This window comes from Micromonospora sp. CNZ286, from assembly GCF_014207755.1.
Genome location: NZ_JACHIZ010000001.1, coordinates 5423397 through 5538739 on the forward strand (window position 1 = coordinate 5423397; position 115343 = coordinate 5538739).

The 115343-nt window shown below is 72.2% G+C and carries 105 protein-coding genes, 4 tRNA genes and 3 pseudogenes (2 of these 112 cut by a window edge); 56 read left to right on the forward strand and 56 right to left on the reverse strand.

The genetic code is table 11. The features are described 5' to 3' along the window. Positions 1-634: the 3' end of a sigma-70 family RNA polymerase sigma factor gene (locus FHX31_RS23925; RefSeq protein WP_184977211.1), read on the forward strand. 869 nt of this gene lie to the left of the window's left edge; only the last 634 of its 1503 coding nucleotides appear in the window; its start codon lies off the left edge, out of view; the stop codon is at positions 632-634. A 1158-nt stretch (positions 635-1792) separates the two neighbouring features. Here FHX31_RS23925 and FHX31_RS23930 read toward each other — a convergent pair. After that, positions 1793-1868: transfer RNA gene (locus FHX31_RS23930), tRNA-Lys, on the reverse strand. Positions 1869-1931: 63 nt separating this feature from the next. After that, positions 1932-5000 carry a VWD domain-containing protein gene (locus FHX31_RS23935; RefSeq protein WP_184977212.1) on the reverse strand — a complete coding sequence of 1023 codons (3069 nt, stop codon included), beginning with the start codon at positions 4998-5000 and terminating at the stop codon, positions 1932-1934. A 77-nt stretch (positions 5001-5077) separates the two neighbouring features. Here FHX31_RS23935 and FHX31_RS23940 point away from each other — a divergent pair, with 77 nt between their 5' ends. After that, positions 5078-5812, forward strand: coding sequence for a class I SAM-dependent methyltransferase (locus tag FHX31_RS23940; protein WP_184977213.1), 735 nt, complete (start codon positions 5078-5080; stop codon positions 5810-5812). Continuing rightward, positions 5802-6311, forward strand: a complete 510-nt coding sequence (locus FHX31_RS23945; protein WP_184977214.1) for an SRPBCC family protein — start codon at positions 5802-5804, stop codon at positions 6309-6311. The genes FHX31_RS23940 and FHX31_RS23945 overlap by 11 nt, the downstream gene beginning before the upstream one ends. Before the next feature lie 158 nt (positions 6312-6469). Here FHX31_RS23945 and FHX31_RS23950 read toward each other — a convergent pair whose 3' ends face one another. Beyond that, positions 6470-6955 carry a hypothetical protein gene (locus FHX31_RS23950; protein ID WP_184977215.1) on the reverse strand — a complete coding sequence of 162 codons (486 nt, stop codon included), beginning with the start codon at positions 6953-6955 and terminating at the stop codon, positions 6470-6472. A gap of 118 nt (positions 6956-7073) precedes the next feature. Between FHX31_RS23950 and FHX31_RS32820 the strand changes: the two are divergent. Then, positions 7074-7482 (forward strand): annotated as a pseudogene (locus tag FHX31_RS32820) (GntR family transcriptional regulator); the annotation flags it as partial. A gap of 516 nt (positions 7483-7998) precedes the next feature. Here the strand turns inward: FHX31_RS32820 and FHX31_RS23955 are convergent. The 8 genes from FHX31_RS23955 to FHX31_RS23990 all read right to left on the reverse strand — a co-directional run bounded on the left by FHX31_RS23955 (position 7999) and on the right by FHX31_RS23990 (position 25184). Then, positions 7999-8739: a hypothetical protein gene (locus FHX31_RS23955; protein ID WP_184977216.1), complete on the reverse strand. Its 741-nt coding sequence runs from the start codon at positions 8737-8739 to the stop codon at positions 7999-8001. Positions 8740-8789: 50 nt separating this feature from the next. Further along, a complete protein-coding gene (locus tag FHX31_RS23960) occupies positions 8790-15599 on the reverse strand; it encodes a polymorphic toxin-type HINT domain-containing protein (RefSeq protein ID WP_435232771.1) in 6810 nt (2269 codons plus the stop codon). A 90-nt stretch (positions 15600-15689) separates the two neighbouring features. Next, the gene (locus FHX31_RS23965) at positions 15690-19151 is read right to left on the reverse strand and encodes a LamG domain-containing protein (RefSeq protein WP_184977852.1); all 3462 of its coding nucleotides are present in this window, start codon (positions 19149-19151) and stop codon (positions 15690-15692) included. A 116-nt stretch (positions 19152-19267) separates the two neighbouring features. Further along, a complete protein-coding gene (locus FHX31_RS23970; protein ID WP_402881895.1) occupies positions 19268-22462 on the reverse strand; it encodes a DNRLRE domain-containing protein in 3195 nt (1064 codons plus the stop codon). 695 nt (positions 22463-23157) lie between these two features. Then, positions 23158-24015: a MerR family transcriptional regulator gene (locus FHX31_RS23975; protein ID WP_091329808.1), complete on the reverse strand. Its 858-nt coding sequence runs from the start codon at positions 24013-24015 to the stop codon at positions 23158-23160. A gap of 47 nt (positions 24016-24062) precedes the next feature. Continuing rightward, positions 24063-24614, reverse strand: a complete 552-nt coding sequence (locus FHX31_RS23980; protein ID WP_091329810.1) for a kinase — start codon at positions 24612-24614, stop codon at positions 24063-24065. A gap of 41 nt (positions 24615-24655) precedes the next feature. Then, on the reverse strand, positions 24656-24910 hold the full coding sequence (locus FHX31_RS23985; RefSeq protein WP_091329812.1) for a hypothetical protein: 255 nt from the start codon (positions 24908-24910) through the stop codon (positions 24656-24658). Positions 24911-25108: 198 nt separating this feature from the next. Next, positions 25109-25184: transfer RNA gene (locus tag FHX31_RS23990), tRNA-Lys, on the reverse strand. Positions 25185-25371: 187 nt separating this feature from the next. On the opposite strand from FHX31_RS23990, the gene FHX31_RS23995 reads away from it, so the two are divergent. Then, positions 25372-26646 (forward strand): L,D-transpeptidase, encoded by a 1275-nt coding sequence (locus tag FHX31_RS23995; protein WP_091329814.1) that lies wholly within the window; start codon positions 25372-25374, stop codon positions 26644-26646. Between the two features lie 162 nt (positions 26647-26808). After that, positions 26809-28104, forward strand: coding sequence for a L,D-transpeptidase (locus tag FHX31_RS24000; RefSeq protein WP_091329815.1), 1296 nt, complete (start codon positions 26809-26811; stop codon positions 28102-28104). 48 nt (positions 28105-28152) lie between these two features. Here FHX31_RS24000 and FHX31_RS24005 read toward each other — a convergent pair. Together FHX31_RS24005 and orn are read right to left on the reverse strand one after the other, a co-directional pair. Further along, positions 28153-28225, reverse strand: a tRNA-His gene (locus FHX31_RS24005). Between the two features lie 90 nt (positions 28226-28315). Continuing rightward, positions 28316-28906: an oligoribonuclease gene (gene orn, locus FHX31_RS24010; protein ID WP_013474266.1), complete on the reverse strand. Its 591-nt coding sequence runs from the start codon at positions 28904-28906 to the stop codon at positions 28316-28318. 74 nt (positions 28907-28980) lie between these two features. Here orn and FHX31_RS24015 point away from each other — a divergent pair, with 74 nt between their 5' ends. Then, a complete protein-coding gene (locus FHX31_RS24015; RefSeq protein ID WP_071096495.1) occupies positions 28981-30276 on the forward strand; it encodes a glycosyltransferase 87 family protein in 1296 nt (431 codons plus the stop codon). Positions 30277-30378: 102 nt separating this feature from the next. Here the strand turns inward: FHX31_RS24015 and FHX31_RS24020 are convergent, their stop codons facing one another. The 3 genes from FHX31_RS24020 to FHX31_RS24030 form a co-directional block, all read right to left on the reverse strand. Then, the gene (locus FHX31_RS24020; RefSeq protein WP_091329817.1) at positions 30379-31227 is read right to left on the reverse strand and encodes a hypothetical protein; all 849 of its coding nucleotides are present in this window, start codon (positions 31225-31227) and stop codon (positions 30379-30381) included. 140 nt (positions 31228-31367) lie between these two features. Continuing rightward, positions 31368-32099, reverse strand: a complete 732-nt coding sequence (locus FHX31_RS24025; protein WP_184977217.1) for a YcnI family protein — start codon at positions 32097-32099, stop codon at positions 31368-31370. Positions 32100-32115: 16 nt separating this feature from the next. Further along, entirely contained in the window at positions 32116-33783 is a 1668-nt protein-coding gene (locus FHX31_RS24030; RefSeq protein WP_030270218.1) for a copper resistance CopC/CopD family protein, read from the reverse strand. 222 nt (positions 33784-34005) lie between these two features. Between FHX31_RS24030 and FHX31_RS24035 the strand changes: the two genes are divergently transcribed. Genes FHX31_RS24035 through FHX31_RS24050 form a run of 4 tightly spaced genes read left to right on the forward strand, consistent with a single transcriptional unit; the run spans position 34006 to position 36942 of the window. Continuing rightward, positions 34006-34593, forward strand: a complete 588-nt coding sequence (locus FHX31_RS24035; protein ID WP_013284395.1) for a sigma-70 family RNA polymerase sigma factor — start codon at positions 34006-34008, stop codon at positions 34591-34593. 30 nt (positions 34594-34623) lie between these two features. Further along, positions 34624-35148 carry a MauE/DoxX family redox-associated membrane protein gene (locus FHX31_RS24040; RefSeq protein ID WP_013474260.1) on the forward strand — a complete coding sequence of 175 codons (525 nt, stop codon included), beginning with the start codon at positions 34624-34626 and terminating at the stop codon, positions 35146-35148. Continuing rightward, a complete protein-coding gene (locus tag FHX31_RS24045) occupies positions 35141-35857 on the forward strand; it encodes a thioredoxin domain-containing protein (RefSeq protein WP_047892709.1) in 717 nt (238 codons plus the stop codon). The genes FHX31_RS24040 and FHX31_RS24045 overlap by 8 nt, the downstream gene beginning before the upstream one ends. Continuing rightward, on the forward strand, positions 35854-36942 hold the full coding sequence (locus FHX31_RS24050) for a hypothetical protein (RefSeq protein ID WP_184977218.1): 1089 nt from the start codon (positions 35854-35856) through the stop codon (positions 36940-36942). Before FHX31_RS24045 ends, FHX31_RS24050 begins: the two co-directional genes overlap by 4 nt. Positions 36943-37419: 477 nt before the next feature. Here FHX31_RS24050 and FHX31_RS24055 read toward each other — a convergent pair whose 3' ends face one another. Genes FHX31_RS24055 through FHX31_RS24070 form a run of 4 tightly spaced genes read right to left on the reverse strand, consistent with a single transcriptional unit; the run spans position 37420 to position 40104 of the window. After that, complete coding sequence (locus tag FHX31_RS24055) at positions 37420-38181, reverse strand: energy-coupling factor ABC transporter ATP-binding protein (protein WP_184977219.1); 762 nt, start codon at positions 38179-38181, stop codon at positions 37420-37422. Beyond that, entirely contained in the window at positions 38178-38948 is a 771-nt protein-coding gene (gene cbiQ, locus FHX31_RS24060; RefSeq protein WP_071096506.1) for a cobalt ECF transporter T component CbiQ, read from the reverse strand. The genes FHX31_RS24055 and cbiQ overlap by 4 nt, the downstream gene beginning before the upstream one ends. Positions 38949-38950: 2 nt before the next feature. Beyond that, positions 38951-39388 (reverse strand): PDGLE domain-containing protein, encoded by a 438-nt coding sequence (locus tag FHX31_RS24065; RefSeq protein WP_030270227.1) that lies wholly within the window; start codon positions 39386-39388, stop codon positions 38951-38953. Continuing rightward, positions 39385-40104 carry an energy-coupling factor ABC transporter permease gene (locus tag FHX31_RS24070; RefSeq protein ID WP_041798831.1) on the reverse strand — a complete coding sequence of 240 codons (720 nt, stop codon included), beginning with the start codon at positions 40102-40104 and terminating at the stop codon, positions 39385-39387. The genes FHX31_RS24065 and FHX31_RS24070 overlap by 4 nt, the downstream gene beginning before the upstream one ends. Before the next feature lie 123 nt (positions 40105-40227). Between FHX31_RS24070 and bcp the strand changes: the two genes are divergently transcribed. The 3 genes from bcp to FHX31_RS24085 all read left to right on the forward strand — a co-directional run bounded on the left by bcp (position 40228) and on the right by FHX31_RS24085 (position 41453). Beyond that, positions 40228-40698 (forward strand): thioredoxin-dependent thiol peroxidase, encoded by a 471-nt coding sequence (gene bcp, locus FHX31_RS24075; RefSeq protein ID WP_013474255.1) that lies wholly within the window; start codon positions 40228-40230, stop codon positions 40696-40698. 77 nt (positions 40699-40775) lie between these two features. Beyond that, positions 40776-40861 (forward strand) — tRNA-Leu (locus tag FHX31_RS24080). Between the two features lie 64 nt (positions 40862-40925). Next, positions 40926-41453, forward strand: a complete 528-nt coding sequence (locus FHX31_RS24085; protein WP_013284386.1) for a GNAT family N-acetyltransferase — start codon at positions 40926-40928, stop codon at positions 41451-41453. 134 nt (positions 41454-41587) lie between these two features. Here the strand turns inward: FHX31_RS24085 and FHX31_RS24090 are convergent, their stop codons facing one another. Together FHX31_RS24090 and FHX31_RS24095 are read right to left on the reverse strand one after the other, a co-directional pair. Then, a complete protein-coding gene (locus FHX31_RS24090; protein ID WP_184977220.1) occupies positions 41588-42559 on the reverse strand; it encodes an expansin EXLX1 family cellulose-binding protein in 972 nt (323 codons plus the stop codon). Positions 42560-42613: 54 nt separating this feature from the next. Next, a complete protein-coding gene (locus FHX31_RS24095; RefSeq protein WP_013474253.1) occupies positions 42614-42913 on the reverse strand; it encodes a hypothetical protein in 300 nt (99 codons plus the stop codon). A 166-nt stretch (positions 42914-43079) separates the two neighbouring features. On the opposite strand from FHX31_RS24095, the gene FHX31_RS24100 reads away from it, so the two are divergent. Further along, positions 43080-44147, forward strand: coding sequence for an LCP family protein (locus FHX31_RS24100; RefSeq protein WP_013284383.1), 1068 nt, complete (start codon positions 43080-43082; stop codon positions 44145-44147). Between the two features lie 109 nt (positions 44148-44256). Continuing rightward, the gene (locus tag FHX31_RS24105; RefSeq protein WP_036310515.1) at positions 44257-45711 is read left to right on the forward strand and encodes a sugar transferase; all 1455 of its coding nucleotides are present in this window, start codon (positions 44257-44259) and stop codon (positions 45709-45711) included. Here FHX31_RS24105 and rfbD read toward each other — a convergent pair. Beyond that, positions 45708-46574: a dTDP-4-dehydrorhamnose reductase gene (rfbD, locus tag FHX31_RS24110; RefSeq protein ID WP_145755030.1), complete on the reverse strand. Its 867-nt coding sequence runs from the start codon at positions 46572-46574 to the stop codon at positions 45708-45710. The two genes, FHX31_RS24105 and rfbD, sit on opposite strands and share 4 nt — an antisense overlap. Then, the gene (rfbB, locus tag FHX31_RS24115) at positions 46571-47572 is read right to left on the reverse strand and encodes a dTDP-glucose 4,6-dehydratase (protein WP_047892390.1); all 1002 of its coding nucleotides are present in this window, start codon (positions 47570-47572) and stop codon (positions 46571-46573) included. Before rfbB ends, rfbD begins: the two co-directional genes overlap by 4 nt. Positions 47573-47658: 86 nt before the next feature. Here rfbB and rfbA point away from each other — a divergent pair, with 86 nt between their 5' ends. Together rfbA and rfbC are read left to right on the forward strand one after the other, a co-directional pair. Beyond that, entirely contained in the window at positions 47659-48546 is an 888-nt protein-coding gene (rfbA, locus tag FHX31_RS24120; protein ID WP_013284379.1) for a glucose-1-phosphate thymidylyltransferase RfbA, read from the forward strand. Then, positions 48543-49151, forward strand: coding sequence for a dTDP-4-dehydrorhamnose 3,5-epimerase (gene rfbC, locus FHX31_RS24125; protein ID WP_184977221.1), 609 nt, complete (start codon positions 48543-48545; stop codon positions 49149-49151). The genes rfbA and rfbC overlap by 4 nt, the downstream gene beginning before the upstream one ends. Here rfbC and FHX31_RS24130 read toward each other — a convergent pair. Beyond that, positions 49097-49834, reverse strand: coding sequence for a YveK family protein (locus tag FHX31_RS24130; protein ID WP_184977222.1), 738 nt, complete (start codon positions 49832-49834; stop codon positions 49097-49099). The genes rfbC and FHX31_RS24130 overlap by 55 nt on opposite strands. A 134-nt stretch (positions 49835-49968) precedes the next feature. Here FHX31_RS24130 and FHX31_RS24135 point away from each other — a divergent pair, with 134 nt between their 5' ends. From FHX31_RS24135 to FHX31_RS24165, 7 genes are read left to right on the forward strand one after another with little or no spacing between them, the layout of a single operon-like run. Beyond that, positions 49969-51204: a lipopolysaccharide biosynthesis protein gene (locus FHX31_RS24135; RefSeq protein WP_013284376.1), complete on the forward strand. Its 1236-nt coding sequence runs from the start codon at positions 49969-49971 to the stop codon at positions 51202-51204. Between the two features lie 20 nt (positions 51205-51224). Then, complete coding sequence (locus tag FHX31_RS24140) at positions 51225-52058, forward strand: glycosyltransferase (protein WP_486481698.1); 834 nt, start codon at positions 51225-51227, stop codon at positions 52056-52058. Beyond that, positions 52055-53149, forward strand: a complete 1095-nt coding sequence (locus FHX31_RS24145) for a glycosyltransferase family 4 protein (protein ID WP_184977224.1) — start codon at positions 52055-52057, stop codon at positions 53147-53149. Before FHX31_RS24140 ends, FHX31_RS24145 begins: the two co-directional genes overlap by 4 nt. Continuing rightward, positions 53136-54470, forward strand: a complete 1335-nt coding sequence (locus FHX31_RS24150; RefSeq protein WP_184977225.1) for a hypothetical protein — start codon at positions 53136-53138, stop codon at positions 54468-54470. Before FHX31_RS24145 ends, FHX31_RS24150 begins: the two co-directional genes overlap by 14 nt. Further along, positions 54467-55384, forward strand: coding sequence for a glycosyltransferase family 2 protein (locus FHX31_RS24155; RefSeq protein ID WP_184977226.1), 918 nt, complete (start codon positions 54467-54469; stop codon positions 55382-55384). The genes FHX31_RS24150 and FHX31_RS24155 overlap by 4 nt, the downstream gene beginning before the upstream one ends. After that, positions 55384-56223: a glycosyltransferase gene (locus FHX31_RS24160; protein ID WP_151013034.1), complete on the forward strand. Its 840-nt coding sequence runs from the start codon at positions 55384-55386 to the stop codon at positions 56221-56223. The genes FHX31_RS24155 and FHX31_RS24160 overlap by 1 nt, the downstream gene beginning before the upstream one ends. A 54-nt stretch (positions 56224-56277) precedes the next feature. Beyond that, on the forward strand, positions 56278-57963 hold the full coding sequence (locus tag FHX31_RS24165) for a glycosyltransferase family 39 protein (RefSeq protein WP_486481699.1): 1686 nt from the start codon (positions 56278-56280) through the stop codon (positions 57961-57963). Between the two features lie 15 nt (positions 57964-57978). On the opposite strand, the gene FHX31_RS24170 is transcribed toward FHX31_RS24165, so the two are convergent. Continuing rightward, on the reverse strand, positions 57979-59181 hold the full coding sequence (locus FHX31_RS24170; protein ID WP_013284369.1) for a hypothetical protein: 1203 nt from the start codon (positions 59179-59181) through the stop codon (positions 57979-57981). A gap of 114 nt (positions 59182-59295) precedes the next feature. On the opposite strand from FHX31_RS24170, the gene FHX31_RS24175 reads away from it, so the two are divergent. From FHX31_RS24175 to hutH, 6 genes are read left to right on the forward strand one after another with little or no spacing between them, the layout of a single operon-like run. Beyond that, entirely contained in the window at positions 59296-60141 is an 846-nt protein-coding gene (locus FHX31_RS24175; protein ID WP_013474240.1) for a MurR/RpiR family transcriptional regulator, read from the forward strand. Positions 60142-60153: 12 nt separating this feature from the next. Continuing rightward, positions 60154-61800, forward strand: a complete 1647-nt coding sequence (gene hutU, locus FHX31_RS24180) for a urocanate hydratase (protein WP_047892381.1) — start codon at positions 60154-60156, stop codon at positions 61798-61800. 11 nt (positions 61801-61811) lie between these two features. Further along, the gene (locus tag FHX31_RS24185; RefSeq protein WP_184977227.1) at positions 61812-63032 is read left to right on the forward strand and encodes an allantoate amidohydrolase; all 1221 of its coding nucleotides are present in this window, start codon (positions 61812-61814) and stop codon (positions 63030-63032) included. Further along, positions 63029-64393 carry a formimidoylglutamate deiminase gene (locus FHX31_RS24190; protein ID WP_184977855.1) on the forward strand — a complete coding sequence of 455 codons (1365 nt, stop codon included), beginning with the start codon at positions 63029-63031 and terminating at the stop codon, positions 64391-64393. Before FHX31_RS24185 ends, FHX31_RS24190 begins: the two co-directional genes overlap by 4 nt. Continuing rightward, positions 64390-65559 carry an imidazolonepropionase gene (gene hutI / locus FHX31_RS24195; RefSeq protein WP_013474236.1) on the forward strand — a complete coding sequence of 390 codons (1170 nt, stop codon included), beginning with the start codon at positions 64390-64392 and terminating at the stop codon, positions 65557-65559. Before FHX31_RS24190 ends, hutI begins: the two co-directional genes overlap by 4 nt. Then, positions 65556-67094, forward strand: a complete 1539-nt coding sequence (gene hutH / locus FHX31_RS24200; protein WP_013474235.1) for a histidine ammonia-lyase — start codon at positions 65556-65558, stop codon at positions 67092-67094. Before hutI ends, hutH begins: the two co-directional genes overlap by 4 nt. Positions 67095-67160: 66 nt before the next feature. Here the strand turns inward: hutH and rdgB are convergent, their stop codons facing one another. The 9 genes from rdgB to FHX31_RS24245 form a co-directional block, all read right to left on the reverse strand. Continuing rightward, a complete protein-coding gene (gene rdgB, locus FHX31_RS24205; protein WP_013474234.1) occupies positions 67161-67778 on the reverse strand; it encodes an RdgB/HAM1 family non-canonical purine NTP pyrophosphatase in 618 nt (205 codons plus the stop codon). Beyond that, positions 67775-68503 (reverse strand): ribonuclease PH, encoded by a 729-nt coding sequence (gene rph / locus FHX31_RS24210; RefSeq protein ID WP_013284361.1) that lies wholly within the window; start codon positions 68501-68503, stop codon positions 67775-67777. Before rph ends, rdgB begins: the two co-directional genes overlap by 4 nt. Before the next feature lie 72 nt (positions 68504-68575). Continuing rightward, positions 68576-69322: an MBL fold metallo-hydrolase gene (locus FHX31_RS24215; RefSeq protein ID WP_013284360.1), complete on the reverse strand. Its 747-nt coding sequence runs from the start codon at positions 69320-69322 to the stop codon at positions 68576-68578. A 225-nt stretch (positions 69323-69547) separates the two neighbouring features. Next, a complete protein-coding gene (locus tag FHX31_RS24220; protein WP_013284359.1) occupies positions 69548-70513 on the reverse strand; it encodes a PLP-dependent cysteine synthase family protein in 966 nt (321 codons plus the stop codon). A 10-nt stretch (positions 70514-70523) separates the two neighbouring features. Further along, complete coding sequence (locus FHX31_RS24225) at positions 70524-70862, reverse strand: MoaD family protein (protein WP_013284358.1); 339 nt, start codon at positions 70860-70862, stop codon at positions 70524-70526. Positions 70863-70929: 67 nt separating this feature from the next. After that, entirely contained in the window at positions 70930-71418 is a 489-nt protein-coding gene (locus FHX31_RS24230) for a M67 family metallopeptidase (protein ID WP_013284357.1), read from the reverse strand. A gap of 55 nt (positions 71419-71473) precedes the next feature. Further along, positions 71474-71977 carry a DUF2017 domain-containing protein gene (locus tag FHX31_RS24235; protein WP_013284356.1) on the reverse strand — a complete coding sequence of 168 codons (504 nt, stop codon included), beginning with the start codon at positions 71975-71977 and terminating at the stop codon, positions 71474-71476. Further along, a complete protein-coding gene (gene clpS / locus FHX31_RS24240) occupies positions 71974-72264 on the reverse strand; it encodes an ATP-dependent Clp protease adapter ClpS (RefSeq protein ID WP_018786685.1) in 291 nt (96 codons plus the stop codon). The genes FHX31_RS24235 and clpS overlap by 4 nt, the downstream gene beginning before the upstream one ends. A gap of 115 nt (positions 72265-72379) precedes the next feature. Continuing rightward, positions 72380-73921, reverse strand: coding sequence for a P-loop NTPase family protein (locus tag FHX31_RS24245; protein ID WP_091329861.1), 1542 nt, complete (start codon positions 73919-73921; stop codon positions 72380-72382). A gap of 193 nt (positions 73922-74114) precedes the next feature. Between FHX31_RS24245 and FHX31_RS24250 the strand changes: the two genes are divergently transcribed. Genes FHX31_RS24250 through FHX31_RS24265 form a run of 4 tightly spaced genes read left to right on the forward strand, consistent with a single transcriptional unit; the run spans position 74115 to position 79968 of the window. Next, on the forward strand, positions 74115-76787 hold the full coding sequence (locus FHX31_RS24250; protein ID WP_091329863.1) for a LuxR C-terminal-related transcriptional regulator: 2673 nt from the start codon (positions 74115-74117) through the stop codon (positions 76785-76787). Between the two features lie 16 nt (positions 76788-76803). Then, the gene (locus tag FHX31_RS24255; protein ID WP_013284352.1) at positions 76804-78090 is read left to right on the forward strand and encodes a nicotinate phosphoribosyltransferase; all 1287 of its coding nucleotides are present in this window, start codon (positions 76804-76806) and stop codon (positions 78088-78090) included. Positions 78091-78105: 15 nt separating this feature from the next. Beyond that, a complete protein-coding gene (locus FHX31_RS24260) occupies positions 78106-78687 on the forward strand; it encodes an isochorismatase family protein (RefSeq protein ID WP_013474230.1) in 582 nt (193 codons plus the stop codon). A 39-nt stretch (positions 78688-78726) separates the two neighbouring features. Next, entirely contained in the window at positions 78727-79968 is a 1242-nt protein-coding gene (locus FHX31_RS24265; protein ID WP_184977228.1) for an MFS transporter, read from the forward strand. Positions 79969-80213: 245 nt separating this feature from the next. Here the strand turns inward: FHX31_RS24265 and ctaD are convergent, their stop codons facing one another. Both ctaD and FHX31_RS24275 read right to left on the reverse strand, forming a co-directional pair. Continuing rightward, positions 80214-81971, reverse strand: coding sequence for an aa3-type cytochrome oxidase subunit I (gene ctaD / locus FHX31_RS24270; RefSeq protein ID WP_013284349.1), 1758 nt, complete (start codon positions 81969-81971; stop codon positions 80214-80216). Between the two features lie 127 nt (positions 81972-82098). Then, the gene (locus FHX31_RS24275; RefSeq protein ID WP_030272913.1) at positions 82099-83205 is read right to left on the reverse strand and encodes an FAD-dependent monooxygenase; all 1107 of its coding nucleotides are present in this window, start codon (positions 83203-83205) and stop codon (positions 82099-82101) included. A 329-nt stretch (positions 83206-83534) separates the two neighbouring features. Here FHX31_RS24275 and FHX31_RS24280 point away from each other — a divergent pair, with 329 nt between their 5' ends. Next, positions 83535-84683, forward strand: coding sequence for a glycoside hydrolase family 12 protein (locus tag FHX31_RS24280; protein ID WP_013284347.1), 1149 nt, complete (start codon positions 83535-83537; stop codon positions 84681-84683). Positions 84684-84744: 61 nt separating this feature from the next. Here FHX31_RS24280 and FHX31_RS24285 read toward each other — a convergent pair whose 3' ends face one another. After that, positions 84745-85527 carry an aldo/keto reductase gene (locus tag FHX31_RS24285; RefSeq protein ID WP_013474227.1) on the reverse strand — a complete coding sequence of 261 codons (783 nt, stop codon included), beginning with the start codon at positions 85525-85527 and terminating at the stop codon, positions 84745-84747. A gap of 78 nt (positions 85528-85605) precedes the next feature. Between FHX31_RS24285 and FHX31_RS24290 the strand changes: the two are divergent. The 8 genes and pseudogenes from FHX31_RS24290 to FHX31_RS24325 form a co-directional block, all read left to right on the forward strand. After that, a pseudogene (locus tag FHX31_RS24290) lies at positions 85606-85869 on the forward strand (DNA polymerase ligase N-terminal domain-containing protein); the annotation flags it as partial. 16 nt (positions 85870-85885) lie between these two features. Next, positions 85886-87316 (forward strand): recombinase family protein, encoded by a 1431-nt coding sequence (locus tag FHX31_RS24295; protein WP_184977229.1) that lies wholly within the window; start codon positions 85886-85888, stop codon positions 87314-87316. Then, positions 87313-87672 carry a hypothetical protein gene (locus FHX31_RS24300; protein WP_184977230.1) on the forward strand — a complete coding sequence of 120 codons (360 nt, stop codon included), beginning with the start codon at positions 87313-87315 and terminating at the stop codon, positions 87670-87672. The genes FHX31_RS24295 and FHX31_RS24300 overlap by 4 nt, the downstream gene beginning before the upstream one ends. Before the next feature lie 99 nt (positions 87673-87771). Continuing rightward, complete coding sequence (locus tag FHX31_RS24305) at positions 87772-87987, forward strand: hypothetical protein (RefSeq protein ID WP_184977231.1); 216 nt, start codon at positions 87772-87774, stop codon at positions 87985-87987. After that, on the forward strand, positions 87974-88342 hold the full coding sequence (locus tag FHX31_RS24310) for a hypothetical protein (RefSeq protein ID WP_184977232.1): 369 nt from the start codon (positions 87974-87976) through the stop codon (positions 88340-88342). Before FHX31_RS24305 ends, FHX31_RS24310 begins: the two co-directional genes overlap by 14 nt. Beyond that, entirely contained in the window at positions 88339-89436 is a 1098-nt protein-coding gene (locus FHX31_RS24315) for an AAA family ATPase (RefSeq protein ID WP_184977233.1), read from the forward strand. The genes FHX31_RS24310 and FHX31_RS24315 overlap by 4 nt, the downstream gene beginning before the upstream one ends. A 373-nt stretch (positions 89437-89809) precedes the next feature. Then, positions 89810-90007: a hypothetical protein gene (locus tag FHX31_RS24320; RefSeq protein ID WP_184977234.1), complete on the forward strand. Its 198-nt coding sequence runs from the start codon at positions 89810-89812 to the stop codon at positions 90005-90007. After that, positions 90004-90243, forward strand: a complete 240-nt coding sequence (locus FHX31_RS24325; RefSeq protein WP_184977235.1) for a hypothetical protein — start codon at positions 90004-90006, stop codon at positions 90241-90243. The genes FHX31_RS24320 and FHX31_RS24325 overlap by 4 nt, the downstream gene beginning before the upstream one ends. Before the next feature lie 408 nt (positions 90244-90651). Here FHX31_RS24325 and FHX31_RS24330 read toward each other — a convergent pair whose 3' ends face one another. Continuing rightward, positions 90652-91938, reverse strand: a complete 1287-nt coding sequence (locus FHX31_RS24330; RefSeq protein WP_184975718.1) for an IS256 family transposase — start codon at positions 91936-91938, stop codon at positions 90652-90654. Positions 91939-92204: 266 nt separating this feature from the next. Between FHX31_RS24330 and FHX31_RS24335 the strand changes: the two genes are divergently transcribed. Genes FHX31_RS24335 through FHX31_RS24355 form a run of 5 tightly spaced genes read left to right on the forward strand, consistent with a single transcriptional unit; the run spans position 92205 to position 96022 of the window. Then, a complete protein-coding gene (locus FHX31_RS24335) occupies positions 92205-92561 on the forward strand; it encodes a hypothetical protein (RefSeq protein WP_184977236.1) in 357 nt (118 codons plus the stop codon). Next, entirely contained in the window at positions 92548-92778 is a 231-nt protein-coding gene (locus FHX31_RS24340) for a hypothetical protein (RefSeq protein ID WP_184977237.1), read from the forward strand. The genes FHX31_RS24335 and FHX31_RS24340 overlap by 14 nt, the downstream gene beginning before the upstream one ends. Then, positions 92775-93455, forward strand: coding sequence for a hypothetical protein (locus FHX31_RS24345; protein WP_184977238.1), 681 nt, complete (start codon positions 92775-92777; stop codon positions 93453-93455). Before FHX31_RS24340 ends, FHX31_RS24345 begins: the two co-directional genes overlap by 4 nt. 35 nt (positions 93456-93490) lie before the next feature. Continuing rightward, entirely contained in the window at positions 93491-94000 is a 510-nt protein-coding gene (locus FHX31_RS24350) for a hypothetical protein (protein WP_184977239.1), read from the forward strand. Between the two features lie 9 nt (positions 94001-94009). Further along, entirely contained in the window at positions 94010-96022 is a 2013-nt protein-coding gene (locus tag FHX31_RS24355) for a hypothetical protein (protein ID WP_184977240.1), read from the forward strand. Positions 96023-96335: 313 nt separating this feature from the next. On the opposite strand, the gene FHX31_RS24360 is transcribed toward FHX31_RS24355, so the two are convergent. From FHX31_RS24360 to FHX31_RS24370, 3 genes are read right to left on the reverse strand one after another with little or no spacing between them, the layout of a single operon-like run. Continuing rightward, positions 96336-96761, reverse strand: coding sequence for a hypothetical protein (locus FHX31_RS24360; RefSeq protein ID WP_184977241.1), 426 nt, complete (start codon positions 96759-96761; stop codon positions 96336-96338). Next, positions 96758-97105, reverse strand: a complete 348-nt coding sequence (locus FHX31_RS24365; RefSeq protein WP_184977242.1) for a hypothetical protein — start codon at positions 97103-97105, stop codon at positions 96758-96760. Before FHX31_RS24365 ends, FHX31_RS24360 begins: the two co-directional genes overlap by 4 nt. After that, positions 97102-97653 carry a hypothetical protein gene (locus FHX31_RS24370; protein WP_184977243.1) on the reverse strand — a complete coding sequence of 184 codons (552 nt, stop codon included), beginning with the start codon at positions 97651-97653 and terminating at the stop codon, positions 97102-97104. The genes FHX31_RS24365 and FHX31_RS24370 overlap by 4 nt, the downstream gene beginning before the upstream one ends. Positions 97654-97747: 94 nt before the next feature. Between FHX31_RS24370 and FHX31_RS24375 the strand changes: the two are divergent. Next, a pseudogene (locus FHX31_RS24375) lies at positions 97748-98536 on the forward strand (DNA polymerase ligase N-terminal domain-containing protein); the annotation flags it as partial. A gap of 8 nt (positions 98537-98544) precedes the next feature. Continuing rightward, complete coding sequence (locus FHX31_RS24380; RefSeq protein ID WP_030272918.1) at positions 98545-99726, forward strand: threonine synthase; 1182 nt, start codon at positions 98545-98547, stop codon at positions 99724-99726. Between the two features lie 48 nt (positions 99727-99774). On the opposite strand, the gene FHX31_RS24385 is transcribed toward FHX31_RS24380, so the two are convergent. Both FHX31_RS24385 and FHX31_RS24390 read right to left on the reverse strand, forming a co-directional pair. Beyond that, positions 99775-100167, reverse strand: a complete 393-nt coding sequence (locus FHX31_RS24385; RefSeq protein WP_013284343.1) for a cupin domain-containing protein — start codon at positions 100165-100167, stop codon at positions 99775-99777. A 249-nt stretch (positions 100168-100416) separates the two neighbouring features. Then, positions 100417-100821 carry a hypothetical protein gene (locus FHX31_RS24390; RefSeq protein WP_013284342.1) on the reverse strand — a complete coding sequence of 135 codons (405 nt, stop codon included), beginning with the start codon at positions 100819-100821 and terminating at the stop codon, positions 100417-100419. A gap of 279 nt (positions 100822-101100) precedes the next feature. Between FHX31_RS24390 and FHX31_RS24395 the strand changes: the two genes are divergently transcribed. Beyond that, positions 101101-102117, forward strand: a complete 1017-nt coding sequence (locus FHX31_RS24395) for a beta family protein (protein WP_184977244.1) — start codon at positions 101101-101103, stop codon at positions 102115-102117. A gap of 2 nt (positions 102118-102119) precedes the next feature. On the opposite strand, the gene FHX31_RS24400 is transcribed toward FHX31_RS24395, so the two are convergent. Next, on the reverse strand, positions 102120-102401 hold the full coding sequence (locus FHX31_RS24400; RefSeq protein ID WP_013284340.1) for an iron-sulfur cluster biosynthesis family protein: 282 nt from the start codon (positions 102399-102401) through the stop codon (positions 102120-102122). Positions 102402-102717: 316 nt separating this feature from the next. Between FHX31_RS24400 and dacB the strand changes: the two genes are divergently transcribed. Further along, complete coding sequence (gene dacB, locus FHX31_RS24405; protein WP_013474206.1) at positions 102718-104301, forward strand: D-alanyl-D-alanine carboxypeptidase/D-alanyl-D-alanine endopeptidase; 1584 nt, start codon at positions 102718-102720, stop codon at positions 104299-104301. A 22-nt stretch (positions 104302-104323) separates the two neighbouring features. Here the strand turns inward: dacB and FHX31_RS24410 are convergent, their stop codons facing one another. The 5 genes from FHX31_RS24410 to FHX31_RS24430 all read right to left on the reverse strand — a co-directional run bounded on the left by FHX31_RS24410 (position 104324) and on the right by FHX31_RS24430 (position 108782). Continuing rightward, positions 104324-104635, reverse strand: coding sequence for a hypothetical protein (locus FHX31_RS24410; RefSeq protein ID WP_013284338.1), 312 nt, complete (start codon positions 104633-104635; stop codon positions 104324-104326). An 87-nt stretch (positions 104636-104722) separates the two neighbouring features. Then, the gene (locus FHX31_RS24415) at positions 104723-105628 is read right to left on the reverse strand and encodes a hypothetical protein (protein WP_256092823.1); all 906 of its coding nucleotides are present in this window, start codon (positions 105626-105628) and stop codon (positions 104723-104725) included. 125 nt (positions 105629-105753) lie between these two features. Then, positions 105754-106902, reverse strand: coding sequence for a hypothetical protein (locus FHX31_RS24420; protein WP_486481700.1), 1149 nt, complete (start codon positions 106900-106902; stop codon positions 105754-105756). Positions 106903-107681: 779 nt separating this feature from the next. Next, entirely contained in the window at positions 107682-108134 is a 453-nt protein-coding gene (locus FHX31_RS24425; protein WP_091329879.1) for a pyridoxamine 5'-phosphate oxidase family protein, read from the reverse strand. 54 nt (positions 108135-108188) lie between these two features. Then, complete coding sequence (locus FHX31_RS24430) at positions 108189-108782, reverse strand: pentapeptide repeat-containing protein (RefSeq protein ID WP_013284334.1); 594 nt, start codon at positions 108780-108782, stop codon at positions 108189-108191. Positions 108783-108838: 56 nt separating this feature from the next. Here FHX31_RS24430 and FHX31_RS24435 point away from each other — a divergent pair, with 56 nt between their 5' ends. Both FHX31_RS24435 and FHX31_RS24440 read left to right on the forward strand, forming a co-directional pair. Next, positions 108839-110071: a serine hydrolase domain-containing protein gene (locus tag FHX31_RS24435; protein ID WP_184977246.1), complete on the forward strand. Its 1233-nt coding sequence runs from the start codon at positions 108839-108841 to the stop codon at positions 110069-110071. Positions 110072-110125: 54 nt separating this feature from the next. Beyond that, entirely contained in the window at positions 110126-110767 is a 642-nt protein-coding gene (locus FHX31_RS24440) for an NAD(P)-dependent oxidoreductase (protein WP_013284332.1), read from the forward strand. A 61-nt stretch (positions 110768-110828) separates the two neighbouring features. Here the strand turns inward: FHX31_RS24440 and FHX31_RS24445 are convergent, their stop codons facing one another. Both FHX31_RS24445 and FHX31_RS24450 read right to left on the reverse strand, forming a co-directional pair. Next, complete coding sequence (locus tag FHX31_RS24445; RefSeq protein WP_013284331.1) at positions 110829-111293, reverse strand: PPOX class F420-dependent oxidoreductase; 465 nt, start codon at positions 111291-111293, stop codon at positions 110829-110831. A 32-nt stretch (positions 111294-111325) separates the two neighbouring features. After that, on the reverse strand, positions 111326-111967 hold the full coding sequence (locus FHX31_RS24450; protein ID WP_013474202.1) for a DUF6642 family protein: 642 nt from the start codon (positions 111965-111967) through the stop codon (positions 111326-111328). Between the two features lie 257 nt (positions 111968-112224). Here FHX31_RS24450 and FHX31_RS24455 point away from each other — a divergent pair, with 257 nt between their 5' ends. Then, a complete protein-coding gene (locus FHX31_RS24455) occupies positions 112225-113004 on the forward strand; it encodes a D-Ala-D-Ala carboxypeptidase family metallohydrolase (protein ID WP_184977247.1) in 780 nt (259 codons plus the stop codon). Positions 113005-113181: 177 nt separating this feature from the next. Here FHX31_RS24455 and FHX31_RS24460 read toward each other — a convergent pair whose 3' ends face one another. From FHX31_RS24460 to FHX31_RS24470, 4 genes are all read right to left on the reverse strand, one after another. Next, positions 113182-113700, reverse strand: coding sequence for a hypothetical protein (locus FHX31_RS24460; protein WP_013284328.1), 519 nt, complete (start codon positions 113698-113700; stop codon positions 113182-113184). Positions 113701-113787: 87 nt separating this feature from the next. Further along, positions 113788-114267 (reverse strand): DUF234 domain-containing protein, encoded by a 480-nt coding sequence (locus FHX31_RS32825; RefSeq protein WP_402883922.1) that lies wholly within the window; start codon positions 114265-114267, stop codon positions 113788-113790. Further along, positions 114183-115070: an AAA family ATPase gene (locus tag FHX31_RS32830; protein WP_486481701.1), complete on the reverse strand. Its 888-nt coding sequence runs from the start codon at positions 115068-115070 to the stop codon at positions 114183-114185. Before FHX31_RS32830 ends, FHX31_RS32825 begins: the two co-directional genes overlap by 85 nt. A 66-nt stretch (positions 115071-115136) precedes the next feature. Beyond that, a protein-coding gene (locus FHX31_RS24470; RefSeq protein WP_221489317.1) for a response regulator crosses the window boundary here: on the reverse strand, positions 115137-115343 show its end. Its footprint extends 486 nt past the window's final position; the window shows 207 of its 693 coding nt (coding positions 487-693); its start codon lies beyond the right edge, outside the window; the stop codon is at positions 115137-115139.

Here is a 115343-nt window from a genome sequence, read left to right on the forward strand (position 1 = left end):
GACGCTCTCCCTGTCCAAGACCCTGATCGGCATCGTCGCCGCCGTCGCCGTGCTCGGCGGGGGCGGGCTCGTTCTCGCCAACTACCCGGAGGAGCCGGGCCGGCAGCCGGCGAGCGTGGCAGCCGCGCAGCCCTCGGCCGCGACCGCCACACCGGCGCCCACACCCTCCCCGACTGCGGCGAAGCCCTCAGCGACCGCGGTGAAGCCGTCCCCCACCACGGCGCGCCCGAGTCCCGCCAGGTCGGTGAAGCCGTCACCGAAGCCGACTCCGTCGCCGTCCCGGTCGGCCGGCACGTCGACGGGTGTCTCCGCCGCGGAACGGCGGCTGCTGGTGCTGCTCAACGAGCGGCGTCGCGCGCTCGGGCTGACCGAGGTCAAGCTCGGCGCGGCGCAGCACCGCGACGCGGAGGCCTGCGTACGGCAGAACCTGAACGCCGGCAGCGGGCTGAAGCACTGCGGGCACGAGGTGCTGTTCGCGTCGTCCGGCACCGCCACGCCGGAGCAGATGATCGAGGCGTGGTTCAACAGTCCCGGCCACAAGACGGCGCTGACGTACACCGGTTCCCGCTTCGCCGGCCCGGCCATCGTCTCCAACGGCAGCCGCCAGGTCGCCGCCATCAACATCGACTACTGACACCGCGGGGAGAACGACTTGGCGGGCTCACCCGTGTGCCTTGCTAGCACCGCAGACCGAGGATCTACGAGCAACGGCAGGACCCGAGGACCGAAATCCGCACCTCGCACGAAGGGCAGAAGACCGTGAGTTGAGTGGCAGGTTTTAGCGGTTCTTGGCGTGTGGGCGCTTGCGGGGCTGCGACGGGTTTCGCCCGGCCGGAGGCAGCTCTCGACTGCAGGGCTTTACTTGTCTTCGGGCCCGCATGTGGCTTCTTCTTGCCGCGTCTCCGTTTATGAACGGATGGGAACAGAGATTTGCCGGGCGGGGGAAGAATGCTCTTTACCAGGTCGGTCGTTACGTTCGACCATCCCTTGGCACGAAGGTCACGCGAAATCTCCCAGGTCGCCAGCAACGGCCGATGGGCATGAATTTGAATTACCGTTCGACGAATTTCCTCCATAGATGGGAGCACTGGGACGGGCGCCGGGGCCGGGAGCGGGGCAACCGCCGTCACTGCGGACCGCTTCGGAGTTCGCTTGGCCCTGGATTGCACTCGACGCACCGCGACAGCGATTTCCTTGGACGTCAGACGGGCCCAGCCGCCGCCCTTGCGATGAAGGAGCTCCCGCACGGACACCTTGGCCTGCGAGCGCAAGATCGAGGCGATCTCATCGTCGAGTTCCCGATTCGATGGCTTGGGCGCGTGGCGGCCCAGGGTGGGCGTCGGAGTTGACTCAGCATTGGTTCGCCGCAGGGCCGAGCGCTTGGATCTGCCGACAGGAGGTGTACGGGAACTGCCACGGCTGTTCGCCGCCGAGTCAAGCCAGGAATCGGGCCCGCGATCTACGACATCATCATCAGTCTTGTCATCCACGGACGAGGCGCCACGGTTAAGGTACCAGTCGTTGATTGTGCGACCCCTGACCACCGCAGCCCTCCGGTTCCGCCCGGATATAGATGATGCCAGTGTCGCGACGCGATGTCGATGGCTCAAGACGGCGGAGGGTAGCGTATTCGCAAGCAGGAGCGCTCAACCGCAACATCTCTCAGCGAATCCGACCGTCTCAGCGCGCGTGTTCCTCGTGCAATCCTCAGCACCTATCGAAGATCGCCTGCCGCCGACGCGTGCGAAAAGGCCCTGACCGGCGTGGAACGCCTGGTCAGGGCCTTGATCGTTGGTGCGCCGCCAGGGACTCGAACCCCGAACCCGCGGATTAAGAGTCCGCTGCTCTGCCAGTTGAGCTAGCGGCGCTCGCTGACAACGGGACGAGACGTTAGCACGCCCGCACACCACCCCGGAAACGCAGGGTCGGCCTCACCGCAGCGCCAGCGTGACCTGCCCTGTCGCGGCCCCGGACGGGTCCACCACCAGGGTGTACGCCCCGGAGGCCGGCAACACGGTTGGCCCGATTTCACCGGCCCCGTTGATCACGCAGCCGGTGGTGACGGTGCTGCCGTCGGGCGCGCGCAGGGCCAGCACGCCGCACTGGTCCGGCAGGTCGGAGGCGGTCGCGCTCACCGTCACGGACGCGCCGGCCGCGACGGTGAACCGGTAGCCGGCGATCGCGCCGGGCCGGTCCACGACGGCGACAACAGGCGGTCCACCGACGGTAATCTTCGCCTCCCGGTCCCGGCTGGTGACCAGCCGCAGCGTGGTCGTGCCGGTGCCGCGTTCGGTCGGGTCGACCACCACGGTGTACGTCCCGTCGGCGGGCAGCAGCGTGCCGTCGATCTCGCCGGCGCCGTTGATCACGCAACCGCTGCGCAGCAGCCGTCCCTCGGCGTCCCGCAGTTCCAGCGGGGAGCACTGGTCGGTGAGACTGCTCGCGGGCACCTCCACGTAGACGCGCTCCCCCGCGCGGCCGGTGAACCGGTAACGTGCCCGCGCGCCGGGTTGCCCGATGGCGGCGGTGACCGCCGGGCCGTTCGGCTGCACCGTGTCGTCGCTGTCCCGGGCCGCGTACACCCGCACGGCGGCGCGGCCGGTGTCGCCGGGTGCGGCGGTGACCCGCAGCGCGTACGTGCCGGTGGCGGCGAGGTCGACGCGGTCGACGTACCCGGCGCCCTTGATGTTGCATCCGCTGGCGATCTCCCGTCCGCCCGGCTCGGTGAGCACGTACGGCGAGCAGCGGTCGCCGATTCCCGGCGCGGTGGCGTCGACGAAGACGGCGTCCCCGGCGCGGGCGGCGAACGTCAGCGGCGTCCCGCCGGGGGTGAGCGTGGCGGTGGCGACGGGTACGGCGGTGATCGGGGTGGCCGCAGGCGGGGCGACCCGTTCGGTGCTCGCGCCGGCCACGGCGAACTCGGGTCGGCCGCTGACCGCGACGTCGAAGACGCATTCGGCGAGCTGGGCGGGCGCGGTCACGCCGGCCCAGCGGCAGACCTGTTCGGCCGCCGCGCGCCGGGCCGGGTCGAGGTCGCCGACGGTGACCTCCCGTTCCGGGAACGCGCGGTCGGTGAAGGTGCCGGTGTCCTGCCCGTCGTCGTAGTGCAGCAGCGAGCGGTCCGGGGTGATCCGCCAGCTGTCCGCGTACGCGGGATAGAGCTTCGCGAACGGCACCGGCTGGGCCAGCGCCGCCCCGGAGGCGGGCGCGATGTCGTCGGCCGGGTCGCCGTCGAAGTCGCCGAGCAGTCCGCGTACCTTCCCGGCCCTGGTTTCGGCGAGCCGGACCAGCACGCGGTAGCCGTACCGGCCGATCTGGTCCACCGCCGCCGCGGACCCGTCCGGCCACGTCACGTCGTACCCGTCGGTGGGGCCGGTGTCCGACGGGCGGCGGGTGAGAATGCCGCCGCCGGCCAGGTCGGTGCGGTCCGGCAGCGCGGCCGGTGACGCGCCGTCGACGTGCACCCGGGTGCCGCCGTCGGTGAGGGTGAGCGCTACGCGGTGCGCGCCGATCCGGAACGCGACAGCCGAGTTGACCGAGGCGGTACGCGTGCCGGCCATCGGGGCCTGCCGGACCTGCACCTCCAGCGGGTCGCCGCCGGTGGACACGACCAGCGTGAACTCGCCGACGGCCTGGAAGTCGTAGGCGACCCGGTCGAACGTGACCAGGTGCGGGTCCCCGTTGCTGCCGCCGCAGTCAGCGCCGTCCTCGCAGAGCTTCATCGGGCCCTTCGGCGGCGGTGTCTTCTTGGCCGGCTTCTTGCACTCGTCGAGGTTCTTCGGCAGCGGCTTCCCGTCGTACTCGGTGCGCGGCGGCAGCCCCTTCGCCGCCCGGTAGCGATTCTCCGCGAGCGTCGCCTTCACCTCGGCGGTACGGATGCCGGTGCCGCCGCACTCGCCCTGCGGCACCGTGTTCCGGGAGATGTCGTCGGCGTGGTTCAGCTCGTGGTAGAGCGCGGCGCAGGGGTCGCGGGCCACCCCGTCGCCGTACGGGTCGGTGGAGGTCGGGTTCCACGTGACAGTCGAGGAGCCCTTGCCGTCGGCGCTGTCCGGCGTCTCGAACGCGCCCGATCCACCTGTGGTCGGGATGATCCGCACGCGGGGACTCTTCTTGTCGCGCAGCCGGGGCAGCAGGCCGGACGGGTCGCCGCCAGGTAGCGCGAACCCGGCCAGGCAGCCGTCGACAGCAGCCTGGAAGTCGACGCCGCTGACCGGCACCCCGGCGGTCGGGTCGACGCCGTAGTCGGCCCGCGCCGGCCGGGCACCACCGCCGACGTACGCGCCGACGGCCACCAGCAGCACCAGGGCCACGGCGGCGGCTGTCGGCCGGCGTCGTCGGCGTACCAGCAGCAGCACGACCAGCGCGACGACGAGCAGCGCGAGTGCTCCCCCGGCCACCACCCAGAACCAGCGCGGGCCGGTCCCGCCGTCGTCGGACACGGTGAACGTGGCGGTCCGCAGCGCTGTCGCGCCCGCGCACGGGTTCGTCGCGCCTGTGACCGGCAGCGTCACGTAGCCGGCGGTCACCTCGTACCGGCCGGGTGCGCCGACCGGCCAGAGCGTGTCCAGCCCACCGCCGTCCGGGGTGGCGGCCACCGAGCGGAGCACGACGTCGCCGTCGCGCAGCCGTACCCCGGTCAACGCCACGACGGCGGTCGCTCCCGGCTCCACTGTGGTGAGCCCGGTGGTGGCGGCGGCGCCGATCCCGTCCTCGAAGAAGCTGCGGGCCAGCGTCGGCTCGACGTCGCGCCCGTCCCGGCGTACCCCCGTGACCTGCACGGTGCCGACGGGCCCGGTGGCGAGCGCGCACGCCGACCCGGTCGTGTTCGTGACAGTGAGGTCGAGGCGGACCTGGTCCCCGGCCTGGTAGTCGGCCTGGCCGGGCCGCAGGGTCAGGCCGAGGCCGCCGTCGGCGGGCGCCGCGGCGCCGCTCGCCGACCCGGTCGCCAGAGCTGTCGCGAGTACGCCGAGCGCCGCCGCCAGCCGCAGGGTCCACCTCATGGTGCGGAGCGTAGAAGCGGGTGGGCCGGTTTCCGCGCGGTCTGTCGGGGACCGGTCGGAGCCGTATCGTGCTGGTGATGGATGTCTTCGGCACGGTGGCCGACCTGTACGAGCGCGCGCGGCCGGGATATCCGCCGGAGATCGCCGGGTCGATACTCGCCTACCACGGCGGCGCACCGGCGTCGGTGGCCGAGGTCGGCGCGGGCACCGGGAAGGGCACCGAGGTGCTGGCCCGCCTCAGTGCGCCCCTGACCTGCGTGGAGCCCGACGCGCGAATGGCGGCCCGGCTGGCCGAGCGGTTCCCGGAAGCGCGCATCGAGGCAACGACGTTCGAGCGGTGGTCGCCGCCCGCCGGTGGGGTGGACGTGCTCGCCTGCGCGATGGTCTGGCACTGGCTGGACCCGGCCACCCGCAACGCCCTTGCCCGCCGCGCCCTGGCGCCCGGCGGCACCCTCGCCGTCTTCGGGCACCGCTACGACTACGCCGACGCCGACCAGCAGGCCGCCGTCCGGGCCGCACTGCGATCCGTCGACCCCACCGTCCGGGAGCGGCCCGTCGACTGGTTCCACCGGGACGTCCTCGACAGCGGGCAGTTCGACGACGTACGCCGCGAGGTGTTCCGGCGGGAGCTGCCGCTGGACAAGGAGCGGTACCTGGCGCTGATGCGCACGTTCGGGCCGTACCTCTCCCGCACCCCGGAGCAGCAGCGACGCGGGATCGCCGCGCTGGACCGGCTGGTCGACGACTTCGGCGGCACCGTCGTGCTCGACCTGCGGACCACGCTGGTGCTGGGCCGGGCCGATGCTCGGTGACCGGTGGGGTGTCTCCGACGACGAGACACGTCGCCGGTACCCGTGCGACGACTTCGTTCCCGCGCCCAACCTGCGGGCGTGGCGCGGGGTGAGCGTGGACGCGCCACCTTCCGCCGTGTGGCGGTGGGTCGCCCAGATCCGGCTCGCGCCGTACTCGTACGACTGGATCGACAACCTCGGCCGCCGCTCACCGCAACGGCTGGTGGGCCTTCCCGAGCCGGTGTCGGGCGAGGCGTTCACCACTGCCGGCGGGCGGCGGCGGGGCCGGATCCTCGCGGTCGAGCCGGGACACCACCTCACCGGCGAGATCATGGGCGCGGTGCTGTCGTACGTCCTGGTGCCGGACGCCGGGAACACCACCCGCCTGCTGCTCAAGGTGGTGATGCGGACGAACCCGGTGATCGCCCTCGGCGGCTGCCTCGGTGACCTGGTGATGGCCCGCCGGCAGTTGCTGAACCTCAAGCAGCTCGCCGAGTCCGGCGATGGGCCGGCTCGCTGACCGTCGTGGCTAGATCCCCGGATACGTTCACGACCGGCAGAGGTTCTCGACCTACGCTACGCCGATGGCCGGGCTGGTCAGTGGCTCTCCTTACCCTGATGACGGTCATCGGTCCATTGCTGTGGTGGATCGGCGTGGGCACCGCATCTGCACCCTGCTCAGCAGCTGCCAGCAACCGGTGCGCGCAACTCCGCACTTCGTTCTCGCCCGGTTCGCGCTATCGAAACTCCCCCAGCCGGTTCATCAACGTCATCCGGAGAGCTGGTGAAGAGTTCAACTCCGGTTGACGAGATTGCGTACGACGAGTCGCCGTCGAACTCAACCGGGAAACCGCGCTGAGTCAGCTCCTCAAGCACGGCCACGAGAGGCCTTCCCGTTAATTGAGTTCCACCAAGTGACACGGCTGTTTCGCCTCCGATCTCTATGAAGGCGAGGCGGTCCAGCTCGTCGTAGGACAGCATGACCATTCCATCTTCATAGATGTCGGTCACCCCCGCGCCCGGCACTCGCTCGAAAGCCTCGTAGCTTCCGAGCCGCTCGCGGTGACTGGAACGGCTCTCCCCGAACCGGGCACGATCAAGGCCGGACCCCGGAAGGACTTCCAACACGCTTGAATCGTCCGGAATGGTCGAACTCCTCTTCACGCTTCTAGGCTGCGAGCCCTTCATCCTCTCGATTGCCCGGAGGACGCTGAGCGGGGCTAGGAGCAGGTTTCAAACTCGCCCTGAGACAGGATGCGAGGTTTGCGGCCTGCCCGGCCGCCAACGCGCACTACGCGAACTCCAACGCCGGCGCATCACCTACAGCGTCGCCGACAAAGGCACCTTCGTCCACCCCGACGCCTTCGACCTGCTAAGCGGCGGCGTCCTCCGCGAACCCATCGACGACCCCGACCTCCGACGCCGAGTCGCCGCCTACCTCGCCGACCAGCAAGCCACCACCATCCGCTACCACCACCGCCCGCACCGCAGACGACAAGAACGCAGCCCTGCACGACCTGCTGCGCCACGCCGACACCAACAACGCCCTCATCGACGAAGTGATCAAATACCAGGCCGACCGCGGCAATTTTGCCCAGCAGCCCGAACACCTCCGACGTCTAAGCAACGACGACGCGCCACCAAAGGCCAGGCGCTCCCGCAGCAGCCGCAACCGCGCACGCAAGCAGTAAGCCAGCCGGATCAAGGCCCCCGACCAAGATCCGACTGGCTCAAAACTGCTCTACAGGATCAAGACGGCCCAGCTGACGCCGGGCCTCGCGCACGCGCTGCAGCCGTTCCGGCCCCGCGCGCACGCCTAGCGTTACCAAACCGCCGAGCAAGAGCAGTGGCCGACCCACCGGCCCCCAAAGTCCGTGACGATCCCTTCGGCAACCGGCAAGAGCGGGTAGTTGCGGGGATCGACCCCGCACCGCTACGCGGCACGCCACCGGATCCCGCCGGTTTCGCCATCCCGGCCGGGCCCGCAGTCCATCGACACATCGACATTCTATAGACGCGCGTGACGGCAACCGTGACGGCAACCCAGGCAGACCGCTACGGCTAACGACAACGCCTCGTCACCCACAGTGAGATTCAGTTCTCGCCTGCGGCACAAGAGTTCCACCGGAAGGCTCTACGCTGGGACGCAGTACGGCCATTGCCAGGCAACGCTTCACCAGCTTACGAGACAGGCGTTGCCAGCCGACTTATCGGATGAAGACGGTCTTCGCGAGAGCCGTCTTGGCTAAACTAAGCACCTCCTCATCTTGCGCGGGCTCGCGCAGGCTAGCAATTCCACGACGCAAAAAACGCCCAAGCTCCTGGCTGCGACCAACAGATTGCTGAGACGTAAGCCACCTACTCCATTCAACTACCTGATCCATTCGCGAATCTAGAATTGCGGGCCGGGCCGAAGGGGCAGTCAAAATCAGCTTGATAGCAGCGGCTAAACGATTCAACGGCAAGTCATGCCCGGACAGGATCAAATCCAACTCGTCGGCCACTTCCATTTCCGCACCCGAGCCGACCGTCACTGGAAAAAGGGGATAGCCTGCCACACTTGTTAACTCCCGCTCGCCGCCCTCTTCGCCGATCAGGATGTCCACACGAGACGCAAAACCGGGATCATCGACCGAAATCTTGACTGGAATCTCCCCCAATTTTCCCGTGGCGAAGGAGTGTACGCTGATCTTTTCAAGATCGAATACAAACAGATGCTGACTGGAAAGCTCCAGCCTCGCAGCAACAACGCCGTCACCAACTCGAGGGCCAACGCCGCTCCATAGGCGAACTCTCACCAAGCCGGCCTGCCCGCGGGTTGCTAGCAGGACATGGGAGGAGGACACGGCAGCCGCGCCTCGGAGTGGTACATCAGCATCGAGTTCTAGCCGATTTCCGATAACGAGAACACCATGATTAGCGTAGACGTCCACGAGACCGATCTGCACAGTTCCTCCTCCCATGACTCATGGTCTGGTCCTACCGACGAAAGACTCAGTTACATGTGGTCGGGCAGGAGCTCCAATACTCGCTCGTAGGCACCCGGCGCATTGGGATTGTAAACGCCGTGATTTCTGAGCAACCGTTGAGCCTTTTGCACCGCCCCGGCTTGGATTCCTGTGCTGCATCCGTCCTGGCACTGAGGATACAAGCGTTGGCGTCCCCCAGGAACCGAAAGCCCAGTCGGAGGTTGGTGGTCACCTACGTTCCTCACACCTGTTGCTCCGCAGCTGTGGCACGGCAGTCCCTGCATCGCCTCATTCTGCGCCCGAGTGACGGTCGGCCCTGTGGCCTCAATGCTTTCATCGGCAAAAGCACCTGGCTGAAGACTGTCAGCCTCCTCCTTGGTGAAGCGAACCTTGCAGTTGTGAACGAGAACCGGCGTGTTGCCAGCGAGCACATAGTACGTGTGGATGTCGTCGATCGTGAGGTTGTGGACCTGTGCCGGCTCCGTCCACTGCCGGGTCGCGCTGATCTGCACGTGGGTGCCGGCCGAGGTGCGTAGCCACTGACCAGCCCGCAGATCAGCGGCGTCGACCCACTCGTCGAGGCCGGGCACCCAGAACGGGTGGTTGTCGGTGGCGACTACGCGCTCCGTGGCGTCGCCGCTGTCACCGTCGGGATCGATGGTGACTTCAACCAGGTTCTTGCTGCCCTGACCGATGATGGTCGCCACCACCGGCTTGATCGTCGTCTTGCCGGTCACCGGATCGGTCACCAACACCATGTCGCCGGTCTTGACGTCCTCGATCGGCTTGCGCGATCCGTCGGCCATCACCACCAACGTGCCGGGCACGAAGCTGTTCTTGCAGTTGATGAATGCCTTGGCGTTGTCGACCAGGTCGATGAGCAGGCCCTTGACCCGGCTGGTCAGGTTGGCGAGTTTCTTCCACTTCCATGGAGCGCCGTATCTGACGGCCAGCTTGCCCAGCGCACCGCCGATCGCCGCACCCGCGACGTTGACTGCCGTGGCCAGGCAGCCGCCCATGTCGCCCTTGAGGAAGCAGTCCAGGGCATCGGTGATGCCCAACTCGTCCATCAGGATCTTCGCCAGGGCCTTGGCGGCGTTGAGCATCTTCGCCTTGGCCGCGGCAATGCGCCGCTGCCTTTCCTTCTCCGCCGCCGCCCGCGCGGCCGCGGCCCGCTCGTCCGCTGATGCCCGCGGGTTGTTGTGGACGTTGATCGTGGGTTCGTCCGGGTCGTACGCGCCCGAGCAACCACCACAGCCGTCGTTGTGGCCCTTGACCTTGTGGTAGTTGCCGTACATGTCCTCGTAGTCGGCGCCCGGCCCGCAGGCGTCGTCGGAGCAGGCCTTGAGACCGTCCGGGTCGGAGAACGAGATCGGGTTGTTGTTGGCGTACGCGTACCCGTTCATCTGCTGCGGGTCGTTGACGTCGATGATCGGGTCGACCGAGATGAACCGGCCGGTGATCGTGTCGTACTCCCGCGCGCCGATGTTGACCAGGCCTGTCGTGGAATCGATGTTCCCGTTGACGAAGCCCTTCTCTGTCGGCCACTGACCTGGTGACGCTCCCCGGTTCTCGCCGTACGGCGTCATCCGCCGATGCGTGACAGCGCCGCTCTGGTCCACGACTGCCTGGCCGGTGCCGTGGTGGTCGTTCGCGACGTACCGAAGGCCGTCCACCTTGCGGACCAGACTCGCCCCGCCCGGAAGCGCGTAGTACCGGGTGGCGTCGGTGGACCGGGTCTGGTGGTTCAGCCGGATCTCCATGCCCGGCAGGTAGAGCGTGGTCGAGGCCGGCTCCTTGCGGAGCATCCGGGAGCCGTCGACGTCATAGAGGAAGCTGGTCTTCTTGCCGGCTTCGGTGACCGACTCGAGGTTGCCCTCGGCGTCCCAGACCAGGGTCTGGTCCTCGCCGGCCCTCGTCCGCTTCTTCGTGTTGCCGGCCGCGTCGTACTCGTACGAGTACAGCCGGTCGCCCTGCGGAGTCTTCTCCGTCATCTGGCTCAGCGTGTGCGGCTGCGCCTGGCCGGCGGCCGGATAGGTGTAGCTGCGCTCGATGAGCGGAGTGCCGTTGGTCCCGTACTGGACCTCGGTCTTGCGGTTGCCCGTGACGTCGAAGGTGTAGGCGTGGTGGTAAGGGGCCACACCGCCCACCCCGGTGACCGAGGGCCCACCGGCGCACGGGTCGGTCGCGGTGCTCGCCGACGTCCAGGCCCGCTCCATCCGGCGCAGGTAGTCGTACGTGAAGCACTGCGTGTCCTGCGTGCCGGACGGGTTGTTGGCGATCCGCAGGATGTTGCCGGACTGGTCGTACGTGTAGCGGGCGTCGATGTCCACGACCGGGGCCGACTCGCGGTCCAGCCGTTGCCGGGTGAGCCGCTTGGAGCCCTGCTCGTACTCGTAGGTCGACCAGACCTTCCGGGTGCCCACCCGGGCCTCGGTCTGCAGTACCTCGCCGGTGCCGGCGTACTCGACGTCGGTCAGGTAGGGGGCGTCACCGGTCGTCGCGGTCAGGCGCTCAAGATCGTCGTAGGTGTAGGCGATCGTCTCGAACGGCAGCCCACCGCCGTCCGACATGCTCACCGACTGGATGCTGCCGTCCCGGTTGTACTCCGTGCCGAAGGTGTAGAAGCCGGCCAGTTCGGCACCGGCGTGCTCGGGCACGGAGTAGTAGGTGGCGTGCGGCCGGTAGAACTCGTCGTAGATCGAGAAGTACGTGGCGTACTCGTGTCCCTCGATCCAGCGGCTCGTCGAGGAGAGCTCACCGAGCATCTCCAGGTCGTACGTCCAGCTGCTCAGCAGCTCCCCGGTGTCGGCGGCCCCCTTGTAGACGGCGATCTTGCGGCCGATCTCGTCGTACTTCGTGCTGATCGTCTGGTTGAGGGCGTTCGTGGTGCTGGTGAGCCGGTCCAGGTCGTCGTAGCCGGACGTCGACGTGCCGGCGTCCGGGTCAATCGACTTCGTCTTGCGGCCCAACTGGTCGTACTCGTGGGACCAGACGTTGCCGGCCGGGTCCTTGACCGTCTTCAGCTGCCCGGCATGCGTGTAGGTGTACTCGGTCTTGTCGAAGTCGCCCGTAGGACCGCTGCCCTTGTACTGCCGCAGTTCGGTGGTCTTGCCCAGGGCGTTGGTGATCGCGGTCGTCGGGGTGCCGCCGGCCGGTGGGTCGACCGAAACCCGGTCGCCGCCGTAGGTGGTCGTGGTGCGCCACTTCTCGTTGCCCGCGACCGCGAAGATCTCCGCCGTGACCCGGTCCGCGCCGTCGTAGACGTACAGCGTCTGGCCGTTGACGTCACCGTTGACGGCCGGGTAGATCACGTCGGTGGGCGTGCCCGCCACCGTGTACGTCGCGTACGTCTTCGCCAGCTGGCCGGTGCCGGTGTAGAAGGTGTCGGCGACCGTACGGGTGCCGTCCGGGCCCTCCGACTGCACCTGGCGGGGCCGGAGCAGACCGTCGTGCAGCTTGTACTCGACGCTGTAGGAGCCGTCGTTCTGCCGCCGCTCGGTCTTGATGGCGACCGGCTTGTCGGTGCGGACCAGGTAGCTGTAGCGGATGCTCGGCTCCAGCCCGCTGGCGCCCGTCCGGTCCGGCATCCAGACCTTCGCCAGCCGGCCCAGGGCGTCGTACTCCAGGACGCTCTTGAGGCCGTTCTGGTCCACCTGGCCGACCGGCACACCCCACGCCGGGGCGTAGTCGGTGGTGGTGACGAACTGCAGCGGGTTGGTCTCCTTGACCTTGGTGGTCAGGCCGTTGGTGTCCGTGTACACGGTCTTCGTGACCCGGCCCAGCGCGTCGACGGCGGTCAAGGGCCGGCCGTACGCGTCGAACGTGCCCTCCGAGGCGCGGATGTAGGTGGCCGTCGTGCCGTTGTGGCTCTTCAGCCGCTCGGTCCGGGTCGGGTTGCCCAGCGTCGGCGCGACGCCGAACGCCTTGCCGTCGTAGAGCGTCCGGGTGTCGGAGATGACCTGCTTGCTGCGGTCGGGGGTGGCCGAGCACGCCACCGACACCGACTCGACCCGTGACACCAGGCTGTACAGGTGGGCGGTCGCGTTGTCGGCGTACGTGGTCCGGCTGCAGGCCTCGTCGCCGGTGACCGCCACGTCACCCTCGTTCTCGGTCTCGGTCACCCGGCCGAAGCTGGTCTCGAAGGTCGAGGTCTGCTTCGTCTCCCGCCACCCGCCGGCGGCCAGGGCGACCAGGCTCCGGGCGGTGGTGGTGTTGATGAACCAGGCCTTCTTGCTGCCCCAGCTGTGGGTCTCCGTCGCGGTGTTGTGCCGCCACGGGACGGCGATGCTCTTGCTGACCGCGTCGGCGCCGTCGTAGACGATGCTCTCCAACTGGTGGCCGGAGAACTCGTTGTGGTCGGTGTGGCTCCCGCCGGTGGAGTCGGCGACGCTGACGGTACGCGTGCCGCCGTCCGGATCCTTGTCGCCGTGCATGCCGCGCAGGTAGCGGTACTCCGTCTTGGTCGTCTGGACCTGACCGTCGCCGGCCGTGACGATCACGCGGCCGTAACCGCGCCAGTCGCTCCAGGTCAGGTCCTTCGGGTCGGAGATGCCGTCCGGGTCGGCGTGCCGCCAGGCCGCACCGTCCAGGTACTGGTAGCGGGTCACCATGTCCGGCGCCCCGCCGGTGCGGTCGGTCTCGACGACCTGCTCGACCACGTACTTGTGGAACCAGTCGGTGATCGGGTCGCCGCTGCCGAGCGGGTTCCACTTCACCGGATAGCAACGCCTGGTGCTGTTGCCCGGCGTGGGCAGCGTGCTCTTGGTGCAGTCCGGGGTGGCGTAGTTGACGTCGATCTGACCACCGGCGTCGGTCCACACGGTCGCCAGCCGGAAGCGGACCAGCGGGGCGATGTTGTCGCCGTCGCGGTCGATCCGGTTGGGCAGCTGCAGGCCGCCCAGTTCGACCGACGGCATGGCGATGTCGGCGCCCGGCCCGTAGAGACCGGTGTGGGTGATCTTGTGGAGCCAGAGGGTCCGCGAGCCGTCACCGTTGTCGGTGAGCAGGTGGTCGAGCTTCCAGTTGTCCACCGGCGTCCAGCCGGTGCCCTCGCGGATCTCGGTGGTGATGCCGGTCAACCGGGCCCGGGTCCAGAACGTCGGGGTGATCTGGTCGAGCTTGCACTTGGTGTCCTTGGCGCAGTTCCGGTCGAACGGCACGTCCGGCCAGTAGGGCGCGGTGGTGGTGTTCAGATCCTGCGGGTCACAGTCGACGTTGCCGGACGGCAGGCACCGTTCCTTGGTCTCGAAGCGCACCCGGGCGGGGGCGTTGGTCGTGTAGACGGCCTCGTGCCGCTGGCCGTAGTCGACCCGCTTGAGCCAGCCGCCCCGGACGTACGGGACACCGTTGACGTCGGTCTTCTTGCCCCGGGCGTAGTAGTTGGTCTCCTTCTCGTAGAAGTACGAGGTGACGTTGCCGTAGCGGTCCTTGACGTAGTCGAGGCTCCAGCGCCACGCCTGGTCGCAGTAGGCCGACGTGAACGTCGCGTTGTAGCAGGGCTCGCCCGAGTCGTCGCCGTAGATCGGCACGGTCCAGGTCGAGCCGGTCTCCTCCTTGCCGGAGGTCCAGCCGGGGAGCCGGTTGAGGCCGAAGTGGTACTGGGTGCCGTCGGTGGTGGTGACCCGCCAGTACTCGCCGTCGTTGTCACCGTTCACCGCGCCGGTGAGCCGCTCGACCTTCGAGCCGTCGTCGGTCCCGAACCGCCAGGTGTCACCGGTCTTGACCAGTTCCGTCGACTTGCCGTTGAGCAGGATGGTCGCGTTGTCGTACGCCCAGCACTGGTCGGCGTACTGGTCGTGCCCGTCGTCCGAGCAGGGCTTGTACCGGCGCTCGATGTGCCCGGGCTCGTAGTTGAAGCCCTCACCGATCCACGAGCCCTGGTTGTTGGTCGTCGCGGTCCGGCCGTCGACAGACTGCGACGAGTAGGCAAGCGCGATCGGCGGTGCACCGCCGCCCGGCACCGGCGGGCTCCGCAGCGGGTAGCTCCAGGAGAAGCCACCCGTGGAAGGGGCCACCGACCACTTGGACGACGGGGACAGCTTCGTGGCGCCGTAGTCGCCCTGCGAGGAGGAGTCGGTGGCGGTCATGGCGAAGAGCGCACCGGTGCCCGCCTCGGCGGAGAGCGTCTCGGCGGCGCTGTCGTTCGTCGTCGGCAGCGGAACCGGGGCACACTGGGCCTTCTCCGGAGTGGTCAGCGCGCACTCCGGCAGGCGGACCAGCCGCAGCCGGGCGCCGAAGTCGCCACCGAACGCACCGGCGACCCCGCCGTAGCCGAGGTCGAGGCGGACGTTCCCGGCGGCGGCCTGACCGTCGGCCCGGTCGAGCCGGACGATCGGGCCGTCGACCTTGGCCTTCTCCGAGGCCTTCCGGTCGAGCACCTCGATGCGTACCTTGCCGGGAGCGGAGGCCGCCGGACGGGCCGAGTCCGGCGCGGCGGCCGCCGCGGCGGGTGCGGCCGACACCGCGACCGGCAGGCCACCGATCTTGGCGGTGGCCGCCGGGGCCTTCGAAGAGCCGGCGGTGGAGCGGGCCGACGCGGGCGCCGGCACGGTGATGTCCGCGGCGCCGGCGGCGGGCCAGGTGACCTTCGCCGGGGCGGTGGAGGCGGCAGCCACCGCCGGGTTGGCCGCCTTCGGCTTGGCCGGCAGCGGGTCGCGCTTGGGCAGGACCTTGGACGCGTCCGAGGTCGACGGACGGTTCGGCTTCGCCTCGGCCGAGGCGGGTGGGGTCGCGATCTGGATGAAGCCGGCGGCCATGACACCGGCCATCGCCCAGGAAACCGGTCGTACGGTGTGGCGGACGAACCCGCCGGACCGGACCAGGAGTCGGGAGAACATCACCCCTCCAGGGGTTACGGGAGAAGAACGGGAAAGGTCTCGCGTGCCGGTGGGCCCGCCCGGGAGCGGGCGGACCCACCGCCTGTCACGTCAGAGCGAGAGTTGTTCGCGGACCTGGACGTTGAGCTTCTCGATCAGGACCTTGTCGGCGACACCGTCGTAGACCCGGACGTCGTCGACGGCGCCGGACAGGTGCTCCTTGAAGGCGCCGTCGAGCCAGGCGCGCCCCAGTTGCACCCCGCCGGTGGCGACGAACGGCGACACCAGCTGGATCGCCTCGGTGAAGGACCCGTTGACGTACAGGGTCACTTCGCGGGCGTAGCCGTTGTAGACGAGGGTCAGATGGTCACCCTTGCCGACCAGCTTCGGCGCCTCGTCGGTGGCCTTCGTGGTCCACTCCGGTGCCACCGTGTCGGTGCTCGCCATCGCCAGCTCCCACTGCCCGGCGTTGTTGCAGCGCACGACGACCGAGCTGCCGTTGGTGCCCTTCTGCGAGAAGACGGTCATCGGGGTACCGGCACAGTTGCTGGTCAGCTTGACCCGGGCGCTGATCGAGAAACTGCCCGCCATGTCCGCGTTGGTCGATGTGCTGGCATAGCTGTCCGCGTTACCGGTCAGCGCGAGGTGACCACCGCCGAGCAGGGACAGGACCGGGTGCTTGAAGATGGTCGCACCGGTGCCCAGGGTGAGCCCCGCTCCACCGCGCTCCTCGGGGCTGACCTTGCTGGTCTCCGCGTTCAACCGCCAGTACGCCTTACGGCTCGGAGCGGTCTTCTGCAGACCGGTGACCTCGTCGGCGATGATCAGCCGGTCGAAGACCGAGACGTCCGCCATCGCCCCTCCCCAGTTGTCGGCGTAACCGCTCTTGGTGAGCACACGGCCGATCTGGAGCGGACCGCGCGACTTGGTCAGCGACCTGCGCTGGGCGACGCGCGGGGCGTTGTTCCCGACCTGGAGCGACATCTCCTTCTTCGCACCGTCGAAGATGGCGGACACGTACGTCCAACCCGTGGTGGCCGCCGCACCGTCCACCTGCCAGCGGCCCAGTGAGTTGACGTCGTTGACCGGCATCCGGAAGAACCAGGTTCCTCCCTCGACCCCCAGCGCGAACCCGGGCTCACCGGTGCCGTCCTGGCTGACCGCCACCTGCCGGCGGCCGGCATCGTCGATCTTGAACCAGCCGGTCACGGCGAAGCTCGCCGACGTGTCGGTCAGGACCGGCTTGCTGGTCGTGAGGTGGGCGTCGGCCGTCCCGTCGAACCGGGCGGCCGTGTCGGACGTCCCACCCGGACCCTCGACCCCGAACGTGACGCCGCTTCCGGCCGTCGCGTCGTTGTCACCGAGCCCGTCGCCGGCGCCGTCCTCGCCCGCGACCTCGCCGAGCGACCACTGGGCGGTCGGCGGTCGCTTGCCCACCCGGAACGTGCACGAGGCGATGCTGCTCGACCGGCCGGCCCGGTCGACGGCCTGGACGTTGATCGTCCGCGGGCCCTCCTTGTCCGGGTACCAGTTCGGCAGGGTGACCGGGCCGCCGTCGGTGGTGGGCCGAAGCACATTCACGCCCGGCGCCGGGTTGGTGTTGAAGCCGTACCGGTACTCCACCACGTCCGTGGCGGCGGAGTCGAAGACGAAGTTGCCGGGTACACCGATCGAACCCAGCCACTCGTCGCTCTCGATGCAGTTCGACGCGCTCGCCGTCCCGTTGTCGGCCGCGTCCTGCGGCAGGTACACCGCGGAGTCGACGTCGGGCGCGCTGGGGCTGGTCTTGTCGTAGAGGAACTGACAGACGTTGCGCGAGCCCTCACTGCTCCACGGACCCCAGCTAGTGTTGTCGCTGGCCCGTACCTCCCAGGAGATGGGGACGTTCTGCGCGATGTCACTCGGGACCGTGTACGAGAAGACCGATCCGCTGGCCTTCAGCGGAGTGGTGTACGAGCGCGTCTGCAGCGTCCCGCCGGCCGGCGTCCAGGTCACCTTGAACTCGGCCTTGATCTGCTCGGTGTGGGCCGAGGAGTGGTCCGGGTCCCGCAGCACCGCGTTCAGCCGCGGCGGCACGTCCACGTAGGGCGCGCCGGAGCCGTAGACACACTGCCCGCCGGGGGACATGGTGAGTTCGTTGAGGTTGGCGATCACCGGCGCCCGGTTGTAGCGGACCGAGAGGACGCCGTTGTCGCAGAACCGCTTGGTGTGCGTCGAGTCGCTCTCACTGACCGACCGCAGGCCGAGGGTCACGTTGCTCCAGCCCTTGGTCACCGCCTGCTGCACCGCAGCCTTCGCGTTCCACTCCGTGTTCTGGTTGGTGGAGGTACAGGTGGCCTGCGTCTTGGTCGGTGAGCTGGTGGCGAGGTGCGTCGCTCCGGACCAGCCCGAGCCGCCGGGCTGGTTGCTCCAGTTGGTGGAGGAGGTGATCCCGGCCGGCATCAGGTAGAGCGCCGCCGCCCGGGCGGTCGAGTTGTAGACGTGCTGCAGGGTGACCCGGAAGGTGGCCTCCAGGATCGTCTTGCCCGAGTACGGCGTGGCGAGCCGGTAGAACAGGCGCTTGACCTTCGAGTTGTTGCAGGAACTGGGGCAGAGGCCGATCCGTTCGTGCCGCTTGCCGTCGAACTTCCAGTACTCCTCGTTGGGATAGCCGCTGTCCACCATCGCCCAGGCGCTGTTGGTGCTGCTCTGCCATACCGGGTCGATGTACAGCGGGAACGAGGCCTCCGGATCGGTCAGCATGGACCGGTCCGGGGTGAGGGTGAGGGTGTTGTCCGAGTAGTCGAGGCCGACCGGAGCCACCTCCGACGTGTCGCCCGGTCCCTCGGCCGAGGCCGCGCCCGGGTCGGTGGACGAGGTGTCCAGCGACCGCGCCGCGGCCGCATCGCCCCCCTCCTGGCTTCCGCTGTCCCACATGGTCGGCGCGTCCGCCTCCAGGACCGGGTTGTCGGTGACCGGGTCCAGGGCGACCACGCCACCCTCGGCCGTCTCCTCGATGGTCAGACCCACCGCGGCGACCCCGAGCCGGAGGTTCTGGAGCTCCGGCAGATCGGCCGCCTCCGGCGTCTTGACCACCAGTACGTGCGAGAAGCCCTCGACGGTGACGTTCGTGACCAGGTCGACATCCTGGAACACGTTCGGGTAGGTCGCCTTGCTCTCCTCGATCACGGGAGCGGGAAGCGGCCCGTGCGGCCAGGTCAGGGTCATGCTCTTCTGGTCCCGAGTGACCACCATCAGCGGTGCGGTGCCGCCCTGGGAGAGCTGCATGCCGAGCAGCGCGGCCGCCGGGGCGTACGAGCCGTCGGGCTGAACCACAAGGGTCGAGTCCGCGGGTACCCAGGCGTCCCCCTGGGTGACCCGCACCGGCTGCGTGTGGCCGTTGGCGATGAGCGTGCCGTCCGGCTGCGCGAAGACGTCGCGGTACTCCGTGCGGTGCGCCAGCACCTCGACCGGCTGGTTGAGTGCCCTCGCGGCCACCAGCGCCTCGGCCTCGGTGTCCCGGACGAGGTCCTCCGAGGCCGCGGCGGTGCGCGGCGCCGGCTCCGGCGGCTGGACGAACACCGCAGTGGACATCAGGCCGGCGAGGCCGAGCGTGAGGCCGAGCGTGAACACCCGGCCCCGTTTTCTCGTACGACGGGCCACCCTCTGGTCCTCCCCCGCTGGATAACTGCTCATGTCGATGGTCTTCATCAGCTGATCGCCGCCCCGAACGCGCTGTGCCCGGTGGGGAGACCGCCCTGTCCCGGCTGCCAGGTGACGCTCGGAACCGTGTTGCCCGCGCTCAGGTCGGACCAGGTGAACCCGTAGACGGCGTCGGCACCGTAGGGAGTGCCGACATAGAGCCGCTGCGAGGTGGCCGAGAGCGAGGTGCCGACCAGTTCCTGGGCGCCGGCCGTCCCCGGCATGCCGCCCGATTCCCGGTGCAGCGTGGTCGGGGTGCCGATCGGATTGGCCAGCGCCGGGAAGACACGTACCCGTCCGGAGTCGGCCACCGACGTGCCCGCGTCCTCACCCGGCACGCCGATCGCGACGAACATCGTCGCGTTGGTGCCCTCACTGCCCGGCGCGGTGTTCACCACCACGACCTTCTCGCCGAGGTAGTCGCCGTCCTCCGAGGCGTACGTGATCGCGGGCAGTTCGGTGAAGGTGTTCGCGGCCGTGACGTGGAACCGGTGCACCAGCCCGGCGTCCGGCGCCGGGGTGTTGGTGGCCGCGACGACCAGGTCCTCACCCGGCACACCGACAACGACCAGCGAGTCGGCCTGGCCGGCGGGAGCACCGACGGGCCGGTACGGCGCAATCGAGATCGACTTGCCGAAGTTGTCGTTGGCCTCGGCGTCGTTCGAGACGTTGGCGACGTTCTGCTCCAGGCCGGCGGCGAGGGTCGGCAGCCCGTTGCTCAGCGTGTGGCTGAAGACGTTCACCGCTCCGGCGAAGGCCTCGGTGCCGATCGCCTCGCCCGGGGAACCGACCGCCCAGTGGTGGGTGGAGGCGGCCACCGCATAGCCCGTCCGGTCGTCGATCTCGGCCGCGCCCGGGATGCCGCTGCCCTGGGACATTGCCACGTTCACGGTGCCGCGCATGTAATGCACGATCCCGGTGACCGGGTTGGCCAGCCCTTCACCGGGCGCGCCGATGACGAGGTACGGCTCACCGCTGGCCGTCCGGCTGCCGGCCACGGCGTAGCCGAACCAGTCGTACGCCTCGGCCGCGTCGGGGACGTTGGCGCTGTCCTGGTGGTACGAGAGGGCGGGCGGGCCCTGCGCGAGGCCGGCGGGTGATCCGAGCAGTACGTACACGACACCGGCCTGGGCCTGGCCGCTGACGGCCTGGTTCGGCACGCCGACCGCCAGGTCGGTGCACCCGTCGTTGTTGGCGTCGTACGCGGCGATCGACGTGCCGAAGCGGTCACCCGCCTCGGCTGCACCGGGCATGTTGGCCCCACCCTCGTGCAGGGTGTGCACCGTCGTGCCGCCGCCGTACGTGACGTTGATGCGGCCGGCACGGATCTGGCCGTTGACAGTGGCCTCCGGGTCGGCGATCGCGATGTCGGCGACGCCGTCGCCGTTGAAGTCGCTGTCCGTTCCGCCGGTGCAACCGGTGACCGGAGTGGCCGTGGTGTACACCTGCATCTCACAGAACGACGACCAGATGTCGCTGCCGCTGACCCCGTCCGCGGCCTTCACCCGCCAGCGGTAGATGCCGCCGTCGACGAAGGCCCCGGCCGGCACGGTCGCGGCGGCGGTAGCCCCGGAGGCGACGCCGCTGAGGCTCGCCGCACCGATCGGCCCGTCGGCGTTCATCGCCCACCACTCGAAGGTGACAGTCATCGCGGTGCCGTCACCATCGGTGACTGTTGCTTTGAGCTGCGGCGTGAGGGTGTTGACGAGCGGACGACCCGACCCGGTCGCACACGTGGTGGCAGGGACGGTCGACCGGGCCGTCACGGTCGGCCACGAGTTGTAGGTGACGCTGGCCTTGGGCACCTCGGCACTGGCGGTCGCGTTGCGGGAGCGGAACTGCTTGAAGGACTTCGAATCGGTTTCGTCGGTGGCCCGTAGGCCCATGTCGGCGCGGGTGTCACCGGCGTTCGCCGCGCGCTGGAAGAACTTGGTACCGCTGATCCCGACCCAGGCGTCGTTGCAACTGGCGTCGTAGCCGGCAGTCGCCAGGGTGGTCGCCTCCTGGTTGTTCCATGCCGGCTGGGTATCCCAGATCATGTCGTCGGCCACGGCCCCCACGGTCCAGAGCTCCCACGACCGGCCCTCGCACAGGGGCGACCACCAGTTCCAGAACGAGACGGTGGCAGAGGTGATCTGCTTGCCGACGAGGGCCGCGGTGTCCCAGCGCAGCAAGGACCGGGTGACGGGCCCGGTCGGACCGAGCCGACCGAGCCGGAGGTCGTCGGTGCCGCCCCGGTTGACCGTGTCGCCGGCCTGGATGAACGTGTCGAAGGTGGTGTACAGCGGGTTGATCGTCGGGTCGATGACGATCGGATACTCCCGCTCGGAGTCGGTCAGCCAGCGCATGTCCGGGGTCAGCGTCAGGTCGAGCCGGCCGGTTCCACGGGCCCCGGCGGCAGGGGCGATCGTGGATGCAACCGCCGTCTCGGCGGTGGGATTGCCGAGCGCGTCGACCCGCGCGTCCCACATTCGCAGTGCGGGAGTGCGCGCAACCACCCGGCCGGCGGTGTCCTGGATGGCGGTGTTGCCGCCGGCGTCGCGGACCGCCCGGGCGGCGTTCGGCCCGGTGATCGGCAGCGTGAGTCGGGCGACCTGCTTCACGGCGCTGCGGTCCTTGACGACGAAGAACGCCTCCATCCCGGCGCGGGTCGCTTCGACGATCAGGTCCACCCCGGGCAGCGTGTCGACATAGGTGGCCCGTGCGCCGTCCAGCTTCGGCTCGGGCAGCCGACCGGCCCAGCCGACCGCGAGCCGGTCGGCTCCGTGGCCGAGGACGGCCAGCTCCGTCGTGCCGTTCGGCTGCGCGCCGGAGACGACCAGATCGAACGGGTGGGCGACGGCGGCAATCCGCCCGTCCGCGCCCTTGCGCAGCGTCAGATCGACCGGAACCCACTGGTCGCCGCGCCGGATCCGGCTCGCGCCGACCGAGAGCTCGGCCCGGAACTGACCGTCCGGCAGGGCGAAGACCTCGGTCGTCTCCGATGTGAGGCTCTTGACCTGCACCGGCTTGCCGGAGTCGCGGGCGGCCCGAAGGGACACCGCTTCATCGGTCCGGCTCTCCACGCCACCTGTCACGCCGTCCGGTCCAGCGGCGAGAAACTCCGCCGGTTCTCCCGGTACGCCCGCCAACGCGGCCGCCGTCAGTACGGCGACGCCCGCAGCCAGGCACGAACGGACAGTGGCCGTCACTCGACGTGCCACAAACCCTCCCCCGTGTGCTTTCAGTTGTGCGAGCGGGACTCTAAGGGCGTCCTGCCTCAGCGCACAAGGTCGGACACGTTGCGTCAGGACGGATCACGGCGAACTGGACATCCCATCGATGGCTCAACACTCTCGGTAATCAAGTCCGCCCTCCACACTGGGAGGTTCAGCGACTGCCACACCCACGTGCGGTGACCTCGGGCGGCCGGACCGATCTTTAGAACCGCAGATCAGTAGATGGTTGCCGCAGTCAACTGACGCCGCGCGACTCGCTCCACCATCGCGAACGATTTTCATGCATTGCCATCTTCGAATATGACACCATGTAGTTGTCATTGATTGAACAATCAGCCGATGCCGCACTCGTCCATCGGGGGACAGCGCCGGACCACTCAGACCGATTCACGCACCGAAATGGTCGGTGGGCGGCATCACGCCAACCACTCGGGCAGGTCATCGGTGCAGCACGCAGCGCCGAACAGGGACCGTGGAAAACCGATTCGTACCGTCAGAGATATTCGCCCCACGTGACAGATGCGGCGGCCGGGATCACCCTCGTCGGCGGGGTGACACGTGGTGATCATCTTGCCCATCTCAAGCGAGACAATCGGCACGACGCTCATCAGTCGAAATCACTGCGGTGCCGAGTTTCGTCAGGTCTTGGCCGACCTTCTGATATCCGGGCTGCGACGGGTTCAGCGCTCATGGTCCTGGGCGGGTGCCCCCGGTTGTCGTTCGACCGGCGCGCTGCTCAGCACACCGTCGGGGCGGACCTCCTGACGAAGACGCGCCAGGTCGACGAACCGGTCGCCGTCGGGCGGGACGGCGTCGAGCAGGCGCAGGATCACGGTGCAGTACTTGGCCATCGTGTTGCGGCCCGGCATGAAGATGGACAGCTCGTCGTGGGCCTCGGGCGTCTGCACGATCAGGTCGGCGGGCAGGGACGGCAGCGTCCCCGGTGCGCCCGCCACCGCGACCTTGACGATCCAGAACGGCCCGGCGCCGTCGAGTACCCGCCGGTCCTGCTCCGGCGTCTCCAGCGCCGGCGTCCGCCACGGCTCACCCAGGCAGGTGACGCCGGCCTGCCGCACCGTGGTGACCAGTTCGGCCGCCGCCGCCGCGATGATCTCCTCGGCCCGGTCCCACTCGTGGGCGTCACGACCGAGCGGTGTGCCGGGCACGAGCCGCGCCACCACAGTCATGGCCGGCACGTGCCTCAGCCGCGGTTCGGGCTGCACCTCGAAGACGGCGCGGGCGGCAGCGATGGCGTCGGCCTGAGCCCGGCGCTGCCGGCTGACCTCGTCGCTGTGCCGGTCGAGCAGGGCGACCGCCTGGTCGGGTTCGTCGAGGGCGCGCCGGACCAGCTTGACGCTCATTCCGGTGTCCCGCAGCAAGGTGATCAGCATGGCCCGTTCCACCTGGTCGAAGGCGTACGAGCGGTGGCCGGTCCGGTCGTCGACCTCGGCGGGTACGAGCAGCCCTTCGGCGTGGTAGAAGCGCAGCGCCTGCGGCGACAGGTGGCACATCTGGCTGAACTCGCTGATCGACAACATGACCCCAGACTGCCTCTTGCAGTAACAGCAAGGGCAAGTGACGCCGCCTAACGCCTGTCGTCGTCACGCCCGGTCTGGGGCAGCCCGGAGGCGGCCGCGATCGCCTCGACCGCCTCGGCCAGGCCGGTGGTCTCCGGGAGGACGAGTTCGCCGGGCCAGCCCAGGACGTCGCGCGGGGCGTACCAACCGCTCATCTGCTCGGCGGTGAACTCACCGGCCTGCGGGCGGGTCAGGTGCCGGCGCAGCGTCTCGGCCAGCGACACGTCGAGGTAGCAGAACAGCGACCGCCCCCGGTGGCCGTCCCGCAGCGAGGTCAGCACGTCGCGGTAGCGGCCGGTGTACAGGATGCCTTCCAGGACCACGTGGTAGCCGTGGTCGAGGGCGAACCGGGCGGTCTGCTCGATCAACGCGGGGGCCACGCCGCCGGCCTTGTCCCGTTCGCGCAGGACGATGCGGCGCAGATAGTCCTGTTCGACGAGGGCGCAGCCCCGGCCGTGCCGGCGTCGCAGTTCGCGGGCGATGCTGCTCTTGCCCGAGCCGGAGTTGCCCCGGATGCAGACGAGGATCGTGTCCGAGCTGCCGGTGGCCTCACCGGACACGATCCCCCCCCCTGGCGTCGGGTACCGCAGACGGATGCCGATCAGGCCCTGGTGATCACCAGGAACGCGTACCCGATCACCTTCGTGCCGTCCCAGTTGTACATGGGGCGGCACGCCTGCGGCTTCGTCCACGACGACTGGTACTTGGGCCGGGCTTCGTTGCAGGCCTTCAGGGTCGAGTAGGTCGGGCTCGAGTAGTCCGCGTACGCGGGCGCGCCCAGACCGAGCACCAGGGCGCCCGCGACCGAGGTGGCGGCGACGAGGCTGCGGATCCGCGGCCGTCGGAAGGCTTTCATGTCTTCTCCCATTCTCATCGTCGTCGCCCGACCGTCCATCATGGCCGCACGACCATGATCAGCTTAGGGTGGCGGCACAAGGCGCACCCCGTGCCGGGTTCCCGCCCCGCCTCACGGACGATCACCCGCCGCACCGGCAACCAGGTACGCGAAAAAGGCCCCGACCGGCGTGGAACGCCTGGTCAGGGCCTTGCTCGTTGGTGCGCCGCCAGGGACTCGAACCCCGAACCCGCGGATTAAGAGTCCGCTGCTCTGCCAGTTGAGCTAGCGGCGCTCGCTGACAACGGGAAGAAGATTAGCACGCCCGCCGAGGCGGGTTCCAATCCGATACCGGGGTCCACCCTTCGGACGAGCTTAACCGGCGAAAGCGGCCAAAACGGTCACCTGATCCGGCGCGGGGGCGGGCGCGGGAGCGTCGATACGGCACGATGTCCGCCAGGCACGCGAGGACAGGGGTGGGCATGGGCAGGTTCGCGCGGGCCGGGGCGACGGTGGGCGCCCTGGTCCTGACGGCGTCGCTGGCACTGACCGGGTGCGGCGGCGGCGACGAGGGGAAGAAGCCGGAGTTCGTGCCCGGCCAGCAGCAGGTCGGCGGCGTCTCGTCCTCCGCGCCCGACCCCAGCGTCGCACCCAGCGACAGCGCCGCCGCGCCGCCGCTGACGGTGAGCCCGGCCGACGGCGCGAGCGGCCGGCCGGTCAGCACCGAGATCAGCGCCCGCATCCCCGGCGGCGGCACCGTGTCGAAGGTGGCGCTCGCCACCGCCGACGGCGCCAGCGTCGCCGGGCGGATGCGGCGCGACGGCTCCAGCTGGGTGCCGTCGGCCGCACTGAAGTACGGCACCAAGTACACCGCCACGGTCACCGGCGCCGGCAAGGACGGCCAGACCTACCAGGGCACCAGCACGTTCACCACGATGGCCAAGCCCAAGTCGATGATCGGCTCCGGCCTCTACATGTTCAGCGGCAAGACGTACGGGGTGGCCATGCCCGTGGTCGCCGAGTTCTCCCCGGGCATCCCGAAGAAGGACCGGGCGGCGGTGCAGAAGCGGATGTTCGTGCAGACCGACCCGCCGCAGCCCGGCGCCTGGCACTGGGTCGACAACGGCACCCAGGCGTACTACCGGGCCCCGGAGTACTGGAAGACCGGCACCACGATCACGGTCCGGCTGGCGCTGGCCGGGATCCCGCTGAGCAACGGCCGCTACGGCAACATCGACCGCAGCGCCACCGCCGAGATCGGCCGCGCGTTCGAGATGACCGTGGACAACGCGACCAAGCAGATGACGGTCTCCGAGAACGGCACTGTCATCCGTACGCTGCCGGTCAGTCTGGGCAAGAAGAGCACCCCCTCCTCCAGCGGCACGATGGTGGTGATGGAGAAGAAGGAGTCCACCGTCTTCGACACCCGCAGCGAGCCCGACCCGGCCAACCGCTACGTCACCGAGATCGACTTCGCCCAGCGGATCACCTGGGGTGGCGAGTACATCCACGCCGCTCCGTGGTCCGAGGGCGTGCAGGGGCGCCGCAACGTCTCGCACGGCTGCGTCAACGTGTCGATGGCCAACGGCCGGTGGCTGTTCGGCAAGACGATGGTGGGCGACCCGATCACGGTGAAGGGCACCGAACGCCGCCTGGCCCCTGGTAACGGCTGGACGGCGTGGAGCATGAGCTGGTCGCAGTTCGTCGCCGGCAGCGCGCTGCCGGTTCCGCAGGGCGGGCAGCCGGCGCCGTTCTGACCGGCGTAACGTGGTCGGACATGCCACCTCCGACAAAGCGCCGGACGACGGCGGAATCGTTACACCCGCGCAGGGTGTTCCGTTTCACGTCCGGCAACGCGTACCCGCTCCGGCGCGTCTGACCAGAGACGACGGGGCACGGCATCACTTTGTGAGGGACTCATGCGAGCTGGCCAGGACGAACCGATCCGGGGCGCGAGCGCCCGACGCGTCGGCCGCCGCCGTGCGCTGGCGGCCGGGCTGCTCGCCGCCGCGATGGCCCTGACCGCCTGCACCAGCGGCGGCGGCGACAAGCCGTCGAGCTGGCAGGGCGGCGGCGACGAGGGCGAGAAGGCCCCGAAGGCGGCGGCCACCATCAGCGAGCCCGCCGCCGACGCCAAGGACGTGCCCGCGTCCACCGCCATCACCTTCACCACGAAGGAGGCGCAGGAGACCACAGTCGAGCTGAAGGACGCCGCCGGCAAGGTCGTCGACGGCACGCTCGCGGCGGACGGCGCGAGCTGGCTGCCGTCCTCGGCCCTGGAGTACGGGCAGACGTACACGGCGACCGTCACCGCGACCGGCGACGACGGCAAGCCCGCCACCGCGACCAGCACGTTCACCACGATGGCGAAGCCGGCCAAGCAGATCCGGGTCACCAGCTTCCTGGGCGACGACCAGGTCGTGGGCGTGGCCATGCCGCTGATCGTGAAGTTCGGCCGGGCCATCCCGGAGGACTACCGCGACGACATCCAGCGCCGGATGACTGTCACCTCGAAGCCCGCCCAGGAGGGCATCTGGCACTGGGTGAGCCCGACCGAGGTGCGCTACCGGCCCAAGACGTTCTGGAAGGCCAACAGCACGGTCAGCTACAAGGTGCAGGCGGGCGGGCTGCCGCTGGGCGGCGGCTGGTACGGCCGCGCCGACCTCAGCGTCGACGTCAAGATCGGCCCGTCGTTCGTGATGACAGTCGACAACCGCACCAAGCGGATGACTGTCACCCGCGACGGCAAGGTGGTCAAGACCATCCCGGTGAGCCTGGGCAAGAAGAGCACCCCCTCCTCCAGCGGCACCATGGTGGTGATCGAGAAGCTCCGGCACACGGTCTTCGACACCCTGGAGGAGCTGGGCCCGGAGGAGGGCTACCGCACCGAGATCGACTACGCCCAGCGGCTCACCTGGGGCGGCGAGTTCATCCACGCCGCGCCCTGGTCCGAGGGCGTGCAGGGCCGCACGAACGTGTCGCACGGCTGCGTCAACGTCTCGATGAAGGAAGGCAACTGGCTGTTCGCCAACACCCGCATCGGTGACCCGATCACCGTCAAGGGCACCGAGCGCAAGCTCCAGAACGGCAACGGCTGGACCGACTGGAACATGAGCTGGGACGAGTACGTCAAGGGCAGCGCCCTGCCGTACGAGCCGCCGTCGGACGACACCACGCCGGACGCCGGTACGCCGAGCGTCGAGCCCACCCCCTGACCCACGCATACGACGAAGCCCCCTCCCGGAGGAGGGGGCTTCGTGTTGGGTGACTGATGGGAATTGAACCCACGACAACCGGGACCACAACCCGGTGCTCTGCCAACTGAGCTACAGCCACCATGCTCGCCGCTCCGGTCGCCCGGGGCGGTGCGCGGACTAATCATAGCCACACTCCGGCCGACCCCGTCCACCGGGTTCGGCCGGGGCGTCAGAGCTGGGCGGCGATCGCCTTCGCGGCCTCGACGTCCGGCCCCGGCAGCGGCACGAACACGGTCCGCCGGTAGTACTCCAGCTCGCGGATGCTCTCCCGGATGTCGGCGAGCGCCCGGTGGGCCAGGCCCTTCTGCGGCTGCCCGAAGTACACCCGCGGGTACCAGCGCCGGCACAGCTCCTTGATCGAGGACACGTCGATCATCCGGTAGTGCAGGTGCGCGTCGAGCCGGGTCATGTCGCGGGCCAGGAAACCCCTGTCGGTGGCGATCGAGTTGCCGCACAGCGGGGCCGTACGCGGGTCCTTCACGTAGCTGGTCACGTAGTCGAGCACCATGTCCTCGGCCTCGGCCAGCGTCACCGTGGAGCGGCGTACCTCCTCGGTGAGGCCGGACTTGGCGTGCATGGTCCGCACGATCTCCGGCATGCCGTCGAGCGCCTCGTCGTCGGCGTGGATCACCACGTCCACGCCGTCACCGAGCACGTTGAGGTCGGGATCGGTGACGAGCGCGGCGACCTCGATCAGGGCGTCCCGCCGCAGGTCGAGCCCGGTCATCTCACAGTCGATCCAGACGAGAAGATCAGCCACCGGAACAGACTACGCGCCGCCGACGCGCCCGCGCCTCGGCCCGGCGGCCGAGGTGGACCGCTAGGGTTTCCTGCGTGCCAGCCGAACCCGTCGCCCCACCCGCCGTCCCCCGTGACGACGCGGGCGGGCGTACGGCCCGCCGGGTGGTCGTGGTGCTGGCGCTGATCGCGATCATGCCGGCGCCCTACCTGCGCAACCTGCGGCACGACTACTACGACCAGAAGATCTACATGTCGGCGATGGACTGGTGGGCGGCCGGGCACCCGCTCTACGACTACGTCCAGCCGGACCGGGTGCAGGGCGCGCTCTACTTCACCTATCCGCCGTTCGCGGCGCTGCTCCTGGCGCCGTTCGGGTATCTGCGGCTCGGGGTGGCGATCGCCGCCTTCGCGGTGCTGACAGTGGCCGCGGTGGTGGTGACCACGCGCTGGCTGGTACTGCCGGTGCTGCGGCGGCACGACCTGCCGCGGGGGTTCGGCCTCACCGTCGCCGTGCTGCTGGTGCTGGCGGTGGAGAGCACCCGGGAGACGATCACGCTCGGGCAGATCAACATGCTGCTCGTGGTGCTGATCCTCGGCGACCTGCTGTTCGCCGTACCGCAGGGCCGGCGCTGGGCCGGCGTGGGCGTGGGACTGGCGGCGGCGCTCAAGCTCTTTCCCGGCATCTTCGTGCTCTACCTGCTCGCCGCCCGGAAGTGGCGGGCGGCGGCCGTGGCGGCGGTGACAGCGGCGGTGGCCACACTGCTGGCGGCGGCGGTCGCGCCGGGCGACTCGTGGCGCTTCTGGACCCACGAGCTGTGGGTGACCGACCGGGTGGGCCGCCCCGACTACACCGGCAACCAGTCGCTGTTCGGGCTGCTCAGCCGCCTGACCGCGCCGGCCGAGCCGGACCGGCTGCTGTGGCTGCTGCTCGCGCTGGCGGTGGCCGCGTTCGGCCTGTGGCGGGCGGCGCGCGCGGCCCGGGCCGGGGACGCGCTGGTGGGTCTCACCCTGACCGGGCTGGTGGGCGGGCTGGTCAGCCCGATCACCTGGATCCACCACCTGTACTGGTTCATCCCCGCGGTGGTGGTGCTCGTCGACGCGGCACTGGACGCCGATCCGGCGACGCCCGCCGGGGCCCGCCGTCGCGGCGGCCTCTTCGCGCTGGCCGCCGTCGTCGGCCTGCCGATCGTGTACGGGTTGGTGACGTTCCAGGACTGGGGCACCGCCATCGTGCACACGGACGACCCGGTCGACTTCGTGGTCCGCAACATGTACGTCCTGCTGAGCCTGCTGGTGCTCGCGGCGCTGCCGATCCGTCGGCACGCGGACGAGAAACCGATGACCCGGACTGAACGGACACACCTCGCAACAAATGGCGATCAGCGCTAATCTGGTATCAACTACCTCAGTTTTCTCCCAGGTAGCACCGATCCCCCGGTGAAGAACGGCCCTCCGCGTCGGCAGCGCGGAGGGCCGTTCGGGTTCTCGTCGTCAGTCCCGGCCGTCGGGGCACCGGCTGGGCGGCGCGATCGCCGCGCGGGTCCGCCCACCGGGCCCGGAGCCCACTGCCACCAGGTGCCGCTCGGGTCGCGACGCCGGGCCCGGCTGGCGGCCCAGCCCGCTCAGCGCGGTGACGCCGAGACGCCCGGCCAGCACCGGCACCTGGTCCGGCTCGACCACGAAGACCACCTCACGCGGCCGCAGCGGACGCAGCAGCACCACCACGGCGAGGATTACCAGCAGCGTCCCGCCGGCCAGCAGCGCCCACGCCAGCCCGGGGAACCACCCGGCCCGCAACTCGGCACGCATCCGCAGGTCGAGCCCGTCCGCGCCGTCCACGCGCATGACGACCAGGCTCAGCGACCGGCCGGACAGCTCCGCCGGGCTCCACTCCAGGGAGCCGACGCCCTCGCGTACCCAGAAGGGCTGAGTCATCGGCACGGCGGCGCCGGTGCCGGCGGTGGCCGGGTCCAGGTCGACCGGCAGCGGGCCCCGGGTGACCGCCACGCGGCGCACGGTGCTGTGCGGGACGTCGGCCAGCCACCCTCGCACCTGCTCGGTCGGGGCGAGGCCGAGGAAGACCGGGTCGTCGTCGTCCCGCGCGGTCAGGTGCAGCCGGGCCTGCCCGGTGCGCGCCAGCGGCAGGTCGGCGCGCAACAACGCGTCCACGTCGGTCACCAGCACCGCGCAGGCGTGCGTGCGGACCGGCTCGAACCGGGCGTCGAAGCCGCCGTCCGGGCCGGCGTGCCGGGCGGCGAGCCAGAGACCTCCGCCCGCCAGCAGCGCCGGAATCCCCAACGCCAGCAGCACCATGCCGGCGATCGTGCGTACGAAACGCATTCGCGTCGTCCCTCTCGGTAGCCAACTACCCGGCCGACCTTACCGACGCGCGTCGGCCGATCGCCGGATATCGGCGGCACCCGTCCGGGACGGCGACTGGCCCGGCGGATCGTTCCGCCGGGCCGGTGCGTCGCTCACGTTCAGGACTTCGCGGCGGGCTCCCGCCGGGTACGCGCGAACGCCAGGCCGCCGAGGGCCAGGCCGCCCAGTCCGGCGACCAGGCCGGCCACGCCGAGGGCGACGGCCGCGCCGGAGCCGGCGTCGTCGTCATCGTCGTCGTCGGCCGCGGCGGCGGCCGGCGCGCTCGCGCCCGCCGAGGCGGGCGCCGCCGCGGCCAGCGTGAGCACCGGCGCCGGGTTCTCCGGCTCCTCCGCGCCCGGCGTCGGCTCCTCGATCCACCGGGAGACGTTGCCGTCGGAGTACGTCTGGAGCACCTTGAACACCATCGTGTCGGCCTGCGGCAGCGGGCCCATCGACACCGGGAACTCCTGGAACTCGCCCGGCTTCACGCCGCCGTTCGGCGCGGCCGTGAAGGTCAGCTTGGAGACCGCCTCGGTGAGCTGGCTGCCGTGCACCTCGATCGGCGGGTCGACCTTGCGCTTCTCCACCGCCACCGTCCAGCCCGCCACCGGCATGGTGGAGACCGAGCCGACCGGGGCGTTCTCCGGCAGGTTCACCTCGACCTTGACTGTCGACGCCGTGTCGCTCTCGTTCGGCACCCGGAACGCGAACCGGCCGTAGCCGCCCTGCTTGGCCTCGGCCGGGTTGATCGTGACGTGCGCCGAGGCCGGACCGGCCAGGCCGAGCACAGCCGTGGCGACGGCGGTGAGGGTCAGCGCGGCGATCGTCGCGGGGCGCCGGAGACGGATCATCAGATGGGACCTTCCGTTACTTGATCGGCACGGTGGCGGTCACCGTGGCCTGGTCGATGTCGGTCGTGCGGACGGTGATGCGCAACTGCCAGTCGCCCCGGGCCGGCAGGTTGACCTCGCCGGTGGCGTGGTTGTCGCTCAGCGGCAGCAGCGGGACGGTGATCGGCTCGATCCCGGCCGACGGCAGCGCGGCGGTGACCTTCCACTCCTGCACCGGCTGGGGGCGGCTGTCCTTGGTGTAGGCGTACAGGTGCATCGAGTTGTTGCCGGTCTCGGCCGGGTCCAGCTGGACCTCCAGCGAGTAGATCGGGCTGCTCAGCGTGGTGGAGAAGTAGCCCTGCTCGGTTCCCGCGACGTTCGCGGCGGCGGTCCGCGCCGGGGTGGTCTGCACGAGCGTCGCCGACACGCCCAGCACCACCGCCGTGATCACCAGCTCGGCCACCACGGCCCGCCGCATCGCGCCCGGCCGCCCGGCGGCGACCCGCCGCCGCACCAGCGCCCGGGAGTACGCGGCCACGCCGATCACCAGCGCGAACAGCACGATCTTGGCGAGCAGGAGCCGGCCGTACGTGGTGTCGAACAGCGCCTGCAGGCTGGCCACCTCGATCAGACCCTGCACGGTGCCGGCCAGCAGCAGCGCGGCCACCGCGAGCGCGGCCCAGCGGGACCAGATCGGCAGGATCGCGTCCAGCTCGCGCTCGTCGGCCCGGCGCAGCAGGAACACCGCGAGCATCACCAGGCCGCCCAGCCAGACGGCCATGCCGCCCAGGTGGACCGCGTCCACGACCACCGACACCGCGGGCGCGGGCGAGGCCGCCGCGTGCCCGGCCAGCGGCCAGGTGAACAGCGCCGCCCCGCCGAGGACCGCCAGGATGATCCCGTCGGTACGGCCGATCGGACCGGCGAACAGCGGCCGGAGCAGGAACGCCGCCGCGGCGAGCAGACCCAGCCGGACCAGGTGCGTGGTGCCGTAGGCGCTGCCCAGCACGTCACCCAGGCCGGAACCGGTCACGTCGAACAGGCCGCCGCCGTTGACGTACGGCACCTGGAGCCACACCTCGGCCACCGTGGCCACCGCCAGCAGGCCCAGCCCGGTCCAGGCCAGCCGTGCCGGTCCCCGGCGGGACAGCCGGCGCGGCCAGAGCGCGGCGAGCACCAGCGCCGGGCCGACGAGCAGCAGCAAGCCGGTGTAGCCGGCGTACTTCGCCACCTTCACCGCGTTCTCGGTGACCGGGTTCGCCCGGTTGTCCGAGCCGCTGTCGGTGGGCGGCTCCGACGGCGCGCCGACGGAGTAGGTGAAGGCGCCGGAGACCGGGTGGCTGTCGGCCGAGATGACCCGGTAGCTGACCAGGTAGGTGCCGCGCCCGCCGGACGGGTCCACCGGGATGGTGACCTCGGCGCCCTGGAACGTCGGCTCGCCCCGGTCGGCCCGCGAGCCGTCGGGGGCGATCACCCGCACCTTCCCGGGCACCTTGCGGACGCCCTCACTGAACGTGATCACCACCTGCGCGGGCGCCTCGGGCACCACGGCGGAGGCGGCCGGGCTGCTGCTCACCAGCACCGCGTGGGCGGCGGCCGGGGTGGCCGGTGTGAGCAGCAGGGCGACCAGCAGGAGCAGCAGCCCGGCGACGGCCCCGGAGCGGGCGGCGACGACCCGGGACGGGCGGCGTACGGCAGCAGTCATGACCGCAATGGTTCCCGAACCGGGGCGGGTCCGGCGAGCCGGTCTCCGGCAGGCGTGACCGAGCGCCCACCCGGTGCGGCGGCGCGCGCCACGCCGGGCCTGCTCGGAGGTCATGGGAGGGTAGTCGGACGGCCGGCGGAAAAAGTTCCCGGCGTGTGCGGGACCACGGAATGGGTCGAAGGACCCTGTCCCCTCCAGGTACGCCGCGTAACCTCGGGTGACGTGATCCCCGGCCCGCGCGACACCGCCGCCGACCGCCCCGAGTCGGCGCCCGACGCTGCCCGGGACGCGGCCACCGGCTGGGCGCTGGCCGCCCGCGACGGGAACCGCGACGCGCAGGCAGCCTTCGTCCGGGCCACCCAGGCCGAGGTGTGGCGCTTCGCCGCCGCGCTCGTCGACCCGGACAGCGCGGACGACCTGACCCAGGAGACGTACCTGCGGGCGTTCCGGGCGCTGTCCGGCTTCGAGGGGCGCTCCAGCGTGCGTACCTGGCTGCTCGGCATCGCCCGGCGGGCCTGCGCCGACCACCTGCGCACAGTCGTGCGCCGCCGCCGGCTCGACGCGCGGCTCGCCGCCCAGGCCGCCACCGACCGCCCCTACCCGGACCCGGCCGGCCAGCTCGGCGCCACCGACCTGGTCCGCCGGCTACCAGCCGAGCGGCGCTCCGCGTTCGTGCTCACCCAGCTGCTCGGCCTGTCGTACGCCGAGGCCGCCGACGTGGAGGGGGTGCCGGTGGGCACCATCCGCTCCCGGGTCGCCCGCGCCCGCGACGAACTGGTCGACGCCGTCGGCGACACACTGGCCGGATAGCGGGAACCTTTCGTGGCGCTCGGACGACGAATGACTGTGACCCCCTCCCCCTCCCGGGCCGGCCGCTGGCCGACCCTGCGGCCCTGGCTCGGCGTCGCGGCCCGCCTCGGACTGGCAGCCGTGTGGCTGATCGCCGGCGGCACCAAGGTCGGTGACCTGGCCGCCTCGGGCCGGGCCGTGAACGCGTACCAGGTGATGCCGTACGACGTGGCCACTGTGATCGGCGCGGCGCTGCCGTTCGTCGAGCTGGCCCTGGGCGTCCTGCTGCTCGCCGGGCTCGCCACCCGGATCAGCGCCGGCGTGTCAGCGGCACTGCTCGTGGTCTTCATCGCCGGCATCGCCTCGGCCTGGGCCCGTGGCCTGGCCATCGACTGCGGGTGTTTCGGCAGCGGCGGGCAGCTCGCCGCCGGCCAGACGCCCAGCTACCTCCCGGAGATCCTCCGGGACCTCGGGTTCCTGGTACTCGCCGGGTTCCTGCTGATCTGGCCCCGCACCCCGTTCTCCGTGGACGGGTGGCTGGCGGGCGACGACACCGTGGAGGACACCGATGAGTAGTCGCAAGGGGCGCAAGGACGCGGCCCGGGTCGTACGCGAGCAGATCGCCCGGGAGAAGCGGCGCAAGCGGACGCTCTGGACCTCGATCGCCGCGGTGCTGGTGCTCGTCATCGCCGGCGGCATCGGCTGGGCGGTGTACTCCAGCCAGAAGTCCGACGAGTTCACCGCCCCGCCCGGGGCCAACGACACCGGCACCGGCATCGTGCTCGGCACCGGGCCGGTCACCATCGACCTGTACGAGGACTACCTCTGCCCGGCCTGCAAGCAGTTCCAGCAGATCAACGGCGAGACGCTCAACCAGCTCGTCAGCGAGGGCAAGGCCAAGCTGGTGTTCCACCCGGTGGCGTTCCTCAACCGCTTCTCCACCACGGAATACTCGACCCGCTCCTCGGCCGCCTCCGGCTGCGCCGCGCAGGGCGGCAAGTTCCGCGAGTTCACCGACCAGCTCTTCGCCAAGCAGCCGCCGGAGGGCGGCGCCGGGCTCAGCAACGACGAACTCGTCGACATCGGCGCGGGCGTCGGGCTGAACCGGGACGAGTTCGCCTCCTGCGTCTCCGACGGCACGTACCGGTCGTGGACCGAGCACGTCACCGACGAGGCGAGCAAGTCCGGCGTGACCAGCACCCCGACCATCAAGGTCAACGGCAGTGAGCTCCAGGACCGCAGCCCCGAGGGGATCAAGTCGGCGGTGGAGGCGGCCGGCAAGTGATCGCACCCCTGCGCCGGGCCGCGCTGGTGCTCGCCGTCGCGGCCACCGCACTGCTCACGCTCGCCGCGCCGGCCGCCGCGCACGGCGCGGAAGCGCCCGACGGCACCGACTACCGCGCCACGATCAGCGGCGTCGACCCCGACCGGCCCGGACTCACCGCGCGCATGGTGGAGGCCGGCGCGCGGCTGGAGCTGACGAACGACACCGGCGCCGAGGTCACAGTGCTCGGCTACTCCGGTGAGCCGTACCTGCGCATCGGCCCGGGCGGCGTGTACGAGAACACCCGCTCCCCCGCCTCGTACCTGAACCGGACGCTGGCCGGGGAGACCCGGCTGCCGGCCGAGGCGAACCCGGCCGCCTCGCCCGACTGGCGGCGGATCGACGACGGCCCCACCGCCCGCTGGCACGACCAGCGCACGCTGTGGCGGGAGGAGGCTCCGCCGGCCGCCGTCGCCGCCGACCCGGACCGGGAGCACCGGGTACGCGACTGGGCGGTGCCGCTGCGCGCCGGTGACACCACCGGAGCCGTACGCGGCACGCTGGACTGGGTGCCGCCGCCCGACCCGTACCCCTGGTGGGTTGCCGCCACGCTGGGCTTCCTGCTGATCGGCGCGGCCGGGCTGGCGCCTGGTGGCACCGCCGCCGGAGTGCGGGCGCTGCGCGCGGTCGGCGCCCTGCTCGCCCTGGGCGGCGCCGCCACGGTGGCGCTCACCGTCGCCCGCGCGCTGGACACCGGCACCCCCGGCGTCGGCGGAACGCTCGCCGAACTGGTCACCGGCCAGGTGTGGACGCTGCTCACCGGGCTCGGCGCGCTCGCCGCGGGCGGGTACGCGCTGGCCCGCCGCCCGGCCGCCGACTTCGTGCTGGCGCTCGCCGGCGCCTGCCTCACGCTGTTCGCCGGGGCGACGAACCTGGCCGCGCTGTCCCGCGCGATCCCCCCGGCCGCCGGCCCGGCCGTGCTGGTCCGGGTGCTCGTGGTGGTCGGCCTGGCGACAGGCGCCGGCGCGGTGGCGGCGGGCCTGCTGCGCCTGCGCACCGCAGCAAGAGCAGCCCGCCCCACCCCCCACCCAACCCCCGTGCCCTGACCCCCGCCCCGCCCCGCCCCGCCCTCGGCGAGATCTTGGTACCAAACGGCCCTCATAAGGGCCCTTTCCTACCAAGATCTCCATGGCTCCCACCACGCGGAACGCCAATCTCGCGTAACGGGAGGCGCTCGCCACAGCAGCCAGCCGAACGAGGAACCTCCGCCCACCCACCCCCAAACACCGCGATCTCGCACCTTCCGCCCCGGCATCCACGGCGTTCACGACATTTCCGGGGCCGCAACGGCAAGATCACCGAGCGCTGCGAGCGCCGGGCACGCCCGAGTGGAACACCACGGGTGTCAAAACGCCCCCGACACACCCATCACGTTCCACTCCCGCCGCACTCACCCCTGGGCGGCGTGATCTTGCAGTTGCCGCCCCGCGCGTGCGGCTTTTGCCCCGGAATGCGCGGACGGAAAGTGCAAGATCGACGCGGAAGGCGGAGGGCGGAGGAGGGCGGGAGGGACGAGGGCCGGGTCAGGTCGGGCGGGGGGCGAAGCCGTAGGGGAGCTCCAAGCGGTGGGCGGTCAGCAGTGCCTCGTCGGACAGGAGGTCCGCGGTGGGAGCGTCGGCGACGATGCGGCCACCGTCCAGGATCACCGAGCGGGGGCACAGCTCGGCCGCGTACGGCAGGTCGTGGGTGACCATGAGCAGCGTCACCGGCAGGGCGCGCAGGATCTCCGCCAGTTCCCGCCGGGCGGCCGGGTCGAGGTTCGACGACGGCTCGTCCAGCACCAGGATCTCCGGGCGCATGGCCAGCACCGTCGCCACCGCCACCCGGCGCCGCTGCCCGAACGACAGGTGGTGCGGCGCGCGGTCCCGATGCTCGCTCATGCCGACCGCGGTGAGCGCCTCGTCGACCCGGGCGGCCAGCTCCGCCCCGCGCAGGCCCAGGTTGGCCGGGCCGAACGCCACGTCCTCGGCGACTGTGGGCAGGAACAGCTGGTCGTCCGGGTCCTGGAAGACGATGCCGACGCGGCGGCGTACCTCGGCCAGCGTGTCCCGGTCACGGGTGACGGTGAGGCCGCCGACGGTCACCGTGCCCTCGGTCGGGGTGAGGATGCCGTTGAGGTGCAGCACGAGCGTGGTCTTGCCGGCGCCGTTGGGCCCGAGCAGCGCCACCCGCTCGCCGCGCGGCACGGTCAGGTCCACGCCGTGCAGGGCGACGTGACCGTCCGGGTACGCGTACCGGACGCCGTTGACGTCGAGGGAGGGCGGCTGCTGCACGTACCCGATCATTGCAGGACGAGCGCGACGGCGGCGATGGTGGCCGCGATCGCCGGCACCGTCGCGGCGGCCACCCACTGGCCGGCGGTGGCCGCGCCGGCCCCCTGCCACACCGCCGGCATCCGGCCGGTGTAGCCGCGCGAGAGCATCGCCAGGTAGACCCGCTCGCCGCGCTCGAACGCGCGTAGGAACAGCGCGCCGACGCCGGCCGCGAAGCCGCGCAACTGCCACAGGAACCGCGGGTCGTCGCCGCGCGACACCCGCGCCACCCGCATCCGGCGGGCCTCGCCGACGAGCACCTCCAGGTAGCGCAGCATGAACGTGGCGATCTGGGTGAGGATCTGCGGGCACCGCAGCCGGTCCAGGCCGAGCAGCAGGTCACGTGTCGTCGTGGTCGCCGCCAGCAGGAGCGACGCGAGTACGCCGAGCGTGCCCTTCGCCAGGATGTTGAACGCGCCGTGCAGCCCGTCCACGGACAGGGCGAGCCCTGCCACCTCGACCCGTTCCCCCGCCCCGAGGAACGGCAGGGCGAACGCGAACAGCACGAACGGCAGCTCGATCAGCGCCCGGCTGAGCAGCCAGCGCGGGCCGACCCGGGCCAGCGCGGCCACCACGGCGACCAGGAGCGCGTAGCCGCCGAAGGCCCAGTACGCCTCCCGGGGCGTCGCCACCACCGCGACTGTGAACAGCACCATCGCGGCGATCTTCACCTCCGGCGGGAGGCGGTGCACCGGCGAGCCGGACTCGCGGTAGAGGACGTGCGCGTGCCCGGCGCCCATGGTCAGCGGGTGCCGGTGGACGGGGTCGCGGCGTCGTCCGCCGGGTCGGCGCTCGCAGTGGTCGTGTCAGGCGCGGCGGGGCCGGCGGGCGCGGCGGGCGTGGCGGGGCCGCGGCGGCGGGCCAGCCAGAACAGGCCGCCGCCGAGCGCGAAGGTGAGCAGCACACCGAGGACGCCGGACAGGCCGGTGGACAGGAAGTCGTTGCCGATCCCGCGTACGCCGTAGTCGGCGAGCGGGCTGTCCGCCAGCTCGTGGTCCTTGGCCTGCTGGGCCGGGCAGCTGCCGCCGGTGATCTCGTCGTCGGCGTTCACAGTGCAGCCCTTGAGCAGCGACGAGTCGAGGCCGTCCGGGTGCGAGGAGGCGTAGTTGCTGACCACGCCCGCCAGCAGCAGAGCCACCAGCAGGCCGCCGAGCACGAACGGCCAGTGACGCTTGCTCATCGGGCACCTCCGGCGACCGGGACGGCGGGAGCCGGCGTGACCGGCTTGAGGGCGCGCAGCGCGTACACCAGGTCGGGCCGGACCTTCGCGACGGTGACCACCGTGGTCGCGGTGATCAGGCCCTCGCCGATGCCGATGAGCAGGTGGGCGAAGGCCATGGTGCCGGCCAGGCCGGTGAGGTTGCCGCCGAGGTCGGTGGTGCCGCCCAGCCAGTACTGGAGGACGAAGCCCTGGGACGCGACCACCACGCTGACCAGCGCGGAGACGAACGCGGTGACCGCCAGGCCGGCCGGGGTACGCGGCAGTACGCGCAGCAGGAGCGCGATCAGCAGGTACGCGGCGGCGGTGCCGAGCAGCGCCATGTTGGTGATGTTGAGGCCGAGCATCGCCACACCGCCGTCACCGAAGACCAGCGCCTGCACGATGAGCACCACGGCGACGCAGAGCGCGCCGACCCACGGGCCGACGAGCAGCGCGGCCAGCGCGCCGCCGAGCAGGTGACCGCTGACCCCGGCGGTGAAGATCGGGAAGTTGAGCATCTGCACGGCGAAGATGAACGCCGCCACCAGCCCGGCCATCGGGGCCAGCCGGTCGTCGAGGTCGGCGCGGCCCCGCATCACGCAGAACGCGAGCGCGGCGAGGGCGAGAGCCGCGAAGATCGCGGCGACCGGACCGTTGATGATCCCGTTGGAGATGTGCATCGCCAGGGTGTCCACGGGCTCAGCGTATTTCCAGGAAGGCACTGTTGCCAATATCTGGCAACAACCTCATGATGGCCGTCACCACGCCCGCGCGTCGCCGTCCGCCGACCGTACCGGCCCGGCGGTATCGTCACCGCCATGACCGACCGCCTCAAGCCCGGCGACCCCGCCCCCGAGTTCACCCTCCCCACCGACGACGGCGGCACGCTGTCCCTGGCCGGCCTGCGCGGCCGCAAGGTCATCCTGTACGCGTACCCGGCCGCCATGACGCCCGGCTGCACGAAGCAGGCGTGTGACTTCCGGGACTCGCTCGCCTCCCTCCAGGCCGCCGGCTATGAGGTGGTGGGCATCTCGCCGGACAAGCCCGCGAAACTCGCCAAGTTCCGCGACCGGGATGCCATCACGTTCCCGCTGGTCTCCGACGAGGACAAGGCGGTGCTGACCGCGTACGGCGCGTTCGGCGAGAAGCAGATGTACGGCCGCACGGTCACCGGCGTGATCCGCTCGACGTTCGTGGTGGACGAGGACGGCAAGATCGAGCAGGCGTTCTACAACGTGCGGGCCACCGGCCACGTCGCCAAGCTGCGCCGCGACCTCGGCCTCGACTGAGGTCGTCGCGCGGCACGCCCCGGTCGCGGCCCGGAGTACACACGGCTCCGGCGCGACACTCTAAACTCAGCGGGTCGGCGGGAGTGGCGGAACGGCAGACGCGCAGGCCTTAGGAGCCTGTGTCCGAGAGGACGTGGGGGTTCGAAACCCCCCTCCCGCACCATCAGCGGTGTCACCCGCATCACGAACGCGGGTCCGGGCCGCGTCGCCACGCGCAGGATGGCGTCGTGGACCTGCGTTTCGTACTCGACCCCGACCTGACCCCCGAGCTGCGCGAACAGATCATCGCGCTCTGGGTGGACGTGACGAACGCCGGCGGCGCCGTCGGCTTCGTCGCCCCGGTGACCGCGGACGAGGTACGCCCGCTCGCCACCTCCACGCTCGACGAGGTGGCGGACGGGCCGGACCGGCTGCTCGCCGGCTACGAGGGCGAGAAGCTGGTCGCGGTGCTGGTCATCGCCGACAACCGGTTCCACCTCAAGACGCACTGGCGGGTGCTCAAGCGCGTCATGGTGCACCCGGACACGCAGGGACGCGGCCACGGCGCGGCGCTGATGCGCGAGGCCGAACGGATCGCCCGAGGGCTCGGCCTGGCGGCGCTGCACGTGACGGTCCGCGACGGCCTGGGCCTGGACGGCTTCTACAAGCGCCTCGGCTACCGCGAGATCGGCCGCCTCCCTGCCGCGCTGCGCCTGTCCCCCACCGACGCCCGTGACGAGATCCTCATGTGGCTCGACCTCCCCACCGCCCCCTGACCCGCCCCCGCCCCGCCCTGCCCTGCCCCGTCGATCTTGCACTTTCCGCCCCCGCAAAAGCCGCATCCAGGGCAGGTCGAGGGCCGCGAGTGCAAGATCGGCGAGTTGAGGGCTCGGCAGGAGCCCTGGGCGGGTCAGGAGCAGGGCGCCTGGGTGGGAGGGGCGGCGGCTGCCTGCACCAGGGGTTCCGTTGCGGCTGAGGTGGGGGCGTCGGGGGTGGGCGACGTCGTGAGGGAGGTCGGAGGGCTGGGGGTGGGGGTCCTGGGTGTGGGGGTCGGCTTCTTCGGGGTGGGTCTGGGGGTGGCGGGATCGGCGCCGTACATGCGCGTCTTGCTGCGCTGCACCTGGCCGGGGAGCATCCGGATACCAGTTGCTGTCGCGCGGTGGCCGTACACGTCGGTGACCCGGATCTCGTACGGGCCGGGACCGGCCCCGGACGCGATCAGCCAGTAGTTGTAGTCCTGCCGCTGCGCCGCCCGCCACGAACCGTTCTGCCGCACCTCGACCGAGCGCAACGGGTTGCCGTGGTCACCGACCAGGACGGCGAACCACCACTGCGACGAGCCCTCCTTCATGCGGAAGGTGAGCGGGCCGGACAGCCTCGGGTTCACCACCGCGCGGTAGCTGACCTTCACCACCCCCTGTACCGGGTCGGCGATCCGGGCGAACGCCTCGGCGGAGAGGTCGAGGTGACCGGGCGCGCACTCCGGGCACTGGTCCATCACCAGCACCCGGACGGTGCCGCGTGGACCGGTGACGTCGAGGAAGCCGCCGCAGGAGGCGCCGGAGGCGTACTCGCTCGGGCCGAGCGCGACGTACATCCGGTCGGCGGGCGCGGCGGGCCGGGAGCAGTTGCCGCCGGCGCCCTCGGAGTCGTAGAAGGTGGCCTTGCCGCTGTGCGTCGCGCCGCCGACGGGCGGGGCGGCGCAGGCGGGGGCGGCGCCTCCGCGTACCGCGAGGGTCACCGCGACCGCGGCGGCGACTGTGACCAGACCGGCGGCGGCCAGGCGGCGACGGCGCGTGGCGGCGCGGCGACGACCGTCCGGGGCGGCGGGTCCGGGCGGGTCGCCGGCTGTCGGCGGGTGGGGTGCGGTGCCGTCGGTCACGCCGGTCGATGCTGCCGGACCGACGTGCCGCCGGACAAGCGAGCTAAGCGAAAGCTAAACCGGGCGCAGCGTACGGGCGGTGGAGACGACACCGGCCAGCCCGCCGGCGAGGTCGGGGTCCTGCCGCAGCGAGTCCTCCAGACGGACCCGCCAGACGCCGGTCTCGACCGGCAGCCGGGCGTCGCCGGCCCAGCGGACCCGGTCACGGGTCTCGTCCAGGGCCACCGCCGCGGCGGGGCCCATCAGGGCGCCGAGTTCGCCGCGCAGCCAGCCGAACAGGTGCTCGTCGTGGATCGCCCCGCCGATGACCCGGGCGGCGTCCCACGCCACCCGCGGTTGGTGGATAACCTGCATCTCGACTCCTCGGTCGATGTGGCATTCCTCACCATCATCGATCCGGCGGCCACCCGGCGGCAAGGCCCGGAACCGGCCACCTCGCTCCGGTGGCCGCGCGCCGCCGGGGGCGTCACCGTCCGGGCGCGGGTCCACACGGTACGACGTGACTCAGTAGCATCGCGGCATGTCAGATCGCCACCAGCTCACCGATTCCGACCCGCGCGCGCAGGGCTCCGATGTGGAGCCGGGCGGGCCCGCGGAGGAGGAGCGGCCCCGGCGCCGCCGGGGCCGGCGGATCGCCCTGATCGTGCTGCTCGTGGTGGTGCTGCTGAGCGGCGGCACCGCCCTGGCCGGCGGCCTCTACTACCGCTCGGTCGACAAGTCGATCGAGCGGGTCGACGCCTTCGAGGGCGTGCCCGAGGAGTCGCGCCCGCAGGTCGAGGCCAAGGGCGCCATGAACATCATGATCCTGGGCAGTGACTCCCGCGACCCGGAGAGCACCGGCGGCTCGCGCAGCGACACGATCATCCTGGCCCACCTGCCGAAGGACCGGTCGAGCGCCCAGCTCATCTCGATCCCCCGCGACACCTGGACGGCCGTCCCGAAGTCGAAGGAGGGCCGCGGCGGTCGCGACGCGAAGATCAATGCCGCGTACGCCTGGGGCGGTGTGCCGCTGATGGTGCAGACGGTGGAGAAGTTCAGCGGCGTACGGGTGGACAACGTGGCGATGGTCGACTTCGCCGGCTTCAAGGAGATCATCGACGCGCTCGGCGGTGTCGAGATCGACGTGGAGAAGGGCTTCACCACGAAGTACTCGCTGATCGGCACGCGGACCTTCGAGAAGGGCCGGCAGACGATGGACGGGGCCGCCGCGCTGGACTACGCGCGGGAGCGGCACGCCTTCCCGGACGGCGACTTCGCGCGGATCCGGCACCAGCAGCAGGTGATCAAGGCGATTCTGGACAAGGCCGCCTCGGGCGGTGTGATGACCAACCCGGCCAAGCTCAACTCGTTCGTCCGTGCCACGTCCGACTCGGTTGCCGTCGACAAGTCACTGTCGCTGGTGGATCTGGCGATGGAGATGCGGGGCCTGCGCGGCGGCAACCTCACGTTCTTCACCTGCCCGGTCAAGGGCACCGGCCGGGTCGGCAGCGAGAGCGTCGTGTTCCCCGATCCGGCGCGCTCGAAGACGCTGTTCGACGCGGTGCGCCGCGACTCGGTCCCCGAGATCCTCGCCATCAGCGGAAAGTAGGACGTCGATCTGCCATGCCGGTGCTGGCGGCGGGGCGGGGTCGCTCGTATCCTGCGATCGCCGTCGGTCTCTGTATCCGGGCCGGCGGCGTCACGGGGGAGGATCGACCATGCCACGCCTGCCGGCGTTCGAGCATCCGTCTGCGCCGCCGTCCGGTGTGGCCATGAACAGGCCGATGGACAGCGGCATGGACACGACCACGGTGCTGCCGTACGCGGGGTCGCGGGCATCGACGCGTACCCGATGGTTGCGGGCCTGGATGGTGACCGCGCCCATCGACGTCGCGGCGCTGCTCACGCCGCTGCTGCTGACCCAGAACTACTGGCGTGGCACGTTGTTCAACGCCGCGCTCACCGTGGGCCTGTTCGCCGCGGGCGGGCTCTACCGGCCGCGCCGGCACATCAGCATCCTGGACGAACTGCCGAGCCTCGGCGGCCGGTTACTGGCCTCCGGCGCGGTGGGAGCGATCATCGCGGCGCTGCGGCACGACTCGGTGCCGTACGTCAGCGGGTTCATGCGCGGCGTCGCGCTCTCCGCCGGCCTGGTGATCGTCGGGCGGGCGCTGAACAGCCGGCTCATCCTGCTGGCCCGCAAGCGCCGGTGGGTGGAGCACAACGCCATAGTCATCGGCGGCGGGCCGATCGGCGGCGAGCTGGCCCGGCTGCTGCGGCGCTACCCGCAGTACGGGCTGCGGTTCGTCGGCGCTGTCGACGCCCCGTCGCGGCCGCGGATCGGCGCGTTGCCGCTCATCGGCACGATCGACGACCTGGAGAAGCTCGCCGAGATGCTGGAGTGCGAGGTCCTGGTCATCGCGGACCCGGACTGCTCCGAGGCCGACCTGATGGAGTCGCTGCTGCGTCCGGCCAGTTCGCGCTGTGACCTGTGGGCGGTGCCGCGCCTGTGGGGGTCGCGGTCGCAGGGCGGCTACCCGGACCACATCGGCGCCATCCCGATCGTCAAGATCGGCGACACCACGCTCACCGGTCCCCGGTGGCGGCTCAAGCGCGCCTCCGACGTGGTGTTCGCGGTGACCGCCCTGCTGGTCCTGAGCCCGCTGCTGCTGCTCTGCGTCGTCGCCACGTTCCTCGACGGCGGCCGGGGCGTGTTCTTCCGTCAGGAGCGCATCGGCCGGTACGGCAAGCCGTTCCACGTGATCAAGTTCCGGTCGATGCGCCCGGCCGACGAGCTCGAGTCGCAGACCACCTGGTCGATCGCGCACGACGAGCGGGTCGGCCCGATCGGGCGGTTCATGCGGCGGACCTCGCTGGACGAGCTGCCGCAGCTGTGGAACATCCTGCGCGGCGAGATGAGCGTGGTGGGGCCCCGGCCGGAGCGGCCGTACTTCGTGGAGAAGTTCTCCATGGAATACCCGAGGTACGCGATGCGGCACCGCGTACCGGTCGGACTCACCGGGCTCGCTCAGGTCAGTGGGCTGCGCGGGGACACGCCGATCTCGGACCGGGCGCGGTTCGACAACTACTACGTCGAGAACTGGTCGCTCTGGCTCGACATCAAGATCGTGCTGCGTACCGTCACCGAGGTCTTCCGGGGCGGCGGCCGCTAGCCGCGGTCGCCGGTCAGCGCCTGCGCCAGGTCCGCCCGCCAGTGGCCCGGCGGCGGCAGCTTCGCCGCCGCCCAGCGGCCGTGCGCCAGCACGCCGTACCGGGGGCGCGGTGCAGGGCGCGGGAAGCGGTCGCTCGTGGTCGGCCGGACCCGGTCCGGGTCGAGACCACGCAGGGCGAAGACGGCGCGGGCCAGGCCGTACCAGGTGGTCTCGCCGGCGGCGGTGCCGTGGTACGTCCCGGGTGCCGCGTCGCCGGCGAGCGCCGCGTCGGCGAGCGCCACGAGACGCTCCGCGAACCGGTACGACCAGGTGGGCTGGCCGCGCTGGTCGTCCACCACGTCGAGCCGGTCGCGTTCGGCTGCCAGCCGCAGCATGGTGGTGACGAAGTTGTGCCCGTGGGTGGCGTAGAGCCAGGCGGTACGCACCACGTACCCGGTCTCCGGCAGCAGCCGGGCCACCGCCCGCTCCCCGGCGAGCTTGCTGCGCCCGTACGCGTTCACCGGGCCGGTCGGGGCGTCCTCCGGGTACGGCTCGGTGGCGTCGCCTGCGAACACGTAGTCGGTGGAGACGTGCACGAGGCGCGCGCCGGACCCGGCACAGGCGTGGGCCAGCGCGGCGACCGCGTCGCCGTTCACGGCTGTGGCGTCCCGCTCGCGGGTCTCGGCTCCGTCCACGTCGGTCCACGCGGCGGCGTTGAGCACCACGTCGTGGCCGCCCACCGCGTCCCGGACCGCGTGCGCGTCGGTGACGTCGAGGTCGGCGCGGCCGGCGGCGGTGACGGACAGGTCCGGCCGGGTCCGCAGCACGGCGAGCAGGTCCCGCCCGAGCATCCCGCCCGCGCCGGTGACCAGGATCCGGGTCATTCGGGGCCGGCCGTCTTCAACGGCTCCCACCAGGCCCGGTTGTCCCGGTACCAGCGGACCGTCTCGGCCAGGCCCCGGTCGAGGTCGATGCTCGGGGCGTACCCCAGCTCGCTACTGATCTTGCCGATGTCCAGCGAGTAGCGGCGGTCGTGGCCCTTGCGGTCGGTGACCGGCACGACCCGGTCCCAGCCCGCGCCGCACGCCGCCAGGAGCCGCTCGGTGAGCTGCCGGTTGGTCAGCTCGGTGCCGCCGCCGATGTGGTAGACCTCGCCGGCCCGACCCTTCTCCTGCACCATCGCCACGCCCCGGCAGTGGTCGTGCACGTGCAGCCAGTCCCGGACGTTGCCGCCGTCGCCGTAGAGCGGGACGGTGCCGCCGTCGAGCAGGTTGGTCACGAACAGCGGGACGACCTTCTCCGGGAACTGGTACGGCCCGTAGTTGTTGGAGCAGCGGGTCACCACGACGTCCAGGCCGTGGGTGCGGTGGTAGGACAACGCCAGCAGGTCAGACCCGGCCTTCGACGCCGAGTACGGCGAGTTCGGCGCCAGCGGCCAGTCCTCCGTCCACGAGCCGGAGTCGATCGAGCCGTACACCTCGTCGGTCGAGACGTGCACGAACCGGCTGATGCCGTGCCGCAGCGCGGCGTCCAGCAGCGTCTGGGTGCCGAGCACGTTCGTGGTGACGAACGGGGCCGCGCCGGTTATCGAACGGTCCACGTGCGACTCGGCGGCGAAGTGGACGATCACGTCGTGGCCCGGCACCACCTCGTCGACCAGCGCCGGATCGCAGATGTCGCCGCGGACGAAGCGCAGCCGGGGGTCGTCGCGTACCGGTGCCAGGTTCGCCAGGTTGCCGGAGTAGGTGAGCTTGTCCAGCACGGTCAGCGCGGCCGGGTCCTCGACCGGTACCCCGGCCGCGTCGCCGCCGGGCACGCCCAGCAGCATCCGCACGTACTCCGACCCGATGAAGCCGGCGCCGCCGGTGACGAGGATCCTCACGGATGGTGGAGTCTACGCTGTACCGGCAGCCCGGGCGGGACGTCGACGGGCCACGGGGGCGGCGGCACCGCGGGTAGTCTCCGCGGGTGCGCGGAATCCTTCTCGCCGGTGGCACCGGATCCCGGCTCTGGCCGATCACCCGGGCCGTCTCGAAGCAACTGATGCCGGTGTTCGACAAGCCGATGGTCTACTACCCGCTCTCCACTCTGGTGATGGCCGGCGTGCGGGAGATCCTGGTGGTGACCACACCGGAGGACCGCACCCAGTTCGAGCGGCTGCTCGGCGACGGCAGCCAGTGGGGCCTGCGCCTGACGTACGCCGAGCAGCCCCGCCCGGAGGGCATCGCGCAGGCGTTCCTGCTCGGCGCCGACTTCGTCGGCGAGGAGGCGGTGGCGCTGATCCTCGGCGACAACATCTTCCACGGTGTCGGGCTCGGACGGCAGCTCGCGCAGCACGGCGAACCGGCCGGTGGGCGGGTCTTCGCGTACCCGGTCGCCAACCCGCAGGACTACGGCGTGGTCGAGTTCGACGACGCCGGCCGGGTGCTGTCGATCGAGGAGAAGCCGGCCCGTCCCCGGTCCCGGTACGCGGTGCCGGGCCTCTACTTCTACGACAACCGGGTGGTCGACATCGCCCGCAAGCTGACGCCGAGCGCCCGGGGCGAGCTGGAGATCACCGCGATCAACGAGACGTACCGGGCGTGGGGCGAACTGACGGTGACGGTCCTCGACCGGGGCACCGCCTGGCTGGACACCGGCACGTTCACGTCGATGATGCAGGCCGCCGAGTTCGTCCGGGTGATCGAGGAGCGCCAGGGCATGAAGATCGGCTGTGTCGAGGAGGTCGCCTGGCGGTCCGGGCTGATCGACGACGAGCGGCTGCGGATGCTGGCCCATCCGCTGACGCGCAGCGGTTACGGTGAATACCTGCTGGGCCTGCTGGCCGAGCGGTCCGGTTCGGGGAGCGCGTCGTGAAGATCCGTCCGCTGAGCATCGAGGGCGCCTGGGAGGTGACCCCGCGCCGGCACGGCGACGCGCGGGGCCTGTTCCTGGAGTGGTACCGCTTCGACCGGCTCGCCGAAGCGGTCGGCCGTCCGCTGCGGCTGGCGCAGGCCAACCTGTCCGTCTCGGCGCGGGGCGTGGTGCGCGGCATCCACTTCGCCGACGTACCGCCCGGCCAGGCCAAGTACGTCACCTGCGTACGCGGGGCGGTGCTGGACGTGGTGGTGGACGTGCGGGCCGGCTCGCCGACGTACGGCCGGTGGGAGGCGGTACGCCTCGACGACACCGACCGGCGGGCCGTCTACCTGGCCGAAGGGCTGGGGCACGGGTTCTGCGCGCTCACCGACGACGCGACGCTCAGCTACCTCTGCTCCGCCACGTACAACCCGGCGGCCGAGCACACGGTGCACCCGCTGGATCCGGACCTCGGGATCGACTGGCCGGCGGCGACGCCGCTGCTGTCCGAGCGGGACGCGGCAGCGCCACGGCTGGCCGAGGCGCGCGCCGCGGGTCTGCTGCCCGGCTACGACGCCTGCCGCTCCTTCACCGAAGCGTCGGCGACCCGGCCGTCGGTCTGACCCGGCACCCCGGCCGGACGGCGCACCGTCGTCGTCCAGAGCGCCCGCACGTCCGCGCTCACCGGAGTGCCGGCCCGGCGGTAGCCGAGCACCAGCGCGATGCCGACCCCGAGCGCCAGGCCGCCGAGCGCACCGCCGAGGGCGTACGACTGCCACCGCACCGGCTCGGAACGCGGCGGCGGCGCGGCCGCCCGGACCACTGCGACGTGGGCCTTGAGCCCGAGCCCGGCGGGCGGCAGGTCGCGCTCGGCGATCCGTTGCAGTTCGGCGGCGAGCGCGGCGGCGATCGCGGCGGCGGTGCCGGCGGACCGGTCGGTGACCGTCACGTCGATCGCCAGCGAGTTCACTGTGGACGAGGCGACGACGCGCCCGGCCAGGTCGTCGGTGGTGTACGGCAGTCCGAGCGAGTCGATCACCGGGCGGGTCAGCCGGGGCGTGTTCATCATGGTGGCGTACGTCTTGACCCGCCGCTGCATCAACCGGCCCGCCTCGTCGGCCGGCGGGCGGGGCTGGGGCGCGGCCGACTTCTCGGCGGCGAACGTGACGACCATCTGGGTCTCGGCCCGGTAGACCGGCGGCCGCCGTTCGGCGAGGACCCCGGTGAACGCGCCGCACAGCAGTGTCAGCGCCAGCACGATCGGCCACCGCCTGCCGATCGTGTCGCGGAAGTGGGCGAGGTCCACGACGCGTCACCCTACCGGCGGCGGGCCGATGCGGGCGTACCCGCCCGCCGGGTCCATTGCGCAACGGCGCTCATGTCGGGTAGAACAGGCCCGCACACATCCGCGCATCTTGGGGGAAGACGAGTGGATTCCGCGTGGCCGGCTCGCGGCCGGCGCCGGCGCCTGGGCGCCGGGTGTTAGGCCGGGTCCGGCGGATCGTCTCCCCCGAGCGTCTCTATCTGGCCGCCCTGGGCCTGACCGGGCTCGCCGCGCTGGTGTCGGTCACGTTGCCGGCTGCGGAACGCGGTGAACTCGCGGCGAACATGGTGAGCGCCACTGTGGGCGCGGCACTCGGCGGCCTGTCAGTGGACACGTTCCTGCTGTCCCGTCCGGCCGGCTGGATCATGTCGCGCGGTCGTCTGTGGATCGCCGGCATCCTCACCGTCTCGCTCGGCCTGACCGCGCTGGCCGCGGCGCTGCTGACCACGCTGGCCGGGCTGGGCAGCCACCCGGTCGGCATCGGTGCGGGCTGCGCGCTCACCGTGTTCAACGCGGCTGCGTCGCTCGGCCTGCGCCTCAAGCGGTTCTGGTTCGTCTACACCATGCGGGCACTCGGCGGCGCGGTGCTGGTGGCCGGGTACGGGCTGCTCTGGCTGGGCCACCGGCTCGACGGTGGCCTGTGGAGCGTGCTCTGGCTTGGTGTGCAGGTCGCCACCGCGACGGTGCTCGGGGTGGCGGTGCTGGGCTGGGCGCGGCGGTTCGGGCCGGTGCCGGCGGCGACGGCGGGGCGCACGGAGTACCGCGCCGACCTGCTCGCGGTGGGCCGGCTGCACGTCGGGGTGTGCGCGCAGATGCTGACGTACCGGCTGAGTCAGGTTCTGGTGGCCCGGTTCGCCGGCGCGGGCGCGCTCGGCGTGTTCGCGCTGGCGGTGGCGGCGCTGGAGTTCGCCCAGTCCGGCGCGGTGGTACGGGCGCAGCGGATCCTGGCCGAGCGTGACCCGGACGCGATCGGCGACCACGGCCGCGAGGTCGTGCGCTCGGCGCTGCCGATCGCCGCGCTCGCCGTGATCGGCCTGGCGGTACTCGGCGTGCTGGCGCCCGACTACCACGACGCCTGGATCTTCGGGCTTCTCCTGCTACCGGGGACGCTGGCGCTGTCGGCCGGCAAGACGTGGAGCGCGGCGCTGCTCAAGCGCGCGGGCGAGCAGGCCACCACCGCCGTGGCCCTCGTCACCATGTCGGTTTCGGTGGTGCTGTACGTTCTGCTCATCCCGTGGGCCGGCGCGCTCGGCGCCGCGGTCGCGTCGTCTGTCGCCTACGGCGTCTACGCGTTGCGCACCCGGCAGCGACTCCAGCGGTCCACGCACCTCCTCGTCAATCGGATGGCCTAGCGGTGGACGTCTCAATCGTCGTGTTGACCTGGGAAGACTTCGAGCGCACCGACGGCTGCGTCCGCTCGCTCCCAGAGGGTGTGGAAGCCGTCGTGGTGGACAACGGCAGCGCCGCCGAGATCAGCGACAAGCTGCGGGCCATGTGCGCCGAGACCGGTGCCCGGTACGTGCGCTCGGAGACGAACCTCGGCTACGCCAAGGGCATGAACCTCGGTGTCCGGCACAGCACCCGGTCCCGGGTGGTGCTGTCCAACAACGACATCCTGGTGCGGCCCGGCGCGATCGAGCGGCTCGTGGCCGAACTGGACGACCCGGCCGTGGGCGCGGCGTTCCCGAAGGTGCTGGACGTGACCGGCCATGACCAGACCGCCGCCGGCCGCTTCCTCACAGTGGGCACCGGCGTCGCGCACGCCACCGGGCTCAGCCTGGTGTTCCCGAGGCTGCGGATCGTGGCCCCGCCGGAGCGTGGTGACTGGCTCTCCGGGCCGTTCGTGGCGATCCGGCGGGAGACGCTGGACCGGATCGGCGGCGTGGACGAGTCGTCGTTCTTCTACTCCGAGGATCTGCGGCTGTGCTGGGCGGTGCGCCGGCTCGGGCTGCGCCTGGCGTACCTGCCGGACGCCGTGGTCACGCACGAGGACGACGCGAGCGCGAAGCGCCGGTGGGCGGCCGAGGAGATCTCCCGCCGGCAGACCCGCGAGTTCATCCGGGCCAGCCGTGAACTCGCCGGGTGGCGAGGCACTGTGGCGTGCTCCGCGTACACGCTGGGGGTGCTGGCCCGGGCGGCGGTGGGTGGCGGGGCGGCGCGGCGGGCGATCGCCCGCGGCGCCCTGGAAGGCATGGGCGTCCGATGAGGGTGCTGTTCGTCTGCACCACCGGCGGGTCGGGGCGGCGGCAGCTCGGCGGCGCCGAGCGTTTCCTGATCGAGATGCTGCCCGCGCTCGCTGCCCGCGGCGTCGAGGTGGTCGCCGCCACCCCTGAGGACGAGGTGGCGGCGGCGTTGCGGGACGCGGGCGTGCCGTGGCGTCCGCTGGGCGCGGCCAGGCGGGTGGACCTGGGGTACGCGCGCGGCATCCGCGCGCTCGTCGAGGAGCTGCGGCCGGACGTGGTGAGCGCGCACCTGCTCTCCGCCGCGATGCACGCCCGCGCCGGCCTGGGGGTGCGGGGCCGCCGCACGCCGCTGGTGGTGACGCTGCACAACAGCCTCTGGCAGTACCGCGACACGGCGGAGACGCTGCGCGCGAAGGCCGCGGTGCAGGCCAACATCAGCACCGACCTGATGTTCCGGCGGCTGCGGCCGCACGCGACGGTCGCGGTCTCCGGCTTCGAGGCCCACGAGCTTCGGGTACGCGGGCGGATCCGCGACGTGCGGGTGATCCCGAACCCGCTGCCGGCCATCTGGCCGCAGGTGACCGACAGCGGTGGCCTCGCACCGGACGGCCCGGCGCGGGTCGGCTTCCTCGGCCGGCTGGAACGGGAGAAGGGCGCCGACCTGCTCGGGGACGTCGCCGCCGCGCTGCCGGACGTGGAGTTCCTGGTCGCCGGCGCGGGCACCGTCGACGTCGAGGAGCGACCGAACCTGCACCTGGTCGGCCGGGTCGACGCCGCGCCGTTCCTGCAACGGCTGCACTGCCTGCTGGTGCCGTCCCGGGTGGAGGCGTTCGGGCGCAGCGCGCTGGAGGCGATGTCGCTGGGTGTGCCGGTGGTGCACTCGGGCGCGGGCGGCCTGACCGAGGTGACAGCCGCCGGTGACGGCGTGCTCGCGTACCGGGCGGACCTGACGCCGCAGGCACTGGCCGCCGCCGTGCGGACGGCCACCGACCCGGCCGCGTGGGACGATCGGCGACGCGAGCTGGCCCGGCAGTACGCCGACCGGCACTCGTTCGACGGATGCGTGGACAACTGGCACGACCTGTACCGGACGGTCGCCCGTGGCACCCGCTGAGCGACGCCTCTGGTCGGTCGGGATCCCGTTCGCGCTCGGCGCGGCCCTGCTGCTGGCCACGCTCGACGCCGGGTTCGCCGTCGCGCTCGCGCTGGCGGTCGGCACGCTGTTCGCCGCGCGCCTGCGGATGTGGGCGCTCGCCGCCTGCGCCGCCGTCTGGACCGCCGCACTGCTGGCCGTACGGGTGTTACCAGGCCCGTACGACTCCTGGGCCGGTCGCGGGGTGCTGCCGGTGCTCGCCGGTTACGTCACGGTCTTCCTGCTGGCCTGGGCGGTGGGCCGGCGGCTGATCGACAGGCGGGACGAGGACGGCGACCGGTCCCGCCCGGCGCTGTCCTGGCCGTCCGAGCGGCGCCTGCTGACGTACCTGCTCGTGCTGCTCGGCGTCGCGGTGGTGACCGCGGCGATCCGGTTCCGGGGCACTGTGCCGCCGCTGCTCGCCGACAACCCGGACGCCGCCCGGCAGGTGCTGCGCGAGCAGTCGAACCTGATCATCGGGCTGCTGTCCGAGGCGTGGACACTCGGCATGGCCGTGTCGCTGCTGCGCGCGTTGTCCGCGCGCGGCCGGGCGCTGCCTGTCTACTACGCGCTCACCGCTGTCTTCACCGTCGGCGCCGCGCTCGGCGCGAGCAAGAACTCGGTGCTGGTGGGCATCGCGCCCGCGCTGATCGCGGCGCTGTCGGTCCGGCGTACCCGGGGACGGGCCGCGTCGTTCCTGGCCGCGCGGACGCCTGTGGTGCTGCTGATCGGCGCGGTGGCGCTCGGCGCGGCGGTGTTCCTCGGCGGGCAGCGCACCATGGCCGGCACCGGCGCGTTCGAGACCGAGTTCCGGGCCCGCTACGGCAGCAACGCGCTGACCAGCAGCGCCGGATCGCTCGACCTGTCGCTGAGTTCGTCCACCGAGACGTTCGGGCGGGTGTGGTCGCAGCGGGAGCACCTGGAGCCCCGGTACGGCACGTACTCGCTGACGTTCCTCGGCTCCCGGGTCGAGCCGATCGTCGGCAAGGCGGACCTGTACGGCCTGACGTCCCAGCTCAGCCAGCCGTACCTGATGAACACCGCGACGTTCGTGGCCATCCCGCTGCTCGACTACGGCCCACTGGGGGCGGTGTTCTTCCTGGCCGCGCTGGGGCTGGCGGTGGGCGCGACCGAACGGTGGTTCGAGTTCTCCCGGGCGCCGGCCGGGCAACTGGCGCGGGCGTTCGTCGTCTACTTCGCGCTGTTCGGCGTCTACGAGCTGTATCCGCTGATCTATCCGACCTGGCTGAGCCTGGTGCCCGGCCTCTGGGTGCTGCACCGGCTGGGCAGGAGCGCGGCATGACGTTCGACGGGCTCACAGTGGTCACCGTCCTCTACCGGTCCGCCGGCATGCTCGCCGAGACGTTGCCGACCTGGGTCCGCAGCGCCGGTGACCTGCCGGTCCGGTTCGTCTTCGCGGACAACTGGCCCTCCGACGGGTGCGCCGAGGTGCTCGCCGGGAACCTGCCGGCCGACCGGTACGCGTACCTGCCCGACTCCACCAACCCGGGTTTCGCGGCCGGCTGCAACCGGGGTGCGGCGACGGTCACCACGAGCCACCTGCTGCTGCTGAACCCGGACGTGTGGCTGCCCGACGACGCGCTGGCCCGGATCTGCGCCGCCGTCGCCGCCGACCCGGACGCCCCGCTCGCTGTCGGCCTCGCCATGCACGGCGGCGAGTACGTGGGCATCGACCTGAACCCGGTGTCGCTGTTCATCGACAGGCGGTCCACGGCGAGTCGTGCCCCGCTCGGCCCGTCCGGCGGCGCGGCGGTCTTCCCGGCCGCGCTGTACCGGCGCTTCGGCGGCTTCGACGAGCACCTGTTCGCCTGGGGCGAGGACGCCGACCTGGCGTTCCGGCTCTACGCCTCCGGGCTGCGCACGCGCGGGCTGGACGTGGTGCTGCCGCACGCGGGCGGGCACAGCGTGGACGGCGACGACCGGTTGCAGGGGTTCCGGGCGTTCCTGCTGGCCCGCAACCGGCTGCTGGTCGCGTCCCGCACGTTCACCTGGCCGCTGCTGCTCGTGGCGGTGCCGGTGCTGGCGCTCGCACACCTCGCGCTCGCCGCCCGGCGGATCCGGCAGGGCCTGCTGCGCCCGTTCCTGCGCGGCATCGGACGCGGGCTCGTGGAGGGGCCGGCGGCCCGCCGCCGCTGGACCGGGCCGCGGTTCGGGTTCGCGTCCCTGCTCGGCTACCTGACCGCTCGGAGGGCGTGATGACGGCACAGCCGTGGACAGTGGTGACAGTCACCTACCACTCGGCGGACACGCTGCGCCGCTGCTGGCGCGGTCCGAAGCCGTACGAGTGGCTGGTGGTCGACAACGCCTCGGCCGACGACTCGGCGGCGGTCGCCGAGGAGCTGGGCGCGCGGGTGATCCGGCTGCCGGAGAACGTCGGTTTCTCCCGCGCCAACAACGTCGCGTTGCGCGAGGCGACCGGCCGGTACGTGCTGTTCGCCAACCCGGACCTGGAGGTGCGCCCGGACGACCTGGACGTGCTGGCCCGGCACCTGGACACGCACGGCGGACTGGTCGCGCCGCAACTGCTCGGCACCGACGGCACACCGCAGGCCAACGGGCGCGGCTTCCCGTACGCGACGGCGAAACTCGGCAACCGGAAGGTGTGGCCGCTGTCCCGGCTGCACGCCGCGTACCGGCTGGTGGCCGCGCCCGGCGAGACGCGCCACGTGGCCTGGGTGATGGGCGCGGCGGTGGCCGGCCGGACCGCCGACGTCACCGAGCTGGGCGGATGGAACGAGCGGTTCTTCCTCTACTACGAGGATCACGAGCTGGGGCTGCGCGCCTGGCGGAACGGGATGCCGGTGGCGGTGCTCGGTGACGTGCGGTGGACCCACCACTGGGCGCGCGCGACCAACTCGGTGCGCTGGTCCCGGGCGCACACGCTGGAGCTGCGCAGCGCCCGGACGTTCTTCGGCATGTTCCCGGAGTTCCTGGTCGGCCTGCCGCGACCGGCACGCCGGCACCGCCGGGCCGCCGGGCTGGTCGGCACGGCGGTCTCCGCCACTCCGTCCACGCCGGACCGCGCCGGCCAGTGATCGAAGCCGGTCGCGGGGCCGCTGACGTGAATGACGCTTTGATACCGTCTCGCCGTGTCCGTGACACGCCCGGCCTTCTCCCCCTCGATGGCGCCCGCGTCGGCGACGCCGGTGCCGTCGCGGCCGGGCACGCCGGTGGCGCTCGTCGCGCTCGCGTGGGACCGGCTGAGCCGGTCCCCGTACTGGTCCGTCGCGGGCCTGCTCGTCGCGCTGGGCGCCGTGCTGCGGATCCGGCAGTGGGCGTACGCGCGCAGCTTCTGGAGCGACGAGCTGTACGTGGCGCACAACATCCGGGAGCGCGGCTACCTGGACCTGTTGCAGCCGCTGGCGTTCAGCCAGTCGGCGCCGCCCGGCTGGCTGTGGCTGGAACGGTTCGCGCTCGAGCAGTTCGGCGACGGTGAGCGGGCACTACGGCTGGTGCCGCTGCTGTTCGGGCTGGCGCTGCTGCCGCTCGTGGCGTGGCTCGGCCGGGCACTCCTGCCGCCGCTCGCCGCGCTGGCGGCGCTGCTGCTGGTAGCCGTCGCGCCGTTCCTCATCGGCTACTCCAACGAGCTGAAGCAGTACAGCGCCGAGGCGTTCGGCGTCACGCTCGTGGTCGGGCTGGCGTTGCTGCTCGTCCGGACCGGCCCGACCTGGGCCGGGTCGGCGGTGTTCTGGTCGGCCGCGGCGGTCATGGCGTTCGTTAGCACCCTGTCCATTCCGGTCACCGGCGCGCTCGGCGTGCTGCTGGGCGGGTATGCGCTGTCCCGCCCGGATCGGCAGTGGGCGAGCAGGTGGCGTGAGCTGGGCCGGTTCCTCGCCCCGGCACCGGCCTGGGGCGTGGTCGCGCTCGTGGTGTACGTGCTGTTCCTGGCCCCGGGACTCGCCGATCCGCAGCTCGCCGCGTACTGGCGGGCGAAGTCGATCTATCCGGCGCACTCGCTCACCGATCTGGCCGCCACAGTGGAATGGCTCGCGGCGACGTACCGGAGTCTCGCCACAGTGCCGTTCGTGGCCTGGTCGGCGTGGGTCGTCGTACCGCTGCTGGTGCTGGGCGCGGCCGCCGGGCTGCGCCGGCTCTCCACAGTGGCGGTGCTGGTGCTGCTCACGCCGCTGGCGGCCGGGCTGGCCGGCGCGGCCGTGTCGGTCTACCCGTTCAACGGCCGGCTGGCGCTCTACGCGGTGCCCGCGTGCCTGCTGCTCGCCGCGCTCGCGGTCGCGCCGCCGCCGCTGCGGGCCGGCCTGCCCGCCCGGATCAGGTGGGCGGTCGGGGTGGTGCTGGTGCTCGCGCTCGCCGTTCCGCAGCTGGCCACCGCCGTGGTGGCGACAGTGCATCCGGCGCGGGCCTTCGCCCAGGGCGGCGGCGCCAACGCGGTCGACTACCGGGGCGCGCTGAGCTACCTGGAGGACAAGCGCCGCCCGGGCGACCTGGTGCTGGCCACCACCGTCTCGTGGAACGCCCAGGCCTGGTACGGCCCGGCGGCGGACGCCTACGTGGTCGCCGCCGGTCCCGGCGGGTGTCCGAAGCAGACCGTGTCGACGCTCCTGCCCGGACGGTCCCGGGTCTGGTTGTTCCAGGCCACCGACTGGGCCGACGGGGCGAACCGGGACGTCATCGTCCGGCTCGGCGGCAGCGGCGTGGCGGTCACCGAGCGGCAGTTCAGCGGGGCGCGCGTGGTCCGCTTCGACCTGGCCGCGGGCGTCACCAAGGGCAGCGACGTCTGCCTGGTGCCGCCGCCGAACGGCGCCCGCGTCCGCTAGCGGGCGCGCGGCGCCCTAGCTGTGCCGCTGCCAGAGGTCGCGCAGGGCGTCCCAGTTGCCGCCGAGCCCGGCGCCGCACGGCGTCTCCATGTAGATCGCGCTCGTGTTGTCGTCGCGGCCCCACCAGATACCGCAGACCGGGCGGCCGTCCTGGCCGTTGCCGGCGTACTCGACGTAGCTGCCCTGCGCCCCGCTGACGCCGCCGGTGGCCGGGCCGGCCTCCCGCATACCCGGTGCGAGCGCTCGGCCGATGATGCCCATCTGCTGGCGGAAGGCGCGCGCCGCCTCCTTCTTCTCGGCCGACTCGTACTCGGCGAAGTGCACCGACACGCCCAGGTAGCGGCAGAAGACGTGCTGCTTCTCGCCGGCGGCGAGCCCGGGGCCGCTCTTCTCGGTGTTGATCGCGCAACCGCCCACCCCGTCGAGCCACGGCTCGGCGATCGGCATGAGCGTGGCGTCGAACTTCGCCTTGTTCAGCGACTGCTGGGTGGCCTCGTAGAGCGCCGGGGAGGCGCTGGCCGCCGGAGTGGACGGTTCGCCACCGTCGGCGAGCGACCGTCCGGCGAGCAGACCGGCGCCGCCGGCCAGCACCGCCGCCATGACCAGACCTCCGATCCACAGGCCGGTACGGCTCTTGGGCGGGCGGGCGACCGGTGCGATCCGGGGACCGCCGGTCGGCACGAGCGGATCCGGGGCGGTGGCCTGGGCCGGGATCGCCGGCACCGGCATGCCCGGCGACACCGGCATGCCGGGCGACACCGGCGCGCCGGACGAGACGGGCGCGCCGGAGACCGGCTGCTGCGGCGTCATCGCCCACGGCTGCGGGCTCCACGGCAACTGCGGCGGGGACGAGACCTGCTGCGGCGGCGCGGACACCGGCGGGGGCGGCGGGAGGATCTCGGCGGTGGCGGTGCGCTGGTAGTCCATGCCCAGGCTGCGGAACAGCCGCTCGGCCGCGCCGTCCTCTTCGGACGGGTACGCCACCCAGGGCTGGCCGGCGGCGAAGTCGGAGTTGACGTACCGGTGGCCGCCGGGCGTCTGGGCCAGCACGTTCGCCGCGTTGGTGAACGCCTCGCGCCAGCGCTGGTCACCGGCTGCGGCGCCGTCCAGAACCGCCACGGTCAGCGCGCGGTCCTGCCCGTCGAGCGCGGCCCAGGCCCTGCCGACCTGGCACTCGCCCAGCACCTCGGTGAACCTGTACGGACCTTCCGGCTGCATGCCCCACTCCTCTGCTCACCCGCCGTGCGGATAGTACAGAGAGCACGCCCGTCGGATCTCCCTGCGGTCGGGCCACTCTTGCGCTCTGAAAGTTTTCATGCATAGAGTCAGCTCGTGAATGAAAGCAGTGCGGCCTCCCCTGACCGCCTGCTCGACCTGTTCCACGGCGTACGGCTCACCCCGACCCAGCGCCGCATCGCCCACTGCCTGGTGCGGCACGCGGGCGCGGCGGCGTACCTGTCCGCCGCCGAGGTGGCCGAGCTGGCAGGCGTCAGCCAGCCGTCGGTGACCCGGTTCGCCATGGCGCTCGGGCACGACGGCTACCCCGCGCTGCGCCGCCGCCTGCGGGAACTCACTGTCACCGGGTCGGCCGGACCGGCCGCCGGCAACGCCCTGCAACGGGCGGTGCACGCCGAGCGGGACAATCTCGACCGGCTCGCCGCTCAGCTCGCCGACGCCGGCCGGGTCGCCGAGGTGGGGAAGCTGCTCGCGGCCAGCCGTCCACTGCCGGTGCTCGGGCTGCGAGCCGCCGCGCCGCTCGCCGCGTACTTCGCGTACTTCGCCGCCAAGGTGCACCCGGACGTGCGGGTGCTCGACGACGGCGGCAGCATGCTGGTCGACCGCCTGGACCAGGCGGTCGCGGCCGGCGCGACGGCGATGCTGGCGTTCGTGCTGCCCCGCTACCCCCGCGAGACCCTGGACGCGCTGCGCGAGGCCCGGGACGCCGGGCTGACGGTCGTGGCGATCACCGACTCGCCGGTGAGCCCGGCCACCGAGCACGCCGAGGTGGTGCTGCCCGCCGCCGTCGGCGCCGACCTGGTCTTCGATCTGCACACCGCACCGATGACGCTGGCCATGGTGGTGCTCCAGGCGATCTGCGACGCCGCACCGGCCGAGACCCAGAACCGGCTCGAGGCGTTCGAGTCGTCCGCCGCCCGCCGCCAGTTGTTCCTCGGCTGAGAGGAGTACGAGATGCACCAGCCCGTCCGCGCCGCCCGCGGCACCGCACGCACCGCGAAGGGGTGGCCCCAGGAGGCCGCCCTGCGGATGCTGATGAACAATCTCGACCCGGAGGTGGCCGAGCGCCCCGAGGACCTGGTGGTCTACGGGGGCACCGGCAAGGCGGCCCGGGACTGGCCGTCGTACCACGCGCTGGTGCGGACGCTGACCGAGCTGCGCGACGACGAGACGATGCTCGTGCAGTCCGGCCGCCCGGTCGGGGTGATGCGCACCCACGAGTGGGCGCCGCGCGTGCTGCTGGCCAACTCCAACCTGGTCGGCGACTGGGCCACCTGGCCGGAGTTCCGCCGCCTGGAGTCGCTGGGCCTGACCATGTACGGGCAGATGACCGCCGGTTCCTGGATCTACATCGGCACCCAGGGCATCCTCCAGGGCACGTACGAGACGTTCGCCGCGGTGGCCGAGAAGCGGTTCGGCGGCACGCTCGCCGGCACGCTGACGCTCACCGCCGGGTGCGGCGGCATGGGCGGCGCGCAGCCGCTGGCGGTCACCATGAACGGCGGTGCCTGCCTGATTGTGGACGTGGACCGGTCCCGGCTGGAGCGGCGGGCGCACGACCGCTACCTCGACGAGATCGCCGACTCGCTTGACGACGCGGTCGAGCGGGCGCTCGCCGCGAAGCGGGACCGGCGGGCCCTGAGCGTCGGGGTGGTCGGCAACGCCGCCACCGTCTTCCCCGAGCTGCTGCGCCGGGGCGTGGCCATCGACATCGTGACCGACCAGACCAGCGCGCACGACCCGCTGTCGTACCTGCCGGAGGGCGTGGACCTCGGCGACGCGCGGGACTACGCGGCGGCCGAGCCGGCCGAGTTCACCGACCGGGCCCGGGCGTCGATGGCGAAGCACGTGGAGGCGATGGTCGGCTTCCTGGACGCGGGCGCGGAGGTCTTCGACTACGGCAACTCGATCCGGGGCGAGGCCGAGCTCGGCGGATACGAGCGGGCGTTCGACTTCCCCGGGTTCGTGCCCGCGTACATCCGGCCGCTGTTCTGCGAGGGCAAGGGCCCGTTCCGCTGGGCCGCGCTCTCCGGCGACCCGAAGGACATCGCCGCCACCGACCGGGCCATCCTCGACCTGTTCCCGGAGAACGAGTCCCTCGCCCGGTGGATCCGGATGGCCGGCGAGCGGGTCGCGTTCCAGGGCCTGCCGGCGCGGATCTGCTGGCTCGGCTACGGCGAACGTGACCGCGCCGGGGTGCGGTTCAACGAGATGGTGGCCTCCGGCGAGCTGAGCGCGCCGGTGGTGATCGGCCGGGACCACCTCGACTGCGGCAGCGTGGCCAGCCCCTACCGGGAGACCGAGGCGATGGCCGACGGCTCCGACGCGATCGCCGACTGGCCGCTGCTGAACGCGCTCGTCAACACCGCCAGCGGCGCGTCCTGGGTGTCCATCCACCACGGCGGCGGCGTCGGTATCGGCCGGTCCATCCACGCCGGGCAGGTCTGCGTGGCCGACGGCAGCGCCCTGGCCGGGCAGAAGATCGAGCGGGTGCTCACCAACGACCCGGCGATGGGCGTGATCCGGCACGTCGACGCCGGCTACGACGACGCCCGCGAGGTCGCCGGGCGCACCGGCGTGCGCGTCCCGATGGCCGAGTAAGGAAGGGCCCCTTGTTAACGCATTCGGTAGAGGAAGGGTCCCTTCCTAACGGGTTCCGGAAGCTGTGGGACGAGATCGCGCCGATCGGGCGCGACGAGGGCAGCAGCGGCTACCTGCGCTACGCACTGACCGAACCGGAGCTGCGGCTGCGGGAGTGGTTCCACAACCAGGCCGACGCCCGCGGGATGCCGGTTCAGCAGGACGGCAACGGCAACCTGTTCGCCTGGTGGGGCGACCCGGCCGCCGGCGATGCGGTGCTCACCGGCAGCCACTTCGACTCGGTGCCGCACGGCGGCGCGTACGACGGTCCGCTCGGCATCGTCAGCGCGTTCCTCGCCGTGGACGAGCTGCGGGCCGCGGGCGTCACCCCGGACCGGCCGGTGGTGGTGGCCGCGTTCGTGGAGGAGGAGGGCGCGCGGTTCGGCGTACCCTGCCTGGGGTCTCGGCTGCTCACCGGCGAGATCGACGTCGACCGCGCGGCCGGGCTGCGCGACCAGGCCGGGACGACCTTCGCCGAGGCGCTCGGCGAGCGGCCGGCGGGCGCCGACCCGGCGCTGCTCGGCCGCTTCGCGGCCTTCGTGGAGCTGCACGTCGAGCAGGGCCGCGCGCTGGTCGACCTGGACGCGCCGGTCGCGGTGGCCTCCGCGATCTGGCCGCACGGCCGGTGGCGGTTCGACTTCACCGGCGAGGGCAACCACGCGGGTACGACACGGATGGCCGACCGCCGCGACCCGATGCTCACCTACGCGTTCACTGTGCTGGCGGCGAACAAGGAGGCCCGGCTGCGCGACGCGCACGCCACGGTGGGCCGGGTGTCGGTCGAGCCGAACGCCACGAACGCGATCCCGTCCCGGGTCACCGGCTGGCTGGACGCGCGGGCAGCCGAGGCGGAGACGCTGTACGGTCTGGTCGAGGCGGTCCGCACCAAGGCCGCCGACCGGGCCGGCCGCGACGGCACCACGCTGACCTGCACGCAGGAGTCGGCGACCCCGCTCGTCGCGTTCGACCACGGGCTGGCCGACCGGCTGGCCGCGCTGCTCGGCGCGCCGGTGCTGCCCACCGGCGCCGGGCACGACGCGGGTGTGCTGGCGGCGCACCTGCCCACCGCGATGCTGTTCGTGCGCAACCCGACCGGGGTGTCGCACTCCCCCGCCGAGGCGGCCACCGACGCCGACTGCGCCGCCGGGGTGGCCGCCCTGGCCCGGGTGCTGGAGGAGCTGGCATGCCGCTGACCCGCTGGCTGGCCGAGTACGCCTGGCTGCCCGACCGCGCCGAGCCCACCCGGGACGTGCTGATCGAGGCGACCGACGGGCGGCTCACCGCGGTCACCCCGCTGACCGTGGACGGTCCGCCGACCGCCGGGGTCGAGGTGCTCGCCGACGCGGTCCGGCTGCCCGGGCTGACGCTGCCCGGCCTGGCCAACGCCCACTCGCACGCGTTCCACCGGGCGCTGCGCGGGCGCACCCACGACGGGCGCGGCGACTTCTGGTCCTGGCGCAGCCTGATGTACGCCGTCGCGATCCGGCTCGACCCGGACTCCTACCTGGCGCTGGCCCGCGCCGTGTACGCGGAGATGGCGCTGTCCGGGATCACCTGCGTGGGCGAGTTCCACTACCTGCACCACGGTCCCGGCGGCACCCCGTACGACGACCCGAACGCCATGTCCGCCGCGCTCGTGGAGGCCGCCGCGCACGCCGGGATCCGGCTCACGCTGCTGGACACCGCGTACCTGGCCGGGGGCGTGGACGGCACTCCGCTGGCCGGGCCGCAACGCCGGTTCGGCGACGGCGACGCGCTGCGCTGGGCGCAGCGGGTGGACGCGTTCCGCCCGGCCGACGACCACGTCCGGCTCGGCGCGGCCATCCACTCGGTGCGCGCGGTCCCGGCCGAGCAGCTCGCCACCGTGGCGGGCTGGGCCGACCGCAACGGGCTGCCGCTGCACGTGCACCTGTCCGAGCAGCCGGCCGAGAACGACGCCTGCCGGGCCGTGCACGGGTGCACGCCGACTCGGCTGCTGGCCGACCACGGCGTGCTCGGCCCGCACACCACGGCCGTGCACGCCACCCACCCGACCGCCGCCGACGTGGCGCTGCTCGGCGACAGCCGTATCCGGGTCTGCGTCTGCCCCACCACCGAACGCGACCTGGCCGACGGGATCGGCCCGGTGCGCCGGATGGCCGACGCGGGCAGCCCGCTCAGCCTCGGCAGCGACAGCCACGCCGTGGTGGACCTGTTCGAGGAGGCCCGCGCGGTCGAGATGGACGAGCGGCTGCGTACCCGGCGGCGGGGGCACTTCAAGCCGGCCGAGCTGGTCACCGCCGCCACCGTCGGCGGGCACGCCGCGCTGGGCTGGGGCGACGCCGGCCGGCTCGCCGTCGGGCAGCGCGCCGACCTGGTCACGGTACGGCTGGACAGCGCCCGCACCGCCGGGGTGCCGCCGGTCGGCGCGTTCTTCGCCGCCACCGCCGCAGACGTGACGAGCGTCGTGGTGGACGGCCGGCCCGTGGTGGACGGCGGCCGGCACCTGACCGTGGACGTACCCACCGAGCTGCGGGACGCGATCGCGGCGGTGACCGCGAAGGAGGACTCGTGACGCGCGGCAGCTTGCTCGTCGACCACATCGGCGAGCTGGTCACCAACGACGGCCGCGACGGCGACCCGCTCGGCATCCGCCGCGACGCCGCGCTGCTCATCTCCGACGGCGAGGTGGCCTGGACCGGTCCGGCCCGGCACGCGCCGGCCGCCGACCGGCGGATCGACGCCGGTGGCGCCGCGGTGCTGCCCGGCTTCGTGGACAGCCACGCCCACCTGGTCTTCGCCGGGGACCGGGCCGCCGAGTTCGCCGCCCGGATGGCCGGCGAGCCCTACACCGGCGGCGGCATCAGGACCACAGTCGGCGCCACCCGCGCGGCCTCCGACGACGACCTGCGCGCCACAGTGGGCCGGCTGCGCGCGGAGATGCTGCGGCAGGGCACCACCACCGTCGAGATCAAGAGCGGGTACGGCCTGAACGTCGCCGACGAGGCCCGCTCACTGCGGATCGCCGCCGAGTTCACAGGCGACACCACGTTCCTCGGCGCGCACGTGGTCCCGGCCGAGTACGCCGACCGCCCGGACGACTACGTGGGCCTGGTGTGCGGGCCGATGCTCGCCGCCGCCGCGCCGTACGCCCGCTGGATCGACGTGTTCTGCGAGCGGGGCGCGTTCGACGCCGACCACGCCCGCGCGATCCTCGCCTGCGGGCAGGCCGCCGGTCTGGGCGTACGGCTGCACGCCAACCAGCTCGGTCCCGGGCCGGGCGTCCGGCTCGGCGTGGAGATGGGCGCGGCCAGCGTCGACCACTGCACCCACCTGACCGACGCCGACATCGACGCGCTGGCCGGCTCGGAGACTGTCGCCACACTGCTGCCCGGCGCCGAGTTCTCCACCCGGTCGCCGTACCCGGACGCCCGGCGGCTGCTCGACGCGGGCGTCACAGTCGCGCTCGCCACCGACTGCAACCCCGGGTCGTCGTACACGTCGTCGATGCCGTTCTGCGTCGCGCTCGCCGTACGCGAGATGCGGATGACCCCGGCGGAGGCGGTGTGGGCCGCGACCGCCGGCGGGGCGGCGGCGCTGCGCCGCACCGACGTGGGGCGGCTGACCCCCGGGGCGCGGGCCGACCTGATCGTCCTCGACGCCCCGTCCCACCTGCACCTGGCCTACCGGCCGGGCGTGCCACTGATCCGCCAGGTCCTGCACAACGGAGTACCGCGATGACCACAGTGACCATCCTGTCCACCGGCGTCACACCCGCCGACGTGCTCGCGGTGGCCCGCGGCACCGCCAAGGTCGTGCTCGACCCGGCCGCCACCGAGGCGATGGCGACCTCCCGGTCCATCGTGGACCGCATCGAGGCGGCCGGTCGCCCGGTGTACGGCGTCTCCACCGGCTTCGGTGCCCTCGCCAACACGTTCGTCGCCCCGGAGCGCCGGGCCGAGCTTCAGCACGCGCTGATCCGCTCGCACGCCGCCGGGGTGGGCGCGCCGATGCCGCGCGAGGTGGTACGCGCCATGATGCTGCTGCGGGTCCGCTCGCTGGCGCTCGGCCGCTCCGGGGTCCGTCCGCTGGTCGCCGAGGCGCTCGTGGACCTGCTCAACCACGAGGTCACCCCGTGGGTGCCCGAGCACGGCTCGCTCGGCGCGTCCGGCGACCTGGCGCCGCTGGCGCACTGCGCGCTGGTGCTGCTCGGTGAGGGCTGGGTGCTCGGCCCGGCCGGTGACCGCCTCCCGGCCGCCGACGCGCTGCGCCGGGTCGGGCTGAAGCCGGTGTCACTCGCCGCAAAGGAAGGGCTGGCGCTGATCAACGGCACCGACGGCATGCTCGGCATGCTGCTGCTCGCCGTCTCCGACGCCCGGCACCTGTTCGCCATGGCGGACGTGACGGCGGCGCTGGCCATCGAGGCGATGCTCGGCTCGGAGCGGCCGTTCCTGCCCGAGCTGCACGCGATCCGCCCGCATCCCGGTCAGGCCGCGTCGGCGGCGAACATCCACCGGCTGTTGCAGGGCTCGGCGGTGATGGACTCGCACCGCGACGACCTGGCGCACGCGGTGCAGGACGCGTACTCGATGCGCTGCGCCCCGCAGGTCGCCGGCGCGGCCCGGGACACGCTCGACTTCGTCGAGGTGGTGGCCGGCCGGGAGTTGCTGTCGGTGGTGGACAACCCGGTGGTGCTGCCGGACGGGCGGGTCGAGTCGACAGGGAACTTCCACGGCGCGCCGCTCGGCTTCGCCGCCGACTACCTCGCCATCGCCGCCGCCGAGGTGGGCGCCATCGCCGAGCGCCGGGTGGACCGGCTGCTGGACGTCACCCGTTCCCGGGAACTGCCCGCGTTCCTGTCGCCGGACGCCGGGGTGAACTCGGGCCTGATGATCGCCCAGTACACCGCCGCCGGGATCGTGGCGGAGAACCGCCGGCTGGCCGCGCCCGCCTCGGTCGACTCGCTGCCCACCAGTGGCATGCAGGAGGACCACGTCTCGATGGGCTGGGCGGCCACCAAGAAGCTGCGCACCGTGCTGGACAACCTGACCAGCCTGCTCGCGGTGGAGCTGCTGGCGGCCGTACGCGGACTCCAGCTGCGCGCGCCGCTGACGCCGTCACCGGCCGGACGGGCGGCGCTCGACACGCTCGGCCGCACCATCGGCGAGCCGGGACCGGACGTGTTCCTCGCGCCGCTGATGGAGGCCGCGCGCGAGGTGGTACGCGGCCCGGAGCTGCGCGCGGCGATCGAACGGGAGATCGGCCCGCTCGCCTGAGCGGGCCGGTCCGGCGTTCTTCGGGTGCCCGGTCGGCGCTGCGGCCGGGTGCCCGGTGGGGGCGGGTCAGACGGCGGGTGGGAGCACCTTCGCGACCAGCTTGGCCAGTTCCCGCAGCGCCTTGCCACGGTGGCTGACCGCGTCCTTCTCCTCGGGCGTCAGCTCCGCGTTGGTGCGCTCCTGCCCGTCGCCCAGGAAGATCGGGTCGTAGCCGAAGCCGCCGTCGCCGCGCGGCGCGCGCAGCAGCCGGCCGGACTGGCGGCCGTCGACCAGGTGCTCCTTGCCGCCGGGCAGCACCAGCGCGACGGTGCAGACGAACGCGGCGCCCCGGTGCTCGTCCGGCACGTCGGCGACCTGGTCCAGCACGAGCTGGAGGTTGGCCCGGTCGTCGCCGTGCCCCCCGGACCAGCGGGCGCTGAACACACCCGGCATGCCGTTGAGGGCGTCCACCGCCAACCCGGAGTCGTCGGCGATGGTCGGCAGGCCGGTACGCCGGCAGCCCTCCCGCGCCTTGATCAGCGCGTTCTCGCCGAACGTGAGGCCGGTCTCGGGCAGCTCCGGGTACTCCTCGACGTCGTCGAGGCCGAGCAGGGCGATCCGGTGCGCGCCGAGCGCGCCGTCCAGGATCCGCTGGAGTTCGACCAGCTTCTTCCGGTTCCGGGTGGCGAGCAGGACCTTGTTCATGACGAGAGCGCCTTCCGCTGCGCGTCGGCCAGTTCCAGGCAGCCCGCCACGCCCAGGTCGAGCAGCGCGTCGAGCTGGTCGCGGGCGAAGACACCCGCCTCACCGGTGCCCTGCACCTCGACGAAGTCGCCGGTGCCGGTGCAGACCACGTTCATGTCGACCTCGGCGGTGACGTCCTCGGCGTAGCAGAGGTCGAGCATCGGCTCGCCGCCGATCACGCCGACGCTCACCGCGGCCACCGATCGGTGCATCACCTTCTCCACCTTGCCGGCCAGCGCCTTGCGCTCGGCCAGCCAGGTCACCGCGTCGTGCAGCGCGACGTAGGCACCGGTGATCGCGGCGGTACGGGTGCCGCCGTCGGCCTGGAGCACGTCGCAGTCCAGCACGATCGAGTTCTCGCCGAGCGCCTTGAGATCGACGCAGGCGCGCAGGCTGCGGCCGATCAGCCGGGAGATCTCGTGGGTCCGGCCGCCGACCTTGCCGCGGACGCTCTCCCGGTCCGAGCGGGTGTTCGTGGCACGGGGCAGCATCGCGTACTCGGCGGTCACCCAGCCCAGCCCGGAGCCCTTGCGCCAGCGGGGCACGCCTTCGGTGACGCTCGCCGTGCAGAGGACCCGGGTCGCGCCGAACTCGACGAGCACCGAGCCCTCCGGGTGGGTGCTCCAGCCCCGGGTCAGGGTCACCGGTCGGAGTTGGTCGGGTTGCCGCCCGTCAGGTCGCGCCATGCCTGCACCCTATGCGGTGCGGTGATCGCACCGCCCGCGGGTGCCCGCCGAACGACAGGGCCGCCGCCGGGCTCAGACCTCGTAGCAGGCGCCGGGCCGGACCACGTCCAGCGGCCCGGCGTACGCCCCGGCCGCCGCCTCCACCGTCTGCGACTCGCTGCCCCAGGCGGGCACAAGATGGGTGAGCAGGAGCCGTCCCACCCCCGCCTTGGTGGCCGCCTCGCCGGCTTCCCTGCCGGTCAGGTGCAGATCCGGCGGGTTCTCCACGCCGTCCATGTAGCTCGCCTCACAGAGGAACACGTCGGCGTCCTGGGCCAGGCGCAGCAGCGCCTCACAGGGCGCCGTGTCGGCGGAGTAGCAGAACACCCGGCCGCCGTGCTCCAGCCGCACCCCGTACGTCTCCACCGGGTGGTTCATCCGGTCGACCGTGACGGTGAACGGGCCGATCGGAAACGTGCCCGGCTGGAGGCCGTAGAACTGGTAGACGTCCTCCACCGAGCCCTCCTCCTGCCCGTACGCGGTGGCCAGCCGGTCGGGCGCGCCGGAGGGGGCGTACATCGGCAGGGGCGGGTACGGCCCGTCCGGAGCGTACCGGCGTACCACCACGTAGGACACGGCGTCGAACATGTGGTCGCAGTGCAGGTGGGTGAGGAGGATGGCGTCGGGGGCGTGCAGCCCGACGTAGCGCTGGAGCGTGGAGAGCGAGCCCACGCCGAAGTCGATCAGAAGCCGGAAGCCCTCGGCTTCCATGAGATAGGCCGAACAGGGCGATTCGGGCCCCGGGAAGCTGCCCGCGCAGCCGAGGACGGTCAGTCTCATCCGGTGGCCTCGATCTCACCATGAGTAGTCGATGCGCCGGCGGCGGCTCCGCCGATGATCTCTACCGACGCGCTCGCCACGCTGCGCAGCCTACGCGTCGCCCCGGTCGAGCAAGAATCATCTGCCGGAAGTTGTCATCAACGTGACACCCATACACGTCCGCTCCGGACGAGACCGGCGGTCCGGCCGGCGGGCACGCCACCGACCGGACCGGCCATCGGTCCGTCAGGCCCAGAGCTGACCCTCCAGGGCCTCCTCCGCGTCGGCGAGGGTGCCGCCGTACGCGCCGGTCGACAGGTATTTCCAGCCGCCGTCGCAGACCACGAACGCCACGTCCGCGCGGCGGCCGTCGCGGACCGCCTCGTGCGCCACCGCGAGCGCGGCGTGCAGGATGGCCCCGGTGGAGAACCCGGCGAAGATGCCCTCCACCTCGACGAGCTGCCGGGTACGCAGCACCGCGTCCCGGGTGCCCACGGAGAAGCGGCGGGACAGCACCCCGGCGTCGTACAGCTCGGGCACGTAGCCCTCGTCGATGTTGCGCAGACCGTAGACCAGCTCGCCGTAGCGCGGCTCGGCCGCCACGATCTGGATGCCCTCGACCTTCTCCCGCAGGTAGCGCCCGGTGCCCATGAGCGTTCCCGTGGTGCCCAGCCCGGCCACGAAGTGGGTGATGCCCGGCAGATCCTGGAGCAGCTCCGGCCCCGTCGTCTCGTAGTGCGCCCGGGCGTTCGCCTCGTTGCCGTACTGGTAGAGCATCACCCAGTCCGGGTGCTCGGCGGAGATCTGCTTCGCGGTCGCGACCGCCTGGTTCGAGCCGCCGGCCGCCGGCGAGAAGATGATCTCCGCGCCGTACATGCGGAGCAGTTGCACCCGCTCGGTGGAGACGTTCTCCGGCATCACGCAGACCAGCCGGTAGCCGCGCAGCTTCGCCACCATGGCCAGCGAGATGCCGGTGTTGCCGCTTGTCGGCTCCAGGATCGTGTCACCCGGACGCAGCCGGCCGGACTCCTCGGCCGCGCGCACCATGAACAGGGCCGCGCGGTCCTTGATGCTGCCGGTCGGGTTCCGGTCCTCCAGCTTGGCCCAGAGCCGCACCGGCGGCGCCCCGGCCGGGACCGTCGGCGAGAGCCGGGGCAACCCGACCAGCGGGGTGCCGCCGCAGGCGTCGAGCAGGCTGTCGTACCGCGCCATCGCGGACCCCTCAGCGGGCGGCGCGCGTGGAGACCGCGTGCGAGGCGATCGCCGCGGCGGCCGCGAAGCCGAACGCGCCGCCGGCGACGGCCGGCAGGATGGTCACGCTGTCGCCGTCGTTGAGCTTGGCGTCGAGCGCGCCGAGGAAGCGGACGTCCTCGTCGTTGACGTAGACGTTGACGAACCGGTGCAGCACGCCCGCCTCGGTGACCAGGCGGGCCTTCAGGCCGCCGTGCCGGGAGTCCAGGTCGGCGATCAGGTCGGCGAGCGTGTCGCCGCTGCCCTCGACGACCTTCGCGCCGCCGGTGTAGCTGCGCAGGATGGTGGGGATGCGAACCTCGATGGCCATGGTGTCTCGTGCTCCTCGTTCGGGATCGTGCCAGGTGACGGGAAAAGGAAGGTGCCGGCGCTGAAGGTCAGCGGTCGGAACACTCGTAGTCGACCGTCGCCGGGCTCTGCCCGAACATGTAGGACTGGACGGCGTTCGGGTCCACGGCGGCATCCACGATCTCCACCGGTTCCTCGGTGACCACGCCGTCGACGATCCGGAAGGAGCGGATCTCCTCGGTGTCGGGCTCGCGGGTCGAGACGAGCAGGTAGTGCGCGCCCGGCTCGCCGGCGAAGGAGACGTCCGTACGCGACGGGTAGGCCTCCGTCGCGGTGTGCGAGTGGTAGATGACGACCGGTTCCTCGTCGCGGTCGTCCATCTCGCGCCACACCCGCAACTGCTCCATCGAGTCGAACTCGTAGAACGTCATGGAGCGGGCGGCGTTGTCCATCGGGATGTGCCGGGTCGGGGTGTCGCTGCCGACGGGACCGGCGACCACGCCGCACGCCTCGTCCGGGTGGTCCCGACGCGCGTGGGCGACGATCGCGTCGATGATCGACCGGTCGATGCTCAGCACGCCGCCAAGCCTAGCGCCTGGCCGGCCCGGGCGGCGAGGTGGCGACCGTCACCACTCAGTCGATCAGCGCGTTGAGCAGGGACTCCTGGAGATATCCGAGATAGGCGTAGACCGACAGTTGGAACACCCGGGACGAACCCGGGTCCGCGGCCACCGCGTCGTCGAGTTCCTCGCCCAGGTCGGTGCCGTCCTTGATCTCCAGGCGTACGCCCATCGCCAGCCGGGCGTCGTTCAGCGCCCGCAGCCACGCCTCGGCCGCCTCCGCGTCCAGCCGTACCTCGCCACCGGCGTCACCGTCGGGCAGCGCGGCGAGGACGGCGCCCGCCTGGTCGATCTTGCCGGTCTTCAGGTCGCCCTCGGTGTAGCGGCGGAACTCGGCGGTGCCGGCGTCGTCGTCCGGGTAGACGTCGGGGAAGAGCCGCCCGACCACCGGGTCACCGTGGTCGAAGCCGTCGGTCAGCAGGCCGACCACCTCGTTGGCGACCTTGCGCAGCACCCGGACCTCGTCGACCGCGAACGTGGCCACGTAGTGGTCGCCCCGGCGGCGGAACATGCTCATGACCGGTCCACCGTCGCCCAGAGCCCGTACGCGTGCAGTTGCGCCGCGTCGTGCTCCATCCGCTCCCGCGCGCCGCTGGAGACCACGGCCTTGCCCTTGTGGTGCACGTCCAGCATGAGCCGCTCCGCCTTCTCCCGGCTGTACCCGAAGAGCTTCTGGAACACCCAGGTCACATACGTCATCAGGTTGACCGGATCGTCCCAGACGATGGTCACCCATGGCCGGTCGGAGACCGGCACCTCTTCGGTGTCCGGCGTCTCGACCGGCGCAACCTGTGGAGCCGCCATGCCCCCCATCGTGCCACCGGATCCGGGGAACCGATGAACCGGAACGGCGCGCGGGTCGTCGTCACCCGCCCGGGCCGCGTACGCGAGCCCGGGTCGCCGTGTGCCGGCGGCGTGGTCAGGCAAGCAGGATGCCGTGGTCGACCGCATCGGCGAGCACCGCGCCCAGCGAGAGACGGATCACCTCGAAGCGGCGGGACACCTCGCGGGACAGTTCGAGTTCGACCTCGCGCAGCGCGCGCTGGGCCCAGGAACGGGCGGCGTTCGGGTCGTTGTTGCCGGGCGCCCGCCAGTGCTGCCAGCAGCCGCCGTTGAGGGCGACGCCGACCGGCGGGAGCACCTCGTCACGCTGCGCGCCGGGCAGCCCGGCCAGCGCGTCCAGGGCGCCCGCACCGGTCAGCCCGGCGACCCCGGCCGTGCTGGTCACCAGGAGCACCCGGTCCAGCTCGGGGCCGTCCGGGTGGTCGGCCAGGCCCCACCGCACCGCGTGGGTGATCCGCCGGCGTACGCCCTCGGCCAGCGGCGCGCCGAACACCCGGGCGGCGGCCTCGTCGACCAGGCCGCGCACGGCCTCGTCGCACTGGGCGGTGGCGAGCAGCGACAGCGCCTCCAGCTCCCGGTCGAGCATCTGCGGCAGGCCGGCGCAGCCGACCCCGAAGACGATCTCCTGCACCACCCGCAGGTGGATGTTGGCCAGTTCCAGGGCGAGGTGCTGGCGGATCCGGCGGGCGCAGGCGCGGGCCTGGCGGTCGATCCGGTCGGCCAGCTCACCCGGCTCGACACCGGCGAGCACCGGCACCCGGCCGTGCGCGCCGGCCGGCACCGGCGGGCGGGCGCTGCCGCGACGCAGCACCTCGTCGGCCGCCCAGCCGACCAGCGCCCGGCGCAGCTGCGGCAGCTCGGCGCGGCGGGCCGGGAACCACCGGGCCGGGGTGAGCGCCGGCACCGCGGCCAGCAGCGCCGCGCGGTGCGCCTCGATCGAGACCGACACCGGGTCGAGCCGCCGGGTGGGCCCGGTCCGGCCGGACGCCGCCCGGTCCTGGGCCTGTGTGCCGTCGCCCGGCGTCGCCAGGGCGGTCACGCCGGGCGTGACGGCGAAGAACACCTCGACCGGGGTACGCGCCACCTCGGCGAGCAGGTGCAGCTCGGCCGCGCTGAACGCCTGGTCGGCGGAGATCACGAAGAGCAGCGCGCCGGCCCGGCCGACGGCGTCGCGCAGCACCCGGCCGCCTGCGACGCCGAGCGTGCCGGTATCAGGCGTGTCGACCACCGCGAAGTGCCGCAGCAGCGGATCGGGCAGGCTCAGTTCGACCCGGCGCGGCGGCCGGGCCAGTGCCGGGCCGGCGGCGAGCGGGTCGGCGCCGTAGGCGTGCGGCTGGCGGTAGCCCGGGACGTACGCGGCGCGGGTGGCGGTGGCGGCGTGCTGGACCAGCAGGTTGCTTCCCGGCGGTACGGCGAGCGTCGCGGCCTCGACCCCGAGCAGGCCGGCGATCAGCTCGCGCCGGTTCGTGCCGGCCGGACCGGCGACGACCACCGCCATCGGCTCGTCCGGGCCGGGCGCGGTCACCCCGAGCCGGGTCGGCAGCGGGGCACATCCGGGGGGCTCGGCCTGCCGGCGTGGGTCGGGCACGTCGACCGAAGGGAGCGGACCTGGCGTCATCAGGCGGGCCTCCCGGTCGGGCGACCGGGGTACCGGTCGCGGATTCTCCCTGGTTGCAGGGACTGCCGGAAGAGTACGGGTGTCGGCCATCCGACAACCAACACATCCGGTACTCACGGGTAATGAACAGATTACTCAACTTCACTGCGTGACGGTGCGTACGCGGACGGAACACGGTCGATATGCTGCATCGATGAGTAGGTGGGAGTTCGTCGGCCGTACTGATGAACTCAACCGTCTGTTGTCGGCGGTCGGTGGCCCGGAGGGGCGCGGGTTGCTCTTCAGCGGCGACGCCGGGGTCGGCAAGAGCCGGCTGCTGCGCGAGGGGGTGGCCGCGCTCTCCCCCGAGCGGTACGCGATCTGGTCCATCGCGGCCAGCGCCACCACAGCCGCGTTGCCGTTCGGCGGGCTGGTCCAGGTGCTGCCCGCCTCGCAGCCGCAGGGCCTGTCCCCCGCCGGGATCCTGCGCTGGGCCGTGGACGTGCTCCAGGAACAGGCCGCCGGGCGGCCCATCGTGCTCGCCATCGACGACGCGCATCTGCTCGACCCGCCCTCGGCGGCGCTCGTGCACCTGGTCGCCCGCTCGGAGAACGCGTACGTCATCGGGACGCTGCGCAACGGCGAGCAGGTCCCGCTGCCGATCCGCGCACTCTGGACCGACGACCTGGCCGACCTGGTCGAACTGCGCCCGCTGTGCCGCAGCGAGACCACCGGGCTGCTCGCCGCCATCCTGGGCGGCCCGGTCGACGCCGGCTCCTCCGACCGGCTGTTCCAGCTCTCCGCCGGCAACCCGCTGCTGCTGCGGGAGCTGGTGCTGGCCGCCGACGACGAGCTGAACCGCAGGTACGGCATCTGGACCTGGACCGGGCGGCTGGAGCTGGCACCCAGCCTCACCGAACTGATCGACACCCGGATCGGCCAGCTCACCCCCGGCGTCCGGGCGGTCGTCGAACTGGTCGCCTTCGGCGAGCCGCTGGGCCTGCAACTGCTGGAACGCGCGGCCGACCCGGCGGACGTGGAGACGGCCGAGGAACGCGGGCTCATCGCGCTGGTCCACGACGACCGGCGGCTCAACGTCCGCCTGGCGCACCCGCTCTACGGCGAGGTGATGCGCCGCCACTGCCCGGTCAGCCGCACCCGCCGGCTCCAGGCCACCCTCGCCGGACTGCTGGAACAGGTCGGCAAGCGCCGCCGGGAGGACCTGCTGCGCGTCGCGGTGTGGCGACTCGACTCGGGTACGGCGCAGGACGTGGCCCTGCTGCTCGAAGCGGCGGTGCAGGCGTTCGGCCGGTACGACGTGCCGCTGGCCACCCGGCTGGCCCGGGCCGCGCTGGAAGCCGGCGGCGGCACTGACGCGGCGGAGCTGCTCGCCACCATCCTCATGTTCGGCGACCGGCCGGACGAGGCGATCGGCGTGCTCGACCAGGTCGCCGGTGAGATCCACGACGACCGGCGGCGCAGCCGGTGGCTGACCGTCCGGGGCATGGTCAGCTACTGGGGGCTCAACCGTGAGTCCACCGTGGAGGAGATCGCCGCGCGCGGCGAGGAGCTGAGCGACCCCGCCGACCGGGCCCGCGTACGCGCGTTCGAGGCCACCATGCGGCTGCACCGGCTCGACGTCGACGTCGCGGTACGGCTGGCCCAGGAGGTGCTGGACCGGCCCGCCGCCCCGATGGCCGCCCGGGAGCTGGCCCGCTGCACGCTCGCCCACCTCCAGGCGGCGCAGGGGCAATACCAGCTCAGCGCCACAGCGATCGCCCGCGTGCAGGCCGAGGCGGCGTGCTGGCGGGGCGACATGCCCTACCTCCAGCTCGCCATGGAACTGGCCCGGGGCACCCGGCTGACGCTCTCCGGCGACCTGCCCGGCATCGACGCGATCGTCGCCGACGAGTTCGCCGACCTGGCCGGAGCCGGCGACTTCCGGCTCGGCACCGGCTACCTGGCCATCCTCCAGGCGTACGCGGCGCGGCTGCGCGGGCGCGGCGACGAGGCGCTGCGGACCAGCCTGGAGGCGTGCGCGGTGCTCGCCACCAGCCGGGTGTACGCGGGCCTCGCGCACGCCGAGCGCGCCCAGGCCGCCGCGCTGCGCGGGGACGTGACGCACGCGGCCGACGCGATGGCCGAGGCGGACCGGACGCACGCGCCCGGCATGGCCGTGCTCTACCCGTGGCTGGAGCAGGCCCGGGGCGCGGTCCAGGCCGCCACCGGTGACCTGCCGGCGGCCACCAAGCACCTGTGCGCGCTCGCCGACCGGCTGCGCGAGGACGGCCTGGCCGGGCACGAGCTGCTCGTCCTGCTCGACCTGGTCCGGCTGGACCAGGCCGCCGCGCCGGTCGGCCCGACCTGCACCGACGGTGGCCGGCGCACCGTGGCGCAACGCCTGGCCGAACTCTCCGAGCAGGTCGACGGCGTGCTGCCGCCGCTGGTCGCCCGGTTCGGCCGGGCCGCCGTCGACGGCTCGCCGGACGCGCTGCTGGCGGTCGCCGACGGCTTCGCCGACCGGGAGCTGATCGTGTACGCGGCCGAGGCGACCGCCCTGGCCCTGCACCGGACGCGACACGTCCGGGCCGGCGCCACCGGGCCGATCCGGGAACGCCTCGCCGACCTGCTGCGCCGCTGCGACGAGATCTCCACCCCGGCGCTGCGGCTGCTGCGCCCGACGCTCAGCGAGCGGGAATGGGAGATCGCCCGCCTCGCGGCAGACGGCGTGACCAGCCGCGCCATCGCCGAGCGGCTGTTCCTGTCCACCCGCACCGTGGAGAACCACCTCCAGCGCGTCTACAGCAAGCTCGGCGTCGCCGGGCGCGGCGAGTTGCGGGCCGCACTGCGGTCGATGCCGGGGCACGACGGCGCGGACCCGGGCTGAACTCTAGGCTGGGGCGGTGAGCACCCTTCGCCCCGCGCTGCTGACCGACCACTACGAGCTGACCATGGTCAGCGCGGCCCTGCGTGACGGCACGGCCGACCGACGTTGCGTCTTCGAGGTGTTCAGCCGGCGGCTGCCGGCCGGGCGCCGGTACGGCGTGGTCGCCGGGACCGGCCGGCTGATCGAGATGATCCGCGACTTCCGGTTCGACCCGGCGGAGATCGACTTCCTGCGCCGTACCGGAGTGGTGGACGACCGGGCCGCGCAGTGGCTGGCCGACTACCGGTTCACCGGCGACATCGACGGCTACGCCGAGGGCGAGCTCTTCTTCCCCGGCTCTCCGATCCTCACCGTGTCCGGCACGTTCGCCGAGTGCGTGGTGCTGGAGACGCTGGTGCTGTCAGTGCTCAACCACGACTGCGCCATCGCCGCCGCCGCGGCCCGGATGGTCACCGCGGCCCGGGGCCGGGCGCTGATCGAGATGGGCTCCCGGCGGGCGCACGAGGAGGCCGCCGTCGCCGCGGCGCGGGCCGCATACCTGGCCGGGTTCCGGTTCACCTCCAACCTGGCCGCCGGGCAGCGCTACGGCATCCCCACCGCGGGCACCGCCGCGCACGCCTTCACGCTGCTGCACGACGACGAGCGGGCCGCGTTCGCCTCCCAGGTCGCCACGCTGGGCAAGGACACCACGCTGCTCGTCGACACGTACGACATCGCCCAGGGCATCCGCAACGCGATCGCGGTGGCCGGGCCCGAGCTGCGCGCGGTCCGGATCGACTCCGGCGACCTCGCGGTGATCGCCCAGCAGTCCCGCGAGCTGCTCGACTCGCTCGGTGCCACCGAGACGAAGATCATCGTCTCCGGCGACCTCGACGAGTACGCCATCGCCGCGCTCGCCGCCGAACCGGTGGACATGTACGGTGCCGGCACCGCAGTGGTGACCGGCTCCGGTGCGCCCACCGCCGGCCTGGTCTACAAGCTGGTCGAGGTGGAGGGGCGGCCGGTGGTCAAGCGCTCCGAGCACAAGGCCACCATCGGCGGCCGGAAGGTCGCGGTCCGCCGGCACAAGCCGACCGGCACCGCCACCGAGGAGGTCATCGTGCCGCAGGGCGTACCGGACCGGCAGCCCAACGACCGGCTGCTCCAGCACTCGTACGTGGTGTCGGGCGAACCGGAGACCCTGCCCACGCTGGAGGAGTCCCGGGACCACCTGCGCCAGTGCCTGATCTCGATCCCGTGGGAGGGGCTCAAGCTCTCCGCCGGGGATCCCGCCGTACCGGTGACCGTCGTACCCGCGAGCTGAGGAGGAACCCGTCAGATGGCGAACGCCCTGATCATCGTGGACGTGCAGAACGACTTCTGCGAGGGCGGCTCCCTCGCGGTCGGTGGCGGAGCCGGCGTGGCCGCCGGCATCTCCCGGCTGCTGGCCGCCGAGCCGGACCGGTGGGACCACGTGGTCGCGACCAAGGACTACCACGTCGACCCGGGCGCGCACTTCGGCGACCCGCCGGACTACGTCGACTCCTGGCCCCGGCACTGCGTGGTCGGCACCTCCGGTTCCGAGTTCCACCCCGAGCTGGTGACCGACCGGGTGGAGGTGATCTTCCACAAGGGCGAGCACGCGGCCGCGTACTCCGGTTTCGAGGGGCACGGCCCCGACGGCGAGTGCCTGGCCGACTGGCTGCGCCGCCACGGCGTGGACCGGGTCGACGTGGTCGGCATCGCCACCGACCACTGCGTGCGCGCGACCGCCCTGGACGCCGCCCGGGAGGGCTTCCGGACCACTGTGCTGCTGGACCTGACCGCCGCTGTCGCGCCGGACACGCTCGACGTGGCGCTGCGGGCGCTCGACGGCGCCGGGGTGACAATGGTGGGCGAGCCTGTGATCACTGCCGCTTGACCGGGTAATCGCTTGCGGGTGTCGTACCCCGGCCCCAGGATGGCGCCGGAGGTACGGACCGTCGTGAACCTGAAGCCTTACCGGGAGGCGCTCGCCCTACCCGGTCTCCGATCGTTGCTGCTGGTGTCGGTGCTGGCCCGGGTGCCGCTGACCGCCACCGGGGTGACGCTCACCTTCTACGTGGTGCTCGACCTGGGCCGCGGCTACGGCGCCGCCGGCCTGGTCGGCGCCGCGTCGACGGTCGGCGCGGCGGTCGGCGCCCCGCTGCTCGGGCGGCTCATCGACCGCCGAGGGCTCCGCCCGGTGCTGGTGCTCACCACCGTCGCCGAGGCGCTGTTCTGGTCCGCCGCGCCCACGCTGCCGTACCCGGTGCTCCTACCGGCCGCGTTCTTCGCCGGGCTGCTCGCACTGCCGATCTTCTCGATGGTCCGCCAGTCGATCGCCGCGCTCGTGCCGGTGGAGAAGCGCCGCCCCGCGTACGCGCTGGACTCGATGGCCGTGGAGTTGTCGTTCATGGTCGGCCCGGCACTCGCCGTGGCACTGGCCACCGCCGTCACGCCGCGCCTGACGCTCTGGGCGGTCGGCACCGGGATCGTCGCCTCCGGCATCTGCTTCTGGCTGCTCGACCCGCCGATCCGGGCCGCCGACGAGCCGGCCGGGCCCCCGCGCCCGGTGCACCGCCGCGAGTGGCTCACCCCGCGCCTGCTCGCCGTCCTGGCGGTCAGCCTCGCCGCCACGCTGGTGCTCGGCGGCACCGACGTCGCGGTGGTAGCCGTGCTCCGGTCCGGTGGCGAGGTCGGCTGGACCGGCGCCGTGCTGGCCGCCTGGGCGGTCGCCTCGCTGGCAGGTGGCTTCGCCTACGGCGCGGTACGCCGCTCCTTCTCCCCGCTGGCGCTGATGGCCGCGCTGAGCCTCACCACCATCCCGGTCGGGCTGGGCGGGTCGCACTGGTGGCTGCTCTGCCTGGCGCTGATCCCGGCCGGTGCGCTCTGCGCCCCCACCATCGCGTCCACCTCCGACGCGGTCAGCCGGCTGGCCCCACCCTCCGTCCGAGGGCTGGCCATGGGCCTGCACGGCTCCGCCGTGACGGTCGGCATCGCGCTCGGCGCGCCGCTGGCCGGCGCGGTGATCGACGCCTCCGCGCCCGCGTGGGGCTTCGTGGTCACCGGCGCGATCGGCGCGCTCGTGGCGCTGGCGGTGCTCCCGATCGAGCTGCGCCACCGCCGCACTCAACTCCTCACCCCGACCCCGGACCCCGACGTGGCCCTGGCTTCCCGCTAGCCCCCGGCCCCCGCTCACGCCTTCCGCCCACCGCACCCCGCGTGATCAAGGAGTTCGTGTCTCCCGAAGCGGGGCCGAAGCCAGTACGGGGAAGTGGCTGCATCCACGCACCCCGGACACCACCACTCCCCCGACCTGGTGCCGCACCCCGCCCCACCCCGGCGAACGGGCGGGGACGGGCGGGAGGGAAAAGGGCGGGCGCCGCACCCCCTGAGGGGTGCGGCGCCCGGCCTTGAACTACTGCGTCAGCGCTGGTCGAGGTTGCCTGCGGTGTCCTCCTGGTAGCTGGCGCCACCGTTGACCTCGCTGGTCAGCGGCTTCGCGCCACCCTCGGGCGGACCGGCCAGGCTCTGCCCGGCGGCCAGCTCGGGGAACTTCGCGTCGAACGCCGGCCGCTCGGAGCGGATGCGCGGCATCCGGTCGAAGTTGCGCAGCGGCGGCGGGGAGCTGGTGGCCCACTCGAGCGAGTTGCCGTGGCCCCACGGGTCGTCGACCTCGACGACCGGGCCGGTCTTGTACGACTTCCAGCAGTTCCAGATGAACGGCAGCGTCGAGATACCGGTGATGAACGCGCCGATCGTGGAGATCGTGTTCAGCGTGGTGAAGCCGTCGGCGGCCTGGTAGTCGGCGTACCGGCGCGGCATGCCCTCGTTGCCCAGCCAGTGCTGCACCAGGAACGTGGTGTGGAAGCCGATCATGGTCAGCCAGAAGTGAATCTTGCCGAGCCGCTCGTCGAGCATCCGGCCGAACATCTTCGGGAACCAGAAGTAGATGCCGGCGAACACCGCGAACACGATGGTGCCGAAGAGCACGTAGTGGAAGTGCGCCACCACGAAGTACGAGTCGTGCAGGTGGAAGTCGAGCGGCGGGCTGGCCAGCAGCACACCGGTGAGACCACCGAAGAGGAACGTCACCAGGAAGCCGATCGAGAACAGCATCGGCGTCTCGAAGGTGATCTGGCCCCGCCACATGGTGCCGATCCAGTTGAAGAACTTCATACCGGTGGGCACGGCGATCAGGTAGCTCAGGAAGCTGAAGAACGGCAGCAGCACCTGGCCGGTGGCGAACATGTGGTGCGCCCAGACGCTCATCGACAGGGCGGCGATGGCGATGGTGGCGGCCACCAGGCCCTTGTAGCCGAAGATCGGCTTCCGGGAGAACACCGGGATGATCTCGCTGATGATGCCGAAGAACGGCAGCGCGATGATGTACACCTCGGGGTGACCGAAGAACCAGAACAGGTGCTGCCACAGCATCGGCCCGCCGGTCGCCGGGTCGTACACGTGGGCGCCCATCAGGCGGTCCGCGGCGAGCGCGAACAGCGCGGCGGCCAGCAGCGGGAAGACCAGGATCGCCAGCAGGCTGGTGACCAGCATGTTCCAGGTGAAGATCGGCATCCGGAACATGGTCATGCCGGGCGCGCGCAGGGTCAGGATCGTGGTGATCAGGTTCACCGCGCCGAGGATCGTGCCCAGACCGGAGATGGCCAGACCGACGACCCACATGTTCGCGCCCACGCCCGGGGCGTGGTCGGCGGTGCTCAGCGGCGTGTACGCGGTCCAGCCGAAGTCGGCCGCGCCGCCCGGGGCGATGAAGCCCGCGGTGGCGAGCGTGCCACCGAACAGGTACAGCCAGTAGGCGAAGGCGTTGAGCCGGGGGAACGACACGTCCGGCGCGCCGATCTGCAGCGGCACCACGTAGTTCGCGAAGGCGAACACGATCGGCGTCGCGAAGAACAGCAGCATGATCGTGCCGTGCATCGTGAAGAGCTGGTTGTACTGCTCGGGCGACAGGAACTGCAGGCCCGGTCGCGCGAGTTCGGCGCGCATGATCAGGGCCATCAGGCCACCGATCATGAAGAACACGAACGCGGTGACCATGTACATGATCCCGATCTGCTTCGCGTCCGTGGTGCGCAGCAGCCGCGCGATGGCCGACCCCTTGACCGGCTCCCGGACCGGCCAGGGCCGGGTCACGACCGGCTTGGGTGCGACGGTGGTCACGAGTGGCCTCCGGTTCTGGTTGTCCCGCTCGGCGCGCTGGTCATCGGCGCAGCCGTCATCCGTAGGGAGGATAGTCCCCGGTAGGTGGCCTCGCCGCGTGGGGTGGGCGGCTACGATCTCCCGCCTTTCAGAGCGGGCCGGTCAGGAGCCGGTAGTGCTCCCGGAAGATCCGGCCGCCGCGTCCGCGCAGCAACGGGTCGCGCAGCGCCGGCGGCACGTCGCGGGTGCGGTTGCGGTCCCGGGTCCGGTCCCGCACCCAGCGGGTACGCGGCCGGCGACGACTCTCGTACGCGAGCAGCGCGGCCTCGACGCTGCCGGCGGCCCGCAGCGACTCGGCGAGCACGACGGCGTCCTCCAGCGCCATCGCGGCGCCCTGGGACAGCGTCGGCGCGGTGGCGTGAGCGGCATCACCGACGAGCAGCACCCGGCCGTGGAACCAGCGTCCCAGCTCGACCTCCTCGGTGCGTTCCACTGACACGGTCTCCAGCGCGGCCAGCACCTCGGGCACCGGGCCGCCGTACGAGCCGAACAGCTCGTGCAGGCGGGCGAGCGGGTCGGCGGGCAGTTCGGTGCCGGCCTCGTCGGCGTAGCAGTAGAGCCGTCCGGCGCCGAGTGGCACGACCAGGAACCCGGCCCGCTGGCCGAGCAGGGCGGTCCAGTCCGCGATCCGGGGGCCGCCGCGCACCAGGGCGCGGTAGACCACCTGCCCGGCGGGGCGTGGTGGTCCGCCGAGCGCGGCGAGCGTCCGTACCGCCGAGCGGGGCCCGTCCGCGCCGACGACCAGGTCGTACTCGCCGCTGGTGCCGTCGGTGAAGCCGACGGCGACCCGGCCGGGCAGCAGGTCGACGGTGCTCACCTCGGCGCCGTGGCGCACCGCGCCGCCGGCGCCGGTGAGCAGCACCCGGTGCAGTTCGGCCCGGGGCAGCGCCCGGCACTCCCCCACGCCGGCCCAGAGCGCGTCGAGGTCGACCTCGCACAGCGGCGCTCCGGCGGCGTCCAGGAAGCGCTGCCGGTGGATCACCTGGCCGAGCGGGCGCAGCGGCCCGTCGAGGTCGAGCCGGCGCATCGCCCGGGCGGCGTTGCCGGGCAGGTAGAGGCCGGAGTCGATCGACTCGGTGGGTGGCAGCCGCTCGGTGACGTCGGGCCGGAACCCCGCCAGGCGCAGCGCCCGGGCCACGGCGAGGCCGGCGATGCCCGCGCCGACGACGAGGATGCGCAGGGGGGAACCACCCATCACGGGGTACGCCTCCGGAGGGGGATCGGAACGCGTTGGAGGCAAGACATTACTCGCCGCAACCAGGCGGCGGAAGTGCCCATGCGCCCTGGCGCGGGCCGCCGGTCGGCGGCACACCCCGTCCCACCGGCAGGAATCCCGCCTCCATCTGGGGGAAGGGGGCGGTCGCGGCTCTCCGCCGTGCCACCGGCCGGACGCGGAGCGTTAACGAGACCGGCGCAATTGCGCAATGATTTCAGACATGTAAATGTATTCCTTGCATCGTGGGAGCGCTCCCGCCCGTATCACCGACCGAACCGGCGCCGTCCCGCGCCGAGCCAAGGAGCATCATGAAGCGTCCACTCAGGGCCCTCGCGGCAGCCGGACTGCTGGCCGCCGGCACCCTCGTCGCCGTCGCGCTCGGCGGCACCGCCTCCGCCGACACCCAGATCTGCGAGCAGTACGGCTCGACCACCATCGGCGGCAAGTACGTGGTGCAGAACAACCGCTGGGGCACCAGTGCCCAGCAGTGCATCAACGTCACCTCGACCGGCTTCTCGATCACCCGCGCGGACGGCTCCGCGCCGACCAACGGGGCACCGGTCGCGTACCCGTCGATCTTCGTGGGCTGCCACTACACCAACTGCTCGCCCGGCACGAACCTGCCGGTGCAGGTGAAGAACATCAGCAGCGCACCGTCCAGCATCAGCTACAACTACGTCAGCGGCGCGATCTTCAACGCGTCGTACGACATCTGGCTCGACCCGTCGCCCAAGCGCGACGGCGTGAACCAGATGGAGATCATGATCTGGCTCAACCGGCAGGGCTCGATCCAGCCCATCGGCTCGCCGGTCGGCACCGCCAGCATCGCCGGCCGCACCTGGGAGGTCTGGCGCGGCAGCAACGGCTCCAACAACGTCATCTCGTACCTGTCGCCGTCGGCCATCCCCAGCTTCAGCTTCGACGCGATGGCGTTCATCAACGACACCCGTAACCGGGGTGCGATCACCAACGACTGGTACCTGACCAGCATCCAGGCCGGCTTCGAGCCGTGGCAGGGCGGCGTCGGGCTCGCGGTGAACTCGTTCTCGCAGAGCGTCAACACCGGCTCGAACCCGCCGCCCACGTCGGCTCCGCCGACCACGTCGGCGCCGACCACGCCCCCGCCGTCGGGCGGCGCGTCGTGCACCGTCACCTACAAGGCGGCGAACGTGTGGAACAACGGCTTCACCGCCGACGTGACGGTCAAGAACACCGGCTCCGGCACGATCAACGGCTGGACGCTGAACTACAACCTGCCCTCCGGGCAGACAGTCACCAACGCGTGGAACGCCACCGTGAGCCAGAGCGGCTCCGCGGTGACCGCCCGCAACGCCGGCTACAACGGCACGCTGGCACCCGGCGCGTCCACCAGCTTCGGCTACCAGGCGACGCTGAACGGCAGCTACTCCGCGCCGAGCAGCTTCACGCTCAACGGCTCCACCTGCGCCCGCGGCTGACCACCGCACGCGGAGAGGGGCGCGGTCCGCAGCGGACCGCGCCCCTTTCCGCGGGTACGTCTCAGCCGGCGAGCGCGTCGATGTCGCGCATCTCCTCGGCGGTGAGCGAGAACCCGAACACGTCGACGTTGGCACGGATGCGCTCCGGCGTGACCGACTTCGGGATGACCACGATCTCGTGGTCGATGTGCCAGCGCAGCACCACCTGGGCCGGTGACACGTCGTGCGCCTGGGCGATGCGGACCAGCACCGGGTCGGACAGGTCGCTGGCCTTGAACGGGCTGTACCCCTCCAGCGCCACGCCCCGGTCCCGGTGGGCGGCGTGCGTGTGCCTGTCGTACAGCGACGGGCTCCAGCGGATCTGGTTGACCGCCGGCGTCTCCTCGGTGGCCTGGATCAGCTCGTCGATCTGGCCGATCGAGTAGTTGCTCACCCCGACCGTGCGCGCCATGTTCGCGTCCCGCGCGGCGAGCATCTCCCGCCACACCGGGATGCTGTCGCCGGGCGCGGACGGCGGCCAGTGCACCAGCCACAGGTCGACGTAGTCGGTGTCCAGGGCGGCCAGGCTGGCCTCGATGGTCTCCCGCTCCCGGCCCACCCGGTCCGGCGGCAGCTTCGTGGTGATGAAGACGTCCTCCCGGCGCAGCCCGCTCTCCTTGACCGCCCGCCCGACCTCCTTCTCGTTGCCGTACATCGTGGCCGTGTCGATGTGGCGGTAGCCGGCGTCCAGCGCGGCGAGCACCGCCTGGCACCCGGCCTCGCCGGTGGCCTGCCACGTGCCGAAGCCGAGCAGCGGGATCCGGACGTCGCCGGCGAGCGGAAGGGTGGGCTGGTCGCTGTCCATGTCCCCCGTTCTACCCCGGTTCGCCGCACACACACCGGCATCCCGGCGCGCGCGGCGCGTCTGGGGGAGGATGCGGGGATGGCGGACCGGCTGGAGGAGTACCGGCGGAAACGGGACGCCGCGCGTACCCCGGAACCGGTGCCCGAGCGGGATTCCGGGCGGAAGCGTTCGGCGCGGCGCGCACCCCGCTTCGTCATCCAGCAGCACCACGCCCGGAGCCTGCACTGGGACCTGCGGCTGGAGCACGACGGCGTGCTGGCCTCCTGGGCCGTGCCGCGCGGCCTGCCCCGCGACCCGGGCCGCAACCATTTGGCCGTGCACACCGAGGACCACCCGATGGAGCGTACGCTACCCCCTTATGAGGCTCGCTGCAATCTATGAACGCATCAGCGACGACCGTGAGGGTCGGGAGCTCGGCGTCGACCGGCAGGACAAGGACAACCACGCCCTGGCGCAGCGCGAAGGGCTGACGGTCTTCGGCGTCTACCGGGACAACGACATCAGCGCGAGCACCAACTCGCGCAAGCCACGGCCGGAGTACGACCGGATGATCGCCGACGCCAAGGCCGGGAAGTTCTCGGTGATCATCGCCTACACCAGCGGCCGGCTCACCAGGCGACCGCGCGAGCACGAAGACCTGATCGACCTCGCGCTGGGCCACGGCATCAGCTTCCGGTACGTGCGGTCGCCGAACTTCGACCTGAACACGGCTCAGGGCCGCGAGATCGCGCGCACGCTGGCGGCCCGGGACGCCGGCGAGGCCGAAGAGATCTCCGAGCGGGTCACCGCCGAGGTGATCCACCGGGCCGAGCGGGGCGAGCCCCACGGCGGGCCGCGCAGCTACGGCATCGCCGCGAACGGCCGGGACCTGGTCGAGCGCGAGGCGACCGAGATTCGGCAGTGGTACGCGCACGTCCTGGCCGGCGGCTCGCTCGCCGGCCTGCAAGCGGGCCTGAACCGCCGCGGCGTGCCGACCACCACCGGGCGGGGGAAGTGGCGCGCCCCGGTGATCCGGAAGATCCTGCTCAACCCCCGCAACGCCGGGCTGCGGATCCTGCACGGCATCGAGTACACGGCGCCCAACGAGGCGATCGTGCCCGTGGCCACCTGGCGGGCCGCGAAGCAGCTCCTGGAGGATCCGAACCGGCGGATCCACCACAGCGGCCCGGCACGTCGGCACGTCGGCACCGGTCTGTTCCTGTGCGACCGCTGCGACGTCACCGTGAACGCCACCTACGGGCCCACCGGCGACCTGAAGTACCGGTGCATGACGTGCTTCCGGCAGTGGCGCGCGGACCCGCTACACCAGTACATCGACAGCACTGTTGAGGGGATCCTGGCGAAGGAGGACGCGCGGCAGCGGCTGCTGCCGGGGCCGGCCGATGGCGTTGACCTTCAAGGGCTGTGGGCCGAGGCCGCCGCGATCCAGGGCAACCTGGCCGAGCTGGCCGCCGAGTTCGCGCTCTCGCGCGGCGCGGTGAAGGCGGCGCTGAAGGCGGGCATGGACCGGGGGCAGGAACGCCTCGACGAGATCCAGGCCGAGATCACTGCCGCCGGCCGGGTCGACGCCACGTCGGCGCTGCTGGCCGCCGCCGATCCGGTGGCCGCGTACCGGGCGATCAGCGACGTCAGCCTGAAACAGTCGGTGCTGCGCTCGATCATGGTCGTGCGGCTCGGTGAGCCGATCCGGGGCCGGGCGGCGTGGGACGCAACGAAGTTCCTCGGGGCGTCGCGGTGGCGCAACGACGACCGGACGTGGGGCGAGATCTGGGCGGAGGCTGGTCTGTGAAGATCGTCTGCACCGGGAAGGGCACCCACCGCTTGATTCAGATCGGCCGCGTACGGGAAGACGGCGCCATCGTCCAGCGGGACGTACGCGACCGGCAGATCCGGAACCCGTCGCCGGGCGCGACCAACGACGTGTACGACGTCGTTGGCTCGCTCCGCGGCATGTGGACGGAACGCCAACGGCATGGCCGTCGTGGCCTGCGCTTCTACGTCACGTACACCCGCGGCGGGTACGAGCTGAACTGCCCGAAGTGCGGGCGCTGCGAGCAGATCCGGTACGACCGCTGGGAGGCTGCACTTTTGCAGATGGCGGGAAACAAACTCGAAGCGCTGGACATCTCGCGGCTACCGTTCTAAGCGCGCTAAGATGATCAAGCCGTACGCCTGAGGCTTCGTAATCAGGCGAGCTGGGCCCGCTCTCCGGTGGGCGGATGAACCGTTCCCACCGGAGAGCTGATGTCCACCATCACGCACCACCGCGCCCGGCTCGCCCGGGCCGTGCAGCGCGGCGACGACGCCACCGCCGAAGACGCCCGGCGCGATCTGAGGGCCGCCAAGCTCGAGCAGGCCATCCGCGCAGCAGTCGATGCGGCGCCGCCGCTCACCCAGGAACAGCGCGCTCACCTCGGCTCGCTGCTGGTCGCCGGGGGCGGTCAGCGTGCCGCAGCATGAGAAAAGCCGCCCCGCGGGCAACGGGGCGGCACTCACGACGGCCGGCGAAGCTGTCGCGCAGAGCGTACCGCAGCCCGGCGACGTCACGCCCCTGCACCGCGGCGGCGACCCGGTCGTCCGGCGCCGCCGCGACGCCCGACAGCTCGACGACTACCTCGACGCCATGGGCTACCGGCTCACCCCCGCAGACGTGCTCGCGCTGAGCATGCCGCCGCTGGCGGTGCTCGACGTCGCGGCGTGCGGCGGTGTCCACTCCGGCCCGTGCGACTGGTGGCGGACGTGCACCGGCATGGCGCTGGCCGCCGCCGAGCGGGACGCCGCCGGCGCCGTCCACCCGGGGCGGGTGGCCGCGTGACCGACCTGGACGCCTGGGCAGACGTCACCGTCGTGCAGCCCGGCACCGTGCCCGTCGACGAGCTGCCCGGCCGCCGCGAAGACGGCTGGCCGGCAGGCGTCACGCCCGAACGTCCGGCATCGTCCGGACCGGCGGACGCGCCGGACGACAAGCCGGCCCGCCGGTTCACCGGCACGCTGCTGCGCCGGTCGCAGCTGCGCAGCCTCCCGCCCGTCGAGCCGCTGATCGAAGGCGTCATGTCGCGGCGCAGCACCGTGCTGCTGGTCGGGCCCAGCAACGCCGGGAAGACGTTCGTCAGCCTCGCGTGGGCGTGCTCGGTCGGCACCGGCCGCCCGTGGCTCGGCCGAGAGGTGCACCGCACCAAGGCGCTCTACGTCGTCGGTGAGGGCGCGAACGGCCTCGACGCGCGCATCAGCGCGTGGGAGACGGCGTGGGGCACCGAGGTCACGGACGACGACGTCGTGTTCTCCGTACGGCCCGCCAGCCTCCGCGAGGTCGACACCTGGGTCGAGATGCGCGCCGAGGCCGTCGACCTGGGCGCCGGGCTGATCGTGCTCGACACGTTCTCCAGCCTCGCGCCGGACGTCGACGAGACGAAGGACGCCGCGACCGTGACCCGGCGCATGGCCGACCTGGCCGCGGCGATCGACGGCACGGTGGTGCTGGTGCACCACCCGGGGTGGGGCGACGCGAGCCGGGCCCGCGGCGGCAGCCAGCTGGAGGCCAACGTCGACGAGGTGCTCATCCTCGCCGGCACGTCGGCGAACCCGCTGCTGGAGCTGGAGCGCAAGAAGGTCAAGGAGGGCGTGGCCGGCGAGAAGACGTGGCTGCGCCGCAAGCCGGCGCACGGCTCGGTGATCATCGAGGGCGTCTCGGCGATGGAGAAGACCGCCGACATGGTGCTCTCCGCCGAGCAGGTCGCGCGCGCGGTGTTCGGCGAGCCGTTCACCAAGACGATGCTGCGGGACGCGCTGATCGAACGCCTCGGGGTGTCGCGGACGACGGCGTACGAGCACATGACGCAGTTGGAGCGGGACAAGCTGCTGCGGAAGGTATCCGGCAAGGGCCGCCAGTCACTGTACGAGGTGGTCTGAGATGCGCTCAGTAGCCGAACGTCCGGACGACCGCCGGACGAACTCTCCGGACGAAGTGCCGGACGAACTCACCACCTCGCCGGAAAACCGCAGGTCACCGCGTTCATACGTCCGGACGAACGATCCGGACGTAATCGTCCGTCCGGCACCCCCTCCTTTAGGAGGGGGGGTGCCGGACGAACTCACGGACGGACAAGCCACAGGAGAGCGCGAACGCGCCGACTGGGAGCGCCGTCTCCGCGCGGCCGTCGACGAGACGCTCCGCCGACGGCAAGCGCGCAGAGATCTGCGCGAGCAGCGCCAGGCCGCCCGCGACGCCGGCCTACGACACCGCCACGCCGCCCGCCTCGCCCACACCCGCACAGGAGCCACCATGACCACCCCCCACCCCGGCCAGACGCTCACCGTCGACCTCAGCGGCCTCAACAGCAGCGACCTCGCCAGCCTCGGAAGCGCACTCGCCCGGCTGAGCGGATGGAACAGCCACACCCAGCCCGTCCTCGACGTCCTCGTCGACCTCGCCAGCCAAGTCAGCCGCATCCGCGACCAGCGCACCGGACGACGCCCATGACCATCGACATCAGCCGCGGCATCGCCCTCCTACTCGCCTACCTCGACGAAGACGGCGACGCCTGCGAAGCCCTCACCCACCAGACCGACCCCTCCGAACTCGTCACCGCCCTACTGCTGCTCTGCCAGCAGCTCGGCGCCACCGCCTACGGCGACACCCTCCACGACGTACTCCGCGACGCCCTCACCTCCGGGCCACCACAACCCGGGGGGCACCAACACCAGGGGGGCACATGAACACCCCCACCCCGGCCAGCACGCGCCGCCGCGCCCCACACCAGCCCGGCGCCGCGTACGCGGACGCACCCACACCCACCCGCCCCCACCAGCCACCACCCAGCACCACCACGTCGACCACCAGCACGCCATCTGGCACCACACACACCAGCGCACCCGCCCGCCCGCACGGCGCCGACAGCACCGCCAGGTCTGCACGCTGCCCGACCACACCAGCCACCAGCCCACACCAACACCGAACACCAGCAGCACGACACGGGAAGCGACACGACAACCGCAGCGCGCGCCACGCAGCCACGACCACCCAGGGTGGCGGCAGGGGGGCGGTAGGCGCACGCAGAGTGATGAATCCTGACCCATCGCTTTCCGTCGGGCCTGTCTCGCTAAGGGTGTTTCCGGCGATCTTGGTTAGTAGGTTTCAGCGGCTGGGAAGCGGTCGCTGAAGGTGATGGCGAAGGCGTTCAACGCGGGTTTCCAGCGCATCGTCCATCGGGTTCTGCCTGCTCCGGTGGGGTCCAGGGACCGGGTCACCAGGTACAGACACTTCAACGCGGCCTGCTCGTTGGGGAAGTGGCCGCGGGCCTTGACTGCCCGCCGGTAGCGGGCGTTCAACGACTCGATCGCGTTGGTCGAGCAGATCACCCGCCGGATCTCGACGTCGTAGTCGAGGAACGGGATGAACTCCGCCCAGGCGTTGTCCCACAGCCGGATCACCGCCGGATACCTGCCGCCCCACTTCTCGGCCAGGTCGTCGAACGCGGCCCGGGCCGTGGTGGCGTTGACGGCGGTGTAGATCGGTTTGATGTCGTGCTTGAGCGCGTCCCAGTACTTGCGGGAGGTGAGGCGGAACGTGTTGCGGATCAGATGGATGATGCAGGTCTGCACGATCGTGGCCGGCCACACGTTCGTGACCACTTCCGGGAGGCCTTTCAGACCGTCGCAGACGAGGAAGAACACGTCTTTGACGCCCCGGTTACGCAGGTCGGTCAGCACGCTCATCCAGAACTTCGCGCCCTCACCGCCCGAGCCGGCCCACAACCCGAGGATGTCTTTGTCCCCGTCGAGGGTGACTCCGATCGCGGCGTAGAACGGCCGGTTGGCGACCTGCCCGTCACGGACCTTGACCACGATCGCGTCGATGAACACCGCCGCGTAGATCTCGTCCAGCGGGCGGTGGGACCAGTCGGTCATCTCGTCGATGACCTTGTCGGTGATCCGCGAGATCGTCTCCTTCGACACCGAAGCCCCGTAGATCTCCGCGAAGTGCGCCGAGATCTCCCCGGTCGTCAGGCCTTTGGCATACAGCGACAACACGACCTCGTCGACCCCTGACAGGCGCCGCTGCCGCTTGCGCACGATCTGCGGCTCAAAGGTGCCTGCCCTGTCCCGCGGCACGTCGATCTGCACCGGCCCGTTGGCCTCGGTCAACACGGTCTTCGACCGGGTGCCGTTGCGGATGTTGCCCGAACCAACACCGGCCTGGTCGTGCTTCTCGTAGCCGAGGTGCTCGGTCATCTCCTCGTTCAGCGCGGTCTCCAGGACCGTCTTGGTCAGCTGCTTCAGCAGCCCGTCCGGACCGGTCAGGGACAGCCCTTGCTCCTTGGCTGCCCGGACCAGCTCGGCGGCGGCCTTCGCCTCCGCCGACGGCTCGGGCCGCTTCCTGCGTCCGGTCTGGTCGTTCAGTGTCGCGGTCATCACGGCACCCTCCTCACCAGGCACAACGCCCGGCAGGTCAGGCCGGAAACACCCTTAGATCCACACTCCCTTTCCGTCAGGAAAATCTCCCCCCGCGGCGCGGGGGTGCCCCCTGTCACGGCCGTGACACCCCCTCTGTTGCGCGTCACGGCAGAGCTTTCGGCGTCACGGACGGACAAACGTCTGACGGAAAGCGATGGGTCAGGGTGGCCGGCTCGCCGTCGTCGGCCTGCCCCCCTCGGTCCCGCCCGCTGGCGGTGGTCGCGGTGATCGTGCTGGCGTTGGATCCGGTCGCGGCGCGGCATCTGGTCGCTGCGTTGGGTCGGCATGTGCAGCGGTGTGAGCGGGATGGGTTCGTGGTGCCGGCGCAGCTGCGGGAGTTGTTCGTTCTGGCGGTGGAGGCCAGTTCCCGGCCGTCGGGGGCCGTCGGCGGCCACGATTCGGCCGGTGAGGGGCTGGCGGCTGACGATCGGTTGGTCGCTCATGGTGTGGCGGCCCGGCGGTTGGGTGTCTCGCTCAGGACGGTTCGCCGTCGGGTCGCTGCGGGGGAGCTGGTGGCGGTGGGCCGGCGGATCACGTTGGCGAGTCTTGAGGCGTTGGAGGCGGGCGGTGGACGCAGGTAGGGCGGCGGTGGAGGCCGCGGTGGAGGTCGTGGAGGACGCCGGGTTGGCGATTCTGCTCGACGAGGAGGTGCCGGCGTTGCGGGGGCTGTTGGAGCGGCTGCTGGCGCGGGACGTGGAGCTGGTGGAGGCGTTGGGGGCGTCGGAGGCGCTGCCGTTGCTGGGCCTGTTCGGCGGGTGGGTGGCGGCGTTGCGTGAGCTTGAGGCGGCGTCGCGGTGACCCGGTTGGTGAAGGCCGCGGCCGGTCGGGCGCGGGTCGGGTCGCCGTCGGGGTCGGGTGACGGCGCGGTGGCGACGGTGTCGGCGGTGATCGCGACGATCACGCCGGGCGTGGTCGACAGCCACGGCGACGCGTACGACCCGGGAGCGTTCGTCGACTCCGGTACGGCGGTCATCAGCCAGTGGAGTCACTCGTCGGTGTACAGCGGCGGGGCGATCCCGGTGGGGGTCGGCTCGGTGCAGGAGGTCGGGGACCTGGCGGTGTTCGACGGGGTGATCTTCCTGGGCATGTCGGCGGGGCGGGACACCTTCGAGTGGCTGCGGCAGCGCGGCACCGAGCAGGAGTGGTCGTACGGCTTGGACGTGCTGAAGAGCCGGGCGCCGAACCCGGCGGAGCTGCGGGCCGGTGCGCGGCAGGTGCTTCAGCGGCTGGCGGTGCCTGAGGTGTCGCCGGTGTGGCGGGGCGCGGGTGTGGCCACGCAGACGCTGCGGGTTGAGGGCCCGCCGCCGGCGGCGCCGGCGGCTGGCGGTGACGGTCTGGACGCGGCGACGCGGGCGGAGCTGGAGGCGATCGCGGAGCGGTTGCGGGGCCAGCGGAACAGCGAGGAGGCCGTGGCCGGTGCCGTGCTGCGGCTGGTGAGGCATCAGGCGGAGCAGAGAAGGGCGGCAAGTCGGTGAGTGAGAGCGCGGAGTGCAGGTCGGTGAAGTGCAGGGTGGCGCGGGGTGAGATCCCGCCGGGGCCGTTCACGCCGTCGGAGTTCGTGGCGCTGGGCCTGGTGGAGCCGACGGTGGCGTCGTCGAACCCGGAGGCGGAGTTCGTCAGCGCCGATCCGGAGGTGGCGGCGGCGCAGGCGTCGGTGGAGGTGGCGCGGGTCAAGGTCGACCAGGCGCGCCGGGACTGGGAGGCGGCGTGCACGGCGGTCGCCGAGGCGCAGCTGGCCGACCGGCAGACGCTGTCGTACAACCCGAACGACGGCAACCGCCCCGGCGGGCCGTACGTGATACCGGTGCCCGGGTCGAAGACGCAGCTGGAGGACGAGCGCGACGAGGCGCGGGAGCGGTTCGAGGTGGCGGGGCGGGCGTTCACGCGGGCGAACGACCGGCTGCGGGCGGCGCAGTACCGGGCGCGGGCGCGGTTCCTCGAGCCGGACCAGCCGCAGCTGTTCCGGCGGCGCCCGTCGTCGGAGCCGGTCCGGCGCAGCCTGGCCGCCCGGGCGGTCTGAGGGGGCACGGTGGCTGACAAGCGTGACATCCTCATCCGGCTGCTGGGTGAGGAGACCGTGGCCCGGATGGCGGACCGGGCCGGTGACGGCCTGGACCGCTTCGGTAAGAGCCTCGACGCCACCGAGCGCGACGCCCAGGACCTCGACCGGCAGATCGCCGACGTCGACGACAGCCTGAAGCAGCTGGCGGTCGCGTTCGCGCGTACGTCGAACGCCGCCGACCGGATGGACATCAGCAAGGCGATGCGCCGGCAGCAGACCGAGCTGCGGAAGCTGACCAAGGCGCGGGATCTGCTGCCCGACATGCAGGCCGAGGGCGCCGAGGCGGCGTCGGGGTTCGCTGCCTCGTTCGTCGCCCGGGTCGGTCCGCTGATCGCCCGGGCGCCGGTCAACCCGGCTGGCGCGGCCATCGGCGGCGCGCTCGCCGCCGGTCTCGTGCCCACCCTCTCCGCGGCCGTCGCCGGCGGCGTGGTCGGCGGGGTCGGCATCGGCGGCGTGCTCGGCGGCTTGAAGCTGGCCGCTCAGGACTCGCGGGTGCAGGACGCCGGGAAGCAGCTCGCCGACGAGGTCGGCCGGGACCTCGAGGAATCCGGCGGCCGGTTCGTCGGCCCGGCGATCGACGGCCTGGAGGTGCTGCGCGACGCCTGGAACGACGTGTCCGGCGAGATCGACGCGACGCTGGCCGCGTCGTCCCGGTACGTGGTGCCGCTGGCGCGCGGGGTCGCTGACTTCGTTCGGGAGATCACGCCGGGGATCCGGCAGGCAGCGGAGGCGGCCGGGCCGATCATCCGGGAGATCGGGCAGGGTCTGCCTCGGCTGGGCCGGGCGATTTCCGACGTGCTGGAGGACTTCTCGGAGAACGCCGATGAGGGCGCCTCGGCGATGCGGTGGCTGTTCATGGTCATCGAGGGTGGCATCCGGGTCGTCGGCGGGATGGTCAACACGTTCGCCGGCTGGTACCGGGCGCTGCTGGCCGTCGACGAGGTTGCGGTCGACGTGGCCGACCACCTGTGGGGCTGGATCCCCGGGATGGGCGACGCGATCGATGCCGGGCGGAAGCGGATCGACGAGCTGAAGGGCGCGTTGGACGGCTCCGGCGAGTCCGGGGAGAAGGCCGGCGACAACATCTTCGGTGGGCTGATGAAAGCCGCGGACGCGGCCGGTACCGCCAGCGGCGAGGTGAAGTCGTTCACTGAGTACCTGCAGGAGCTGCGGGATCAGACGTTCGCTGCGCTGAACACCGAGCTGGCGTTCGAGCAGGCCCTCGACGACACCGCCAAGGCGGCCAGGAACGCCAAGGGCGGCCTGGACAAGACGACCGAGGCCGGGCGGCAGAACTGGCAGGTGCTCTCCGGGCTGGTGCGGGACACGAAGGCCCATTCGGCGGCCGTGTTCGAGCAGACGAAGTCGACGTCGGAAGCAGCCCGGGTCACCGAGCGGGGCCGGAAGGCGTTCATCGCCGCCGCGGTGCAGATGGGCATGTCGAAGAAGGAAGCGCGGGACTACGCGACCCAGCTGTTCGGCATCCCGGACGAGGTCACCACGAAGAGCCAGTTCCTGCCGGACAACGCCGGCGTGAAGGCCTGGAAGAGCACGCTTTCCGGCATTCCTCGGAACGTGTTCATCAAGGCCCACTTCGACCTGATCAACAACCGTGAGGTGGGGATGGCCCTGCGGTTGGGTCGCCTGTCCGAGGGCGGTCCGGTCGTCGGGTCGGGTCCGAAGGGCGTCGACTCGCAGCCGTACCTCCTCGCCCCAGGCGAGCACGTGCTGACCGCAGCCGAAGTGGACGCGGCCGGCGGGCACGCCGGGGTGGAGCGGATCCGGTCGGTGCTGCGAGGCCAGGGCGGGCAGGCGCCGGCGATGGCCATGTCCGGCGGCGGCGGGGCGTCCGTGGTCAACCAGTACAGCATCAGCGTCTCGGTGCCCGCTGCCGTGAACCCGGCCGAGGTGGGCCGGCAGGTGGTGGAGGCGATCCGGGCGTACGAGCGGGGCAGCGGGAAGGGGTGGCGCACGTCATGACGATGCCGGCCTGCCGGGAGCCGGGTCAGCCGCGCCCGGCAGGCCCCCCGAAGCCGCACGGACCCGCTGGGCCCCGCCCACGGACGGGGGGACTCGTTGCCTCAGCATGACGCGACGCAACGACATCATCCCGATCGACCCTGACTCGCCCGGCGGTATCGCCGCCGCTGAAGCGCTCAGCCAGGCCCTCGGCGAGATCTACGCGGAGATCGCCGAGCGGCGGCGGGCAGCAAGAGGGGCGGCCGGTGTGCCAGCACCAGCCGCCCCTCAAGTTGCGCACCCGGGTGCGCAATCCGTCTGCGGCCGACGGGTTTCAGTCCTGCTCGCGCAGCCACCGCTCCAGGTCGTCGAGTAACTGGTCGGCGTCGACCTCGCGCAGCGGCGTCACGCCGGCCGCCTCCGCCACATCAAGCAGGTCGTCACCCGTCGCCGGTTCGCTGCCCTGCTCCCGCGCCAGCTCATCCATCAGCGACCGGTCTCCCTGCCGCGCCGCCTCAGCCGCCTCCGCGAGGCGACGCACCTGACCGAGGATCCGCTCGCACTCCCGCCGACCTTGCTCGTACCCGACGTCGAACGCGCCCTCCCCGTTCAGCGCCTCCCGCACCTCCCGGGAGCCCTGGTCCCAGCCCCGCTGCCACCAGATCGACGGCATGCCCGCCATCCGGGACCGGGACGACCGCGACGGCTGCCGGTACTGCGGGCCGGCCGCCTTCCACCAGCGGCCCGGCCGCCGGCTCACCGCGCACCCCGCACGATCCGCGGCCGCCTCCGCCGCTGAGGCATGTTGAAGCCGACCGCCGCTCCCGCCTCGTCCGCCCACACCGGGTCGGTGGCCGACTCGACGCGGGGCCGCCGGTCCCGGGGCAAGTAGGCGGTGCTCGCCACGACCAGCACGTGGGCGCGGCCGTCGAGCATCATCGCCTGCGCGTCGTCCCACGTCCGCACGACGCCCACGAAGTCGTACCCGCAGGCCTCGATGCGCTCCAGGCACGGAGCGGCCAGCTGCGCGAACTCGGCGGGGTCGGTCACATCGCCCGGGATGAACACCACGGCCAGATCCCGGCTCATCGTCGGCGCGCTCACCAGTGGCCCCGGTTCCGGCGCTCCCAGCGTGCGGCCTCGGTGAGCAGCCGCATCCGGTTCGACAGGACGTAGCCCTGCGACACCGACAGCCGCAGCTGCACCGTACGCGGCTCCGCTTCGGTGGTGTCGGCGGCGGAGATCAGCACCTGGGGCTCCGCGCCGTCGTCGAGGGCCTGCGCCAGAACAACCTCGACGATCGTTGCCTCGGGGCGGTTTGTGTCGACCTCGACGGCGCCGGAGCGGTGCTCGCGGCGGCGGCCGCAGTCGTTCTGGTCGCACCAGCGCGGGTGGCCGGAGTCGGCCAGCTGGCCGGTGGGGAACAGGTAGATGTGGCCGCAGGTGCGCTGGACGTCGGGCGCCATCTTGACGCGGTGGGCGGTGCGGTTGGTGCCCTCGATGGTGTCGGTGGCGGGGTCGGCGTGCTGCTCGCAGGTGTAGACCGAGGCGTCGAGCGAGTCGGGCAGGCCGGCGGCGGTGTTGGTGAACACCTCCAGCCGTACGGTGGCGGGCTGGTCGCAGGTGGGCAGGGTGAACGGTAGATTGCTCACGGGTCGCCTCCACGGGGCGATCAAGGGCCCGGGGCACAGGTGTTGGCGCACCTGCCGGGCCCGTCTTCACTTATTAGTCGGTAGGCTCAGTTTCGAGGACCACCCGATGGAGTACCTGACGTTCCACGGGGAGATCCCCGCCGGGGAGTACGGCGGCGGGCGGATGATCGTGCACGACACCGGCACCTACCGCGCGGAGAAGTGGCGCGACGACGAGGTGATCGTGGTGCTGGACGGCGAGCGCACGAAGGGCCGGTACGTGCTGTTCGCCACCGGCGGCCGGGGCCGGGACTGGATGATCAGGCGTACCGACCCGGCGCCGGAGGGCTGGACGCCGATGCCCGAGCTGGTCCGCCCGATGCTGCCCGCCGAGGGCGGGCGGCTACCGCGCGACGCCGCCGCCTGGGGGTACGAGCTGCGCTGGGCGGGCGTGCGCGCGATGGCGTACGTCTCGGGCGGCCGGCTGCGGCTGCTCGACGGCGACGACACGGAGGTCACCGGGGAGTACCCGTGGACACGGGCGATGGCCGAGGCGCTGGCCCCGGCCGAGGCGGTGATCGACGGCGTGCTGGTAAGGATCGACCCGGCCGGGAGGGTCCGTCCGCCGACCCGGCGCGACGGGCAGTTCCTCACCGTCGACCTGCTCTGGCTGGAGGGCGTGTCCAGCCTCGACGTGCCGTACGCGCAACGCCGTGACCTGCTCGACGGTCTGGCGCTCACCGGTCCGCACTGGCAGACTCCGCCGTGGTTCCCGGGAGTCGGCGCGGACGCCCTACGGGCCGCCCGTGAGCAGGGGCTCCCGGGAGTGGTGGCGAAACGCCTCGACTCCCCGTACGAGCCGGGCCGGCGCAGCCGGCACTGGCTGAGCATCGACGCGAGCTGAGGACCACCGTGCACCTGACGCACCTGGAGTGCCCGCGCTGCGGCAGTGAACACCCGGCCGACGTGTTGCAGAACCTGTGCGGCTGTGGCTCGCCGCTGCTGGCCCGCTACGACCTCGCCGCGGTGGCCGCCACGGTCGCCCCGGAGCAGTTCGGGCTGCGCCCGGCCGACCTGTGGCGCTACCGGGAGCTGCTGCCGGTCGCCGATCCCCGCTTCGTCACCACGCTGGGCGAGGGCTGGACGCCGATGTGGCGCGCGCCCGCGTACGGCCACGAGATCGGCATCGCGGACCTGATCGTCAAGGACGAGGGGCTGACCCCGACCGGGTCGTTCAAGGCGCGCGGCGCGTCGGTGGGCGTGAGCCGGGCCCGGGAGCTGGGCGTGAAGCGGATCGCCATGCCCACGAACGGCAACGCCGGCGCGGCCTGGGCCACCTACGCGGCGCGGGCCGGGATGGGCGCGACGATCGCCATGCCGCTGGCCGCGCCGACGATCTGCCGCGAGGAGTGCCTCGCCGCCGGCGCCGACCTGCGGCTGATCGACGGCCTGATCAACGACGCGGGCCGGGACATCGCCGAGCTGATCGCCGGGTCGGACGGGGGGATCTTCGACGCCGGCACGCTGCGCGAGCCGTACCGCCTCGAAGGCAAGAAGACCATGGGGTACGAGATCGTCGAGCAGCTCGGCTGGCAGGTGCCTGACGTGATCGTCTATCCGACCGGCGGTGGCGTCGGGCTGATCGGCATCCACAAGGCGCTGCACGAGCTGCGCGAACTGGGCTGGGTGGAGGACCGGCTGCCCCGGCTGGTCGCGGTGCAGTCCACCGGGTGCGCGCCGATCGTGCGGGCGTTCGCGGCCGGGGAGGAGCGCGTCACCCCGTGGGAGGACGCGCACACCGTCGCGTTCGGCATCACCGTGCCCGCGCCGCTCGGCGACGAGCTGATCCTGTCCGCGCTGCGGGACAGCGCCGGCACCGCGATCGCGGTGGACGACGCGGAGATCCTCACCGACCTGCGTGACTTCGCCGCCCGGGAAGGGCTGCTGCTCTGCCCGGAGGGCGCGGCCTGCCTGACCGCCGCCCGGCACCTGCGCGCGGGCGGGTGGATCCGGCCCGGGGAGCGCGTGGTGGTGCTCAACACCGGCGCGGGCCTGAAATACCCCGGCCTGGTGCAAGGAGGGGCCCCTTCTTAACGTCTCCGGTAGAGCAGGGGCCCCCGCTTAACACGTGCGCACCGGGCGTCAGGACGTCGGCGGCTCGTCCTCGCCCGCCTCCTCGGCGGCGTCCGCCTCCTCCTTCGTCTTGTGCACCGCGCCGTCGGCGTGCTCCGGCGGACCGTAGACGGTGTAGAGGACCAGCGGGTTCGGCCCGGTGTTGACGAAGTTGTGCTTCGTGCCGGCCGGCACGACCACCAGGTCGCCGGAGACGACCTCCTTCTTCTCCCCGGCCACCCGCGCCTCGCCGGTGCCGCTGACGAACGTGAGGATCTGGTCGATGCCCTCGTGGACCTCCTCGCCGATCTCGCCGCCCGGCGGAATGGTCATGATGACCAGCTGGGTGTGCTCCCCGGTCCAGAGCACGCGGCGGAAGTCGGGACTCTTCTCGGCGACTGTCGCGATCGTGAAATGCTCCATGGTCCGCTCATACCCCGATCCCGCGCCCGCCACGCCGGGAGTCGCAGATGGTGGAATTCCCCACGCCGATCCGGTTTGGATCCCCTGAGAGGGGGCATGTGCTGCCCATAAGACCGGTGCGGGCTGGGCCGGTCGAGCCAGGTCCCCGCCGGCGTACCGCCGTACGGCTGCGGTGGTGGGAGACGGCCGGAGCGCGGCGACGTTACGACCGGAGGTCGTGCGGCGCCGTGCGCTCGTCTGCGCGTCCGGTCAGGCCAGCACGGCCAGGTGGAACGGGCGGTCCGCGTGCCCGCTCGTGCCGTGCGTCTCGACGAACACCGCGTTGGCGATGCCCGAGCGCGGCGCCACGGTGATGACACCCTGCGGGACCAGCCCGTTGGCGGTCGCGGGGCCGACCGTCCCGACGTACGCCGCTCCGGCCACGTCCTGGTCGAACGAGACCTGGTACATCCCGGCGGCGAGCCGGGTGGCCGAGGTGGCGCCGAGGCCGCGGACGAGCCTTCCGTTGGCGTCGACCACGGCGAACAGCATGCGTGCGGTGGCCGGCAACCCGACCGGCGAACACGAGTTGATCTCGGTGTCGGCGCGCGCGGCCTCCCGCATGCTCGGGATCGGCTGGCCGGTGGTTTCCCTCCTAGCTCTACGGCTGGGCATGGTGATCCTCTCTCCCGCCGGTACGCCGGCAGGAGGCGTTCGTACGCGTCCGGGCGATCGTCGGCGGTCCCCCTCGGTGATTCCGACGCTATGTCGGCGAGCCGCCCGGCAACCAGCCGGAGGACTGTCCGATCACTGACAGTGGACAGCTCTGAGCTGCGGAAACGTCGGTCCTACGGTCGATTCGCGACCGGCTCCGCCGACCCCTGCGACGCCCGCTCCGGCACCGGAGCCGACCGGAAGCCATGACGCAGCGCAATCGTCTGGCTACATTGAAGTATGGTGCCGCCGCTCCGAGGTCGATCTCCGGTCTACCGCCCGGTGCTGGCCGCACGGCGCGGGGAACTGGAGGCGCTGGCCCGGCTCGACGACGCCTCCGCCGCGCTGCTCGCACCGATCCTCGACGTCCCGGCGGACGCGACGTCCATCGTGGACTCCCTGATCCGGCTGCCCGCCGGGCTGCTGCCCGCCGTCGACGTGTCGGCGCTGCCGGATGCCACGGAACACGACCCGGTCCGCTGGGGCGTACCGCTGGTGCCGGTCATCGGTCTCGCGGACAGTGACCAGCGGCTGGCCGCGCACGGCGCGGCGGCCCGGGCCTGGGCACACCACGCGGTCGTCCGGTTGCGCGTCGGTCCGGACCGGGCCGGGCCGGACGCCGCAACCGCGGCCGCGGAACGGGTGTGGCGGGTGACCGGCCTGCTGCCCGAGCAGTGCGACCTGCTGCTCGACGCCGGGGACGTGTGCTGCCAGGCCGACGTCCGGCTGGCCGAGCCGAGGGTCCGGCGGGCGGCGCAGTGGGCCCGGCGGCACGCCTGGCGCTCGGTGACGGCGGCGGCCGGCGGGATGCCGCCGGCCCTGTCCCGGCTGCCGGTGGACGAACCGGTCCGCCTGGAACGGTACGACTGGTCGCTCTGGCGGCGTCTGGCCGATCTGCGCCTCGGGTACGGCGACTACGGCGTCGGCTGCGCGGTACGCGACGCGGACGAGCCGGGCGACCGGACACCGACGCTGCGCTGGGCAGCCGACGACGCGTGGTGGGTCTACCGCTGGTCGCGGCGGGGTGGGCGGGGCGACGAGCGCTTCGCCGACCTGTGCCGCACACTCACTGCCGCGCCGCACTGGTCTTCGGCCGGGGCCGGCTTCTCGTGGGGCGACCACGAGATCGTCCGGCGGGCCCGGCGGGGCGCCGGCGCGGGCTCACCCGCCAACTGGATCGCGTGGAGCACCTCGCACCACCTGGCGCACGTGCTGGCCGCGCTGGTCCGGCCGGAACCGGACCAGCGCGCCGGCTGAGTTCACTCCTTCTCGGTGAACCCGAACTGGACCACGCCCTCCTCGTCGACCATCGCGTCCACCGACGTGTCGTTGAGCAGCTCGGCCGCGTCCGAGTCGAGGAAGATGCGCGCACCCTCGGTGTCCACCACCTGGTCGCCCTGCACCGGCTGCGGCACCAGCTCGATCGAGAGCGAACCGGCGTCGGTGTCGGCGGCGATGCGCAGCCCGCCGGCGTCGGCGACGTCCTGCTGGGCGGCGAGGTCACGGATCACCAGGACGGCGTTGTCGGTCATGGTCAGCATGGCTGAACTCCTCATGGCTGGATGTCGGGTTTCGCGGGCGACACGGCCCACGCGGTCGGCTCGCGACCCGGAAGCGGGCGAGACACGATCTCGCCGCGCTGGAAGCAGGGCGGTTCCACCGCCCTCACCCCCACCGTGCCCGCTGCCAGGTCATCCGTCAAACGGAACCCGGCGATCGGCCGCTCCCCGGTGAACAGGTGTTTTCCCCGAGCCGTACCGGGAACACCGGGGGTTTGCGGTGACCGCATCGGCGGCTGCAAATAACCTTTCGCGCCGGAGCCTTTCCCGCAGGAAATCTCCGTGGCAGCATCTTCCCATGCATCGTCGCCTATTCCCCCGGGCGCTCGCGGTGCTGGCGCTGGTCGCCACCGCGGCTGCCGCCGGCACCACCACCGCCACCGCCGAAGCGCCCACCCCCGCGCAGACCCGGCTGAACGCCACCATCGACGCCGTCCTCGCCGACAGCCGGCTCAACGGGGCGCAGGCGGGCGTGGTCGTCGTCGACACCACCACCGGTCGTACGCTCTACGACCGCAACGGCACCCGGCGGCTCATCCCCGCCTCCAACACGAAGCTGCTCACCTCGGCGGCGGCGATGGAACTCCTCGGTCCGGGCCACCGCTTCACCACCGAGGTGAGCGTCGACGGGCCGCGGCGCGCCGGGATGCTCTCCGGCGACCTCTACCTGCGTGGCGGCGGCGACCCCACCATCCTCGCCGCCGACTACGACCGGCTCGCCGAGCAGGTCGCCGCGGCCGGCGTACGCGTGGTCGCGGGCGATCTGATCGCCGACGACACCCGGTACGACAAGGGCCGCCTCGGTCCGGACTGGACCTGGGACGACGAGCCCTACTACTACGCCGCCCAGGTGTCGGCGCTGACAGTGGCCCCGGACACCGACTACGACGCCGGCACCGTGATCGTCCACGCCGCGCCGGGCACCCGGGCCGGCGCCCGGCCGAAGATCACCATGACGCCTGACAACGGCTGGCTGCGGATCGACAACCGGGCCGAGACGGTCGCCGACGGCGAGACCACCATCTCCTTCGAGCGCGAGCACGGCGGCAACACGGTGGTGGTGACCGGCCAGATCGCCGTCGGCCAGGCCGCCGAGAGCGACTGGGTCACCGTGTGGGAACCGACCGGGTACGCCGCCGACGTGTTCCGCTCCGCGCTGCGGCGGCACGGCGTACGGGTGCTCGGCCGGACCGTGCTCGGCACCGCCACCCCCGACACCGCCAAGCCGCTCGCCCGGCACGACTCGATGCCGCTGGCCGACCTGATGGTGCCGTTCCTCAAGCTCTCCAACAACGGTCACGCCGAGGTGCTGACCAAGGAACTGGGCCGGCAGCTCTCCGGATCCGGCACCTGGGCCGCCGGGCTGTCAGCGATCAGCGGGTACGTGGGCGACGCCGGAGTGGACACCGGCACGCTGCGCCAACGCGACGGTTCCGGGCTGTCCCGGCGCAACCTCGTCCCGCCGGCCCAGTTCGTCACGCTGCTCTCGGCGGTCCGCGCCGAACCGTGGTTCGACACCTGGTACGCCGCGCTGCCGGTGGCCGGCAACCCGGACCGGTTCGTGGGCGGAACGCTGCGCAGCCGGATGGGCGGCACGGCAGCAGCGAACAACGTGCACGCCAAGACCGGCAGCCTGACCGGCGCGTCAGCGCTCTCCGGCTACGTCACCGACGCCGACGGGCGGCTGCTCGCCTTCTCGATCGTGCTGAACAACTACCTCACCTCGTCGGTGAAGGGGCTGGAGGACCAGATCGCCATCGCGCTGGCCTCGTACACCGAGAAGGAGACGGCGACCGCCCGGCGGACGGTGCCGGCCGCGCCCGAGTCGCCGCGCGTGCCGGAGGGCCGGGAGTGCTCCTGGGTGAAGCCCGCGCTCTGCTGACCGGCCCGTACCGCCCCGGTGCTCAGGCGCCGGGGCGGTACGGACGCGGGTCGGCCGCGGGATCGCCGCGCTCGACCAGCGCGTCGATCTCGGCCGACGGCAGCCCGCGCAGCGTGAGCACCCGGCGGCCCCACACGTGCAGGCGGCACGGGTGCGGGCTGGCGTCGTTGCGGCAGATGGTCCCGCCCGACCAGGCCCGCGGCGCGTGCACCACCACCGCCCGCACCGCGAACTGGACGTCCTCGACCGTCACGTACGGCGGCATCGGGATCTCGCGCAGCACGTCACAGTCGGTGCGCGGGCGGGCGGGGGCGACGGGGGCAGGGCCGGTCATCGGTCGGGCCTCCACAGAGGATGGTCGGACGGGACAATCGAAACGTACGACGCCCGGCCGGGTACGCGACGGACAAACTGTCCCCGCTCAGCGCAGCGCCACCGCCTGGAGACTGACGTTGCCGCAGTCGCCGAGCGACTCCTCCACCGTCCAGTTCATCAGCAGCTTCGCGCCGCGCGGGGCGCGGAACCTGATCGTGAACTCGGCGGTGAGCGCGGTGTGCGGATCCTCCATCCGCAGCGTGGTCACCGGGCCGCCGCTGGAGACGCGCACGTCGAGGCGGCCGCGGGCCATCCAGAGCCCGGCGTACAGACGCACCGTGCGCTGCTGCCCGTCGGCCGCAACCGCGAGGTTGAACCCGCTGCCCCGGTTGCAGGTGTAGACGCCGGACATGGTGCCGCTCGCCGACGCGACCGGGTTGCCGTCACGCCAGGCGTACGCCTCGGGGTTGTTGCTGAAGCTCTCCCGCCGCCCCCGGCCGCCCTCGTCACGGATCTCGCCGGAGCCGCCCCGCTTGCGGACCGTCCGGTCGGCACCGGTGAGCCCCCAGTGGACCCAGTCGGTGGGGCCGGCGGCGGTGAGGTCGACAGTGGCGGGCACCTCGGCGCGGGTGACGGTGACGGTCGGCGGCAGCGCGGGCGTCGGTGACGGCGACGGCGTGGACGGCGACGGGCTCGGCGACGGCGGCCGCTGCCGGGGACGCAGCCCCGGGTTGACCACCGAGTCGCCGGCCTCGTTCGGCAGCCCGACCCGGCCGGGCGGCGCCACCGGCACTCCGGCGTTCTCCTCGCGTGGCGTGTCGTGCCGTTCGACGCCGAGGTAGACGGCCAGCGCCGCCAGGCAGAGGACCGCGGCCAGCCCTTCCAGCATCAGCCGCCGCCGGCGGCGCAGCCGGCGCAGCGCGGACCGGGTACGCGGAAGGCCGTGCCGGTGCGAGCCGGGGCCGGTACGCGGACGGTCCTCCTGGCCCACCACACCCTCCACTTCGGTCACGACACCGCCGGAAACGACAGGTGCGCGACGGGCTTCACGGTGTCACCGCACGGCTCTTTGCGCCATATGTCGAGTGACGGGCGTTTCCAGTTCGTTACCTGACGACCGCTCGCCGGACCGGCCGCTCAGCTTACCGTGATCGCCTGCAACGCCACCCCGTCGTTCTGCCCCCCGGTCACGGTCAGGGCGTGCCACCTGATCAGCAGCCGCTCCCCGGGGGCCGCCCGGAAGCGGATGACGTACTGGTAGAAGCGGTCGCCCGCGGCGAGGGCGACCTCGCGGACGGCGGGATCGCCACCGCTGGACAGCGACAGGTCGAGCCGCGCACCGGCCGAGAACGTGCCGACGAACAACCGGACCGTACGCACATCCCCGCTCCCGGCCACGCCGAGCGTGAAGCTCTTCCCGGTGCCGCGCTGGAAGACACCCGCCCGGGTGCCCTCCTGACGCGCCGTCGGCGTGCCGTCGGTCCACTGGAGATCACACGCGCCCGCGTTGTGCTCCAGCCGCTCGCCACCCGGATCCTGGATCTCGCCCGTACCGCCCACCTTGCGATGGAAGCTGTCCGCGCCGGTCCCGCCCCAGTGCCGCCAGTCCCGCGTACCGAGGTCGGTGAGCGACAACGACCCCGGCAGCGGCGCCAGGTCCACGTCGAGCAGCGGCCCGCCGGGGGCGACCGGTTCGCCGGTGGCCGGTGCCTGGTCGCCCGGAGCTTGACCGCTGGGCGCTTGGCCGCTCGGCGCCTGGTCGCTGGGTGGCTGGTCGCTGGGTGGCTGGTTGCCGGGTGCCGCCACGGGCGCGGTCTCCCGGGCCAGCGGGGGTGGCGTGGACGACCGGGCCGCGTACGCCAGCGCCGCCACCAGGCCGGTCACGGCCACGGCCGCCAGTACGGCGCGCCGGCGTCGACGCCGCGCCCGGGCCGCGGCGACGCGGGTGGCCGGGGCGTCGGGCGGGGGGCGCATCGGACCGGCGATCGGGGCTAGGGTCCGGCTCAGCCGGGCCTTGGCCGCTCGGGCGGCGGCGCGCAGCCGGGCACCGATCCCGCCGGTCACGTCGGACAGGCCGCCGGTCAGGCCGGCGAGGCGCGCCGGGATGCTCTCCCGGGCGGAGTGCCGGCCGGGTCTCGCCTCCGCCTCCTGAGGCAGACCGGAGCCGGCCGGCTCGTCGGCTGCACCCGGCCGGACCGGTGACGGGCCGGACAGGTGCAACCCGATCGGGGCCGGCCCGACCAGCGGAACCCGGCCGCCGGGCGGACTCGGACGCGGCTCGGGCACCGACGCCGACGTCCCGGAGGCGAGCGGGCCTGGCCCGAGCGTCCGGGAGGCTGGCGGGTCGGGGCTGGGCGTCCGGGAGGCTGGCGGGTCAGGGCTGGGCGGAGTCGACGTAGGAGGGCCGGGCGCGGGAGGGCCTGCGGGGAGCGTGCCGGACACGGGCATGTTGGCTGGAAGCGGGCCTGTGGCGGGAAGATCGGGAGTCGGCGGGCCGGCGGTACGCGGAGGCGGCCAGACAGCGGTACCCGGCGGTTCCAGGTCCCCCACGGAAACCCGATCGTCCGGGTCGGCCGGTGGACGGTCCCCGTCCGGCAGGGTCACCGTCCGGGGCGTGGCGGGATCCGTGTCCCCGGGCAGGCGGCGTGGACCGGCGGGGCGCTCCGGCGCGTCGACCCCGTCGTCCGGTGTGGGCAGCCAGCCCCCGACCCGGATCCCGGTACGCGCGATGTCGTCCTCAGCCACCGACCCTCCCTCGGCCACCGGCGGCGAGCGGCCCGGCCCCGTGGCTCGCCGTAGGGAGGATGACACAGAACGCGATCTTGCAGAAGGCATCAGCCCTCGCAATTCCCACGCCTGCCCGGCGCCGGCCACCCCAGCAGGACAGATCTTGGAGGATTTCCGCCCCCGCAGGGGCCATTCCGTACCAAGATCTCCGTACCCAGCCACGGCGGACCGCGCCCACCCGAGACCGTCGGGTCGATCATGAAGTTGGCGGCGGCAAAACGGGCATCCAAGGCCGCTAACTTCATGATCGACGCGTGTCAGCGGGTGGGGGCGGCGGGTCAGCGGCGGGTTCGGCGCTGGAGGCCTCGGGTGGGGTGCCAGCTCTCGATCACGAGGTGGTCGGGTGGGTCGCCCACCCGGGTGAGCACCACCTCGGTCAGCTCGATCCGGAAACTGTGCGAGCCGTCCTCGGCGGGCGGCTCCTCGTGCGCCCGGCCGGCGATCTTCGCGTCTCCGTCCCAGGTGGACGGGTCGTCCGGCGGGGCGTCCTCGGTCGGGCTGTGCAGCGCCACCCGGGGATCGCGGCGCAGGTCGAGCGCCTTGACCGCGCCGGCCATGCTGCCCAGCCGCAGCTGCCCGTCGTCACCGAAGTCGAACTCGGTGCCGCTGATCCGCGGCGAGCCGTCCCGCCGCAGTGTCGCCATCGTGCCGTGCTTGCGGACCGCGAAGCGGGCGCGTACCCGCGCCGCGAACTCGGGCTCGGCCGCCACCAGGTCGGACCACCATGTCATACGCCCGAGTGTGTCCGGAAAACCTGACAACCCGCGGCACATTTCCCAGCGGACTCAGCCCACCTGGAAACCGAGCGCCTGGGCCAGCATCACCGCCTGCTCGGCGTCGATCCGCGCGCCGGAACGCTGCACCGCGGTCGGGTCGAGCGCGGACAGGTCACTGCCGCGCAGGTCGGCCCGGATCAGCTTGGCGGCGTGCAACTGGGCGCCGGAGAGGTCCACGCCGGTCAGCGTCGCGCCGGTCAGGTCGGCCCCGGTCAGGTCGACCTCCCGCATCCGTACGTCGGTGATCCGCGCCCCGCGCAGGTCGGCGCCGGCGAGCGTGACGAAGGACCAGTCGCCCCGGTCGACCCGCAGCGGGCGCAGGTCGCAGCGGTCGAACGTGCTGCCGACCAGCTTGCAGCCGGTGAACTCGGCCTCGAAGAGGTTGCACTTGCTGAACGAGCACCTGGTGAACGCCGAGTCGGTGTGCCGGGAGGCGTTGAACGCCACGTTGCCGAACACGCAGTCGGTGAAGACAGCGCCCCGGCTGACCGCCTCGGTCAGGTCGACGTGGAAGAACTCGCATCGCACGAAGTGCCGGTCGGCCAGCTCCTCGGCGTACCAGTCCTGCTGGCGGTAGGTGACGTCCTCGACCGGCTCGGGCATGCCACCGACCCTAATGACACTTCCGGGGCCGAGGTACCTGCGGGTAGGTTCGCGTCGTGAGTGTCACGGTGAGCACCGATCCCGGCCACGTCGGTTTCGATCCCGCCCGGCTGGGGCGGATCGACGAGCACTTCGCCCGGTACGTCGACGACGGCCGGCTCGCCGGCTGGCAGATCGTCGTCAGCCGCCTCGGCGAGGTCGCCCACTCCTCGACGTACGGGCTGCGGGACCGGGAGGCCGGTACGCCGGTCGAGGCGGACACGCTGTGGCGCATCTACTCGATGACCAAGCCGATCACCTCGGTCGCGGCGATGATGCTCTGGGAGGAGGGCCGGTTCGAGCTGAACGACCCGGTCAGCCGCTGGTTGCCGGAGTTCGCCGACGTACGCGTCTACGACCGGGGGTCAGTGCTCAAGCCGTACACCGTGCCGGCGGTCGAGCCGATCCGGATCTGGCACCTGCTCACCCACACCGCCGGCCTGACGTACGGCTTCGCCCAGGTCTCGGTGGTCGACGGCCTGTACCGGGCGGCCGGCTTCGACCTGGGCGTGCCGGCGGGCGCGGACCTGGCGGCGGCCTCGGCCGGGCTGGCCCGGCTGCCGCTGCTGTTCCAGCCGGGCACGAGCTGGAACTACGGCGTCTCCACCGACGTGCTGGGCCGCCTGGTCGAGGTGATCTCCGGGCAGTCGCTGGACGCGTTCTTCGCCGAGCGCATCCTGGGCCCGCTGGGCATGACGGACACCCGCTGGTGGGTGGACGCGGCGGACTCCAAGCGCCTGGCCGCCCTCTACGCCCCGCACCCGGCCACCGGCCAGGCGGTACGCGCCGACGGGGTGGGCCGGGCCGCGCTGGCGGAGCCGACCTGGCACTCCGGCGGCGGCGGGCTGGTCTCCACGGCGGCCGACTACCACCGGTTCACCCAGTTCCTGCTGCGCGGCGGCGAGCTGGACGGGGTCCGCCTGCTCGGCCCGCGCACGGTGCGCTTCATGACCCGCAACCATCTGCCGGGCAACCGGGACCTGGCCTCGTTCTCGCCGGAGGGCTTCGCCGAGACGATCCTCGACGGGATCGGCTTCGGGCTGGGCTTCGCGGTGGTGCTGGACCCGGTGCCGTCGCGGGTGCCGAGCAGCGTCGGCGAGTTCTACTGGGGCGGCCTGGCCAGCACCGCGTTCTGGGTGGACCCGGTGGAGGAGGTCACCGCGCTGCTGTTCACCCAGCTGATGCCGTCGAGCACGTACCCGCTGCGCAGCCAGTTGCGCCAGCTCGTCTACTCGGCGATCGTCGACTGAGCCGGTTCGGCGGAACTCCCGCCGCCCGCCTGTGGGCTGCCTAGCCTGTGAGGCATGAGCGACATCGTCGTGTTCGGCGCCGGCGGGACGGCGGGCTCGCGGATCGCGGCTGAGGCGGTCGAGCGGGGGCATCGGGTGACAGCGGCGGTGCGGCGTCCGGAGGCGGTCGGCTACCTACCCCCGGGCGTACGCACGGTGACCGGCGACGCCACCTCGGCGCGGAGCGTACGCGAATTGGCCGAGGATGCGGACGTGCTGGTGGTGGCCATCGGCGGCGGCGAGCGCGAGTTGTGGCGCGACGCCGCGCGGACGCTGGTCGACACGCTGCGTGAGTTGCCCGACCCACCTCGGGTGATCCACGTCGGCGGCGGCTCGACGCTGCTCACGCCGAAGGGCACCCGTTACCTGGACGAGCCGGACTTCCCGGAGGAGTACCGGGACTCGGCGCACGGCCAGGCCGACGCGCTGGAGTTCTACCGCACCAGCGCGGACGGGGTGACCTGGACGTACGTCTCCCCACCGCCGCTGGAGTTCCACCCGGGTGAGCGGACCGGGCATTACCGCACCGGCACCGACCAGCCGGTGACCGACGCGCAGGGCCGGTCGGTGCTCACCTACGAGGACCTGGCGGTGGCGATCGTCGACGAGATCGAGAATCCCCGGTTCGGCAACGCCCGCTTCACCGTCGCGTACTGATCCGGCGCGTACTGATCCGGCGCGTACTGATCCGGCGCGTACTGACCCGGCGCGTACTGATTCAGTCGGCCAGCCGGGCGGGGAAGCCGCCGGTGGCGATCGGACCCCAGGACTCGATCGTGACGCGGATCAGTGACTTGCCCTGCGCGACCATCGCCGACCGGTACTCGTCCCAGTCCGGGTGCTCGCCGGAGATGCTGCGGAAGTAGTCGACGAGCGGCTCCAGCGCCTCGGGCAGGTCGAGCACCTCGGCCACGCCGTCGACCTGCACCCACGGGCCGTTCCAGTCGTCGGAGAGCACGCACGCGGAGACGCGCGGGTCGCGGCGGATGTTGGCGACCTTGGCGCGTTCGGGATAGGTGGAGATGACCAGGCGGCCCTCGGCGTCCACGCCGCACGCCACCGGGGAGGACTGCGGGCGCCCGTCGGAGCGGGTGGTCATGAGCACGACGTGGTGGCGGGGGCGGAGGAACTCGATCAGGGCGTCCCGGTCGACCCGGGTGTTCTTCGCGATGCTGCGTGCCATGCCCTCGGTTCTACCAGGCCGGCCGGTCGATCTCAGCGCGGACGCCCGGCGGCCCGCTGCGCCGGGACCTGCTCCGGCACCCGCGGGCGGGCCGAGGGCCGCCAGGCACGGCCGTTGGCGTAGATCACCCGGAAACCGAGGTACGCGGCGAGCGGCGCCCAGTGTGCCGAGCGCATCCGCACCTCGGCGGCGTTGTGGCGCTGACCGTTGGCGAGCACGTCGAGCAGCACCGTCTCGAAGGCGGCCGACTCGACCCAGTCGACCTCGCGGGTGAAGCCGCAGATCAGCGCCGCGCCGGTGACGTCGAGGAACCCGCGCAGCGTGGCGTCGGAGGCGCGCAGCACCGAGCAGCTGCCGAAGTAGAGGCGGCGGCCCTCGCAGCGGCCGGCCATCCGCTCGGCCACGTCCGACAGCTCGACCGAGTCCCAGTCGGTGAGGCAGAGCCGGCTCGGCTCGCCGTGCATGGCGAAGAAGCCCACCCGGTGATCCGCGTACTGCTTGAGCAGCCACCTGTCGACGAAGTAGAACAGCTCGTCGCGGGTGGCCGCGTCCTTGTGGATGTAGCGGATGCGGCCGAGCCGTTCGAGCAGGTCGAGCGTGGGCAGGACGGATCCTCGTTCGTTGAGGTCGCGGTGCCACTGCCCCTCGACGCAGAACACGCCGCCACGCGCCAACGCCCACCTCCCCGCCCGTCGAGGTCGCCGCCCGGGTCCGGGAGCAGACGTTACCGCCCACCTCCGACGGGCGACACCCGGCGGCGCGTTCGCAAACAGGCACTATTCACAGCCGATATCCAGCAACCGCCCGATGTGAGAACAATTTCGGCTAATCACCACGAAGAATCCTCTCACCTGTCACGGTGAGAGAGACGGGACGTACCGGTCGATGTGCCCGTCCAACCCCAGTTCCGCTCTGACATCGGGAGGACTCTGTGCGCGTCAACACCCTGAAGCGGGCGGCGGTCGCGTTCGCGCTGGCCCTGCCCGGGGCCGCCGTGGCGACCGTCGTGGCCGCGCCACCGGCCCACGCCGACGGCTGCTACACCTGGAACCGCATGCTGTCCCAGGGACAGTCCGGCTCCGACGTACGGCAGCTCCAGATCCGGGTGGCCGGCTGGGCCGCGTACGGCGGCATCGTCCGGGTCGACGGCGTGTACGGCCCGGAGACAGCCGCAGCTGTCAAGCGCTTCCAGGCCGCGTACGGGCTGCGGACCGACGGCGTGGCCGGACCGAAGACGTTCGCCAAGATCTACGACCTGCAGAAGGACAGCGACTGCACGCCGAAGCACTTCAGCTACGCCGAACTGGACAACGGCTGCGGCAAGGGCGGGTGGGCCGGTGGCCCGCTCTCGTCATCGGCTACCCGGGAGAACGCGCTGCGCACCATGTGGAAGCTGGAGGCGCTGCGGCGCAGCCTCGGCGACAAGCCGCTCTACGTGACCAGCGGGTTCCGCAGCATCGCCTGCAACCGGCAGGTCGGCGGCGCCGCGGACAGCCAGCACCTCTACGGCAACGCGGCCGACCTGATCGCCAAGCACCGCAGCCTCTGCGACATCGCCCGTTCCGCCCGCGACCAGGGCTTCAGCGGCATCTACGGCCCCGGCTACCCGGACCACGACGACCACACGCACGTGGACTCGCGGCGGGAGAACAACCGGGACAAGGTGGCGAACACCAGGGACTGGTCCGCCCCGGACTGCGGGGTCGAGTAAGCGGTGACGGCGGCCCGGCACGGGGGTGGGGGCTCCCCGGCCGGGCCGCCGTCGGCATGCTCCGGCACGACCGACGCCGCTCCGCGACGGGGCGTGGACGCGACCGGAACCGGGCGCCGGGCGTCGGCTCACCCGGACCGGGCGACGGGTCGGATCGCCCGGGGCCTGGCGACGGAGTCAGCTCGCCCGGGGCCAGCGGGGCCGGGCGGTGGGAGCCGACCGGGCGGCGACGGGCCGCAGACCGGGCCGGACCGGCGGCGCGGCGACCCGCGGGACCGGACCGCGCGCCGCCTGAGCCGCGGCGGCCGGGCGGACGGCCTGACCCGGCACCGCCCGCGCCGGCTGTCCCGGCACCGGACGTCCGGCCTGCCCGGCGGCCGGGCGGGCGCCGGACGGGCCCGTCAGCACGAACGGGAAGGGCACGTGCACGAACGGGTTGCCGTGCCGGATCAGCGCGTCGATCTGGCGGTCGTTGAGACCGTGTGTCTCCAGCACGCGCCGGCCCCAGCGATGCAACCGGCAGGGGAACGACGAGCCGTCGTTGCGGCACTTCGGCCCCGCGGGCCACTCCTCGGCGGCGTGCACCACCACCGCCCGGACCGCGAGGCGGACGTCCTCGGGGGTCAACGGTGCCGGTACCGGCACCTCGCCCAGGATCTGGTCGATGGGATCCGTCGACTGCTCACCAACTCGCACGGCAGGCCTCCCGCAGCTCGGCAGCGGTGCGGCGGAACGGCCGCACCACATCCTCGACCACTGGTACGGCCGGGAAACGGCAGCAGTTCAATCCCGCCACGCGGCGAGCAGTTCGGCCGGCCCGATCGCCGTGACACCGTCAACCGCACGGCCACTGCGCACCACCGCGACGACCGGCGTCTGGTCGTCGGCGCCCGGTAGCTGGGCGCGGTGGTGAAGCAGCCGGGCCAGGTCGTGACCGTCGAACGCGCCGTTCTCCAGCCACTTGACCGAGCCCACGAACGTGATCCGCTTGGCCACCGGGCTACGGTCACCGCCGACCAGGTCGATCTCGGGATCGTTGATACGCGTCCAGTACCCGCCCACCACCGCCGTCTCGAACGGCAGGTGCCCCGGCGGCAGCCGGCGCAGCGACTCCCGGATCACCGGCTCGACCGCACGTCCCCGCCATGAAGTCCAGGACGAGTGGATGCGGGCGAGGGTCAGATCCCCTCTGCCGCGCTCGATCTCGGCGAGGTAGGGATCGAGGAAGGCGAGCCAGAAGCGGAGATACGGATCGGCGACCACGTACCGGGTCTCGCGCGAAGGACGGGTGGACAGCGGGAGGGTGGCCTCCACGATCCGTTGTCAGCCAGCAGTCGGAGCGCGCGGTGCAGCGAAGCCTGCGGGATTCCACCGGCGGCCCCCGCGATGGAGGAGGCGGTGCGCTCCCCGGAGCCGATGGCGCGCAGCACTACGCCCGGCTGGGACTGCGGCGGAAACTCGGCAGCGAGGGCCCGTTCCCCGCTGACGATCAGTGCGGACGTGGGATCCGGGACAGCCTTGGCGAGGTAGTCGCGCACGGTCTCGCCGGGGGCCCAGTCGTCGAGGACGAGCGGCAGGCCGCCGGTGACGAGGTACGCATCGATGGCATCCGCCGACGGCAGCTGGAGCATCTCGCCCACGTCGCCGGGGCTCAGCGGCGGCACGACCATTTCGGTCGCGCGTTGGTGGAACGGCCGACCGTAGTCGTTGAGCGCCTCCATCATCGCCAGGTCCGAGCCGACGCAGATCAGCAGGACCGGCCTACGGGACAACTCCCGGTCGAAGACCTTCTGGAGGGTGCCCTCGAAACCTGGATCGCTGGCGATGAGGTAGGGCATCTCGTCGAGCACGACGACGCTGGTCTGGTCCGCGGGCAGCGCGGCGGCGAGGAGGGTGAGTGCCGCGTCCCAGGTGGCCGGTGCCTGCCCGGCGAACAGACCCGCTCCGGGAAGTGTCGAGCCGGCCGCCGCCGCAACGAAGAGCCGCAGGTCGGCGGCGGGTGTGGGTTGCGCCGAGGCGGTGAAGAAGAGGTGGGGTACGCCCGTACGCTCGACGAACTCCTCCACGAGGCGGGACTTGCCCACCCGGCGACGTCCTCGCATGAGCACTGCCCGTCCGGGCCGTCCTGCGCGTCAGACCAGGCCGGCGTCCTGGACCAGCAGGGCCACCTGCACGCGGTTGTTCAGGTCGAGCTTCGTCAGCAGGCGCGACACGTACGCCTTCACGGTCGCCACGCTCATGAACAACTCGGCGGAGATCTCCGCGTTGGTCCGGCCCCGGCCGAGCAGCACCGCGACCTCCCGCTCCCGCTCGGAGAGCCCGTCGAGCAGCCGTACCGC

Coding starts and splice junctions, on each gene's coding strand:
- FHX31_RS24410 (WP_013284338.1), bottom strand. CDS start 104,635: ATGACCGGCCCTGCCCCCGTCGCCCCCGCCCGCCCGCGCACCGACTGT.
- FHX31_RS24020 (WP_091329817.1), bottom strand. CDS start 31,227: ATGCGTTTCGTACGCACGATCGCCGGCATGGTGCTGCTGGCGTTGGGG.
- FHX31_RS24430 (WP_013284334.1), bottom strand. CDS start 108,782: ATGCCCGAGCCGGTCGAGGACGTCACCTACCGCCAGCAGGACTGGTAC.
- FHX31_RS23935 (WP_184977212.1), bottom strand. CDS start 5,000: ATGAGGTGGACCCTGCGGCTGGCGGCGGCGCTCGGCGTACTCGCGACA.
- FHX31_RS23940 (WP_184977213.1), top strand. CDS start 5,078: ATGGATGTCTTCGGCACGGTGGCCGACCTGTACGAGCGCGCGCGGCCG.
- FHX31_RS24160 (WP_151013034.1), top strand. CDS start 55,384: ATGACGGCACAGCCGTGGACAGTGGTGACAGTCACCTACCACTCGGCG.
- FHX31_RS24145 (WP_184977224.1), top strand. CDS start 52,055: ATGAGGGTGCTGTTCGTCTGCACCACCGGCGGGTCGGGGCGGCGGCAG.
- FHX31_RS24265 (WP_184977228.1), top strand. CDS start 78,727: ATGGCGCCGGAGGTACGGACCGTCGTGAACCTGAAGCCTTACCGGGAG.
- FHX31_RS24000 (WP_091329815.1), top strand. CDS start 26,809: ATGCGAGCTGGCCAGGACGAACCGATCCGGGGCGCGAGCGCCCGACGC.
- FHX31_RS24025 (WP_184977217.1), bottom strand. CDS start 32,099: ATGATCCGTCTCCGGCGCCCCGCGACGATCGCCGCGCTGACCCTCACC.
- FHX31_RS23975 (WP_091329808.1), bottom strand. CDS start 24,015: ATGTTGTCGATCAGCGAGTTCAGCCAGATGTGCCACCTGTCGCCGCAG.
- FHX31_RS24245 (WP_091329861.1), bottom strand. CDS start 73,921: ATGACGCCAGGTCCGCTCCCTTCGGTCGACGTGCCCGACCCACGCCGG.
- hutU (WP_047892381.1), top strand. CDS start 60,154: ATGCACCAGCCCGTCCGCGCCGCCCGCGGCACCGCACGCACCGCGAAG.
- FHX31_RS24235 (WP_013284356.1), bottom strand. CDS start 71,977: ATGAGCATGTTCCGCCGCCGGGGCGACCACTACGTGGCCACGTTCGCG.
- rdgB (WP_013474234.1), bottom strand. CDS start 67,778: ATGAACAAGGTCCTGCTCGCCACCCGGAACCGGAAGAAGCTGGTCGAA.
- bcp (WP_013474255.1), top strand. CDS start 40,228: ATGACCGACCGCCTCAAGCCCGGCGACCCCGCCCCCGAGTTCACCCTC.
- FHX31_RS24445 (WP_013284331.1), bottom strand. CDS start 111,293: ATGGCACGCAGCATCGCGAAGAACACCCGGGTCGACCGGGACGCCCTG.
- FHX31_RS24280 (WP_013284347.1), top strand. CDS start 83,535: ATGAAGCGTCCACTCAGGGCCCTCGCGGCAGCCGGACTGCTGGCCGCC.
- hutH (WP_013474235.1), top strand. CDS start 65,556: ATGACCACAGTGACCATCCTGTCCACCGGCGTCACACCCGCCGACGTG.
- FHX31_RS24395 (WP_184977244.1), top strand. CDS start 101,101: ATGGTGCCGCCGCTCCGAGGTCGATCTCCGGTCTACCGCCCGGTGCTG.
- FHX31_RS24155 (WP_184977226.1), top strand. CDS start 54,467: ATGACGTTCGACGGGCTCACAGTGGTCACCGTCCTCTACCGGTCCGCC.
- FHX31_RS24250 (WP_091329863.1), top strand. CDS start 74,115: ATGAGTAGGTGGGAGTTCGTCGGCCGTACTGATGAACTCAACCGTCTG.
- FHX31_RS24425 (WP_091329879.1), bottom strand. CDS start 108,134: ATGACATGGTGGTCCGACCTGGTGGCGGCCGAGCCCGAGTTCGCGGCG.
- FHX31_RS24055 (WP_184977219.1), bottom strand. CDS start 38,181: ATGATCGGGTACGTGCAGCAGCCGCCCTCCCTCGACGTCAACGGCGTC.
- FHX31_RS24320 (WP_184977234.1), top strand. CDS start 89,810: ATGACCACCCCCCACCCCGGCCAGACGCTCACCGTCGACCTCAGCGGC.
- FHX31_RS24095 (WP_013474253.1), bottom strand. CDS start 42,913: ATGCAGGTTATCCACCAACCGCGGGTGGCGTGGGACGCCGCCCGGGTC.
- FHX31_RS24170 (WP_013284369.1), bottom strand. CDS start 59,181: ATGCAGCCGGAAGGTCCGTACAGGTTCACCGAGGTGCTGGGCGAGTGC.
- rfbD (WP_145755030.1), bottom strand. CDS start 46,574: ATGACCCGGATCCTGGTCACCGGCGCGGGCGGGATGCTCGGGCGGGAC.
- FHX31_RS24440 (WP_013284332.1), top strand. CDS start 110,126: ATGAGCGACATCGTCGTGTTCGGCGCCGGCGGGACGGCGGGCTCGCGG.
- FHX31_RS24215 (WP_013284360.1), bottom strand. CDS start 69,322: ATGAGACTGACCGTCCTCGGCTGCGCGGGCAGCTTCCCGGGGCCCGAA.
- FHX31_RS24285 (WP_013474227.1), bottom strand. CDS start 85,527: ATGGACAGCGACCAGCCCACCCTTCCGCTCGCCGGCGACGTCCGGATC.
- cbiQ (WP_071096506.1), bottom strand. CDS start 38,948: ATGGGCGCCGGGCACGCGCACGTCCTCTACCGCGAGTCCGGCTCGCCG.
- clpS (WP_018786685.1), bottom strand. CDS start 72,264: ATGGCGGCTCCACAGGTTGCGCCGGTCGAGACGCCGGACACCGAAGAG.
- FHX31_RS23960 (WP_435232771.1), bottom strand. CDS start 15,599: ATGTTCTCCCGACTCCTGGTCCGGTCCGGCGGGTTCGTCCGCCACACC.
- FHX31_RS24295 (WP_184977229.1), top strand. CDS start 85,886: ATGAGGCTCGCTGCAATCTATGAACGCATCAGCGACGACCGTGAGGGT.
- FHX31_RS24385 (WP_013284343.1), bottom strand. CDS start 100,167: ATGGAGCATTTCACGATCGCGACAGTCGCCGAGAAGAGTCCCGACTTC.
- FHX31_RS24260 (WP_013474230.1), top strand. CDS start 78,106: ATGGCGAACGCCCTGATCATCGTGGACGTGCAGAACGACTTCTGCGAG.
- rph (WP_013284361.1), bottom strand. CDS start 68,503: ATGGCGCGACCTGACGGGCGGCAACCCGACCAACTCCGACCGGTGACC.
- FHX31_RS23995 (WP_091329814.1), top strand. CDS start 25,372: ATGGGCAGGTTCGCGCGGGCCGGGGCGACGGTGGGCGCCCTGGTCCTG.
- FHX31_RS24305 (WP_184977231.1), top strand. CDS start 87,772: ATGTCCACCATCACGCACCACCGCGCCCGGCTCGCCCGGGCCGTGCAG.
- FHX31_RS24105 (WP_036310515.1), top strand. CDS start 44,257: ATGCCACGCCTGCCGGCGTTCGAGCATCCGTCTGCGCCGCCGTCCGGT.
- FHX31_RS24045 (WP_047892709.1), top strand. CDS start 35,141: ATGAGTAGTCGCAAGGGGCGCAAGGACGCGGCCCGGGTCGTACGCGAG.
- FHX31_RS24065 (WP_030270227.1), bottom strand. CDS start 39,388: ATGAGCAAGCGTCACTGGCCGTTCGTGCTCGGCGGCCTGCTGGTGGCT.
- FHX31_RS24400 (WP_013284340.1), bottom strand. CDS start 102,401: ATGCTGACCATGACCGACAACGCCGTCCTGGTGATCCGTGACCTCGCC.
- dacB (WP_013474206.1), top strand. CDS start 102,718: ATGCATCGTCGCCTATTCCCCCGGGCGCTCGCGGTGCTGGCGCTGGTC.
- FHX31_RS24220 (WP_013284359.1), bottom strand. CDS start 70,513: ATGGCGCGGTACGACAGCCTGCTCGACGCCTGCGGCGGCACCCCGCTG.
- FHX31_RS23945 (WP_184977214.1), top strand. CDS start 5,802: ATGCTCGGTGACCGGTGGGGTGTCTCCGACGACGAGACACGTCGCCGG.
- FHX31_RS24390 (WP_013284342.1), bottom strand. CDS start 100,821: ATGCCCAGCCGTAGAGCTAGGAGGGAAACCACCGGCCAGCCGATCCCG.
- FHX31_RS24040 (WP_013474260.1), top strand. CDS start 34,624: ATGACTGTGACCCCCTCCCCCTCCCGGGCCGGCCGCTGGCCGACCCTG.
- FHX31_RS24330 (WP_184975718.1), bottom strand. CDS start 91,938: ATGACCGCGACACTGAACGACCAGACCGGACGCAGGAAGCGGCCCGAG.
- FHX31_RS24225 (WP_013284358.1), bottom strand. CDS start 70,862: ATGGCCATCGAGGTTCGCATCCCCACCATCCTGCGCAGCTACACCGGC.
- FHX31_RS24100 (WP_013284383.1), top strand. CDS start 43,080: ATGTCAGATCGCCACCAGCTCACCGATTCCGACCCGCGCGCGCAGGGC.
- FHX31_RS23965 (WP_184977852.1), bottom strand. CDS start 19,151: ATGTCCACTGCGGTGTTCGTCCAGCCGCCGGAGCCGGCGCCGCGCACC.
- FHX31_RS24275 (WP_030272913.1), bottom strand. CDS start 83,205: ATGGGTGGTTCCCCCCTGCGCATCCTCGTCGTCGGCGCGGGCATCGCC.
- FHX31_RS24325 (WP_184977235.1), top strand. CDS start 90,004: ATGACCATCGACATCAGCCGCGGCATCGCCCTCCTACTCGCCTACCTC.
- FHX31_RS24030 (WP_030270218.1), bottom strand. CDS start 33,783: ATGACTGCTGCCGTACGCCGCCCGTCCCGGGTCGTCGCCGCCCGCTCC.
- FHX31_RS23985 (WP_091329812.1), bottom strand. CDS start 24,910: ATGAAAGCCTTCCGACGGCCGCGGATCCGCAGCCTCGTCGCCGCCACC.